The following is a 111,510-nucleotide window of genomic DNA, read 5'->3' as shown; positions in this document are numbered from 1 at the left end:
CACTCATCCTGTCCCGCGCGGTCCGGTTGAACCCGTTGACGGTGCTGGTCAGCGTGCTGCTCGCGGCGGAGCTGGCCGGCCTGCTCGGTGCGCTGCTGGCCATCCCCGCCGCCGGCATCATCCAGACCCTGCTGCGCGAGTACGGCCCGCGCCGGCTACGACCCGCCCCGCCGGCCGGTCCGGCCGCGCGGTCCGCCCCGCCGGCCAACCCGACCGACTGACCGTCGCGGCCGGCCTGCTCCGCGACGACCTGGCCGGGCCCGCTCAGCGGGACCGGGTGGCGACCTCGGGTGTGGTGCTCTCCAGCGGCACCGCGTTGGCCGGCACCAGCCCCAACTGGACCGCGGACCGGGTCAACGCGGCGTCGAGGGCCCAGTCGGCACTCACCCGCGTGCGGTTTCCCGGCATCGCCATCAGGTGGTACGCCCGGGTGACCGCCTTGGCCGGCAACCCGGCCAGGTTGACCTGCAACGGGTTTGCCGCCGCGTCCTTGCCACCCAGGTCGACGACCCAGCCCAGGTCGTGGTGCTTGTACGGCTTGCGACGGCCGAACCCGTACGACGCGGCGATGTTGTACGCCGCGCGCTTGCCCTGCCGCTGCGCGTGCTGGGCGGTCATCCCGCAGACCTTGCCCGGGTTGACCAGGTCGGGCACGGCGGCGGCGTCGCCGCACGCGTACACCTCCGGATAGCCGGGAACGTTGAGGAACTCGTCGGTGACCAGTCGACCCCGGTCGGTCCGTAGGCCCAACTCGTTGACGAACGGGTCGGGGCGCACCCCCACACACCACACCAGGCTGCAGGTCGGCACGAACTCGCCGTCGGTGAGCTTCACCCCGTCGCAGGTCGCCTCGGCCACCGACGTGCCCATCCGCACGTCCACCCCACGCCGGGTGAGCACCCTGTGCGAGGTGTCCGACATCCGCTTGTCCAACTCCGGCAGCACCCGCGACGCCACGTCGAGCAACATCCAGCGGGGTCGGACGGTGAGCCGGGGCCGCTGGGCGTGCAGCGCGTCGGTGAACAGCTGCCCGTGCGCCGCGACCTCGGTGCCGGTGTAGCCCGCCCCGACTACCACGAACGTGGACCGGGCCCGCTGCTCGGCGGGGTCCTCGGCCTGCTCGGCCAGCTCGAGCTGCCGGACGATGTGATCATGCAGGTAGACGGCCTCGGGCAGGCCGCGGAAGCCGTGCGCGTACTCGGTCACGCCCGGGATCGGCAGCAGCTTGTTGACGCTGCCCACGGCGAGCACCAGCCGGTCGTACGCCAGCCGGTTCTTCTCCCCCTCGACCTGGGTGAAGCCGACCCAGCGGTTCTGCAGGTCGACGTGGTCGGCCTCACCGACCACCACCCGTACGCCCTTGAGCGTCCCGGTCAGCGGCACCGCGATCCGTTTCGGCTCGACCACCCCGGCCGCCACCTCGGGCAGCAGCGGCAGGTACAGGAAGTAGTCGGTGGAGTTCAGCACCACGATCTCGGCCCGGTCCCGGGCGATCCGGCTCAACGTCTTCGCCGCGTGGTAACCGGCGAACCCGGCCCCCACGATCACCACACGAGGTTTCGTCATTGCGGGCCGTTTCCCGTCGAAGGCCGCGACAAACGTCCCAGGCGCAGCCGCGCTCAGCTCGGCTGGAGCCGGATGTGGCCGCTGTGGCCCACCGCCTCCACCTCCCACTGTTGGCCGAACGCCCGCACCCGCTCGGCGGTGATCCGGCCCAGCTCCTGCGGGATGTCCGGATCGAGGACCAGCCGACCGCTGATCGGGTTGATGCCGAGCATGGCGCGGATCAGGGCCAGCGGCGTGCCGGCCGCCCACGCCTGCGGGCTGCACGCGGTCGGGTACGGCACGGCGAAGAGCAGCCGCTCCCGGTCGAACCCGCTGAGCGCCTCCGGCAGCCGGTAGCCGAACTGGTCGGCCGCCTCGATCATCGCCAGGCTGATCCGGTTCGACTCGGTCCGGTAGCCGTACCGGGCCAGGCCGAGCGCGGCGATCGAGTTGTCATGCGGCCAGACCGTGCCGAGGTGGTAGCCGAGGGCGTTGTAGAGCCGCCGTAGGAAGCAGGGTACGGAGCGTCATCACCCGGTCCGGGTGAACGTTCCGGACTCTGCTCCCGCAGTGATGCCCTGCCGTCGGCCAGATTCTGCCGGCCCGACGGTCAGGCGGAGGTCGGCGCGGTGATCGCCCAGCGCTCGTGGTCGCGCCAGGCGCCGTCGATGAACAGGTACTCCGGGGAAAAACCCTCCAACCGGAAACCCAGCTTGCGGGCCACCCGCCGCGACGGCTCGTTGCCCGGCTGGATGTTCGCCTCCAACCGGTGCAGACCCACCGAGGTGAACGCGTGGTCGATCACCAGGGCCACGCCCGCCGACGCGTGCCCGGTGCCGCTGTAGGGCAGGAACGCCGCGTACCCGAGGAAACCACCACGCAGCGCACCGAGCACGATTCCGCTGATGTTCACGTAGCCGGCGATCTCGCCGCTGGCCCGGTCGCAGATCAGGTAGCCGGCGCTGTCACGGCGACGGATCCGGCGCAGATAGAGCTCGTACTCCTCTGGGGTGGCTGGCGCGGCCAACCACGGGTGGTGCAGGTCCCGACTGCGCCGGGCGGCGGCCACGAACTCTTCGGAGTCGGTGGGCCGGGGCCGGCGGATCGCGGCGGGACCACCGGTACGCAGGTATCTCACGGCGGATCACTCTGACCGACCGGTCCCGTCGTTGTCCAACCCGCCGCCACGTGGGCGGGCGTTGGCCGGGCTAGCGGTTCGTCAGCAGGCTGAACTCCTGACCATCGGGGTCGGCCAGCACCAGTCGGCCTGCCCCATCCTGGTCGGTGCCGATTCGAGTCGCCCCGAGCGAGAGCAGACGGTCGACCTCGACCTGCCGATCGACGCCAACAGCCGGGGCAAGGTCGAAACGCACCCGATCCCGGCCGCCGTTCGGCATCAGCGGCGGGCCACCCCAACTGATCTTCGTGCCGCCGTTCGGTGACTGGATCGCGGTCTCCTCGTCCTGGTCCCAGACCAGCGGCCACCCCAGCGCCTGACTCCAGAAGTACCCGACCTGCTGGGATCCATCGCAGGCCAGCGCACCGACGAAGCCGCAGCCGGCGAGGAACTTGTTGTCCGGAGCGATGACGTCGAACTCGTTGCCCTCGGGGTCGGCGAGCACCACATGATCGATCTCCGGGCCCTGCCCGATGTCGGCGTGCCGCGCGCCAAGCTTCAATGCCCTGGCCACCGTCTGCCGCTGGTCCTCCAGCGAACTACTGGTCAGGTCGAAATGCATCCGATTCTGGACCACCTTCGGCTGCTGGTTCGGGGCGAAGCGAAGGTGGAACTCGTTGTCGTTGGTGGGTAGGAGCAGGACACCGTCGTGTGGATCGTCGACGATCTCCCGCCCCAGCAGCCCGGACCAGAACTGCGCGAGCCGCAGAGGCTCGCTCGCATCGAAGCTGATCGCGAACAGGTGTGCCGTCATCGTTGCGCACGTCTCCCATCAGACCGGACGCCGTGCCAGCCGTCGGAGCGGGAGCCTAGGGGTGCGCCAGGTCGACCGCACCCGAGTTTCGGGGCAAGCGGCACGGTACGCAGCGGTGCTGAAGGCTCCAGCACCTGACGCCGGTCCGGTTCCGGCGGGGTCAGCCCCGCCAGGGCGGAGCCGTACCCCAGCCCCAGCGTGGCACCGGCACCTGCCGGATCGGGTCCGCGTCCGGTCGAGAATTGAATACCGGATCGCCGCGAACATGGGCCGCACGCTCGCCGAGCGCTGCACCGACGACCCGGAGATCCAGGCATTGGTCACCGAGGCGTACCGGGCCAGCTATCGCACACCAGCTCAGGTCGCGACCATTCGTGCGGAGAACCGCCTCGCCAACGCCTGCACCCGAGAGGTACGCGCCGCGCGCGCGACGTCGACCGCTCCCGACGTGCCGATGAAGATCCTGACCGCGACCCGCGGCAAGCCGCCGGCTCTGCGACAGCGCTCCGGCCACCTCGCCGACGAGACCGCCGCGGTCTTCGCCCACGGCGTCCACGAGGTAATGCCCGACAGCGGCCACTACATCCACAAGGACCAACCGGCCGCCGTGGTCGAAGCCGTGCGCGCTGTCCTCGCCGAGGTCGACGGAAAGACGCCATAGCACGTCGTTGGCGTACCCGTTCGCGGCCGCGTCGGTCACCAGCACGGCGCAGCCCAGCACGAGCCCCCGCACCCGGCGGGCGGCCAACAACAGCGCGTCCGGCCCGTCAGAGCGGGCCGGGGAACGTCTGCTCCATCGGCATCGGCACCTGCAGGTAGGTGGTGCCGCGCATGTCCAGCCAGGCCCGGTCCGGCCCGCGCACCAGACGCACCATCACCTCCTCGCAGGACGGGCAGCGCGCGACCAGGCCCGGGGCGTGCGAGTAGACGTGCAGGCTGGCCATCGAGCCGGTCATCCCGCAGTTCTCACAACGGCCCATCGCGCTGCTCAGGTCGACGGTGAACAGCTCACGCATCGGGCCGTCGAGCATGTTGCCGTCCAGGTACGACATCTCGGTCATCGGAATCTCCTCGACAGGGCGTGCGTCAGCCGGTGGGGCCGAAGCGTTCGGTCTTGACCCGACGTGACGGGTGACCCAACCCCACCAACAGGTCGGCCACGGTCTCCACGAACGCGGTCGGGCCACAGACGTAGGTGAGTGGTTCCAGGTCCGGCGGCCACCCGTGCGTGTTGACGTCGGCCAGGCCGATCCGGTGCGGCTCACCGCGCCAACCCTCGGGCGCCTCGCGGGTGTAGACGTACGCGACGTCCAACCCGAAGTCGTCGCGGACCCGGCGGCGCAGCTCGTCGGCGTAGATCACGTCACCGGGGGTGCGCACCGAGTAGATCAGCCGGAACGGCGCCTTGCTGCCCACCGCCCGCCGCGCCCGGATCATCGCCATCAGCGGCACGACGCCGGAGCCACCGGCGACGAGCTGCACCGGCGCGGTCTCCTCGGGCCGCCAGATGAACCAGCCACCGAGCGGCCCGCGGACCTCCACCGGGTCGCCGGCGCCAAAGACATCAATGAGGTACGGGGACACCTCGCCGTTGTGCACCCGCTGCACGGTCACCTCGATGCGCGGGCCTCCAGGCCCGTCCACGGCCGGCCCGGCGATCGAGTACGACCGGGCCGCCTGGTAACCGTCCGGGGCGGTGAGCCGCAGGTCGACGTGCTGCCCGGGCAGGTGCCCCGGCCAGTCCGGCACCTCCAGCACCAGTGTCTGCGCGGTGGGTGTCTCCACGCGGCGCTCCACCAGCCGGCCGACCTGCCAACGGTTGGGCGTCCGGCGCTGGGTGCTCGTCGCCACGGCGCGCTCAGTCACCCTGGTACCGCTGTTCGCGCCACGGATCGCCGTAGTCGTGGTAGCCGGCGGTCTCCCAGAACCCCGGCTCGTCCATCGTCTTGAGCCGGAGGCCGCGCACCCACTTGGCGGACTTCCAGAAGTACAGGTGCGGCACCAGCAGTCGCGCCGGCCCGCCGTGCTCGGCCGGCAGCGGGGCCCCGTCGAAGGTGTGCACCACCCACGCCTGACCGCCGCGCAGGTCGTCCAGCGGCAGGTTGGTGGTGTAACCGCCGTAGGAGTGCGCCAGCGCGAAGTGCGCCCCCGTGTCGACGTCGGCGAGCAGCGTGTCCAGGGAGACGCCCTGCCAGTTGGTGCCGAGCTTGGACCAACGGGTGACGCAGTGGATGTCCACCATCGGCGTCTCCTGCGGCAGGGCCATCATCTCCTGCCACGACCAGCGGTGTTCGCTGCCGTTCTCGCAGGAGATGACGAACTCCCAGGTGTCCAGTGACACCCGGGGCGTCGGGCCGGCCGAGAGCACCGGAAAGTCCTCGGTCAGATACTGACCGGGTGGCAGGGCCGGCTCCTGCGTTCGGGGCCGACCCTGAAAGCCCGGTGACACGATTCCCATTGCACAGTCGTACCACCCGCGCCGGCCGGGGCGGGAGCTTTCCCGCGTACCCCGTCGTCAGCCGGCGCGGCGCGGTCAGTGCCGTTCCGCGACGACCTTGCGGTCCTCGGGCAGGTCGCCACCCCGGGTGGCGCGCAGGCTGGTCACCGTCACGACCACCAGCACACCGATGATCACGCCGAGCGAGGCCAGGGTGGGGATCTGCGGCACGCCGTCCCAGATGCCGTGCGCCCAGTGCAGACCCAGCTTGAGGCCGATGAACGCCAGGATGATGGCCAGGCCGTAGCTGAGGTGCACCAGCCGGCTCAGCGCCGCGTGCAGGACGAAGTAGAGCGCCCGCAGGCCGAGCAGGGCGAACGCGTTGGTGGCGAACACCAGATACGGGTCCTCGGTGATGCCGTAGACCGCCGGCACCGAGTCGACCGCGAAGACGATGTCGGTGGCCAGCACCGCGACCACCACCAGGGCGAACGGCGTGAGCGCCCGCTTCGCGCCCTGCCGGACGGTCATCTTCGTGCCGTGGTAGTCGTCGACCACCGGCATGACCTTGCGCAGCAGCTTCACCGACCGCATCTTGTTGATGTCGACTTCCTGCTGATGCCCGGACATGGCGTCGCGCAGCAGCTTCACCGCGGTGGCGATGAGGATGATCGAGAAGAGCAGGAAGGCGAAGTCGAGGGTCTGCAACGCCGCCGCGCCGAGGGCGATGAAGACGGCCCGCAGCACCAGCGCGCCGGCGATGCCGTAGAGCAGCACCCGCTGGGCGAGCACCGCCGGCACCGCGAACGCCGCCAACAGCAGCATGAAGACGAAGAGGTTGTCGACCGATAGCGACTTTTCCACCAGGTAGCCGGTCAGGTACTCCACGCCCTGCTGGGAGCCGTAGCGGGCCCAGAGCCAGCCACCGAACGCCAGCGGCAGCGCTATGTAGAACGCCGACCAGCCGATGGCCTCCCGCATGGACACCTCGTGCGGGCGACGCGTGACCAGGAAGTCCAGCACCAGCAGCAGGATGACCCCGATGATGGTGACCGCCCACAGCGTGGGCGTGCCCACCGACGACAGGTCACTGGCGGCGGACAGATACGACACTTGGCTCATGTGGGGTCTCCTCGAACACCGTCATGTTCGAGGTCTCCTTCACCCACCACCTGATGGGCAACCACCCGAGGCACGCCGGGCGCGCCGTACTGACCGGAATGGTTCGTGGGAAGTACTCCCCTCGCACGACAAGGTTAGGCCAGGCGGAATCGCCACGCCAAGCGGGACATCGATGGTTGCCCTGGTAAACCGCTGTGTATCACCGGTGCGAGCGCTGTCAGCCGCGGCGCAGCGTCGCGCCCGGGGCCATCGCCGGCTCGATCAGGCCCCGATAGTCACGCGGCAGTTGAGTCGCCACGTCATCGAACTCACCACCGGTGATCGCCTCGCGCAGGGTGGTGAAGACCGCCCGACTGGCGTCCTCGGCAGCCGGCTCCTGCACACCGGCGCGCAACGCGACCCGGGCGACGAACTCCGCCGCGCCGAACCGGTCCGCCTGCTCGGTGCTCGGGCTCGGTTTGAGCACGAGTTGCAGCGGTTGGGGCAACTGGGCGGCCAGGTCCAGGACCTCGCCGCCGGTCAACCGCTCGGCGAACGTCTCCAACACCGCCCGGGTCAGCTCGACCGCCTGCTCGGACGACGTGGCGGTGCGTTGGGAAACCTGGTCGATGAAGGTGTCGTAGTTCATCGCGTACCCCCTTGGCTCGCGTCGGCGGCTGCGGGTACCCGCAGCGGCCGGGGAGAAACGGCGCCGGGAATCCTTTGCCGGGTGGGCGTGACCGGCCGGCGGGCGGGTAACCGCCGCCGGTCGTCACCACATCGATGCCCGAGGGAGCCCACGCCATGGCGAGCTACGCCGACGTCCTGCAGTACCTGTCGAGCCTGGACTACCCGGCCGAGAAGGACGACGTGGTCCGCGAGGCCGAACGGGAGGGTGCCCCGCCGGACGTACTGAAGGCGCTGCGTGCCCTGCCGCCGGTCGACTACGCCAACGGGACCGAGGTGGCCCGGTCCGCCGGGATCGAGGCGGCGCCCGAGGTCGGCCCCGCCCAGCGGGCCGAGCAGGCCCGGGACAAGAAGCACAACAGGGTCTCGCAGCACCTGCGCGGCATCTGACCCAGCGGTGACGCCCACAGTCCGGAGACCGGATCGTCACCGATGACCTACACCGGCGGCTCGTCCCGGCCGGCGGATGTGCGCTTCCCGGCCGCGCGGCAGCTCGCCGTCGTGGCGGTGGTCGGCGTCATCGCCGGCTGCGCCTTCGCGCTGCTGCTGCCCCTGCCGCTCGCCGCGCTGGCCGGCTGGGACATCGGCGCGCTGAGCTGGCTCGTGCTGGTCTGGCACAAACTCTGGCCGATGGACGCCGAGCGGACCGCCCAGCTGGCCGTCCACGAGGACCCGAACCGGGCGATCCGGGACGCCCTGCTGCTCGTCGCCTGCCTGGCCAGCCTGCTGGCCGTGGGGTTGGTCGTGGCCAGCGCGCAGAGCGCGCCCCCCGGGACGGCCCGGGAGCTGCACAGCAGCCTGGGCGTGCTCAGCGTGGTGCTGTCCTGGTTCGTGGTGCACACAGTGTTCGCCGCCCGGTACGCCCGGATCTACTACACCGGCCCGGACGGCGGAGTGAACTTCAACCAGCCCGAACCGCCGCGCTACTCCGACTTCGCGTACGTCGCGTTCACGATCGGGACGACGTTCCAGATCTCCGACACCAACCTCACCAGCAACGAGATGCGTCGTACGGTGCTGCGGCACTCGATGGTGTCGTACCTGTTCGGGGCGTTCATCATCGCCGTGACCGTGAACCTGCTGGCGGGTCTGGCTCGATAAGGACGCCGGCTTCCCGACGCCCGGAGCGCGACACGGGGCGGGGCTGATCGAAGGGCCGGGACAGGCGGGCGCCCCTGGTCACGAACCGCGACCCAGGGCGCCACGCAAGCCTGCCCAGGCGGTGAACCGCATCCGAACCGGTCGCGGTCACCAGGCGGTGGAAGCCGCCCGAACCGAGCGGCCAGCACTGCCGGGTCCAACCATACGGCAGAACATCCTCCGTTTGGTCAGAATTTGGGGAAGTGTGGGCCAGGGCACGTCACGGCCGGCCGGTCACCTCCGCGTACCGATGCTCCAGCTCGACCCGGGCCAACGCCCCCACCAGCCAGGCCAACTGCTCCGACTCGCCACTGGCCAGGCCGGCCAGGTCGTCCGCCGACCTGCCCAACCCGAGCCGACGCGCGGCCGCCAACGCCCGCCGGTCGGCGACCGGGGCTACCTCCGGCCACAACGCCTGCGCCTCGCGGAGAAACAGGTCGACGACCTGTTCGTCCACGCCCGGCAGCTCCGCCAGCAGCGCCCGCTCCCGGACCGGGTCGTGATGCGCCACCGCCCGCAGCCGACGCAGATCACCCCGGTACCGCTCGACCACCGTCCGGGCCAGATCACCGAGCACATCGGCGACCGCGGCCACGTCACCACGCTGGCCGCTGGCGCGCAGCACCCGAACCCGGTCCTCGTGCAGCGAACGAGCCAGCCGGGCCGCACTGTCCCACCCCTCGTCGCGCAACGCCCGCGCCCCGTCCAACGCCCGCCGGAAATCGCCACGACGGGCCAGCAGCACCGACAGGTAGAGCACCTGGAACAGGCTCGCCGGGTTGTTGCTCACCCGGAACCCGTACTGCTCGGCGAAGCCCCGCCCGGTGCCGGCGAGCCGACGCGCCAGACGTTTACGGTCCTCCACCGGAATGATCAAACTGGTCGCCATGCCGGCGACTACCCGCGCCACAAACGGCCACACACCAACCGACCCCCCGGCATGGTCAGCCGTGCAGGCCGCCGGTGCGGTCGCGGGCCTTGAGGCGGGTGGTCGGCAGGGCGGGGGCCGGTAGCGGCGGCGCCGAATCGTCGGCGACCACACCGAAGCGCCCGTCACCGGCCATCCAGTCCTCCCGGGCGGCGGCGATCTCCTCGTGTGACCGGCCCACGAAGTTCCACCACATCACCAGCGGCTCCTCGAACGGCGTGCCGCCCAGCAGCAGCAACCGCGCCCCAGCGCCGCCCCGCACTGTCAACTCCCGGCGGCCCGAGCCCAGATACAGCAGCGCCCCCGGCTCGAACCCCACCCCGGCCGCCTCCGCGGACCCGGCCATCGCCAGCACGGCGTACTCGAAATCGGGCCGCAACGACATCGTCGCTGGCGCCTCACCGCGCAGCTCCAGCTGCACCCCCACCAGCGGGGTGTGCACCACAGCCGGCGACCGCTCCCCGCCGAACTCGCCGACCAGCAGGGTGACGTCCAGATCGCCGTCCCGCCAGCGCGGCAGGTCGGCGTGGTGCGCGAAATCGGCCGCTCCGGCCCGTGCCGGGTCCGGCAGCGCCACCCAGAGCTGCACGCCGTGCATCACCGGCGGGTGGGCGGCCGGCGACCGCTCCGAGTGGGCGATGCCGTTCCCGGAGGTCATCACGTTCAGCTGGCCAGGCACGATCGGCTGCACGTTGCCGAGGCTGTCCCGATGCAGAATCTCCCCGTCGAGCAGCCAGGTCACCGTCTGCAGCCCCGTGTGCGGGTGCGGGGGCACCTCCATACCGGGCCGCTGCGCCACATCGTCCGGGCCGAAATGATCCACGAAACACCACGCGCCGACCATCCGGCGGGCGCGCTGCGGAAGCAGCCGCCGCACCGTGGTGTACCGACCCAACGGCACGTCGTGGCCGGGCAACAACACACTGCCGGGATCGACGTCGGCCACGCCAGGCGGTCGGGTCTGCGCCAGCATTGATTCAGTACGCTCCACCGCCCGACTGTACGCGCCCGCCAACCCACGACCGCGGCGCTTCCTGCCAGGGCGGTCGTGGTTCACCAGGTGGTGGTCATCAGGGCAGGGTCAGCGGCGCGCCCTGATCGAGGCGGGTCGGGTTGGCCCGGGTTCACTCCGTTGCTGGGTCGGCTCGGCGCGGGTTCACTCGGTTGCTGGGTCGGCTCGGGCCGGATTCCCTCGGTTGCTGGGTCGGCTCGGCGTGGGTTCACCGGTTGCTGGAGGACACCAGCACGCTGTTGGCGCCGGCAACCAGGTCCAGATACAGGCGCTCCACCGACCGGTCCCAACCCGGCGTACCCAGCACCGAACCCGCGGCCACCCCATCCCAGCGGTCGTCGCGTACCACCACCGAACCAGCACCGGCACCCGCCCGAACCCGAACCGGGGTCTCCCCCGGAACCCGGACGTCGAGCTGGCTGGTCCCACCGGTGAGTCGTACGGTCAGGACGCTGGCAGGGTTGTCTGAACGCAGGCCGGTGGGATTGCCGGAGGCGGTGGCCGGTGGCAGGAGGATCTCGGTGCGGCTGGAGCCGCCGGCGAGTTCCACACCCAGCAACCGGGCGCGGGTCAGGTCCAACACCTGACTGCTCACCCCGCCAACCAGGTGGACACGCCAGGCGACCCGCTCGTTGAGCAACACGCGTGCGGTCCGCGGTCCCCGCGTACCGGACTCCACAAGGTCGAGCCGCACGGTCTCCCCCTGCACCGCCGGTCGGCCCGCCACACCCGAGCCGGCCGGGGTCGTGATCCGGTACAGGTCATCGCCCAACTCGACCACCCGCAGCTCGAACGAGGACAGCCCGTCCGCGAGCACGAAGGTGCCCTTCTGCTGACCTGCCAGTGGCGCTGTCAACTGTTGCTCGGCAGCAGCACCCGAACCATCGCGGCGGCCCCCAGCACCGTCCGGGTCAGCGACGCCCCCCGGACGGCCGCCGTCACCGTCACCGTGCCGGGTCCCGTCGGGGCCGGTCCCCTCGGGCAGCGTGCCATCGGGGCCCGTGCCATCTGGGCGCGTGCCGTCGGGTTGGCTGGCGTAGGTCATGCCGAGGCGATCGGGATCCGCAACGATCACGGCAACCGCCGCCGCACCCAGGAGCAACACGACGGCGGCAGCAGCCACCAACAGGCGAGCACCGGTGGACCACCGTCGTGGTGCGGCCTCACCGGAGGGCTCCGGCTCTGACTCCGGTTCGCGATCCGCGCCGTACCCCACTGCGGCCATGTCTCTAGTCCCTCCGCCGGTCCCCGATCAGGGGTACGTACCCGCCAGCGGATCGGATCACTCGGCGCCGATCACGTCACTCCGCTACGTCGCCTACGTAGAGCAGACCCCACCACCCGCCTGCCCCGAGGCCCCCGCTGCGCGGCATCCTCACCGCGCATCCAACGCGAGCAGGCGGCCAGCGGGAGCGGCTCGCCAGCGGGAGCGGCAGCCAGCGGACGGCCGGCAGTCAGCGGGCGGCCGGCAGTCAGCGGGCGCGCCACCAGCCAGCGGGCGGCCGGTCAGCGGCCAGCGAGCGGGGACGGCGACCAGTGGCAGGCGACCGATGACTGGTGACCGGCTGCAGCGGGAAGGCCGCTGGCCGGCACCCCGGATATCGGGTGCCGGCCAGCGGTCGGTGTCGTGGTGCGGTGGTGCTTGCGCGTGCGGGTGGTGCTTGCGCTGGTGCTGTGTTGCGGGTCAGCTGTTCCAGTACTGGCCGACCAGGTCGGCGGCCTGCTGCTCCCACTGGGCGTAGGCGTCCGGGTACGCCGACACCTGCACCGTCTGCGCAGCATCGGTCAGGGGCATGTCCTGCCACCCGTCGACCTGCTTCAGACCCTTGAGGAACGCGGTCGTCGAGTACTCGGGATCGGTGATCTGCTCCGGCGTACCCCAACCACTGGACGGACGCTGCTGGAACAGGCCCAACGAGTCATGGTCGTTCATGTCCCCGAGGTGACCCAGGTTCTCCAGCTTCGACTCCTGCAGGCTCGTCGCGATCGAGATCACCGCGGCCCGCTCCGGCAGACCCGCCTTCTTCGTCGCGGCGATGATCGCCTTCACGTTGGCGGTCTGCTCGTCGTTCAGGGTGATCCGGGACTGCTCGCCCTGGGTACCGTGCGGGATCAGCTTGCTGATGTCGGGCTTGTCAGCCTGCACGGCAACCGCGACGGGCTTGGTGTCGACCGGGTTGGACATGTGGGCGATCGGGCCGGCGAAGACACCACCGGCGAACGCGAGACCAGCAACAGACAGCATGCTCTTACGGAAGATCGTGTTCATGGGGGTAGCTCCTTCGGGGGTAGGACACCCGCACACCGCTCGGGGGGAACGGCGCCAGGGTGTGAGCACCTCGTCCGGCGCTGCACGAACCAAGGGGAAAAGGTCTGGGGTTGACGCCTACGGTGACTCGGCGTCTACCGGCGGCCTACGACCGGGGGGTCGTGGCACCGGGGCCCTGTGTAACGACCGGGGGGCCGGGGTCATTCCGGGTTGGCCCATCTGCCGGCACCCTCATCGAGGCGGTGCCTGCGGTCGTTCGTGGGGACTGCAACGACCGGGCGGAGGCTGGCATTCCAACCTGCGCGACCTGCATCCCAACCCCGTGCGGGCCGGGCGGCGGGCGGTGGTGCTGCGATCGTCAGGGTATGTAACGACCCCGGCCCGGCCATGATTCCAGCCGACGGGTGCACCCGGTCACCACCCACAAACATCCACCACTGGACGAACCACCCATAGGGTGCCAGGCACCACGGCATCCAATCCGCCCTCACTCGCGTGATCCACTCGGGTTCACGGAAGTCGGGGCATTTGGCACGGCGAGACACCGCGATATCAAGGAAGCCGAGTCGATCACGAATGCAGCGAGTGGCGCACCGCACCCAATGCGGGCATGGTGCACATACCGTCGGACGGCGGGAAGGGCCGGGCGTGACCGGGTGCTAGGGGCGCCGTTGGTTTCCCAGGCGGGAGCGCACCTTCGCGGCGCACGCGTCCAGGGTCGTTCGCGCGTCCAGCCCCAGGCTCTCGATGGCCACCAACGCGGTGAAGGCCACGTCGGCCAACTCGGCCGCGACGTCCTCGCGGGTGTGGGTGACACCCTTGCGCGGATTCTGCCCGAGCAGACCGATCCACGCGGCCGACGCCTCCCCCGCCTCTTCGGTCAGCTTGAGGATGCGGCAGGTCAGCTCGGTCTGCCCGGTGCCGTTCGCCGCGTCCAACCAGCTGCGCGACGCACGTGCCGCCTCCCAGATCGACTCGTCCACGGCGCCCAGTCAACCCGATCGGCCCACCAACCCGAACGACCGGGTACGGCACGGTGTGGCCGTGCAACCGCAGGGGTCGTTCCACGGTGGCAACCATGCAGCGCCCAGCAGGACGGCGGCGACGGCCACCGGCAGACACCAGGCCGAGCGATGGCGGCGTCCGTTCCGGGGGCGCACCGGCGAGCTGATCGACTGGGCAGTCGTGCCTGACCAGCCGATCAGCGTACCCATTGACACGTGTCGACGGCGGTTCTAGGTTCAGGACGCTACCGGCCGGTAGGCAACCGTCCCGCTGGTCGCCCCCGGGCGACATCCGTCCGATGGGGAGCATCGATGCTGTCCACACCCTTTCGTACCCTCCGCCGGCTGCTCGCCGCCGCCGCAACACTGACCCTCGCGGTTGGGCTGGCCGGCGCCGCGCCAGCCAGCGCCACCGGTCGCGACGCGAGGGGCGGCGAGCCGCTGCCCGGTTACACCATCGAAAATCCGCCATTGGCTCCGCTGACGGTGGGCGGCAAACCGACGACGGTACGCCAGGGCGTGCACCGCCACGCCGGGTACATCATCGAGGTCCCGGCCCGGTGGAACGGCGACCTGGTGTTGTGGGCGCACGGCTACCGCGGCCAGGGCACGGTGCTCTCACCGGAACCGCCGGCCTTCGGGCTGCGCCAACGTCTCCTGGAGCAGGGGTACGCCTGGGCGTCGTCCTCGTACGACCGCAACGGCTTCGACATCCGCTCCGGAGTGCTGGGCACGAAGGATCTCGCCGACCACTTCGGGCGGACGGTCCGCCGACCGCAGCACACCTACGTCGCCGGGGTGTCGATGGGTGGGTACGTCATCGGCCGTTCGCTGGAGCAGTATCCCGGCTTCTACGACGGCGCGTTGCCGATGTGCGGGGTGCTCGGTGATCAGACGCTGCTGGACTTCTACCTTGATTACAACCTGGTCGCGCAGGCGCTCGCCGGGGTGCCGGCGTATCCCACGCCGGCCGACTACCTGACCAACGCGGTGCCCCGCATCCAGGTGGCGCTCGGCCTGGCCGGGCTGACCCCCACCGGGCCGGACACCACCACGGAGCGGGGCAAGCAGTTGCGGGCGATCACGGTGAACCGTTCCGGCGGCCCCCGTCCGGGTGCGGACGCGGCGTTCGCGTCCTGGAAGGACTTCCTTTTCTCGATCAGCGTGCCCACCGGGAGCGGCAACTCCCCTGCCCAGCGGCCCGGCCAGCTCTCCACCAATCTGCTCACCCGCTACACCCCGAACACCCCGGTCGACGTCAACTCGGCGGTCCAGCGCGTCGCACCGGAGAACGTGTGGCAGCGGCTCCTGCCGACGCTGACCGAGGTGCCGCGGATCGCCGGCCGCCCGAGCGCGCCGGTGCTCAGCCTGCACGGTCTCGGCGACCTGTTCGTACCGTTCAGCATGGAGCAGGCGTACGCCACCGACGTGGCGAGGCACGGTCGCAGCACGTTGGTGGTTCAGCGGGCGATCCGAGCCACGCAGCACTGCGAGTTCACCCCGGCGGAGGCCGGCGCCGCCTGGGACGACCTGGTGTCCTGGGTACGCACCGGCAAGCGCCCGGCCGGCGACACCGTCACCGACCCGGCGGTGGTGGCCCGACCCGACTACGGCTGCCGGTTCAGCGACCGGGACGCGTACGCGGCCGGCGTCGGCACCCGCCGCCTCTACCCGGCCTGCTGAGGTAAGCGCACACGAAAAACCGGCCGGCTCCCGTCGAAGGGAGCCGGCCGGCCTCGTTGGCGAATGTCACCAGAGCTGCTGGACGATGTCCGCCGCCTGCTCCTCCCACTGCGCGTACGCGTAGGGGAAGGCGGAGACCTGCACGGTCTGCGCGGCGGCGGTCAGCGGCAGGTCCTGCCAGCCGCCGACGTTCTTGAGTGCGGTGAAGAACGCCGTGGCGGCGTACTCCGGGTCGGTGATCTGGTCGGGCGTGCCCCAACCGGACGATGGACGCTGCTGGAACAGGCCCTGCGAGTCGTGGTCGTTGTATGCGCCGAGGTGGCCGAGGTTGTACAGCTTCGACTCCTGCAGCGAGGTGGCGACGCCGATCACGGCGCCCCGGTCACCGACGCCGGTCTTCTTGGCGGCGTCCACGATGGCCCGGGCGTTGGCCAGCTGCGCGTCGTCCAGCGGTACGCGCGACTGCGCGCCCTCGATCCCGTGCGGGATCAGCTGGGCCCGGCTCGGCTTGCCGGCCGGCGGCTTGCCAGTGGCGGAGCCGGTGGTCAGGCCCGACTCGACGGGCTGCTCATCCTGGTGTGCCGAGGTGGCTGCCTTGCCGGTGGCGAGGTCGATGGCGGCGACGGCGCCCTGGTGCGGTCCGGAGGTGACCGGGGCGGCGGCTGCGGTCGGCGCGAGCGCCAGACCGAAGAGGGCGGCGACACCCGCCACGCTCAGCGCGGTCTTGCGGTACGAGTCCTTAGCGATGGCGGGGAGCCATCGAGTGAAGTCGACCTTCACGATGGTTGCCCTTTCGATCGTGCGAAGCGCTCCGGGGTGAACACTCCTCGGGAGATGACCGCGGAAGTGGGTTTGGGCTCCGGCGGTACGGGGGACACAACCAGGTTCACCTGTCGGGCATTCCGGAAATGACCGAAGCTCGGGCCGGTGCGGCGCCGGTCACGGCGCAGATTCGGACATGGCGGGCTCTGCCCGCATCACCCGGACGGCGGTGACGGAGGGTGTTTCCGGAACCCGGAGGCAACGGGCGGACGCCACCCTTTGCTCTGCTTACCTATACGCACCGACTACGTGGCGTGACTGCGGTGAGAGACGTTCGTTGCGGGCGGAAAGCGCCCTGCGCAGCTCACAGGACGTGGTGCATATCGGTAAGCAGAGCAAAGGGGCCATGCAGGGTGATGGGAGGCGGGCAGCTGGCGCCCTGCCGTCACCGTTAGTGGTGGGCGCCTAGACCGGCACGGCGGGTGAGGTTGCGTGCGGATCGCCCTACCGGACCAGAACGTGCCAGAGCTGGCTCGGTGACCACCGACACCGAGCCAGCTCTGGCCGATCAGGCCACGTCCACCAGTGCGCCCGGTCGAGCGAACTCCCTGTGCGGTCGCGTCGCCAGCACCGGGAAGCTGCCCGAATCAGTTGTCGCCGTCACGTCCGGACTCCGCATCCCGCGTCGCGACACCCTGATCCGGTGTGACGAGTTCCTGGAAGACGGTGATGTGCAGGCCGGCGGGGGCGTCGAGGCGGGAGTTGAGCGACTGCCACGGCGTCCGCGTCGGCGGCGCGATCTCGCTCGCCCCAGCGGCCACCAGACGGGCGGTCGTCGCCGCCGTGTCGTCCACCTCGAATGCCACCCGAATCCGTGGCGCGACCTGCCGCCCCACCTCAACCTCGTCGATCATGCGTTTCTGCGCCGGGTTGGCGATCTCCAGGGTGGCGCGGCCGGCGTCCAGGATCACCACCTGGGCATCCCCCTCGCCGCTGAACGCCGCCTCCTCCGGCAGGCCCAGCTCGTCCCGGAAGAACGCGACGGCGGCCTCGTAGTCGGCGGCCTCCACCACGAGGCGCAGCTGACGGACGACAGGCGCCGGCGGGACGCCGCGGACGGGAGATTCGGCTGCCATGAGTGGGATCCTAGCGGCGCGGCGGAGCTAGGTTGGGACGGTCCAGGAGGGAGCGAGGATGGTCGAGGCAGTGAGCGATGACGGTTACCTGCTGCACCCGGTCGGTCGGGTCGCCTCGTCGTTGACCGACGCGGCGAGCGCGCCACGGCAGGGCGACGAGGGGGCGCCGGCGGCGTGGCTAATCTTCGATCCGCAGGTCGAGCGGGCCCTGGGTGACCTGCGGGTCGGCGCGGAGCTGCTGCTGCTGACCTGGCTGGACCGTGCCCGGCGCGACGTGCTGGCAGTGCACCCACGCGGCGACGAGAACCGGCCGGAGACCGGCGTGTTCAGCACCCGTTCCCCGCACCGGCCCAACCCGATCGGGCTGCACCGGGTGCGGGTCCTGGCGGTGGACGGGCTGCGCGTCGAGGTGGCCGACCTGGAGGCCCTCGACGGCACCCCAATCCTGGACGTCAAACCGGTGCTGGGCGCTGCCGACGAACGCTGAGCCGCCGACCACGTGCCACCAGGCGACGCCGACCGGCCCAGGTGCCAGCCAGCCACGCCCGCAAGATGTCAGCAGGCCAGCGCGCGCCAGCAGACAAAGACGCCGGCAGGGGTCAGTGGCCGCGGGCCAACCACTCGTCCAGGTGCGGCGCCTCCGCGCCGATCGTCGTGTCGTCGCCGTGGCCGGTGTGCACGACCGTCTCCGCCGGGAGGGTCAGCAGGCGGGTGCGGATCGACCCGACGATGGTGGCGAAGTCGCTGTACGAGCGGCCCGTCGCGCCCGGGCCACCGGCGAAGAGCGTGTCGCCGGTGAAGACGGCGCCCAGCTCCGGTGCGTGGAAGCTGCACGCGCCAGGGCTGTGCCCGGGGGTGTGCAGCACCCGCAGCGTGGTGCCGCCCACCTCGATGCTCTGCCCGTCGTGCAGCTCGCCATTGGGCGGCAGGTGCGGGTGGACCATGTCCCAGAGGACCCGGTCCGCGGCGTGCAGCAGCACCGGCGCGCCGGTGGCCTCGGCCAGTTCGGGCGCCACCCGGACGTGATCGTCGTGGGCGTGGGTGGCCAGGATCGCCCGGACCTGCCGGTCGCCCACCAGGGCGAGGATCGCCGCCACGTCGTGCGGCGCGTCCAGGACGACGCACTCGCGGTCATCGCCGATCACCCAGACGTTGTTGTCCACGTCGAACGTCTGCCCGTCCAGGGAGAACGTGCCCGAGGTGACCGCGTGGTCGATCCGGGCGGTCACGGGAACACCACCACCGAGCGGAGCACGTCGCCGTTGTGCATCCGGTCGAACGCGTTCTCGACCTGGTCGAGCGCGATCTCCTCGGTGACGAACGCGTCGAGGTCGAGCCTGCCCTGCAGGTACAGCTCGGTGAGCATCGGAAAGTCCCGGCTGGGCAGGCAGTCGCCGTACCAACTGGACTTGAGGGCCCCACCGCGCCCGAAGACGTCCAGCAGCGGCAGCTCGACCTGCATCTGCGGGGTGGGTACGCCGACCAGCACCACGGTGCCGGCCAGGTCGCGAGCGTAGAACGCCTGCTTCCACGTCTCCGGCCGGCCCACCGCGTCGATCACCACGTCGGCGCCGAAACCGCCGGTGGCGGCACGGATTGCCTCGACCGGGTCGGTCTCGGAGGCGTTCACGGTGTGCGTGGCACCGAACTTGCGGGCCCAGTCGAGCTTGCGGCTGTCGGTGTCCACCGCGACGATCGTGGTGGCGCCGGCGAGGACCGCACCGGCGACCGCCGCGTCCCCGACGCCGCCGCAGCCGATCACCGCGACCGAGTCGCCCCGGCTGACGTTCCCGGTGTTCATCGCCGCACCCAGGCCGGCCATCACCCCGCAGCCGAGCAGACCCACGGCCGCCGGTCGGGCCGCCGGGTCCACCTTCGTACACTGCCCGGCGTGCACCAGGGTCTTCTCGGCGAACGCCCCGATGCCCAGCGCCGGGGCGAGTTCGGTGCCGTCGGTGAGGGTCATCCGCTGGGTGGCGTTGTGGGTGTTGAAGCAGTACCAGGGCCGGCCCCGACGGCAGGCACGGCAGACCCCGCAGACCGCCCGCCAGTTGAGCACCACGAAATCGCCCGGTGCGACGTCGGTGACGCCGTCGCCGACCTGCTCCACGATGCCCGCCGCCTCGTGACCGAGCAGGAACGGGTAGTCGTCGTTGATGCCACCCTCGCGGTAGTGCAGGTCGGTGTGGCAGACACCGCACGACTGAATCCGGACGATCGCCTCACCGGGCCCCGGATCGGGCACCACGATGGTGGTGACCTCGACCGGCGCGCCCTTGCTGCGGGAGATGACTCCCCGGACTTCCTGGCTCACTTCGCCTCCTGCTGGTGGTCTGCGGCAGGGCCGGGTGCCGGGTGGGCGGGTGTGCCACGGGCTCGGCGCTGGGCCCCCGGCGAACCTACCGCGACCACCACGGCCAGCCCAGCCGGCCCGGCGGGTTATTGCGGGCGGTCCGGGGTACGCGGGCCGCATTCGACCACGGACGACGGGAGTGACAATGAAACTCGCGCACCTGCCACTGCGGGTCAGCATCGGCGCGTACTTCCTCAACTCGGGTCTGGGCAAGCGCAACCTGGAGGGTGCCGCCGCGGAGGGCATGCACGGGATGGCGGTCGCCGCCATGCCCCAGCTCGGTCAGCTGGAGCCGGCACGCTTCGCCAAGCTGCTGTCGTACTCGGAAATCGCCCTGGGGGCCGCGCTGATCGCGCCGTTCGTCCCGGCGCCCCTGGTCGGGCTCGGCCTGACCGCGTTCGGCGCGGGCCTGATCCAGCTGTACCTGAAGACGCCAGGGATGCGCGAACCCGGCAGCATCCGCCCGACCCAGCAGGGCTCGGGGTTGGCCAAGGACGTCTGGCTGGTCGGCGCGGGGCTGACCCTGGTGCTGGAGGGGCTTACCCACGGCCATCGGCGCGGCTGACCGGCGGGCGGCCTGAGGAGGTGCGGTGAGCCAGCCTCGGTCGGTGCGGCCGTTCTACCGGCCGATGCGGCCACGTCGTCGCGACGAGCCGCACCGCTCGGCCACGCCGCTGGAACTCTTCTTCGACCTGTGCTTCGTGGTGGCCGTGTCGCAGGCCGCCACCAACCTGCACCACGCCGTCTCCGAGAATCAGCTTGGCCACGCGTTGACCAGGTACCTGCTGGTCTTCTTCGCGATCTGGTGGTCGTGGATGAACTTCACCTGGTTCGCCTCGGCCTACGACACGGACGACGACCTCTACCGGATCGCGACGCTGGTCCAGATCGCCGGGGCGTTGATCATCGCCGCCGGAGTGCCCCGGGCGTTCACCAACGGCGATTTCAGCGTCATCACGTACGGCTACGTGGTGATGCGGATCGCGCTCGTGGTGCAGTGGTGCCGCGCCGCCGCCGGGGACCCGGAGCACCGCCGGGCAGCCCGGCGGTACGCGGTAGGCGTCACCGTCGTCCAGCTCGGTTGGCTGCTCCGGCTGGCCCTACCGCAGGGTTGGAGTACCGCGGTGTTGCTGCTGCTGGTCGTGGCCGACCTGCTGGTGCCGGCGGTGGCCGAGCGGCCGGGGATGACTCCCTGGCATCCGCGACACATCACCGAACGGTACGGGCTGTTCACCCTGATCGTGCTCGGTGACGTGGTGCTGGCCACGTCGGTGGCCATCCAGACCGGAGTGGACGCCGGCGACCGTCGCCTCTGGTCGCTGGCGGCGGCGGCCACCGTGATCGTGTTCGCCCTGTGGTGGCTCTACTTCGACCGGCCGATCGAGGCGCCCGCCCAGCTGCCGTACTCCCTGATCTGGGGCTACGGCCATTACCTGATCTTCGCGGCGGTCGCCGCTGTCGGGGCGGGCCTGAACGTGTCGGTGGACCACGAACGGCACCTCACGCACATCTCGGGCTTGACCGCCGCGTACGCGGTGGCCGTCCCGATCGCCGTCTTCCTCCTCACCGTCTGGGTGCTGCACGTACGCCGGCAGCAGCACGGCGCAGTCGTCGTCGCCTTCCCGGTCGTCGCGCTGCTGGCGCTGCTCACGCCGCTCGGCCCGGCCCCGGTGTACGCGCTCGCGGCGCTGCTGGTCGCTCTGGTGGCGCTGACCGTGCTGTTGCGTTTCCGCGACGTGGGCCCGAGCGCGACGGTGGCCTGACCGCGGTCACGCCACCTCGCGGGCCGGGTCGGCGAGGGCGTCGGCGGGGCGTTGCGCGGGTACGCCCGGGGCCGGCAGCGCCGGGCGGGCCACGCCCCGGTTCAGCCCGGTGACCAGGACCCGGTTGTACGAGGCCGGCATGACCCGGGCCAGCAGGTCGGGCAGCTTCGCCGACCAGCCGATCAACACCCGACCCCGACGCCGTTCGACGCCGCGCAGGATCACCTCCGCGGCCCGCTCCGGCGCGATGGTCAGCAGCTTCTCGAACTGCGCCCGACCGGCCGCGTACTCGTCGTGGGAGACGCCGCTGCCGATCCGGGCGTTCTCGGTGATCCGGGTGCGGATGCCGCCCGGGTGCACCGAGGTCACCCCGATCCCGTCGTCGACCAGTTCGTGGCGCAGCGCCTCGGTGAAGCCGCGTACGGCGAACTTGCTCGCCGCGTACGCGGTCGCGGTCCAGCAGGACCAGATCGCTGCCTCGGCGGGCCAGCGCGTGGGCCAGCGCCGCGCCGATGCCACTGGCTGCCCCGGTGACCACCGCTGTCGCGCCGGCGAAGTCGAACCTCTGCACGATCCTGCTCCTCTGCTGGCGGTTACCGACGCTCGGACGCGACGGGACGTGGGCTGCGTTCGGGCGCGGTCACCCCTCCGGCGCGGGAGAACCGCACCCCCGCGTCGGTGAGCCGGCCGTGCCGCATCAACAACACGTCACGCGCGTAGTTCTGGTGCAGCCGCCACGGCGCGCTCGCACCCTGCTTGGGCAGCGTGTCGACGACGCGCAGCACGTAACCGGAGCGCAGATCGATCAGCGGCACCCGCTCGGCGTCGGGCGGCGGGAGCGGGGTGACGACCTGCTGACCGGTGCGGTCCAGATGCCGCAGCAGCCGGCAGACGTAGCCGGCCACCAGGTCGGCCTTCAGCGTCCACGACGCGTTGGTGTAGCCGATGGTCAGCGCGAAGTTCGGCACACCGGAGAGCATCATGCCCTTGTAGGCGACGGTGTTCGGCAGGTCGACGTCGACGCCGTCCACCCGCAGCGTCAGGCCGCCGAGGGCGAGCAGGTTGAGCCCGGTGGCGGTGACCACGATGTCGGCGGGCACCTCCGCCCCGGAGGTCAGCCGGACACCGGTAGCGGTGAAGGTGTCGATGGTGTCGGTGACCACCGACGCGGTGCCGTCACGCACGGCCGTGAACAGGTCGCCGTCGGGTGCCACACAGAGCCGCTGGTCCCAGGGGTCGTAGCGGGGCGAGAAGTGCCTGTCGACGTCGTACCCCACCGGGAGCCGGCCCCGCGCGGCCCGGCGCAGCACCCGCCTCACCAGGCCGGGCGCACGCCGGCTGAGCTGGAAGTTGACTGTGGACAGCAGCACGTTCTTCCAGCGCACCACCCGATACGCGGCCGTCGCCGGCAGCCGCCGCCGCAACGCGTCGGCCAGCCGGTCGCGGGCGGGCAGCGCCAGGATGTACGTCGGTGAGCGCTGGAGCATTGTCACGTGCGCGGCCCGCTGCGCCATCGCCGGCACCAGTGTGACCGCTGTGGCGCCGCTGCCGATCACCACCACCCGCTTGCCGGTGTGGTCCAGGTCGTCGGGCCAGCGCTGCGGGTGCACCAGCCGCCCGGTGTACACGTCGACACCGGGCAGGGGTGGGGTGTAACCCTCGTCGTAGCGGTAGTAGCCGGCGCAGGCGAAGAGGAACGAGCAGGTCAGCACCACAGTTTCGGCGGTGTCGGTGCGCTGGGCGTGCACCGTCCAACGGGCGGTGTCGCTGTCCCACTCGGCGCGCAGCACCCGGTGGCGGAAGCGGATGTGCCGCGGCACGTCGTACTCCCGGGCGGTTTCCCGCACGTACTCCCGGATGGTCGTGCCGTCGGCGATGGCCTTCGGCGCGGTCCACGGCTTGAACGAGTAGCCGAGGGTGAACATGTCCGAGTCGGAGCGGACGCCCGGGTAGCGGAACAGGTCCCAGGTGCCACCGATGGCGTCGCGCGCCTCCAGCACCGCGTACGTCTTTTCGGGGCAGTCACGGTGCAGGTGGCAGGCGGCGCCGATGCCCGACAGGCCGGCGCCGATGATCAGCACGTCGACATGGTCGGAGGCCATCGGCTTCCTCCATCCGGGGCGGTGATCGGACCCTAACACCGCACCCGAACGGCGGAAAGTCAGCGCGAGACCACTTCCCCGCCGTCGAGTCGAGCTCGGGCACGTTCGTCGGCCAGCCGGACGAGCAACTGGTCGAAGTCCGCCGGGGCGAGCACCGGCCCGTTCTCCTTCCGCCAGCCCCCGCGCCGCGACCGCCGCTGCACCGCCGACTCGAACGCCCCGTCGGTCGTCCGCACCCAGCAGGCGAGGCGCGACGTGGGCTCGCCGAGGAACAGCGCCGGACTCGCCTCGAACCCGGTCACCCGTGACCAGGGCAGGGTGCGGGTGGAGAACACGTGCCGGAGCCGGACACCCCGATCGTTGACGTAGATCCCGGACAGGTGCAACCGGAAGGCGAAGGTCAGCCACACCCCCATGAAGACGACCATGCCGGCCACGCCCAGGGCGGTCCGCACGTCGATCTCCCCCCGGCTCAGCACCCGCCCTGCCACGACCGAGATCGTCGCGGCCACGGTGCACCCGACCAGCACCATGAACCCGGTGAACACCTGCCGCGCGCCCCACGGGTCCATCCGCCACCATCTCCGCATGGCCTGGAGGTTAGTCCTCCGACGCTCGGGTGAAGAGCATGATCCAGTTGGTCTCCCAGGTCTGCTCGCCGTCGACCGAGAACGCCTGCTCCCAGCGGGCCGTGGTCGCGCTGATGTCGGACCAGATGAACCGGCACCGCACCGGTCGACCCTCGTGCTGGTCGTCGGCGTAGAAGTGGCCGACCCCGTCGACGAAGCGGCCCACCATCGGCGGCTGCCCCAGCACCCCGGTGTCACTGCTCATCCAGTAGATCGACCATTCCTCGCGGGCCGGGTCGAAGACCCGGACCGTGGCGCCGGCGGAGCCCTTGGTCGGGAAGGTGATCTCGTCGAAGTGGCCGCCGCCGGCGAAGAAGCCGTGCGCCACCGACACCCCGGGGAACTCCTCCCACTCGTCGGAGCCGACCAGCCGCTTGCGCAGCCGCCGGTTGACGACGTTCCAGGTGCCCACAAAGAAGTCGAAGTCGCCCATCAGCGGCCCACCGGCCCTTCTGCTCGCGTGTCGTCCAGATATCCAGCCAGGTTGGGAGCGTCCGGCGCAAGCATGTGCCGCACCCAGGCCGACCGCTCATGCTCCAGCACCGCCAACTCCCAGACGCAGCCGACGGCGGGTCGACGCACCTCGACGAAGTGCGTCGGATCGTCGTCCGGGCAGTCCAGCGCCGGCTGCCCGGCCGCGGCGACACGGACCTCCACCGCGTTGTCCCACACCCAGCTGTACGCCAGCAGGTAGGCGCCGGTGTCCGCGCCCCGGTGCAGCACCACCCACCCGGCGGCCGGGGTGCCGTCGTCGACGAGGTCGACCAGCAGCAGCGGCAGCTGCTCGTACGCGGCCTTCTCCACCTCCGGTTCGAGCGGCTGATCCGGCTGGTCGATGTGGTAGCGCTTGAACTGTCGACCGTCCACCGTGATCGGCTCCGGCGTTCTCAGATCCTTGTCGCGAAATGCCATGCCGGGACGGTACGAGCGGTCCCCTGACAGCTAGTGTCAGTGAAGTGCGGGCCAGTCGACTTCTCTCCGTCCTGCTGCTGCTCCAGTCGCACGGGCGGTTGACCGCCGCGCAGCTCGCCGATCGGTTGGCCGTCTCCCCCCGCACCATCTACCGGGACGTCGAGTCGCTGCACGCCGCCGGCATCCCGCTCTACGGCGAGGCCGGGCACGCCGGCGGCTACCAGCTGGTCGACGGCTGGCGGACCCGACTGACCGGGCTGACCGGCGAGGAGGCCGACCGGCTGTTCCTGGCCGGGCTGCCCGGCCCGGCCGACGAGCTGGGCTACGGCGACGTGGTGGCCGCCCTGCAACTCAAACTGCACGCCGCGCTCCCCGCCCCGCTGCGCGACCGGGCGACCCGGCTGCAACAGCGCTTCCACCTGGACACACCCGGCTGGTACGCCGACGGCGACGCCTCCCCCGAGCTGGCCCGCACGGCCGAGGCGGTCTGGCGGCAGCACCGCGTGCAGGTGCGCTACCGCGGCTGGAACGGCGAGGTGACCAGGGTCCTGGAGCCGTACGGCCTGGTGCTCAAGGGCGGCCGTTGGTATGTGGTGGCCGACCAGCCCGGCCGGGGCGCGCCGGCCACCTACCGGGTCAACCAGATCCTCGCGCTGACCCCACTGGCGCAGGAGTTCGACCGACCTGCCGACTTCGACCTGCCGGCCTGGTGGCGCGCGCACGTGGTGCAGTTCCGGGCCCGGCTGCACCGGGACGAGGCGCACGTCCGGCTCTCCCCCGCCGGGCGGGAGCGGTTGCGCGAGGTCGGCAGCGACCCGGTGGTCACCGCTATGGACACCAGCGCCGGCCCGCCGGACGCGCGGGGTTGGGTGAGCGCGGTGCTGCCGATCGAATCGCTCACCCACGCCCACGGCGAGCTGCTGCGCCTCGGCGCCGATGTCGAGGTGCTGGCCCCGCAGCCGCTGCGCGAACGGCTGGCCGCCACGGCGGCCGGGCTCGCCGCGCTCTACTCCCCCGACTGAACAGGACCGCTCCTCCACAGTGGAAGGGTCGGGGGGCGTCGGTTGTCGGCACGGTGTGCCACCCTGGGACGGGCATCAATGGTCGCCGGAGGTGATGGTCACGTTACGGCTACACGCACTGGTCGCCGTTCCCGGCACCGGGCCGGTGACCCTCGACGTTCCCGCCGGCACGCTCGCCGCCCTGGTGGCGCCGCCCCGGTTCGGCACGGCGGTCGCCCGGGTCCTGGCCGGGCTGGCTCCTCCGGTGACCGGTCGCATCCTGGTCGGCGACCGGGACGTCACCGCCCTGCCGCCGCCCCGCCGGCAGATCGGCTACGTGCCCGCCGGCGGCGCACTCCTGCCGCAGCTCACCGTGCGGCGCAACATCGAGTACGGCCAGCGCAAACGCGAACGGGTGCACGAGGTGGCCAACGACTGGACGGCCACCGTCGTCGACCGGCTCGAGTTGGGGCTCTCCCTCGCCCTGCTGCCGCACCAGATCTCCGCCGCCCAGCGGTTCCGGGTGGCGCTCGCCCGAGCGGCGGCCTGCCTGCCCGAGGTGCTGGTGGTCGACCTGCCGGCCGGTTCGGCGGGCGACAGCCGTTTCGGTGACCTGATGCCTCGCCTCTCGCCGCCGGACGCCCCGGGGGTGGCGGTGCTGGTCTGCACCGCCGACCCGGCCACCCTGGCCGAGATTCCGGTGCGGCACGTGCTGGTCACCGAGCCGAGCGAGGCGACCCGATGAGGCCGCCCGTCCGCGCGCGTCGTCGTACGCTGCTGCGCGCCGCCGCCGCGGGCGCCGCCGCGCTGGCCACCGGCTGCTCCGGCGGAACCCGGTCGGTGCAGGTCGCGGTGGTCTGGAGCACCAGCGAGCTGGACCGGTTCCGCGAGGTCGTCGCCGGCTACCCCGCTCCGGTGCAGGTGGTCAGCGCCGGCAACGACATCGACGCGTTCCTGCGGGCCCGACACCTCGCCGGCACCAGCCCGGACGTGGCGATCCTGCCGCGGCCCGGCCTGGTCACCGAGTACGCCCAGCGCGGCTGGCTGAGCCCGGTCCGCGCGTCCACCGAGTACGCCGTACCCGCCGGGTTGGGCGAGCTGCTGACGGCCGAGGGCCAGCGCTACGGCGTCTGGGTCAAGGCGGCGCACAAGTCGCTGGTCTGGCACCTGCCTTCCATGCTGCCCGTGCAGCCGGCCAACTGGGACGCGCTGGTCCGGCGGGCCCAGGAGCTCGGCGCGCTCGCCCGACGCGACGGCGGGCCGGCGCCGCTGGCCATCGGCGCCGCGGACGGCTGGGTGCTCACCGACTGGTTCGAGAACGTCCTGGCCGACGTGGCACCGGAGAGCTACAACGCCCTCGCCCGGCCGGACGCCGACTGGCAGGGCAGACCGGTGCGCGAGGCGCTGGACCGGCTCGCCGGGCTCTGGAGCATCAAGGGGGCGTTCGTCGGTGGCGGCCGTCGCGCCCTGCTCACCCAGTACGAGGAGTCGGTCATCCAGGTGGTGCACACGAAGCGGGCGGTGATGCTCGTCGGGGCCGACTTCACCGCCGACGTCGCCGACCCGTTCCAGCGCGGCCCGGAGGCGCCTGTCACGTTCCGGTTCCCGGGCGCCCAGCCGGGCGGTGGCCCACTGATCGTCGGCGGGGACGCGGCCGTGGCATTCGCCGACGCCCGGGGTGGAGTCGAGCTCGTCGAGTGGCTCACCAGGGCCGACTCGTTCCAGCCGTGGCTGCGCGCCGGCGGCTACCTCTCGCCCAACACCAATGTCGCGATCGGCAGCTACCGGGACCGCGTCGGCCAGGGTCTCGCCGCGGAGATGCGGACGCCCGGCACCCTGCGTTTCGACCTCTCCGACCAGTTGCCCGGCGCGTTCACCGGCTCGGACGGGGTCGGCATCTGGCGGATCATGCAGGGCTTCTTCGCCGACGTCACCGACGGGGTCCGCGCCGGCGAGGCGATCCGCCGGGCCACCGGCCTGCTCGCCGCGGCGGCGCGTAGCGCGGGGGGCGGCCGATGAGCCAGGTGCGGGTCCTCGGCGAGTTGGCGGTCCTCGACGACGTCGGTCCGGCCCGCCGGGGTCGGGCCTATCCGGCGGCGGGGGCGACGTCGGCGCTGCTGCTGCCGGCCGCGGTGCTGCTCGGCGGGCTGGTGCTGTGGCCGGTGCTGCGGACCATGCACGCCAGTGTCACCACCGACGGCCACTGGGTGGGCGCGGCACACTTCCGGACCGCGCTCGCCGCCCCGGGCACCGGCGCGGTGGTCGGTCGGACGGTCCTCTGGGCCCTGCTGGTGCCGGCGGTGGTGACCGCACTCGGCTACCTGCTCGCCGCCGCGTCCCGCCGCTCCGAGGAGGGCGGCCTGGTCCGGTTGATCCTCCTGGTGCCGGTGGCGTTGCCGCTGGTCGTCACCGGGGTCACCTTCCGGCTGATGTACGACCCGGACCCGGGCCGGGGGCTGGCCACCCTGGTCGCGACCCGACTGACCGGCCGGTCGGTGGAGGACGCGCCGCAGTTGCTCGGGCCGGGGATGGTCACGGTCGCGTTGATGTCGGCGTTCGTCTGGGCCTGGGTCGGGTTGGCGGTGCTGGTCTTCCGGTCCGCGCTGGACGCGGTGCCGCCGAGCCTCGCCGACGCGGTCCGCGCCTACGGCGGTAAGCGTCGCCATGTGCTGTGGGACGCGCAGTGGCGGCCACTGCTGCTGCGTACGACCGCTGTGGTCTTCGCGTTGGTAGCGGTCGGCACCAGCCGCACGTTCGATCTGATCCTGGTGATGACCCCCGGCTCGGTCCGCGACGAGGCCTCGGTGCTGGCGCTGCGGATCTGGCAGACCTCCGGGGGCACCACCACCGGCGACGGCGCCGCGCTCGGCGTGGTGTGGCTGGTGGCGGTGATCGGCGGGATCATGGTGGCCGCGCTCTTCGTCCGGCAGGCATGGCCCCCGCCGCGCGTCGAGGCGGCACCGGAGCCCACCCCGGTCGCCCCGCCCCGGCGGGTGTTCCGGCTTCTCGCGGCGGGTGCCGCGATCGCCTGGCTGGTGCCGCTGGCGGTGCTGGTCGCCACGTCGGCGCACGGCCGGGTGGACGCCGCCGCCCGCGGCTGGTGGTCGGCGCCGCCGAATGGCGAGTCCTACCGCAACCTGGTCACCGGCACCGAGCTGTGGCGCACGTTGGGTTTCACCCTGCTGTTGGCCACCGCGGTGACCGCAACGGTGCTGGTGGTGGCGCTGCTGGCCGCGTACCCGTTGGCCTGGTTGACCGGGCCGGCGGCGCAGGCCACCGGGCTGCTGCTGCTGGCGGCCAGCGTCGTGCCGATCCAGGTCATCGCCGGGCCGGTCAATGAGGTGCTGGGCCTGGTGCTCTCCTCCGGCACGGCTCAGGGCCTGGCCCTGGTGCACATCGCGCTGGGTGTGCCGTTCGCGGTGCTGGTGCTGCGCAACGCGTTCGCCGATTTGCCGGTCGAGCAGGTCCGCGACGCCCGGCTGGGCGGGCGCCGGTGGTGGCACACCCTGCGCCGGTTGGCCCGGCACAACCGGTCGGCGGTGGTGGCGGTCTCCGTGCTGGAGTTCGTGCAGGTCTGGAACGACCTGGTGGTGGGTCGGTTGTTCGGTGGGCCGGGGTCGTCGCCGCTCGGGCCGTTCCTGGCCGAGCAGACCCGCAGTTTCGTGAGCAACAGTGGCGCGCTGGCCGCCAGCTCGGTGCTGGCCTCGGTGCTGCCGGTGGCGCTCGTGGTCCTCTCGCGGCGACACCTGGTCGCCGGGCTCGTCTCCGGGGGCGTCCGGTGACCGGGCCGGGCGGCGGGCGCCGCAACCCGCGCTGGCCGGCGCTGGTCGGGATCGGCGGGCTGCTCAGCGCCGCCATCGTCAATGTGGGCGGCAACCTGGCCGGCAATCTCCTCTCCGAGCTGGCGACCAACCTGCTCGGGCCGGCGACCGTCGTCCTGGCCGTCGTCGGCGGCGTCGTCGGCGTCGCCGGCGTCGTGATGGGCCGCCGCCGGGCGAACCAGGAGGTCGGCCCCGAGCCGACCGAGGTGCTCACCACCCCGGCCGCCGGGGCGCCCAACCTGCCGTACACGGCGGAGTTCACCGGTCGCGGCAAGCACGTCGACGCCCTGGTTGGACTGCTCGCCCGGGAGCACGCGGTGGCGGTCCTGGGCCGCCGTGCGGTGGGCACCTCCGCGTGCGTGGTGCAGGCCGCGAACCAGTGCCGGGACGACTTCCCGGACGGCCAGTACTACCTGGACCTTCGGCGGCGCGGCCGGCCCCGCTCGGCCCGGCAGGTGCTCACTGCGCTGGCCCGGATCCTGGGCACCGCCCCGCCGACCTCCGGCCGGCCGGACGCGCTCGTCGCCGCCGCCGACGCGCTGCGCGGGCAGCTCGACGGTCGCAAGATCCTGCTGGTGCTGGACAACGTGGACCGTCCCGACCAGGTCCGGCCGCTGTTGCCGCCCACCGCGCGCACCTGCCGTCTGCTGCTCGCCGGCGGTCCGGCGCTTGTCGGTCTGGAGGGTGTGGTCGCGCACTGGATCGCCGAACCGGGGACGTCCGAGGCGGTGGAGCTGTTCGCGACGGCGGGCGGGGCCGCGCCCGCCGCCCGGGTCCGCCGCGCCGACCCGCGCACCGACCCGGCGGTACGCGACATCGTCGACCTGTGCGGGCGACAGCCGCGTACCGTCCGCGCGCTCGGCTACCGCACCGCTCAGCACGGTTGGCGGCACTCCGACGTGCTGGACGCGCTGCGCCGGGCGGTGCAGACGCCACCGCACCAGCGGCTCGCCGTCTCACCGGCGGCCCGCCTGGTCACCGAACGGGACATCGCGTACCGGGTGTTGCCCCGCCAGGCCCGCCGGTTGTACCGGTTGATGTCGCTGGTTCCCGCCCCGGTGGACCGGCCCACCATCGCCGCGCTGGCCGGGCGGCATCCCGAGCTGGTGACAGCGCTGCTCGACCGGTTGGCCGCCGCGGCGTTCGTGGTCGGCGCGCCCGGCGACCGGTACGAGATCCGCCCGCTGCTGGCCGGCAGCGCACGGCTGCACCTGCGGGACGCGGATCCGGCCCGGGCCCGGGTCGCCGCGCAGGCCCGGCTGACCCGGCACCTGGCCCGCCGGGCCGAACGGCACGCGGCCAACCTGGCGGTGCTCGGCTCGGCCGGGGACCGGGAGTGGTCGCTGCCGCTGGACGACGACCCGTACGGCTGGTTCGACCTGCATCAGGAGCTGCTGCTGGCGGTGGTGCGGGTGCCGGCCGGCGCGAAGGAGACTCTGCCCCGCCGGGTCCGCCGGTGGTGGTTCCGGCTGGCCGTGGCACTGTGCGGGTGGTTGGCGTACACCGAGCGGCTCGACGAGTGGGAGCAGGTCTGCCGCACCGTGCTGGCCACCCCGACCGCCGACGACCGCCCGGAGATCGCCGGGTGGGCGCACAACGAGCTGGGCGTGCTGCGCCGGCGCCGGCACGACCCGCAGGGAGCGGCGGCCGCGCTCACCCTCGCGGTCAACGAGCGGGGGCGGCGGGGCAACGCCCAGGCGCGGATGAACCTCGGCCTGGCCCTGCTCGACCTGGGGCAGCTCGACGACGCGGTGGAGCACCTGGAGATGTCCCGCCGACACCGCTCCGGCGCCGACCGGGCCGGGCACGCCCTCACCGAGCTGGGCCTGGGCGCGGCCCAGCTGGCCCGGGGAGAACCGGACACCGCCCACCACCACCTGGTGCGGGCGGCCAACACGTTCCGCTCGGTGGGCGACGCGCGCGGGTACGCGGCGGCGCTGACCAACCTGGTGCTGGTGCACGCGGCGCTCGGCGAGCACCTGGACGCCGCCCAGGCGTGGCGGGCCGCACTGCGCGAGTACGAGTCGGTGAACGACCCGACCAGCCGGGCCACGGCGCTGCTCAACGCCGGGGCGACGCTGCTGAGCAGCACTCCGGGGCAGGCGCGGACGGCGTACGAGCTGCTGGCCGAGAGCCGCCGGCTGCGCGAGGAGACCCGGCCGACCGCCGGGCTGGCGCGTACCCTGCTCTATCTGGGTGACGCCTGCGCCGCGCTGGGCGACCGGGCCGACGCGCGCCGGCACTGGGCGGACGCGGCGGCGGTGGCCGAGGAGGTCGCCGACGCCCAGGGGTTGGCCGCCGCCGACGCCCGGCTCGAGAACGACGCCGACAGCCGCGTGACGTAGGTCGCTCGGGTTGGCCGGTGGCACGGCTCTGGGAGACTCTGTGATCGTGGACGCGCTCTCGGTACGGGGACTCAGCCGCAACTTCGGCAACCTGGTCGTGCTCGACGATGTGAGCTTCACGCTCCCGGCGGGCCGGATCGCTGTGGTGTTGGGCCCCAACGGCAGCGGCAAGACCACCCTGCTGCGCTGTGTCGTCGGCGCCGACCGGCCGGACGCGGGCGAGGTGCTGGTGCAGGGCCGCCGGGCCGACGAGACCGATCCTCAAATACGGGCGCTGGTGGCGGCCGCCCTGGACGACATCGACTTCTTCCCCGACCTGTCCGTGGTCGAGCACCTGGAGTTGGTCGCGTACGCCCACGGGGGTGACGCCGAGCCGGTCGAGGAGGTCCTCGCCGAGCTGGGTCTGGAGCCGGCCCGCGACCAGTTGCCGGTGACGTTGTCCAGCGGGCAGCGCCGCCGGCTGGCGCTGGCGTCCTGTTTCGTCCGACCACGCCGGGTGCTGATCCTGGACGAGCCCGAGCAGCGGCTGGACGTCCGCGGGCGACAGTGGCTCGCCGACCGGCTGCTGCGGGAACGGGCGGCGGGCACGGCCGTGCTGCTGGCCTCGCACGACCCGGAGTTGATCGACGCGGTGGTCGACGAGCGCATCGAGATCGGCAAGTGACCGCCGCGCCGGCCACGATCGCCGACACGCCAGCCGGAGTGCCCACCGCCCGGCAGGTGCGCACGCACCTGCGCCGGGCTCGCAGTCGACACCACGACCATTCCCTCGGTGACGTGCTCGGCGACGCGTACGTCATGGTCCTGTTCGTGGGCATGTACGGCTGGTTCGCGATCAGCGCCAGCCGCGACCTGCTGGACTCCCCCACTGTGGGGCAGGCCGAGCCGGGCGTGCGGTGGTGGCTGGCCGTCGCCGCGCTGCTGGCCGGCGCGGGGCTCGCCTGGCGTGGTCTGCGCGCGCTCGGCCCGCTGCTGGTCACCCCGGCGACGCAGAGCTGGGCGACAAGCGCGCCCATCGACCGGCGGGCCTGGCTGGCGCCGCGCTTCGTCCTGCTGCTGGTGGGCGCGGCGGCCGGCACCGCGGCGCTCGGAGTGGCTGTGGCGGCGCTCGGCGGTGTCAGCGAACCGTCCGCCCTGGGCTGGGCGGCGGCGGCCGGCGCGGGGTGGGGCGCGGCCGCGTTGGCGCTCAGCGTCGTCGCCCAGAGCAGCCGGTCGGGTCGGCGCTGGCCGACAGTGGCCGGGGCGGTGCCGATGGTGGCGGCGGCAGTGATCACCGCCCTGGTGGTGCTCGTCGGTCGCTTCGGCGACGGGCTGCCCCGGCCGGCGACGACGCCGATCGTCGCGTTGTTCGCCGCCGCGGTGCCCCTCGTGGGCGTGGGCGTGATCCTCGCGGTACGCGCGCTGCCCCGGGTCGACCGGGCCACCCTGACCACCGGCGCGCAGTTCGCCAACGCCGCCGCCACGGCCACAATCCTGCTGGATCCGAGCCTGCTCGCGAGCCTGGTGGAGAGCCGCCGCTGGCGCCGGATCGGCCGGGTTCGCAGCCGCCCGTTCCGGCCCGGCCCCGGCTGGTGGGCGCTGCTCCAGGCCGACGTACGCCGGTTGCGCCGGCACCCGAGCGCCGTGCTGATCTGGGCGGCGCTGATCGGGGTGCAGTACGCTGCCGCGCTCGCCCTGCCCGGGTTGGCCGGGGCCGCGCAGGTGGTGTTCGCGTACCTCGCCGTCGACCGGCTCACCGGCGGGCTGCGCGCGGTCAGCCGGTCGCCCGGTCTGCGCCGGGCCCTCGGCGGCAGCGACAACCTGCTGCGCGGGATCCACGTGGTGGTGCCGGCCGTCAGCGCGGGCGTGTGGTGGTTGTTGACAGTGCCGACCGTGGACCCGGGGCCGGCGTGGCTGGCGCCGACGCTGGCGCTCGGGGTGGTGACCGCCGCGTTCCGGGCCGGCACCCGCCCGCCGATCGACTACGGCGGCGCGACGGTCAACACGCCGTTCGGGATGATCCCGGTCGACCTGCTGCGTCAGGGGTCACGGGGGCCGGCGCTACTCGCCGTGCTGGTCCTCGTCCAGCTGTTCCTCGGCTGAGCTGACTCGTCCGCCCGGTCGGCCCGCAGCCGGATCACGGCGCCACCAGGCCGGGCGGCGCGACGCGCCGTCGTTTCCGTCCAAGACAGCGCCGCGATCGCCACCTAGCCTGGACCCGGCAGCCCGCCCGAGCAGGAGGAGACACACAATGCGCGATCTGGTCTACACCGGTTTCATGTCAGTCGACGGCGTCGTGGACTCGCCCGGCGGCGGGCCCGGTGAGGAGCACCGCAGCGCCGGTTGGGTGTTCAAGGACCTCGAGGTCGTCCCGGAGGCCTGGTCGCTGAAGGGCGAGGAACTCGCCGACACGACGGCGCTGATGTTCGGCCGTCGCAGCTACGAGGCGTTCGCGGCGGTGTGGCCCGGCTCGGAGGACCACGCCGACTACAAGGAGCTGCCCAAGTACGTGGTGTCGAGCACGCTGTCCCGCGACGCGTTCGCCGACGGGTGGGGGCCGACGACGATCCTGCGCTCGACCGGGGACGTCGCCGCGCTCAAGCAGGGCGAGGGCGGGGCGATCTTCATCCACGGGAGCGCGGAACTGGCCCGGCGGCTGTCCGACGAGGGGCTGATCGACCAGTACAACCTGCTCGTCTTCCCCGTGCTGCTCGGTGCCGGGAAGAGCCTGTTCGGCCGGGCCGACCGAGACAAGCACATGCTGACGCTGCGGGAGTCGGAGAGCTATTCGAACGGCGTCCTCAAGCTGGTCTACGACGTCAAGCGCTGATCCAGGTCGAGGGCGATGGCGCCGCCGGTGCCCTCGCGCACGTGCGGCCGGCCTGCTCCCAGAACACCAGGCCCCAACGCACCCCTGCCACTGACGTCATCGTGGTGACCTGCTCGCTCGTGCAGGTCCACACGGTGTCGACCCACTGCGAGTCGGACCCGCGCGTCTCGAACCGCAGTCCCACTGGCGAAGGATACGCCGGCGAGGGTGGTGGACCGGACGGTCCTAGCTCGACTGGAGGGCGGCGGCGATCGCGGCGACGCCGTCCTCGATCTCGGTGGGCGTACGGGCCGCGTAGCCCAGCGCGAGGCCGGGCCGGTACGGCTGTTGGCAGTGCCAGGACAGCGGTTGCACCTTCACCCCGCGCGCCAGCGTCGCCGCGGCCAGCTCGGTGTCGACAACGGCGTCGTCCAGCGTGATCATCAGGTGCAGGCCGGCGGCGGCGCCGTGCACCGTCGCCGATGGCAGCGCGCGGGCCAGCGCGGCGATCATGGCGTCCCGTCGGCGGATGTGTCGACGGCGCAGCAGCCGCAGGTGCCGCTCGAAGGCGCCGGAGGTCATCAGCTCCGCCAGCACCAGTTGCGGTAGCACGGCGTTGCCCAGGTCGGCGTTGCGCTTGGCGGCGACCACCGCCTCGCGCAGCCGCGCCGGCACGAGCAGCCAGCCGACCCGCAGGGCGGGGGCGAGCAGTTTGGAGACGCTGCCGGCGTAGCAGACCTGCTCGGGCAGCAGACCACGCAGCGCCGGCACCGGAGGACGGTCGTAGCGGTGCTCGGCGTCGTAGTCGTCCTCGATGATCAGACCGCCGGCCCGCGCCCAGGCGACGAGGTGGCGGCGGCGGTCACCGTCGAGCACCACGCCGGTCGGGAACTGGTGCGCGGGGGTGAGCATCACGGCCGGTGCGCCGCTGGCGGCCAACTCGTCGACCCGTAGCCCGGCGTCGTCGACGGTGATCGGCGGGGTGTCCATCCGCCAGTTGTTCAGGTGCTGTCGCACCCCTAGGGAGCCCGGGTCCTCGACCGCGATCCGGTCGACGCCGGCAGCGGTGAGTGCCTGGGCGAGCAGGCCGAGCGCCTGGGAGACGCCGGCCACGATGATCACCTCGGCGGGGTCGACGCTGATGCCACGGTTGCGCGCCAGCCAGGCGGCGACGGCCTGCCGCAGCGCGGGCGTACCACAGGGGTCGCCGTAGCCGAGGTCGGCCGCGGCGAGGCGGCGCAGCACGGTCCGTTCGGCGCGCAGCCAGTCCGCGCGGGGAAAGGCGGCCAGATCGGGTACGCCGGGCGTCAGGTCGATCGTCGCGGGCGCCGCGCGTACCGCGTCGAAGATGTCGGTGCCCGGTGCGGGCGGGAAGGTCGCGACAGGTGCCGGCGCGGCGGCCGGGGCGGATGTGGGCGCGGCCGGCGCGGCGACGACCACGGTGCCGGCCCGGCCCCGACCGGCGACGTGCCCCTCCTCGGTCAGCCGCTGGTACGCCTCGGTGACCACGCCCCGGGAGACACCCAGGTCGGCGGCGAGCACCCGGGTCGGGGGCAACCGGTCGCCGATGGGCACCCGACCCTCGGCGATGGCCTGCCGCAGCCGGTCGGTCAGCCAGTCGGCGCGCCCACCCGGCGCCGCGTCGGTGATGGTCAGGTGCAGGAAATCGGACCCGGCCGATATGGTCCTCTCGGATGCCGTCGCTTTGGCTCTGCCCATCGGGCCATTGTGGCAGCAGAGTGAGCAGGAGCCACACCTGCCAACTCCGCCGGAGGACGATAGTGACCATCCCCTTCCTGATCACCACGCTGATCGTGGTGGTCACCCCCGGCACCGGGGTGATCTTCACGCTCTCCGCCGGACTGTCCCGGGGTGCACGGGCCGGGGTGCTGGCCGCGTTCGCCTGCACGCTGGGCACGTTGCCGCACCTGCTGGCCGCGATGACCGGGCTGGCCGCGCTGATGCAGACCAGCGCCGTGGCATTCGAGACCGTCCGCTACCTCGGCGTCGGCTACCTGCTCTACCTGGCCTGGTCCATGGCGCGGGACCGCGACGCCTTCGCGGTGACGACCGACGCGCCGCCCCGCTCGGCGATCCGGGTGATCGTCTCCGGGGTGCTGGTCAACCTGCTCAACCCGAAGCCCACGATGTTCTTCGTCGCGTTCCTGCCGCAGTTCGTGGACACCACGGCGCCCGGCTCGACCCGGGTGATGCTCGGCTGCGGCGCGGTGTTCATGCTGCTCACCTTCGTGGTGTTCAGCGGCTACGGCATCTTCGCGGCCCGGGTACGCGACCGGGTGCTGACCCGACCCCGGGTCACCGACTGGTTGCGCCGATCCGCCGCCGGCACGTTCGTCGCGCTCGGCCTGACCCTCGCCCTCACCGAACGATAGGACCACAGTGCGGTTTCACCATTCGCCACAGCTTCGCGACGCGTACCCCGATCTGGTCGCCGGGGTGGTGCTGGCCTCCGGAATCACCGCCACCGCCGACGCGACCGCACGCACGGCGGCCCATCTCACCGAGGCCCGACGGCGGTTGACCGTCGGCGGGGCCGAGAGTGGGTTCCCGGAGATCCAGGCGTGGCGGCGGACGTACGCGGCCATGGGGCTGCGGCCCACCAAGTACCGGTGCGCCGCCGAGGCGCTGCTGCGCCGGCTGCGCCTGGACGGCGAACTGCCCCGCGTGCACCCGCTCGTCGATCTCTGCAATGCCATCTCGGCCGCGTACGCCATCCCGGTCGCCGCGCTCGATGTGGACCGGGTCGACGGCGACCTGGTGGTCCGGCCGGCACACGGCGACGAGACGTACCTGAGCTTCGCGGGCGACACCGAGCATCCCGAGCCGGGCGAGGTGACCTTCGTCGACTCGGCCGGGCGGGCGCACGCCCGGCGGTGGACGAACCGGCAGAGCGGCTGGTCGGCCGTGCGGGCGGGCACCTCGTCGGTGTTGATCGTCGCCGAGGCGCTGCACCCGGGTGCCGAGCCGACGGTGACCCAGCTGGTCGCCGCCCTGGTGACCGAGCTGACCGAGGGGTGGTCCGCCCCGACGGCCGCCGCGGTGCTCACCGCCGCCGCACCAGGGTTCCGCACCCCGACGGCCGGTGGCGACAGCGGTCAGGCGGTGTCGCCGGGCACCAGGTGGCGGTAGCCGGGGATCGTCTCGCCGAACCAGCCGGCGACGCTGGCCAGGCCGCGATCGTTGAGCTGCGCGTCGTGGATCGGGTACGCCGCCGCCGCGCCCACCGCACCGGCGAAGCGGATCGCCTCGTCGAGGCGCAACCAGGACCCCTGGGCCGGGACGAGCAGGGTGCGCACCGGCTCGTCCGGCACGTGCAGCGCGTCGCCCGGGTGGTAGAGCTCGTCGCCGATCAGGTAGCCGAGGTTCGGGCAGTCAGGCTGCCCCTCGTGGATCGGGGCGTGCCGGCCGCCATGCGCGCTGACCGGAATGCCGGCCGCCGTGAAGCGTTGCCCCGCCCGGATTCGGGTCACCACAAGCGGGGCGAGTTCCGGCAGTCGGGCGCCTTCCGGGGCGTACACGGGAACACCGAGACCGGCGAGCCGCAACACGTCGACGTGGTCGGTGTGCTCGTGGGTCACCAGGACGGCGTCCGCGCCGACCAGCGCCCGCGGCTCGCTCCACGTCCCCGGGTCGACGACCAGCACCCCGCCGTCGTGTTCCACGCGCACGCACGAGTGGGTGAATCGGGTGATCCGCATCAGGCGACCGTACGTCGTCGACAGACAGACATGGTCCCCGTGGCGGTTGGGTCGGCCCTGCCGGGGGTAGTGCGGCAGCATGCCGCAGCGATACGACAACTACTCCAGGATCGCCGTCGTCACCGGCGCGGACTCCGGCATCGGCAAGGCCTGCGCGGTGGCGCTGGCCAAGGCCGGTTTCGAGATCGGCATCACCTGGTACGGCGATCCCGACGGCGCCGAACGGACGGCCACCGAGGTCCGCGCGACGGGGCGGCGCTGCGAGGTCGCCGAGGTGGACCTGACCCGACTGCCGGGCGCGGCCGCGGTGGTGGACGAGTTGGCCGACCGGCTGGGCGGCATCGGGGTGCTTGTCAACAACGCCGGCATCGGGGGCTCGACGCCTTTCGTCGACACCGGGTGGGAGCAGTGGCGCGACGTGCTCGCCGTCGACCTGGACGCGCCCTTCCTGTGCGCCCAGCGGGCCGCGCGACGGATGCGGGCCACCGGCGCCGGCGGACGGATCATCAACATCACCAGCGTGCACGAGCACGCGCCCCGGGTGGGCTCCGCCGCGTACTGCGCCGCGAAGGGCGGGCTCGGGCTGTTGACCCGGGTGATGGCCCAGGAGTTGGCCGCCGACGGGATCACCGTCAACGCCGTCGCCCCGGGCGAGATCGCCACGCCGATGACCGGTCAGGAGGATGTCGACCCGTTCACCCAGGAACGGCCCGGCGTGCCGCTGGGGCGGCCCGGCGACGCCCGGGAGGTGGCCGCCGTGGTCGCGCTGCTCGCCTCCCCCGCCGCCAGCTACGTCACCGGCGCGTCCTGGCCGGTCGACGGGGGCATGTTGCTGATGGGCCCGCAGGCAGCGGCGTTGCCGAACGACGACTGGCGATCGGTCTGACAACACCGGCGGGAGCCGTCAGCGCATCCGCGCGGCCGACGCCCGGACGATGTACGCGAACTGCACACCGAACGCCAGCACCGCGACCAGCACCCCGACCAGTACCGTCACGGCGACCCCGACCCCGACGGTCGTGGCCACCAGCGCGATGCCGAGCCCGCTCAGTACGGCGTTGACAGCACCCACGAGCGCGGCAGTGGTCAGCAGGAACTCCCACCGCCCCGGACGCGTGCCGACCAGGTTCCAGGCCGTGCTCATGGCGTTGTCGGCCACCACCGCATCGGCGAAGAAGTCGTGCCCGCCGGCGAACTGATGGTGGTAGTAGGCCCGGATGCGCTGGATCCGCAGCAGGTCCAACGAGTTCTCGACTGTGGTCTCCACCAGCCGCAGGAACGTCAACACCCCGATGATGACAAGCGTCGGCAGCACCGCGGCCAGGTACGGCCGGACCACCTTGTCGTTGCTGGCAACGAAGCCGAGGCCGATCAGCGCCGCCGACAGGACGGACAGGAAGATGGTGGCGCGGCCGGTGGCCTCGGCGATGGTGCCGGTGCGGGACGTCTGCAACGCGTAGTGCTCGGTGGTCAGGACGGTGAGAAGCGCCTGCTCGCGTTCGCTCTCGTCCACCCGCCACCCTCCGTGGTCGCATGACTCCGTTACCGTCACCCTATGAGCGGCGAAGCGGGTCCGAACGGCGAACCGGCGGCTCCCGAACGGGACAGCGCCCAGCAAAGCGGGCACGTATCCTCCGAATTCCGGTGATCAGCAAGCGGCGGTGGGGCCGACCGACGGCGGAAGGGGACCGGATGCCCGGGTGGGCTGGTCGGGGCGGGCGGCAACGACGCGCCTTCGTCGTCGGTGGGGCACTGTTCGCGATCGCCGTCGTCATGCTGCTGGCCGCCTGGCGCAGCACCGGCTTCCTCAGCGACCTGCTGCTCAACCTCGGGGCCAGCGTGGTCCTCGCGGCCATCTCGTACGTCATCTTCGACCCGTTGTTCGAGGAGGCCCGCAAGGCGCGGGTGCAGGAGCACCTCAGCTTCGACCAGCAGGCGTTCGTGACGCGGCTGCACCGCTCCGGACGCCGGGTGCGCATCCTGGACACCTGGACGATCCTGCTGGAGCAACGGCACCGTGAGGAGACCCTGGGCGCGGTACGAGCGGCGCTCGCCAACGGCGCCCAGGTGCAGTTGCTCCTGCTCGACCCCGACTGCACCGCCGCCCAGCAACGCTCCGAGGAGCTGGAACGGCAACGGGTGGACGTGCCCCGGCAGATCCGCACCAACCTGCGCCACCTGGCCGCCTTCGCCGACGCGCTCGACTCGCGGCTGCGCCACCGCCTCCAGGTCCGGCTCTACGACGCGTCCCCGTCGATCCAGCTCTACCAGTGGGACGGGCGGGCGCTGATCTCGTTCTTCCCGATCGGGAAGTTGTCCTTCAACGTGCCGCAGCTCGAGGTGGACATGGACAGCCCGTGGGGCGGGTTCGTGCACGCCCGGTTCGAGGAGCTGTGGGAGCACGAGCAGGCCACCCTCGACCTGGAGCGGTACTGGTCGGTCATGGTCACGCTGCGCCACGACGAGTCGGACGTGGTCGAGGTGCACGTGCCGTACGTGACGGTGGACGGGCAGCACTACGTCGACTGCCGGGGGTTCCGGGTCACCGGGCCGCTGACCGTGCGAGCGGTGCTGCCGCCCCGCGCGCCCGGGGCGGCCCCCGCGGTGTTCGCGTTGGCCGAGCCCGCCGACGGGGACCGCACCCCGGCCGCCGTGGTGAAACGGCACTTCGACCAGAAGTACGGGCACGGCGACGGCGAGCGGGACATTCGCCGACTGGTGCCGCCGCCGGGCGATGCCCGTACCCCGGCGCCCCGGCCCGCGACGGCCGGTGAGACGCACGCACGGTGACCCCCGAACAGACCGTCAGCTCGGCACGGGAAACAATGGTGGCCCACCCTGATCGCCAGGAGGACCGTCAGCGTGTCGCACCGCACCGCACCGCCGTCCGGGGCGGCGCAGCTGCGCGCCGACTGCGGACGCTGCTTCGGGCTGTGTTGCGTGGTGCCCGCCTTCGCCGCGTCGACCGACTTCGCCATCGACAAGCCGGCCGGCTCGCCCTGCCCGAACCTGCGCCCCGACCACCGCTGCGGCATCCACACCGAGCTGCGGCAGCGCGGATTTCCCGGCTGTACGGTGTTCGACTGCTTCGGTGCCGGGCAGCAGGTCGCCCAGGTGACCTTCGGCGGGCGGGACTGGCGGGACGCGCCGGAGACGTTGCCGGCGATGGCGGAGGCGTTCGCGGTGCTGCGACCGCTGCACGAGCTGCTCTGGTATCTCGCCGAGGCGGTGGCACTGCGCCCGCCGGCCGAACTGCGTGCCGAGCTGGAACGCGCCCGCGCTGAGACGCTGACGCTCACCGAGGGTGACCCCACACAGCTTCGCGCTGTGGACGTCGCCGGCCAGCGGAACCGGGTCAACCCGCTGCTGTCCCGGGCCAGCGACGCGGCCCGTGCCCCCGGCGGCGCCGACCGGCGGGGCGCGCACCTGCTCGGAGTGGACCTGCGCCGTGTCGACCTGCGCCGGGCCAACCTGCGCGGGGCGCTGCTCATCGGCGCCGACCTGCGCGGGGCGGATCTCGGCCTGGCCGACGTCACCGGCGCGGACCTGCGCGGGGCCGACCTGCGGGGCACGGACCTGCGGCACACGCTCTTCCTGCACCAGACCCAGCTGGACGCCGCCCGGGGCGACACGCGCACCGGGCTGCCGCAGACGCTCACCCGACCGGCGCACTGGACGGCGCTGCCCCTCACCCCGGTCCGTCAGCCGGCCCGGCGGGGCCGCCGCCGCTAGGAACGGCCCGGTCCGGTCCGCCGTGCGCGCCGGTCAACTCCTGGAAGCCGGCATGGACCGGGCACTGTGGGCAGCGGGCGCGGTCGCAGAGCCGGCAGAGGTGGGCCAGGCTGCCGGCGTCCGCCACCTCGTCGTGCAGCACGGCCCGGGCGATGTCGGCGAGCTGGCGGCGCTGCTCGACGGTCAGCGGGGCGAGCAGCGCGGTGAGCACCTCCTGCCGGGCGCGCAGGGTACGGGCGGCGACCGCCGCGCCCCCGGTGGTGAGGTGCAGGGCACGACTGCGCGCGTCGGCGCCGGGACGCCTCTCCACCCAGCCCTGCTCCCGGAGCCGCCGGACCAGGTGCGCAACGCCGGGTTGGGTCAGCCCCAGCACCTGGCCCAACCACTCGGCGGTCACCCCCGGCTGGTCCTTGAGGACGACGAGCGCCTCGGCGAGCGCGCCGCCGGCCCCGACGGACCCGCTGACCGACGCCCGCATCCGCGAGCCGACGAGCAGGGCGAGTGCGCCGAGCAGGTTGGGCGAGCCGTCCTCCGGTAGATTCATAAGTTGTGAATGTACCCCGTCGGGCGATGCTGCTCATCATGTTGATGACCGTGGCGCAGCTACCGGTCGCACTGCGGCAGCTGCTCGTCGTCCTGCTCGGTCACCAGAACACCGGCAGCTTCGCCACCGCCGGAGTGGCCAGCGCCGGCTGCGGGATCGGGCTGGCGGTCACCGCGCCGCTGGTCGGTCGACTCCTGGGCCGGCTCGGTGCCCGGCCGGTGCTGCTCGCCACCGGCCTCGCCCACCTGCTCACCCTGCTCGGCCTGGCCGTCACCACCGAACCGGCGGCGTTCGTGGCACTGGCGACCGTGGCAGGGCTCAGCACGCCACCGGCGGTCGGCAGCGGACGCGCCCAACTGGCCCGGCTCGTCGCCCCTGCCGCGCTGGCCCGCGCGTACGCGGTCAACGCCGTCGGGCAGGAGGTGCTCTACGTGGGCGGCCCTCTCGCTGTGACACTGAGCCTGCTGATCAGTGGACCCACTGCCGCACTGCTGGCCTTCGCCGTGATCGGCAGCGCCGGGCTGCTCGGCATGGTCGCGGTGCTGCCGCCGCGCGAGGCCGACCGGCAGCCTCGTGGGAAGGGCTCCGCGCTGCCCGGCCGGGCCACCCGCCGCACCGTCGTCGGCACCCACATCGGCTACATGATGGGCATCGGTGCAATGTGGGTGCTGGTGCCCGCGTTCGCCACCACGGTCGGGCACCCGGACCAGGCCGGGCTGCTGGTGACCATCTGGTCGGTGGGCAGCCTGGCCGGTGGCGTGCTGCTGGCCAGCCGGGGGCGGCCCGGCAGCCCGGCGGCGGCGTACCTGACGATGCTCGGCACGTTGGCCGCCACCTCGGTGGCGCTGCTGCTGCCACGCAACGTGCCGCAGATGGCCGTCGCGCTCGCGGTCTTCGGTCTCGCGCTGGCGCCGTTCCTCGCCGTCACCGACGAGATCCTCGCCCGGTCCACACCGGCGGTCCGGCTCCCCGAGACATACGGGTGGTTGCAGACGGCCGGGCAGCTCGGCATCGCGGCCGGCTCCGCGACCAGTGGCGTGGTCAACGACCACCTCGGTAACACCTGGGCGTTCCTGGTGGTCGTCGGCGCGCTCGCGCTGGCGCTGATCGTCGCGCTCAGCCGCCGCCGGACCCTGCGGCTGCTGTCCGCTGCGCCGCAGGCCGAGACGGTCGGCTCGGCGGTCACCGCCAGCGGGTCAGGTTTCGGCCGGGACGACGCCGGGTAGCCAGCGCCGACGCGAACCGGCATCGACGGGGGGCACGGCGTGGGCTACCGAAATCGCCAAGGTGAGCAGCCGGGCGACCCGAAGCACAGCGAGGACGAGGCCGGCCAGGCGCCACTGGTGCAGTTCGAGGCGGACACCGAGGTGCCCGCACCGGCTGACACCGACGTCCGGCCGGACATCGTGACCGAGCCCGACAGCTCCGGCGTCGCCGGTGGTTCATCCGGCAGCAGCAGCGGGGGCTCCACCATGCCGGGGCACCCCGACGCGACCCGCTGACCCGGGCTCAGCGGCTGGTCAGCGCGGCCCGCGCCTCGGTCATGCCCTTGTTGGCGAGCCCGTCGGCCCGCTCGTTCTCCGGGTGCCCGTTGTGCCCCTTGACCCACAGCCAGGTGACCTCGTGTCGTTCGCAGGCCGCCTCCAGCCGCTGCCACAGGTCGGCGTTCTTCACCGGCTGCTTCGCGGCGGTCCGCCAACCGTTGCGCTTCCACGACGCCAGCCAACTGGTGATGCCGTTGCGCACGTACGTGCTGTCGGTGTGCAGCTCCACGGTGACCGGCCGGTTCAGGCTCTCCAACGCCTGGATGGCCGCCATCAGCTCCATCCGGTTGTTGGTGGTGGGCGTGGCCTCGCCGCCGCACAGCTCCCGCTCGTGATCGCCGTAGCGCAGCAGCGCACCCCAACCGCCCGGCCCGGGGTTGCCACTGCACGCCCCGTCGGTCCAGATCTGCACGCCCCTGCCGGCCGCCGCGTCCACCATGCCCGGCAACCTACCGGGCGCGGACGTCGTCCTCCCCGCTCGGGGGGCGGGCGCGCCGAGCCGTCGGGGCCGCGCCCACCACCGCGGGTGGGATGGCCGGCACGGGACGGGTGGGGCGCAACCGGTCGCGGACCCGGTGTGCGGCGTCGCCGGCGGTCGCGGCGATCATCGGGAACAACCTGGTCGAATTCATGATCGCGACCTCTTCGGCCGGAGTGGTGCCGCCGTCGAGGAAGCGCAGCACCCGCTCGGCCGGGTTGCGGTCGAAGAGCCGGTCGAAGAATTCGGGACCGCCCACTCCGCCCCGGTCCAGGGCCCGCAGCGCCACCGCGTCCATCCAGCGGTGCCGGCGCGGGTACGCCGGCGCGGGCACCGGCGCGCGACCCGCGGCGAGGGCGCGTGCCACCTGGTCGGCCTGGCGGTACATGGCGGAGAAGGTGAAGCCGGTGGAGGGGCGGGTCGCGCCGCCGGCAGTGCCGAGCCGGACCACCCGGGGGGTGGGTCGGGCCGGGAACGGCGCGTCGGTCATCGGGATCACCCCGTTCTCCACCTCGCGTACCCGCAGTCCGGCTGGGTCCAGCCCGAGCAGGTCCCGGTAGCCGGCCAGCGCCGCGTCGTACCCGGCGTCGGTGAGCAGGTCCGGCGAGAACTCGGTGTACTCGACCAGGGCGTAGCGGTCGCTGACCGGCAGCACGTACCCGAAGGAGACACCCCGGGGCGGCTGCGGGGTACGGAAGTCCATCAGCACCGCGCGCGTCGGGTCGAACACCGGCCGGTCGGCCTCCAGCCACCACCCCCGAAAGTGCTGCAACCAGGTGGTTCGCCCCGCTCGTGCCGGCGGGCGGGGGCGGGAGTCGAGCACCCAGCCGGCCCGTACGCTGCGCCCGTCTCCGGTGCCCACCAGAACCCGGGTGCCGTCGTCGCGCACCGTGTCGGCGGGCGCGACGATCCGGGTGGCGTCGAGGCGACGCTCGGCCTCGGCAGCCCGGTCGTAGACCGGGCCGGAGCGGAGCATGGCGTACCGCAGCGGGGTGAGGTCCAGGACGCGGCGTCGCGCCGCCGTCGCCACCTCGACCTGCTGCCAACTCGCGCTGAGCAGGGGGTCCAGGTCGCTGTCGGGGTGGCCCCAGAACGCCCAGGTGCGGTCCTGACCGCGTCGGCGCACCGGGTCGACGATGGCGATCCGCAGATCCCGGACGCCGTGCCGGTCCAGTGCGGCGAGCAGCAACGACGCCGCGCCGCCGCCACCGAGCAGCGCGAGGTCGACGTCGAGCGGCGCGGAGTCGGTCACCCGCACCACGCTGCCACACGGCCCGGCCCGCACGCGCGCCAGTACGGGGCGGTGATGCCGAACCGGGCGGCGAGCAGCCCGCCCAGTAGTGCGCCCACGCCGTTGCCGCCCGCCGCCGGTTGACAGGCAACCCACTGGTTGCCTATGTTGACAGGCAACCAATTGGTTGCCTGTCACGGGGAGGGTCGATGGACGACGCGTTTCGGGCGCTGGCCGACCCCAGCCGGCGTCGACTGCTGGACCGGCTCAACGAGCGCAACGGCCAGACCCTGCGGGAGCTGTGCGACGGGCTGGCCACCACCCGACAGGCCGTCAGCAAGCACCTGTCGATGCTGGAGGCGGCCAATCTCGTCACGACCGTGCGGCGCGGCCGGGAAAAGCTGCACTACCTCAACGCCGCCCCGATCAACGCCATCGCCGACCGGTGGCTCAGCCGCTACGACCGCGAGCGGGCCGCCGCCCTCGCCGACCTGACAACCGCATTGGAGCGACAACCCATGGAGAGCCCGACCTTCGTCTACACCACCTACATCACCACCACCGCGCAGCGACTGTGGTCCGCGCTCACCGAACCGGCGTTCACCCGTCGCTACTGGGGTGGAGTCGCGCTGGTTTCGGACTGGCAGGTCGGGTCACCCGTGCTGTGGCAGGACGCGCCGGACGGCGAGCCGCGCGACCTCGGCCAGCGGGTGCTCGTCGCCGAGCCGTACCGTCGCCTCTCCTACAGCTGGCACGGCTTCCAGCCCGAACACGCCGAACACTTCGGCTGGTCCGCCGAACAGCTGGCCGCCCGGCTCGGCGAGCGCCGGTCGAAGGTGACCTTCGAGATCGAGCCGCACAGCGGGTCGACAGTCCGGCTGACCATCATCCACGACGACTTCTCCCCGGACAGCGAGATGCACCGGGCGATCAGCGGCCAGCTCGACGGCAGCGGCGGCTGGCCGGAGCTGCTGGCCAGCCTCAAGACCCTGCTGGAGACCGGCGAGCCGATGCCCGACCCAGCCCAGGCCCACTGACCCGAGCGCGGCATCCGACCCACCTATTTCCGCCGTCTCCGGCAATACCTCGCCATTGACCCAGCGACGACAGCCCGACCGGATGGACATCGATCGGAGCACCGGTGCCGGTCGGGCCGTCCGGGCCTTTCCGCAGCTCTCCCCGCCTTCGGGTGGACACGTGACGGCAACGAGGATTTCTCATTTTCACCTGATCGAGGACCCAACCCACCTAGTGTTGGGCACACCGGTGCTAGTCACGGAGTTGGCCACCCGAACGACGTCCCACGCAGTCAGCGGACGAAAAGTGAGGGAAGACGCGTATGAAGGTCTCAACAGCACTCTGCTCGGCGGCGCTCGGCGTGGGCCTCGGCACGCTCCTGCTGCCAGGCGCCGCACTGGCCGACACCACAGTGTCACCGGCCACCACCCCGGTCGGTGGGACCGTCGTGCTCACCGCGACGACCTGCAACCCGAAGTCGGGTGACGCCATCTTCCGGGTCACCGGCCCCAACCGCGACCAGAACGTCCGATCCACCACGGCCGCCGCCGGCGGCGGGCTGAGCGCCGAGCTCTTCACCGCCGGGTTCACCCTGGGCACGTACACGGTGGCGGCGACCTGCGGCGACGGCAGCTCGGCCGGCACCGCCACGTTCGCCGTCACCCCGATCGGCGGCGCGCCGGCCGGCTCCGGCGGCGACAACCGTGACACCGGCGCTCTCGCCGCCGGCGGCACGCTGCTCGGCACCGCCCTCGCCGGCGCGGTGATCCTGATCCGCCGGCGTCGTCCGGTGTCCACTGTCGCCTGATCGGCGACCGTTCCATCCCTGAGACGGGTGCCCGCGCCGGTGACACCGGTGCGGGCACCCCGACGATCCGGTACGGAGGTGCACACGTGTGGTGGCGGCGGACCCTACCGGCCGTGGTCGCCCTGCTCGGCGTGACCGGGCTCGGGCTGATCACCGTCGGCCTCACCGCCGACCCGGCGCGGCCACCACGACCGTCGGCCGACGCGCCGACCCACACCCACCCCGCACCGGACCTGGCGCCTCTGCCACCCGCCGCGCCGGTCCGGGTGCAGATCCCCGCCATCGACGTACGCGCCGACATCGTCCCCGTCGGCGCCGACGCGGCCGGGGTGCTGGAGGTGCCGCCACTGGATCGGCCCACCCTCGCCGGTTGGTACCGACACGGGGTCAGCCCCGGCGAGACCGGCAACGCCGTCCTGGTGGGACACGTCGACTCGCCGTCCGGCCCGGCGGTCTTCTTCGACCTCGGTCGGCTCCGCCCCGGGCAGCAGGTACAGGTCACCCGCGCCGACGCACGGGTCACCACGTTCACAGTGGACGACGTCCGGGCGTACCCCAAGGAGCACTTCCCCACCGCCCTGGTCTACGGCCCGGCGGACGCCGCCGGGCTGCGCCTGATCACCTGCGGCGGCCAGTTCGACGCGGCGACCGGCAACTACGTCGACAACATCGTCGTCTTCGCCACCCGCACCGCCTGAACCGAGCCGCCCACCCGCCCAAGCCGCCCGCCACCGGCCGAGCCACCGCCCCGCTGTCGGGAGCCGGACCCTGCTCGGCAGAATGCGGTGGCACCATCCCCTGATCGGGGCGGTGCGCCGGGCGACGGGGAGGCACGCGGTGGATCAACCGGTACGGGACCGGACCGGCCGGGGCGTACGCGCCCTGGCCCGTCGACTGCTCGGGCGGGCCGAGGACGCCTCCCCCACCCCCCGCCGGTCCAACCCGGACGCCGTCGTCGACTGCGCCGTCTACGTCAACGGCCGCCGGGAACCCGGTCAACCGCACTACGCCGACGCGTACGCCCGGGCGCGGCACCGCCGGGACGCCTTCGTCTGGCTGGGACTGCACGACCCCGGCCCGGCCGTGCTCGCCGCGGTCGGCCAGACGTTCGGCCTCGACGAGCTGACCGTCGAACAGGCGCTCGCCGACGGGCACCGGCCCACCGTGCAGCGCCACGGGCCGGTCACGCTGCTGGTCCTGCGTACCGCCGGATACGTGGAGCACGACGAGCTGACCGACACCTCCGAGGTGATCGACACCGGCGACGTCATGGTGCTGCTCGGTGACCGCTTCGCCATCACGGTGCGGCACGGCGCCGCCGGTGCGCTGCGCAGCGTCCGCGCCGACATCGAGCGCCGCCCCGCGCTGCTGGCCGCCGGCCCGTGGGCGGTGGCGTACGCGGTCTGCGCCCGCATGGTCGACTCCTACCTGGAGGTGGCCGGGCACGTGGAGCGGGACCTGGAGAGGGTCGAGGAGGCGGTGTTCGCCCGCGACCGCACCGCCGACATCCAGCACATCTACCAGCTCAAACGGGAGGTGGTGGAGTTCAAGCGGGCGGTCCTGCCGTTGCAGGCGCCGATGCGTACGCTGCTCGAACCCGACGGCCCGCCGCGCGCCCTGCACCGCTGGTTCGTCGACGTCGACGGCCGGCTGAGCCGGGCGGTGGATCGGGTGGCCGCGTACGACGACCTGCTCACCTCGATCGTCCAGTCGCGACTGGCGCAGCTCGCTGTGGAACAGAACAACGACATGCGCAAGATCGCCGCCTGGGCGGCCATCGCGGCCACCCAGACCGGCATCGCCGGCATCTACGGCATGAACTTCGACCACATGCCCGAGCTGGCCTGGCGCTACGGCTACGCCGGGGCCCTCACCCTGATGGCGGCGGCAGCCCTGTTCCTGTACCGCCTGTTCCGCCGCTCCGGCTGGCTGTGAGGCGCGCCGAAGGGCTGCTCAACGGTGCGTGGAGAGGAAGGCGCGGATGCGATCGCGGGGTTTGTCGGTCAGCTCAGGGCCGTGGGTGAAGGCCGCGAGGTCGTAATCCAACTCGCCGAGGACGTGCGCGGTCTCCCGGGTCATCCGGAAGTCGCTGCACAGCCACTTCACCGGCCATCGGACGCCGAGCACGTTGAACAACGCGTCCCCGGTGATCAGCAGGCGGGTCGGCTCGTGCAGCAGCGACACGTGCCCGGGCGAGTGCCCGGGGGTGTGCACCACCCGCAGGCCGCCACCGACGTCGAGCAGGTCTCCGTCGACCAGCGGCTGGGCCACCTCGACCGCCGGAAACCGGCCGCTGTTGAGCCGGGCGAAGAGCCGACCGCCGGTCACCGCCGGGTCGCTGACCGGCGCGCGACCCGCCTCCGCGTACGGCACGTCGGCGGCGTGCGCCGCGACCGGGGCGCCGGTACGGCGGGCCAACTCCGCCGCGCCGCCGGCGTGATCGGGGTGCGCGTGGGTGAGCACGATCCGGGTGACGTCCGCCGGCGCCTTGCCGATCGCTGCGAGCCCGCGCACGATCCGCGCCGGCGCCTTGGCCAGCCCGCAGTCGACGAGCGTGACGCTGCCGTCGTCGTCGACGAAGGCGTACGAGTTGACTGCCGAACGGCCCACCGTGGGGATGCGCCAGACGTTCGGGGCCAGTGGCACCGCAGGGGCTCGCGTCATGCCGCGAGTCTAGGAACAATCGTCAACTGTCGTTGTCGACCGACCGGCGGTCCGGCCGAGTCGCCGGAGGGCTAATCGTCGCGCGGGTGATGTGGCAGCGGTACGTGGCGATTGGCGACAGCACCACGAAGGGCTCGACGACCCGGACGGTGTCGGCGGCCACCGGGGCTGGGCCGACCGGTTCGCCCTGGCAGTGGCCCGGGCCCAGGCGTGGTCAGGGACGGTGCAGGCCGGCGAGGATCAAGTTGAGGTAGCGCAGGCCGATGGTGGCTCGTTCGGTCGGGCCGAGGGCACTGTGAACATTCGTGGCGTAAGCGATGCCGCACATCAGAGGGATCATGTCCGCCTCGGTGACGTTGGAATCGATGACGCCCGCCTGGTGCGCGCGTGTCAGGAGCTTGGTGAAGGCGTCGGCCAGCCCGCGTTTGAGGTCGCTGGTGTGCTCCAAGCTACTGGTAGCTGCGGCGAACACCGGGGGAACAGCCGGGTCAGCCAGCAGGGCTTCGATGGCGGCCGTGAGGAAACCACGCAGCGCTATCCACGGGTCAGCCTCGGTCAATGCGTGCTCGGCTCGCCGGACCAGCTTCTCGATGGCAGGAAGGGCGACAGTCTCCAGCAGTGCTTCCGGCGTGGGGAAGTGCCGGTAGACAGTGGCTACGCCGACGGATGCGGTCCGCGCCACATCGTTGAGTTGCAGGGGCTTGCCGTCGGCGACATATCGCCGGGCGGTCTCGACGATGTGGCGCCTGTTCTGGGCGGCGTCCTTGCGCAACGGCGAAGTACTCATGTCCCCACCATAACCGGATGGGGTATCCGTTCGTGCTACAGTGAAGCGGATGACTCATCCGCTTATGGTTGGGTCCGGTACGAGGAGGCACCGATGCCTTTCACTGCGGACGCCGTCCCGCACCTTCCCGCCGGATTCGGCGACACCTTCACCAGCCATACCGTTGAGGTCAACGGCGTAGAACTGCATGCTGTGATCGGCGGGACCGGCCCGGCGCTGCTGCTGCTGCCGGCGTGGCCACAGTTCTGGTACGGCTGGCGGCTGGTGATGCCGGCTCTCGCCGAGCACTTCACTGTCGTGGCCGCCGATTTGCGCGGCGTGGGCGCCAGTAGCAAGCCGGCCACCGGGTACGACGCAGTCACCTTGTCCGACGACATGGCCGGGCTGATGACTTCCCTGGGCCACGACAATTTCCACGTCGCCGGCTACGACATGGGCATGATGGTCGGCTACGTGCTCGCGGCGCGCCATCGCGACCGGGTGAGCAAACTCATGCTGGCCGAGGCGGTCCTCGCCGGCTTCACTCCGATGCCCCCACTGCTCATGCCTCCTGAGGTCAACGAGCTAGCCTGGCACTTCGTCTTCAACCGTCTGGCCGAGATCAACGAGCGCATGGTGTCCGGCCGCGAGGAGATCTACTTCGGTTACCAGTTTGCCACCAAAGCCGCCAGCCCGGAGGCCATCCCACAGGCTGCGGTCGACGTCTACGTCGACGCGCTGCGTGACCCCGCCGCCTTGCACGCAAGCTTCCAGTTCTATCGCGCGGGAGAGTCCGGAGACCAGGTAGTCGCGCTGGCCGCTGAGGGGCCCTTGGAAATTCCCGTTCTCGCCATCGGGGGCGAATACGGAATGCGCGATGGTGTCGAGCAGGCCGTACGGCAGGTTGCCTCAAATACCAGCGGCGCTATCGCACCAGGGGCGGCTCATTTCCTGCCCGAGGAGGCCCCGGAATGGATGGCCCGCACCTTGATCGACTTCTTCGCGTGAATTGAGGAAAAACCATGCGCAACACCCTCACGGCCATCCGTCAAAGTGTCACCGTCGCTGAAGCCACCCGCACCTTCACCCTTGTCGGCACCGCAGCGCCGGGCGAGGCCAAGCCGCTAGTTCTTGTGTTCCACGGTTCCGGCCAGACCGGTGACAAGCACCGTGCCTTCACTGGCGGCGTCTTCGACGCGCTCGCCGACCGCGGGGCATTGGTCGCCTACCTCGACGGCTATCGCGGCAACTGGAACGACGCCCGCCGCGAAAACCGCTTTCCGGCCCGACGAGCCGACATCGACGACGTCGGCTTCGTCCGTGCGGTCATCGCCACGTTCGCCTCGGACCGGCGCATCGACCCCAGCCGCGTCTACGCGATCGGCTACTCCAACGGCGGCCAGATGGTCATCCGTCTCGCCCACGAGACCCCCGGCCTGCTGGCGGGTGCGACGGTGATCGCCGCAACCATGCCTGCACCGGAGAACTTCCTCGCCAGCCAGACCCCTCGAGCGTCATTGCCGGTCCTATTGATCCACGGCACCAAGGACCCCATCGTCTCCTACCAGGGCGGCACCATGAACTGGGCCCTGCGTACCATCTTCAAAGTAGGTGGCTCGAGCTGGTCGGCCACCCGCACAGCTCGCTACTTCGCCGAGCGCAACGGGATTACCACCGAACCCACGACTACACGCCTGCCGAAAACCACGGACGACCCCACCGAGGTCGAACGCACAACCTATGAGGCCCAAGGTGTCCCCCCGGTAGTCCTCTACACCATCCACCACGGCGGCCACACCGTTCCGGGTCAGGCTTCCGCCCCCGCACTCATCGGCAAGACCAGCCACCAACTCGACACGGCAGACATCATCATCCAGTTCTTCGACCTCTGAACTTTTGCGGTGCAATCGAGCGGCCAAACCGGCCGGCCCGCGGTCCACGACGGAAATCGGCACGTACTCCGGTGATCACGGCGCGAGTGGGGGCCAGGCTGCGGGGCATGGACGTTCGTCTTGAGCCTTGGTCGGAATCCGCGCTCGACCTCCTGCGCCGGATCAACACCTCGCAGATGCGTCGACACGTCGGCGGTCCCGAGCCGGAGGAACAGCTGCTTGCCCGGCACCGCCGATACCTTGCCATGCCGGCAACTGGCCGCGGCTGCATGTTCGCCGTACTGCTTGGCGACGAGATGGTCGGCAGCATCGCCTACCACCAGCGTGACTGGCAGGGCGAGCAGATCTACGAGACCGGCTGGAACGTCCTACCGCCCTACCAGGGCCGAGGCATTGCCACCGCAGCCGGTACCGCCCTGATCACCATCGTCCGCGAGGTTGCCCGCCATTCCGACGCGCGCCACAGCCTGCACGCGTTCCCCTCCGTCGACAACACCCCCTCCAACGCACTCTGCGACCGCCTTGGTTTCACCCTCCTCGGCCCCTGCAATTTCGAATACCCGCCGGGTAGCGGCTCGCTGATGTGCAGCAACGACTGGCGCATCGACCTCGCCAACTCCGACCGGCCTGCCGTCACGGCGCGGCGCGACCGGCGGTGACTTCGACACGGGCCCTAAGGCGGGTGCGGCAGGATAGCGACGTGGGTAAGGGTGCGGGACGTCGGCGGGCGAACGCGACGACAGGGCGGGTGTGTCCGTGTGGCTCCGGCCGGGCGTACGCGGAGTGCTGCGCCCCGGCGCACGGGGGCGACGCCCCGGCGACGGCCGAGGCTCTGATGCGTTCCCGGTTCAGCGCCTTCGCCCTCGGCGACTCCGGTTACCTGCTGCGCAGTTGGCACTCGTCGACCCGGCCCACCTCCCTGGAGCTCGACCCGGGGCAGCGGTGGACCCGGCTGGAGATCGTGCAGACCGAGCGGGGCGGCCTGCTCGACACTGCCGGCACCGTGACGTTCCACGCCCACTACCGGGACGCGGGCCGGCCCGGCACGTTGACCGAACACAGCCGGTTCGTCCGGGAGGACGGCCGGTGGGTCTACCTCGACGGTGACCAGCCCTGACGGCTGCGCCGCCGGCCGGTCGGGGCGTAGGATGACGTCGGCGTAGTCCTGCGCCGCACCTCCCTCCCGGCGCTCACGCCGCCGGCAACGCGGAGGCAAAGGGGGCCTGGAGCCCTCGGGACGTGGTGCCACATGCCCCACTTCGGCGGGGTCGGCGGGAGCGTGAGTCCCGGTGACCGTGCCGTTGACCGGGAGCATGTGATGACCAACCAGAGATCGTTCGAGGCCCGGGTCCGGACCCGGATGGAGAAGACCGGCGAGAGCTACACCACCGCCCGTCGGCACCTGATCAGTCGGGCCGCCGAGCCGGCCGCGCCGCCAGCTCAGGAGTCCACCGCCGCGTCCCCGCCGGCACAGACCGAACCCACCGCCGCGGCCGCCGCAGCGCAGACCGAGCGGATCGCCGACGACCTGATCCGCGACCGCACCGGCCGCGGCTGGGACCAGTGGTTCACTCTGCTCGACGCGGCGTCCGCCTCCGAGTGGACGCACACCCGGATCGCCCGCCACCTGGCCACCGAACACGAGGTGCCGGGCTGGTGGGCGCAGACCATCACCGTCGGGTACGAGCAGGCGCGCGGCCTGCGCGCGCCGGGTCAGCGACGCGGCGGCGGCTTCGAGGCCGGCGCGAGCCGGACGGTGGCCGTGCCGGCGCGGCGACTGTTCGAGGCGTTCGCCGACGAGACGGCACGCGCCCGCTGGCTGCCCGACGTCGAGGTGCGGGTCCGCATTGCCACCGCGCCGCGCAGCTTCCGGGCCGACTGGGCCGGTGGCCCCACCCGGGTTGTCGTCGGCATCGACGCGGTCGGCGAGTCAAAGGCCCGGGTCAGCATCCTGCACGAGAAGCTGGCCGGGGCCGCGCAGGCCGCGGAGCTGAAGGCGTACTGGCGGGATCGGCTCGCCGCGCTGAAGGTACTGCTCGAAACGGACGGAGACCACCGATGACCATGACGTTCATCAACCTGCCGGTGCGCGACCTGAGCACCGCAACCGAGTTCTACCGGGCGATCGGCTTCACCAGCGACCAGGCCGAGACGGACGGCGACAACGTGGTTCTCACCGTCTCCGACACCACCCGGCTGGTGCTGCACCTCCGCTCGGGCTTCGAGGCGTACACCGGGGTCGCCACGCCGGACACCGCGACCAGCCGGGAGGTGATCATCGGGCTGTCGGCGTCGAGCCGCGGCCAGGTCGACGAGCTGGTCGACCAGGCGGCGGTCGCCGGCGGGGAGTCGCTCGGGCCGGGGACGGCCAACGGGCCGATGTACATGCGCGGTTTCCGGGACCTCGACGGCCACCAGTGGTCGTTCCTCCACATGGCCGGCTGACCGGGCGACCCGACGGCGGCCCGGAGAAGGCCGCCGCCGGGCCCCGGTCAGTCCGGGCCACCCGGCACAGCCGCGGCGACGCCGGTGGGCACTGCCGTCCGGCGCCGACGGCGGGTCAGCAGCACCAGCGCCACCACGAGGTACGCCCCGGCGGTCAGCGCGAACGCCACCGCGTTGCCGGCCGCCGTGGCGAGCAGGCCGTAGCCGGCGTACGTCACGATGATCAACACATCGGTGGCCATCCCGGCCAGCGAGGTGACGGTGGCCCGGCTGGTGCCGGTGATCCGGGCCTGGAGCCGCGCGTCGGCCAGCACGGTGGCCAGCTGCGCCGCGCCGAAGGCCACCGCGAGCAGCACGAACCCCGCCGGGTGCCGGAGCAGCGCACCCCCGGCCAGCGCGACGCCGACCAGCCCCAGCAGCGCGGCGTAGCCTCGACCGCCCAGCCGCTCCCCCGCCGGGGCGAGCAGCCCGCCGACGGTCACCCCGGCCCAGAGCAGCAGAAGCAGCAGGGGTACGGACTGCGCCCCGGCGCCGGTGTCCAGTGCGAGCAGCGGGGTGTACTCGTCCAGCGCACCCCAGTCGGCGGCGACCACGGCCACCAGCAGCACGGCGGCCCGTACCGGCGGGTGGGTGCGGACCTGCGCCACTCCGGCCCGCAGCGTGTCCCACCACCCCAGGTCACCGTCGTCGTCCGGGCTCGCGGGTGGGACGGTGTCCGGCTCGTCCGGCAAGGGTGGTGCGGCGCGCACCGGCCCAGCGGCCGGCACCGGCTCGGCGACCGGGACGCGCGCGGCGGCCGGCGTGCGGTGCTCCGGGAACCGGGTGGCGACGATCGTGGCGAGCAGGCACGCGAGCACGCTGGCCGCGCCGACCGCCGGGTACCCGCCGACGGCGAGCACCGGACCGGCGAGCACTCCGGAGACCACCACGCCCAGCACACCCGCCGTCCGCGCCCGCCCGAGCACCCGGGCGTACCGGCCGACCGCGCCGAGCCGGTCCAACTCGGTCCACACCAACGCCTCCAGGGCGCCGGAGACCAGTGCGCCACCGGCGCCCCAGAGCAGGAAACCGACAGCGAACGCCGGGTACGACGGCACCAGCACCCAGAGCGCGAACCCGGCGGCGGCCACCAGCGGGGCGAGGCACAGCAGCAGCCGGCGGGACAGCACGTCCGCCCAGGCGCCGGAGGGCACCTCGAACAGGATGCCGGCGGCCGACCAGATGACGAAGAGCGACGCGATCTGCCCCACCGACAGCCCGGTGTCGGCGAAGAACACCACGTACAGCGGGTAGAGCAGGACCAGGTCACTGAGGAACGCGTACCCGTAGAGGGTCGTCGTCAGCCGACGGACCGCCGGGTCGGGCGCGCGCGAAGCGATGGGGATCATGGGGCCTTCCCGTGGGAGTGGAGACGGACACCGGACGTGCGGTGACCGTGGTGGCCCACGGGATCGGCCTACGCCGCTGGATCAATGTCGCCAGGTCATGCCCGCGGTGCTAGACAACCGGCGCGGCTGCGGCCAGCGCTTTCGGCGCGCCGGGCGAGCGGTCCGTGCCGGGGCAGGTCAGGCTGCGGGACATGGCGAGGCGGGGCGGGATCAGATTGATCCCGCCCCGCGCCGTACCGCTGGTGTCAGCGCCGGTCGACGGGCGGAATGACAGTGGTGGTCTCGCTGTCGTCGCTGGTGCGTTGCCCGGGCACCGCGCGATCGGTGCCGCCGCTGACCACCTGGGTCGCGTCGGGGTCGACACCGGTGCCCACCGGCTGCGTGACGTCCGAACCGGCCGAGCCGCTGACCACCTGGGTCGTGTCGTCGGTCGCGGACTGCCGGGCCGGCGTCGGCGTCGTATCGCCGTCGACGGCGCCGCGATCGACCACCTGGGTGGCGTCGGAGCTGACCGGGAAGTGCACGACCTGGGTGGCCTCCGGGTCGGCGGGCCTGGTCACGACCTGGGTGGCGTCCGCTTCGGCCGGCCTGGTCACGACCTGGGTGGCGTCCGCTTCGGCCGGCCCGGTCACCACCTGGGTGGCGTCCGCGTCGCGTGTGGTGGTCGACGCGCGGGCCAGTTCGGCCTCGGCGTCGCGTCGGCCGGCCCAGTACGCCTGGGCGTGCTCGGCGATCAGCTGCGACTCGCGCTCGGCGCGGGCCAGCCACGACTCCCAGCGACTCTGCATCGGACGGATCAGGCCACCGCCGACACCGACGACGAGGATGCCGCCGATCGTGGCCAGCACGGCGATCAGCACCGGAGTGGTGACAGCGGTGGCCACGCCGATCTGGTTCAGCGCGGCGATGACACCGAGGCCGAGGATGAACACCGAGGCGATGGTGGCCAGCACCCGGCCGTACGACAGGCCGCCGAGCGCGCCGCTGATGATGTCCTTGACCGCGTTGGCGATGGCGGCGGCGACCACGACGATGACGATCGCGACGAAGGCCCGGGGCAGCCACGAGATCACCGCGCCGAGCAGGTCGGAGATCGGGTTCGGCCCCCAGATGCCGAAGGCGAGTTGAAGGGTGAACAGCAGTACCGCGTAGTAGACGAGCTTCGCGACGATGTCGCTGGCGTCGTACCGGGAGCGGCTCAACGCGCGCCGGATCCCGCCGCGTTCGACGGCGCGGTCGAAGCCCACCCGTTCGAGGACCTTCTCCACGATCTTCAGTACGGCCTTGGCGATCAGCCATCCGGCCACCAGGATCGCCAGGAAGGCGACGGCCTTGGGCAGGAAGAGCATCACCGAGCGGAGAGCGTCGCCCACCGCGTCGCTGACGTTGTCACTCATCTGGTCATTCCTTAAAGGGCAGCCGGAACGGTCAGCCCCGGACCTACCCCCAAACCGGCGCGCGGAAACGCCGACCAGGCAGGGTCGCCCTGACGACCGGGTGCTGCTGAGGGAAGAGCACGTGATCGCGCGGATGTGGAGTGCCCCGAGCCCGCCCTCGCCGTCGTGGATCTGTACGTGGTGATGTGGTGTACGTGTTGCGGTGTTACCTGTCCTCGGTGCTGGGCTGCGTCGTGCTCGGGGAGTCGAACCCCGCGCTGCCCACCGCGCGCCAAGAGGGGGTGCCGGGGTTACAGCCCGGCCCTGTGTGTACACGCCTCCACGACGGCTACCTGCTCCACATCGCTGCTGGAGTCAGTCAGTCCAGCAGGTCAGCCTCCCAGTTGGTGCGCTGAATCCGCACCTCGAGTTCGCGGAGCTGCCCGGCGAGCCCGTCGGCGCGTTCCCGAAGCTCGGCGACCGGCAACGCGGCGAGCATCTTCAGCTCGGAGCGGAGCTGCCGGGCCAGGTGACCACGCCCGCTGCCGGCGGCGGCGTCGGCGGCCGCCGTGATGGCGGCGTGCCGCAGTCGCAGGACGTCCCGCCGGGCCAACGCGTCGGTGAGCGTGCCGAGGTCGTCGACCGGCACCGCGGCGTTGGTCCGGTTGATGCGCCGGATCAGTGACTCTAGGTTGTCGAGGACCTGGTCCAGTTCGGTCAGGAGCACCGCCGCGTCCTCCGGAGGCAGCTCGCCCTCCTGGTACCGGGCGCTGCCGTTGATCCGGGTCCGCAGCTGCTCGACCCGTCGTGCCGCCTCGGCGCGTTCTGCCAGCGCCTCACCAAGTTTCATCTTCCACCCCCGAGTCAGCGGCCAGGTTAGCGGAGGTTGATCTTCTAGCCGACTGGTTTTCCGGCTGCCCGCCGGGGTTGGGCGCCCTCTAGCGCGGGGCGGGTCTTGGCAATATTCTCCGGAGTACGTGCGGCCACTGGAGCTACTTTTCATCCCCCCGCCGTCGGCCGCAGGAGGAGATGCAATGCACGTCGACCATTCCGAAGTGGATCGCCGGACGCTGCTGCGGGCCGGTCTCGGCGCCGCCACTGTCGCCGTCGTCGGGAGCGAACTCGCCTTCCCGGGCGCGGCGCAGGCCGCGCCGGGCGCCGACCTGGACTGGATCATCAGCTGTGACGAGTGGGCCGCCCGCCCGCCGAAGGACCCGCTGTCGGTGAGCGCCATCGCCACCAACAAGATCATCGTGCACCACATGGCGTTCCCGAACGTCACCGACTACTCCCGCGAGCAGGCGGTCAAGCTGGCCCACGACTGCCAGGACCTGCACATCGACGGCAACGGCTGGTCGGACACCGGCCAGCACTTCACGGTCAGCCGCGGCGGCTACGTGCTGGAGGGCCGCCGGGGCAGCCTGGAACGCCTCGAAGCCGGCGACCGGCAGATGATCTCGGCGCACTGCCCGGGTGAGAACGGCCGGGCCATCGGCATCGAGAACGAGGGCACCTACGTCACCGAAACGCCGCCGGAGGCGTTGACCGACTCGCTGGTCAGGCTCTGCGTCGCGATCTGCCGGCAGTACGGGCTGCACGCGTACGACATCTTCGGACACTGGGACTTCCGCACCACCCAATGCCCGGGCGCGGCCTTCTACCGGCAGTTCCCGGAGCTGCGGCGGCGGGTGCACGCCGCCCTCGGCACCACGCTCGGTGACGTGCCGGCGCGTCGCTGGCCGGACCTGTGGCGCTTCGTCAACTCTCCCTCGGTCCGGGTGGTGCAGCACCTGCTCGTCCACCGGGGTTACCCGGTGACCGTCAGCGGCACGTTCGACGCCGCGACCGTCGCGGCCGTGCAGGACTGGCAGGCTCGCAACGGCATCGCGGTGGACGTGGACGCCACCCTCACCACGCCGACCTGGGAGACGCTGGCGCCGGAGCTGGACCAGCACGCGGCCGGAGCGCCGGTCACGGCCGTGCAGGAAATCCTCGCCACCAAGGGGTACGCGGTCACCGTCACCGGGGCGTACGACCACGCCACCCGGAGTGCGGTGCAGGACCTTCAGGCGCTGCACGGGCTGCCCCGCAACGGCAAGCTCAGCACGAGCACGTGGTGCACGATCGTCGGCGGATCGGTCCGCGAGTCGTTCCGGCACCGCTGAGCCTCGGGGTGGCGGTGCGGGGCACACCCGCACCGCCACCAGCCGGCTCACCGGTTTGACCCGCCGTCCGGGCGGAAAGAGTCCCGGGCATGACCTGGGCCCGTCGAGCCGTACCCGCTGTCGCCGCCGCCGTCGCGGCCCTCGCCGCGCGGGATCTGATCCAGCGCGACCACGCGCTGCTGCGCAACTTCCCGGTCCTCGGCCGCGCCCGCTACCTGTTGGAGGCGATCGGGCCGGAGCTTCGGCAGTACATCGTGGCCGGCAACGACGAGGAGCGGCCGTTCACCCGTGACCAGCGCCGCTGGGTGTACGCGTCGGCCAAGCAGGAGAACAACTACTTCGGTTTCGGCACTGACAACGACATCGAGTACACCCCCGGGTATCCGATCATCAAGCACCGCACCTTCGGTCGTGCCGTGCCGCCGTCGTCACCGACCGCCGGGCACGACGTGCGGCTGCCCTGCGCCAAGGTGCTCGGCGCGGCACGGGGTCGCGCCCGGGCGTTCCGGCCGGAGTCGGTCGTCAACATCTCCGGAATGAGCTTCGGCTCGCTCTCCGGCAACGCCGTCACCGCGCTCAACAAGGGCGCGGCGCTCGCCGGCTGCCTGCAGAACACCGGCGAGGGCGGCCTGTCGCCGTACCACCGCAACGGCGGCGACCTGGTCTTCCAACTCGGCACGGCGTACTTCGGCTGCCGGGACGAACACGGCCGGTTCAGCCTCGACCGGTTGAAGGACCTGGTCGCCGGCGCGCCGGTGCGGGCGCTGGAGATCAAGCTGAGCCAGGGCGCCAAGCCGAGCCTCGGTGGGCTGCTGCCCGGGGCGAAGGTGTCCGCCGAGATCGCCGCCACCCGGGGCATACCGGCTGGTCAGGACTGCGTCAGCCCGTCCCGGCACGCCGAGTTCTCCGACTGCGACAGCCTGCTCGACTGGGTGGAGTTGCTGGCCGCCGAGACAGGACTGCCGGTCGGCATCAAGTCGGCGGTCGGTGACCTGGGCTTCTGGCAGGAACTGGCCACCCTGATGCGGGACACCGGCCGAGGTGTGGACTTCGTGACGATCGACGGCGGCGAGGGCGGCACCGGCGCCGCACCACTGATCTTCACCGACTCGGTGTCGCTCCCGTTCCAGCAGGGCTTCTCCCGGGTGTACAAGCTCTTCGCCGAGCACGGCCTGCACGAGCAGGTGGTCTTCGCCGGCGGCGGCAAGCTCGGCCTGCCGGACAACGCCATCGTGGCGTTCGCGCTCGGCTGCGACCTGGTCAACGTCGGTCGGGAGGCGATGCTGGCGATTGGCTGCATCCAGGCGCAGAAGTGCCACACCGACACCTGCCCCACCGGCGTCGCCACCCAGAACGCGTGGCTCGCCCGGGGCCTGGACCCGGCGTTGAAGTCGGTCCGGGCGGCCAACTACCTGCGGACGCTGCGCCGGGACCTGACCAAGGTCGCCGAGGCCTGCGGCGTCGAACATCCCGGCCTGATCGGCACCGACGCGGTGGAGATCCTGGACGGCCGCACCGGCTCCATTCCACTGCACGAGGTGTACGGCTACCGGCCCGAATGGGGGCTGCCCTCGCCCGCCGACCAGGCGGAGATCATCCGGTTGATGGTCCCGGAGGCGCCCCAGGGCGGCAGCGCCCCGCCCTCAGCCACCGCCGTGGGCTGAGGGCGCGCCCGAACCCGGTGCTGCGGACCGGTTCGCCGCCGTTGCGGCGCCTCGGGTGGGCGGGCCGAGGACGCCGCAGCGTCGGCCGGCGACGGGATAAACGCGTGGAGCCCGGCCGAGGGCACCCGTATGGTGGCGCGGTGCTGATCAGACGCGAGACGACCGCCGACGTCGACGCCATCCGGGCGGTGCACTCAGCCGCCTTCGCCAAGGCTGACGGCGGCGGTGCCGTGCCGGTCGAGGCGACGCTGGTCGAAGCGCTGCGCGCCGACGAGGGCTGGCTGCCCGCGTACTCCCTGGTGGCGACCGATTCGGACGGCCAGGTGGTCGGGCACGTGGTGGCCACCCGCGGCCTGGTGGGCGGTGCGCCGGTGGCGTTGGGCCTGGGGCCGCTGGGCGTGCTGCCCGACTGGCAGCGGCGCGGGGTCGGCAGCGCGTTGATGCACGCGGTGCTCGGTGCGGCCGACGCGATGAACGAACCGCTGGTGGTGTTGCTCGGGCACCCCGACTACTACCCGCGCTTCGGGTTCCGGCCCGCCGTCGAGCTGGGCGTGACTCCGCCCCAGCCGTGGGGGCCGCAGTACTTCATGGCTCGACCGTTGCACGCGTGGCGCGAGTCGATCCGGGGCGAGTTCCGCTACGCCAGCCCGTTCGACGACCTGTGACCCCACCGCGCATCCGCCGGCGGCGCGCCACCGATCTCGACGGATGCGTCGCGGCGCTCGCCGAGGTCCACCGGGTGGACAGGTACCCGCTGAACTGGCCGGCCGACCCGCACCGTTGGCTGCGCGAGCCACACCCGGCGCGAGCCTGGGTCGCCCTTGACGCCGACGCGGCAATTGTCGGCCACGTCGCGGTGCATCGGATCGCGGATCAGGTGGACGGGCCGCCCGGCCGGCCGACGGCCGAGGTGGCTCGTCTCTTCGTGACGCCGAAGGCCCGTGGGTTGGCGCTGGGCAGCGCGCTGCTGGACCGGGCCCGCCGGTGGGCGGACAAACGCGCAACAGACCTGGTGCTGGAGTTGGCCGCCGGTGGCACCGCGGCCGAGGCGCTGTACGAGCGCGCAGGATGGCGGTGTGTCGGCACCAGCACGGCACCATGGACCGCTCCGGACGGCAGCCCGGTGTCGCTGCGCCACTACACGCTGCGTCACCGCGCGCCCGGCTCCGGCGTCGCACTGGCCAGCACCGCGAGACGACGGGCGAGCCGACCTGCGGCCTCACGCAGCTCGGGAGGCTCCAGCACCTCCATCTCGTGATCCAGGCGGGCGAGGTGCGCGGCGAGCCAGTCCAGGCTGTCGCCGCCGACGACAAGCACAGACCACCCGTCACGGTCGTCCTCGACCCGCCCCACCTGTGGTGGAACTACCTCTCGTACTCGGTCGGCCGGGGCGTGCACCCGCACCCGGGCGAGGTACCGGTACGACGCCCCGGTCACGGCCCGCTGCACGAAGGCGACCGGATCCGGGTGTTCGCGTGCCGGGAAACGCCAGGTCGTCGCCACCGCTGCCCGCATCCGGTCGAGCCGGAACGTCCGCCAGTCGTCGCGGTCGACGTCCCAGGCCATCAGATACCAGCGGCGGCCGGTCGTGACCATCCGGATCGGCTCGACCGTCCGCTCGTGCTCCCCAACGTCCCGGTCGGGGTAGTGGAATCGAACGCGCACCCCGTCTCGACAGGCACGGGCCAGTGTCACCAGCAGCTCCGCGTCGATCTCGGCGACCGGGCCGATGAGGGTGTCGGTGGAGCCGTGCACCGCCCGCACCTCGGTGCGGAGCCGCGACGGCATCACCTGGTCGAGCTTCGCCATTGCCCGCAGCGCTGCCTCGCTCGCCCCGGCGACGGTGCCCCCGGAGGCGAGCCGCAGTGACACGGCCGTGGCGATCGCCTCCTCGTCGTCCAGGAGCAACGGCGGCAGCCTGGTGCCCGCACCGAGTTGATAGCCACCCCCGACGCCCGGCACCGCGTGCACGGGATAGCCGAGCGTCCGCAGGCGCTGCACGTCACGGCGCACGCACCGGTCGGTGACCCCCAGCTCGGCGGCGAGTTCGGCGGCCGTCCAGGACAGTCGCCGTTGCAGCAGCGCCAGCAGGCGCAGCACCCGCTCGGTCGTCGCCTCGACGGTCACCCGTCGATCGTTGCACGGATAGCGGAACACTCCTGTCCGCTATCCGGGAGAGGCTGGGATCATGACCGACCAGATCAGGAAGCAGGGACCCACAGTGACCCGCGACGTCCAGATCACCGTCGACTGCGCCGACCCGGCCGCGTTGGCCACGTTCTGGACCGAGGCGCTCGGCTACCAGGTGCAGGCCCCACCTGGAGACTTCGAATCCTGGGACCAGGCGCTGGAGGCGATGGGCGTGCCGCCGGAGAACCGCAACGACGCGTCGGCGGTGGTCGACCCCGAGGGTTCGCGACCACGGCTGTTCTTCCAGCGGGTCCCGGAGCACAAGCAGGTGAAGAACCGCGTCCACCTCGATGTCCGCGCGGCCCCCGGGCTGCAGGGTGACGAGCGGATGGCGACCCTGGAGGCGGAGGCCGAACGGCTCGTCGCGCACGGCGCCAAGCGGCTCAGTAGACACGAGCCCGCTCCCCCGTTGGGCGCCGGTCATCTCGTCATGGCCGACCCCGAGGGCAACGAATTCTGCCTCGACTGATCGGGCGTTCGCCCAGCTCACTGCCGCATCAGCCGGGCGTCATGCGAACATGTGTACGTGTCGCCCGGCGCCAGCATCCTGCACGCCGACCTGGACGCGTTCTACGCGTCGGTCGAGCAGCGCGACGACCCGCGCCTGCGTGGACGGCCGGTGATCGTCGGTGGCGGCGTGGTGCTCGCCGCCAGCTACGAGGCGAAGGCGCGGGGCGTCCGCAGCGCGATGGGCGGCCAGCAGGCGCGTCGGCTCTGCCCGGACGCGATCGTGGTGCCGCCCCGGATGTCGGCGTACACGGCGGCGAGTCGCGCCGTCTTCGAGATCTTCCGGCAGACCACACCGCTGGTCGAGGGGCTCTCCATCGACGAGGCGTTCCTCGACGTGGGTGGTCTGCGGCGGCTGGTCGGGCCCCCGGCCGAGATCGCCGAACGACTGCGCCGGGAGGTCCGCGACCGGGTCCACCTGCCGATCACGGTGGGTGTGGCCCGGACGAAGTTCCTGGCCAAGGTGGCCAGCGGGGTGGCGAAACCGGATGGCCTGCTGGTGGTCGCGCCGGACGCCGAGCTGGCGTTCCTGCACCCCCTGCCGGTGGAACGGCTCTGGGGCGTCGGCCCGGTCACGGCCGCCAAGCTGCGGGACCACCGGATCCGTACGGTCGGCGAGGTGGCGCGTCTCGGTGAGGCGGCGCTGGTGTCGCTGCTCGGTGCGGGCGCCGGCCGGCACCTGCACGCGCTGGCACAGAATCGCGACCCCCGCGCGGTGCAGGTGGGGCGGCGGCGCGGTTCGATGGGCGCGCAGCACTCGCTGAGCCGTACCCCGCACGCCTCGACTGAGCTGGACGCCATCCTCGCCGGCCTGGTCGACCGGGTCAGCCGGCGGATGCGGACGGCCGGGCGGTCCGGCCGCACTGTGGTGTTGCGGCTGCGCTTCGGCGACTACACCCGGGCGACCCGATCGCACACGGTGGGCAAGGCGACGGCCGACACCACGCCACTGCTCGCCGCCGCTCGTGCGTTGCTGCGCACCGCGCTGCCCGAGATCGATCGCCGTGGCATCACACTGATCGGCGTCTCGGTGGGCAACCTCGACGACAACCCGGTCCAGCCGGAGCTGCCGTTCCAGCCGGACCCCGGGTCCGATCTGGACGCTGCGGTCGACGCGGTCCGCGACCGGTTCGGATCAGCTGCGCTCACCCGGGCGGTGTTGCTCGGCCGGGAGCCGGGCGTGGAGATGCCGCTCCTGCCGGACTGACCGATACGCGTGCGGTGTCCACGGTCGAGCTGCGACCAGAGACACATCACAGCAGGTCGGCGGTTTAACCGGCGGCTGACGGGTGACCCTTGGGGGGTACAGCCTGACGAGGGGGGCCCACGATGTCCGACGACACCAGCAACCGACCTAGCCGCACCGCCGAGCGCCCGCACGACGTGACCGACCCGCTGCTGTGGCAGTTGGCGATCGACGTGCTCAGCGCACACGAGCCGGACGACGAGGGCCAGTGCCGCAACCTCCAGTGCGCCGGGCAGTCCTGGCCGTGCGCGGCCCGTACCGGCGCCGAGCACTCGCTGCGACTGGCCCGCAGCACACCCGGCTCCGCTGAGCTGGCCATCGACGGCACCGACGGCGAGGACGCCGACACGGACGGGCGCCGCGACGCGGCGGTACCGGCCCCGCGCTGGGGCTGGAACGCCGGCCCGGTGGCGCCGCACCGGGGGTCGAAGACCGCCTCGGCGGCGTGACGGGCCACCAACAGCTGAACTGATCCGCGCCACGCGGGCGAACGCTCGGCCGGTCATCCGGCCGGGCGTTCAGCTGTCATGGCGGAGCCAGCCACGATGCGGCGGCGCCGAAACTCCACGCTCGGCTGCCGGTCCGCACGCGGACGCGGACGCGCCCCACTCACGGCCAGGGCCAGCAGGACCACGGACAACAGCGGAAACCAATCCCCGGTACGCGAATAGACAGTGCCCCACCCCGACGTCGGAGTGGCGAGCAACAGCTCCGCGTCACCGGCGGTGGCCTCACCCAGCATCCTGCCGCCAGGGTCGGTGACCGTCAGCCGGCCGAACGCCGAGGCCCGGACCACGACCAGCCCGTTCTCCACGCCCCGGACCACTGCCATCCGTGCGTGCAGCCACCCATCGGAGGTGAAGTCCAGGGCGGGGACGAGCAGCACCGACGCGCCCCGCGCCCGATACCGCCGGACCAGGCCGGGAAAGTCGAGGTCCTTGCAGATCGCGACGCCGAACCGCCCGTCCACGAGCACCTCGCCGTCACCCGGCGTCAGCCAGTCTTCCAGGCCGGGGACGAGATGATGTTTCTCGTACGTCGCGACGCTCCCGTCCGGTTCGAGCACCAGCGCGACGTTGCTCGCCCGGCCGGCCCGTCGCCGCACCGCGCCGACGACGACCTGAGCGTCGGTCTGCTGGAGCTCGGCCACGAGCACGGGCATCGTCGTGTCCGTCAGGGCGAACACCTTCTCCGGCAGGACGACGATCCGTGCCCCGCGGGCGACCAGACCCCGGACCCGTGCGGCGTAACGGGCGAGCAGGTCACGGCCGAACGGCTCGTCGATCGGGAGCCCGTCCTCGGGTTGTCGCAGGGCCACCAGGCCGACGGTCAGCCGCTCGGCCGGGTCGGGGAAACGGCTCAGCGACCAGGCCGACCACCCGCCGGTGCTGAGTAGGAGGACGAGCAGGCAGGCGAGGGCGGGGCGTGGGTTTCCGCGCAGGCCGGCGAGGGCGATCGGGACGGCGAGCAGCAGGTAGGTGACGCCCCAGACGCCGGTGAGCGCGGTCAGTTGGATGACCGGGCGGACGTCGGCCTGGGTGTAGGCGAGGCTCCACCAGGCGCCGTTCGGCAGCACGCGGGACGCGGCGTACTCCCCCAGCACCCAGAGCGACGGCACGGCGAGGACGGCGAGGACGGTTCGTCCGCGCAGCAGCAGTACGCGGGCGAGCAGGACCGTGCCGGTCGCCAGGCCGAGGCCGAGCAGGACCACACCCGCGACCACGGGGACGGGTAGTCGCAGGGTGCCGAGGTAGTACCCGAGCACGCCGCCCTGACCGATCGACCAGGCGACGGCAGTCGCGCAGAGCGCGGTCCTCGGGCGTACCCGCGTCGAGGCGAGGATCAGCGGGAGCGGGGCGAGCCAGGTCAGCGCGGGGACCGGGTGCAGCCCGGTGCCACTGAACCAGAGCAGGCCACTGAGGAGCGTGGCGAGGATCGTCATCATGTGTCGAGCGTGCGGCGCGGGCGGCCGGGACGGATCGCCGTGGGAGCCGGGATCAATCTGGTCCCGTGGAGGGAGGCGTCGGCGCGCCGGGTCGGACGATACTGCGGACGTGAAACGGTACGTCAATCTCGCCGTTACCGTGGTCGCCGTCGCCGCGACGGTGCTGCCCGCCCTGGTCGGGGGGCCACGTGCCTGGTGGGTGCTTCCGCTCGCGGTCGCGTCGTCGGTGCCGGTGCTGTGGCGGGACCGGGCGTTGCTCCGGGTCGCCCTCGTCGTGGGCGTCGCGACGACCGTCTCCGCCTCGCTCGGCGCGCCCCCACTGCTGCCGGTCGGACCCCTCGTCTGCCTTTACACGTTCGCGGCGCGGGCATCCCTGCCGATCCGCCTGCTCGGCATCGCGCTCACCGCCGCCGGCCTGCTGGTCTCGCTGCTCTATCCCCGCCCGGACGTGGAGGTGCTGCGTTACCTGTCGGTCGCCTACCTCTTCGCGTACGCGCTGGGCACCAGCACCCGGGCCCGCCGAACCCAGGCCGCGGCCCTCGCCGAACGCGGTCGTCGCATCGCCGGTGAACGTGCGGCGGCGGTGCTGCGCGAACGCACCCGCATCGCCCGCGACCTGCACGACATCCTGACCCACGCGGTCGGTGTCATGATCGTCCAGGCGGAGGCCGGTCCCCTCCTGGTCCGTGACCAGCCGGATCGCGCCGATGCCACGTTCGCCACGATCGCCGCCACCGGCAGGGACGCTGTCGTTCAGCTCCGCCGCGCGGTCGGCAGCCTGTACGAACCCGCCGACAAACCACTCGACCAGCCGGGTCTGGACCACCTTCCCGTCCTCGTCGAGCGGGTCCGTGCCGCCGGCCTCGATGCCGTGCTCACCGTCTCGCCCCCACCGTCCGCACCCGGCGGCGGCTCGCCCTCGGGAAATGTCGTCGAGCCGCCGCTCGCACCGCCCCCGGACGTCGGGGTCGCCGCCTACCGGATCGTGCAGGAGTCGCTGACCAACGTGGTGCGGCATGCCGGGGCACGATCGGTTCGCGTCCGACTGGGCTACACGGCGAACTCGCTCACGGTGTCGGTCACCGATGACGGCCGCGGCCACCGCGCGTCCGACGCGGGCCGGCCCGGGTACGGAATCGTCGGCATGCGCGAGCGCGCCCACGCCTGCGGCGGCACCCTGCGCACCGGCCCGGCCTCCGACGGTCACGGCTTCACGGTGACCGCCACCCTGCCGCTGTCGGCACCGGCGGTGGTCTGATGCTGCGGGTCGTGCTCGCCGATGACCAGGATCTGTTCCGGGCGGGGTTCGCCACCATCCTGGGCGCCGAGCCGGACATCGAGGTGGTCGCCGAGGCCGCCGACGGCGCGGCGGCCGTGCGGGCCGCCCGCGAACACCGTCCCGACGTCGTCCTGATGGACATGCGAATGCCCGTCCTCGACGGTGTCGCCGCGACCCGCCAGGTCTGCGCGCTCACCCCGAGCCGGGTCCTCGCCCTGACCATGTTCGACACCGACGACTACCTGTACGCGGCCCTGCGAGCCGGGGCCAGCGGCTTCCTGCTCAAGGACGCTCCCCGAGCCGACCTGGTGAACGCGGTCCGTGTGGTCGCGGCCGGGGACGCGCTGCTCGCTCCCGCCGTCACCGCCCGGGTGATCGGCGAACTGCACCGGCGCGGCCATCCGGACCCCGCCCGGGCCGCCGCGGTGACCGCTCTGACCGCCCGGGAGACGGACGTGCTGCGCCTGATCGCGGCCGGTCTGTCAAACGCCGAGATCGCCGCCCACCACCATCTCAGCGCGCACACGGTGAAGACCCACGTCGGCAACCTGCTCACCAAGCTGCACCTGCGCGACCGCGCCCAGGCGGTGATGATCGCCTACGAGTCGGGTCTGGTGATTCCCGGGCAGTGACGTGACCGGCCGGCGGGGCCCGCTGCCCGGGCGGCCCGCCGGCCGAGGTACGCCGGTTACAGGGTGCGGGCCAGCCGGTCGGCGAGCGTCCGGGTGAAGCGGGCCGGGTCGGTCAGCTCACCGCCCTCGGCGAGCACCGCCAGGCCGTAGAGCAGCTCGGCGGTCTCGGTCAGGGCGGTGGGGTCGCTGCCCTGCTCGTGGGCCTTGCGCAGCCCGGACACCAGCGGGTGACCGGGGTTGATCTCCAGGATCCGCTTGGTCCTGGGAATCTCGTGCCCCATCGCCCGGTACATCTTCTCCAGGGTCGGGGTGAGGTCGTTGGCGTCGCCGACGACGCAGGCCGGTGAGGTGGTCAGCCGCGACGACAGGCGGACCTCCCGGACGCTGTCCGTGAGGGTGGTCCCCAGCCAGTCGAGCAGCCCGGCGAACTCCTGTCGCTGCTGCTCGCGCTCGGCCTCGGCCTGCTGCTTTTCCTCGTCGGTGTCCAGGTCGATCTCGCCCTTGGCGATCGAGCGCAGCGGCCGACCGTCGTACGTGCCGACCCGCTCGACCCACACCTCGTCGACCTGGTCGGTGAGGAGCAGCACCTCGTGCCCCTTGGCCCGGAACGCCTCCAGGTGCGGAGAGTTCTCGATGGCCGCGCGGGACTCGCCGGTGGCGTACCAGATGTCGCTCTGGCCGTCCTTCATCCGCGACACGTAGCCGGCCAGGTCGGTGGGCTCGGCCGGGTCGTTGGTGGAGGCCACCGACAGGAGGTCCAGCAGGGTGTCCCGGTTGTCGGTGTCGTCGATCAGCCCTTCCTTGACCACCGCGCCGAACTCGGTCCAGAAGGTGCGGTAGCGCTCGGCGTGGTTGGCCTTGAGGTCCTTGACCGTGGCGAGGATCTTCTTGACCAGGCGGCGGCGGACGATCTGGATCTGCCGGTCCTGCTGGAGGATCTCCCGGGAGATGTTCAGCGACAGGTCGTGCGCGTCGACCACGCCCTTGACGAAGCGCAGGTAGGTGGGGACCAGCGCCTCGCAGTCGTCCATGATGAAGACGCGCTTGACGTAGAGCTGGACGCCTCGGCGGCCCTGCGGGGAGAACAGGTCCAGGGGGGCGTGGCTGGGCAGGAAGAGCAGGGCCTCGTACTCGAAGGTGCCCTCGCCCTTCATGTGCACGACCTCGAGCGGGTCGGCCCAGTCGTGGCTGACGTGCTTGTAGAACTCGTTGTACTCGGCGGCGTCGACCTCGTCGCGGGGCCGCGCCCAGAGCGCCTTCATCGAGTTGAGGGTCTGCACCTCGCGGGTGGCGGCCTCGCCGTCGGCGCCGGGGCGCTCGACTGTCATGCGGATCGGCCAGGCGATGAAGTCGGAGTAGCGCTTGACGATGTCGCGGACGGTCCACTCGGCGGTGTAGTCGTGCAGGTTGTCCTCGGTGTCGGCCGGCTTGAGGTGCAGGGTCACGGTGGTGCCCTGCGGCGCCTCGTCGACCGCCTCGATCGAGTACGTGCCCTCGCCGGTGGACTCCCAGCGGGTGCCGCCGGTCTCGCCGGCCTTGCGGGTCAGCAGGGTGACCCGGTCGGCGACCATGAACGCGGCGTAGAAGCCGACGCCGAACTGGCCGATGAGGTCCTGCTTGGCGTGGGCGTCGGCGGATTCGCGCAGTTGGCGCAGCAGCTCGGCGGTGCCCGACTTGGCGATCGTGCCGATCAGTTGGACGACCTCGTCGCGGGTCATCCCGATGCCGTTGTCCCGCACGGTGAGGGTGCGGGCGTCGCTGTCGATCTCCAGGGCGACGTGCAGGTCGTCGGTGTCGGCGACGAGGTCCTTGTCGACGAGGGTGGCCAGCCGGAGCTTGTCCAGTGCGTCGGACGCGTTCGAGATGAGTTCCCGCAGGAAGACGTCCTTGTTCGAATAGATCGAGTGGACCACCAACTGGAGGAGCTGACGCGCCTCGGCCTGGAATTCCAACGTTTCGGCCTGGTTGCTCACACCGTCTCCCATCTCGGCTCGTGCGGAGGTTCGCGGAAAGGATACGAGTCGTCACCGGTCGGGCTGTGGGCGCGTCCGGGTCGTATTCCCGATTCGGTTGGCCAACTCCGGTGAGATAGCTGACTTTGTCTAACAGAAGTCAGGCTGGGTAGCGTCACGGCCATGAAGATTGCTGGAAGCACCGCCCTCGTCACCGGCGCCAACCGTGGCTTCGGCCGAAACCTGGCCGCCGAACTCCTCGCCCGGGGTGCCACCGTCTACGCCGGCGCCCGCAACCCGGACAGCGTCGACCTGCCCGGTGTGACGCCGGTACGGCTGGACCTCACCGACCCCACCTCGGTGGCCGCCGCCGCGGAGCTGGCCGGCGACGTGAACCTGCTGGTCAACAACGCCGGCATCGACTCCCGAGCGGATCTCCTCGACGGCGACCTGGACCTCCTCCGGCTGGAGCTGGAGACCCACTACATCGGCACGCTGTCGGTGATCCGGGCGTTCGCGCCGGTCATCGCCGGCAACGGCGGCGGGACGATCCTCAACGTGCTCTCCGTGCTGTCCTGGTTCGGCTCCCCGATCCACGGGGCCTACGGCGCCGCCAAGGCCGCCGAGTGGTCGATGACAAACGTGCTGCGCGTGCAGCTCGCCGACCGGGGCGTCCGGGTCGCCGGCCTGCACGTCGGCTACCTGGACACCGACATGGCCGCCGACATCACCGGCCCGAAGTCCGACCCGGCGGCGATCGCCAGGATCGCTGTCGACGGCGTCGAGGCCGACGCGTACGAGATCGTCGCCGACGACCTCAGTCGGCGGGTACAGGCCGGGCTGGCCGGCGGCGTCGCCGCGCTCTACCCACAGCTCCCCTGACCCACGTCGCGACGGGCCGCCACCGGGAAGAACCGGTGGCGGCCCTTTTCGGGTACGCGGTCAGCTCGCCTGCAACGTCACGTCGTCGACCACGAAGCTGGTCTGCAACGACGAGTCCTCGGTGCCGGTGAACCGCAGCGTCACCGTCTGCCCGGCGAACCCGCCGACGTTGAAGCTGCGCTGCACGTAGCCGGTCGCGGCGTTGAGATTCGAGTACGTCGCCAGCGTGGTCGAGCCCAGCTGCACGGTGAGCCGGTCGTACGCCGTGGAGCCGGTGGTCTCGGCGGTGTCGATGTGCAGCCAGAACGCCAGCGTGTAGGTGGCGCAGCCGGCCGGCAGGGTCACCGACTGATACAGGCTCTCGGTGCGGGTGCTGCCGGTGCCGTTGAGCCACGCCTTGTACGACCCGGTCCGGGCCGGCTGGCCGCTGGCGTTGGTGATCACGCCGGAGGACGCGGTCCACGGGGTGCTGCCGCTCTCGAAGCCACCGTTCCCGACCAGCTGACCGCCGGTGCAGGTCGGAGTCCCGCCGCTTACGGCGAGCTGCCACAGCGCGTACGCGACACCGTCGGCCGCCCGGTTCAGCACTGTGGCGCTGACATTGGCGGTGGTGTCACAGGACCGGTGGTAGCACGGGTCGTACGCGGCGTTGGCGGTGCCGCCCCACTTGGCCGCCTGGGAGCTGGTCTTGCGGGCGCTGGCCCCGGCGGCGTAGCCCGAGGTGGGGATGCCGGCCTGCTGGAAGTAGTAGTCGTCGGAGCGGCCCTGGCCCTCGACGTTCTCCTCCGGTTGCAGGCCCAGCGAGTCCCAGTACGCCTTCAGCGGCGCCGCGGTGGTCGAGCTGACCCGGTTGATGAAGTAGCCGCCGTTCGTCGAGCCGACCATGTCGAAGTTGTAGTAACCCTTGATGTAGCCGCGCTGGGTGGCGTTGAGCGAGTTGACGTAGAACCGGGAGCCGTTGAGCCCCTGCTCCTCGTCGGTCCACCAGGCGAACCGCACCCGCTTGGTCATGGTCGGGTTCTGGGCGGCCAGGACCAGCGCGTTCTCCAGCAGGGTCGATGAGCCGGTGGCGTTGTCGTTGATGCCCGGACCAGCCGAGACGCCGTCCAGGTGCGCGCCGAACATGACCACCTGGTCGGCGGGGCCGCCGGGCCACTCGGCGATCAGGTTGTTCGAGGGGTACGTGCAGCTGGAGCAGTACTGCTCGCTGACGGTGTAGCCGGCCGCCTGGAGCCTGGTCTTGACGTAGTTGAGCGACGCGGTGTAGCCGGCCGAGCCGGCCCGTCGGTTGCCACCGTTGCTGGTGGCGATGGTGTTGAACTGGGTCAGGTGCGCCTGGACGTTGGTGACGGAGATGTCCGGTGCGGCCAACGCGGCGGCGGCTGCGGCGATCGGCCGGGTCACCGCCGTCGTCGCTGTCGAAGGTGACGCGGTCGCCGGCTGGGTGGCCAGCGTCACCGTCATCCCGGCGAACACGGCGAGCGCGATTCCCGCGCTCAGCGTTCTGCCTCTCATGGGGGCTCCTCGGGGTTGGAGAGATACCCGAGACACTTACAGATATCTATTTCCGGAGCATCGGTCGTTCGTCCCGAACCGCCGCCGATTCGACAGTGGGTACCGGCGTCGGCACAGGTGAGTAGAGGTGTCAGGATGGGTAGGTAACGCGGCAGGGGTCGTCGGGGTCCGGAACGGGGGCTTGCAATGGGGTCGGATCGAGCGTGACACGACCCAGCAGCGACCTGTTCCTCGGCGGCGGCGACACCGGTCGGTTGATGGCACAGCTGGACTGGGCCCGCACCCCCCTCGGCCCGGTCAGCGGATGGCCGCAGAGCCTGCGGGCCGCCGTTCAGATGGTGCTCTCCTCGCGGTACCCCATGCTGCTGCTCTGGGGCGAGAACTACTCCCAGCTCTACAACGACGCGTACTCGGCGCTGATCGGCGACAAGCACCCCGCCGCGCTCGGCAACGACGTACGGGTGACCCTGGCCGAGGGTTGGGACGTGCTCGCCCCGCTGATCGAGGAGGCCATGGCGACCGGCGTGGCCAGCTGGGTTCCCGCGCTGCAACTGCTGCTGGAGCGGGCCGGCTACCGCGAGGAGGCGTACTTCAGCGTCTCGCACGCGCCGGCCCGCGACGACGACGGCCACACCGTCGGCGTGTTGACCGTGTGCAGCGAGGTCACCCAGCAGGTGGTCGGCGAACGCCGGCTCCGTCTCCTGCGCGACCTGTCAGTGCTCGGCGACGGGCGCACCGTCGACGTGGACGCCACCGGGGCTCGGCTGATCGACGTGATCGCCGGTCACCCCCTGGACGTGCCGTTCGCCGCCATCTACCTGCGCGACGGCACGGCACTGCGACTGGTCGCCTGCACCGGCGGCGACCAGGGGCACGAAGGGGCCCTGCCGGACGCCGTCGAGCTGACCGACCCGGGCCCGCCCGCGTACGCCTGGGGGCTGGCGGACGCCGCCGAGGGCCGGGCGACCCAGGTCACCGACGTCGCCGACCGGCTGCCGCTGCCCGCCGGCCCGTGGGACGACCCGGTCCACACCGCGCTGGCGCTGCCGCTGCCGTCCGGCGACGAGGATCAGCCGCTCGGCGTCCTGGTGGCGGGGGTCAGCCCCAGCCGAGGGCTCGACGAGGCGTACCGCTCCTTCCACCAGCTCCTCGCCCAGCAGATCTCGGTGGCGTTGCGCAACGCCCAGGAGTACGAGGAGGAGCGACGCCGGGTCGAGGCGATGGCCGAACTGGACCGGGTCAAGACCGACTTCTTCGCCAACGTCAGCCACGAGTTCCGCACCCCGTTGACCCTGATCCTCGGCCCGCTGTCCGACGCCCTCACCGACGCCACCGCCCCGCTGGCGGCCGTGCAGCGGGAGCGGGTGGAGACCGGCTGGCGTAACGCCACCCGACTGTTGACGCTTGTCAACAGCCTGCTCACCTTCTCCAGCCTGGAGGCCGGGCGCGCGCGCAGCGACGCCCGGGTGGTCGACCTGGCCGCGCTGACCGCCGAGCTCGCCGGGGTGTTCCGGGCCGCCGTCGAGCGGGCCGGGCTGACGCTCGAGGTGAGCTGTCCACCGCTGCCACGGCCGGTCGCGGTCGACCCGGTCAACTGGGAACGCATCGTCACGAACCTGCTCTCCAACGCGCTGAAATACACGTTCATCGGCCGCATCAGGGTCACCCTCGACACCGACGACGAGGAGGTGCGCCTCACCGTCGCGGACACCGGCATCGGCATCGCGGAACGGGACCTGCCGAAGCTCTTCGAACGCTTCCACCGGGTGCGGGGCGCCCGCTCGCGCAGTCACGAGGGCACCGGCATCGGCCTGGCCCTGGTGCACGAGTTGGCCCGGCTGGAAGGCGGCGACGTGCGAGTGACAAGCCAGGTGGGCGTCGGCAGCAGGTTCACCGTGACGCTGCCCTGGTCGGCGGCGCACCGCCCCGCGATCACCGGGCCGGCGGTGGACGGGCGGGGTGACGCGGCCCGCGCCGCCGTCGAGGAGGCGATGGGCTGGCTCACCGAGCCGGGCGACACCGTGACCGAGCCCGGTCCCGCGTCCGGTCCGGCCACGGACGAGCTGGCCGGGGCCCGGATCCTGCTCGCCGACGACAACGCCGACATGCGGGCGTACCTCACCCGGCTGCTCACCGGGCAGGGCTGGCGGGTGCGCGCCGTCACCGACGGCCGGCAGGCCCTCGACGAGATCCACCGCGACCCGCCCGACCTGCTCCTGACCGACGTGATGATGCCGGGGCTGGACGGCTTCGACCTGGTGCGCCGGCTGCGCGCGGACCCGACGACCCGGGTGCTGCCGGTGCTGGTGCTCTCCGCCCGGGCCGGCGGGGAGGCCAGCGTGGAGGGCCTGAGCCTGGGTGCCGACGACTACCTGGTGAAGCCGTTCGCCGCGGCCGAGTTGATCGCCCGGATCCGGGCCAGCATCCGCCGAGCCCGCGACCGTACCCCCGCGGCGGTTATCGGCGGCGACCCGGCGACGGTAGCGGCCGGGGCACCGTCGACCCGACCCACCCCGGTCGGCCCCGTTCCGCCGACCCCGGTGGTCGAACCCGTCAGCGACGCGTCAGTGGTAGTGGAGGGGCCGGCCGACCCGGACGGGCTGGGCGACCTCCTGGACGTCGGATGGACGTACCCGTCCGCACCCACCTCGGCCGCGGCGATGCGTCGGGACGTCCGGGGCACGCTGGGCGAACTGGATGTCGACCCGGACGTGCTGGAAGATCTCCTGCTCGCCGCCTCCGAGGCCGTGAACAACGCCGTCGAGCACGCGCAGCGGCCCAGCCGTCCGGAGGTGCGGGTGCGCGTCCAGGTGGGTGGCGGCCTGATCCGGATCTCGGTACGGGACTTCGGCACCTGGCGGGACCGCCGGCCGGCGATGGACCGGGGACGCGGCGCGCTGCTGATGAACGCCTACGGCGACGTGCGGCTGGTGTCGACCGCCGAGGGGACGACGGTGACCATCGAGCGTCGACTGGCCTGAGCGCCGGCAGCGCGTCAGAGTCGGTGGCCGCTGCCGTCCAGGGCGATGATGCCGTCCAGCCGCTCCCCCGGAGTGAGCTGCGCCGGGTCGAACCAGAAGATCACCACCTGCGGGTCGGCACTCCACCGCGCCACTCTGGCGTCGACCTGCCGACCGTCGACGGTGCCGACGATCCGCTTGGCGGGGCCGACGAAGTAGCCGAAGGTGGGCACCGACGCGGCAGCAACTGACTCCTCGTCGTAGCCGATCTGGTGGAATCCGGCGCTGCGGTCGCTGCCTTCCACGTCGTTGACCAGGATGTCCGTGGTCACCGAGCCGTCCGGGGCCTGACGACCGGCGGCCAGCCCGATGGACACCTTGGGCGCACCGGGCACGGACACCCTGACGAAGTAGTAGATCCGCCGGTCGATGCCGTGTCGCACCCCGCTGTCCACAAACTGGCCCAGCGGCTTCGGCGGCGGCTCGTCGCGGCCCATCGTCGGCGGCGGCGTGAGGCCCAGCGACTGCTCCGCCGTCGGCGAGACACCGACCGACGGCGGAGCGACCGCGACCGGTGGTGGGTGGCCGGTCGGCGCCGGACCGCCCGGCCCGAACGCGCTGACCGCCACCACGACGGCCACGGCGGCCAGCCCGGTCGCGAGCGTCGCCGCCCCGGCTCCGGCGATGCGCCGACGGGTACGCAACCGGCGTCCCTCGCGCATCACGGTGGCCAGATCGAGCACGGCGTCGGGCCGCTCGGTCGCTCGCATGGCGTCGCGGAGCCGGTCCAGCTCGCTCATCGGCGCGCCTCCTCATCGGCCATCCGGGGCGTGGCGCTGCGCAGCTTCTCCAGAGCTCGGGAGCTGGTGCTCTTGACAGTGCCGACGGAGACGGAGAGTTCCCGGGCCACCTGCGCCTCCGGCAGGTCGAAGTAGTAGCGCAGGACGACGATGGCGCGCTCCCGGGGGCTGAGCGCACCGAGGATGGTGATCAACCAGCGCCGGGTGGCCACGTCGTCGGCCACGTCGCCACGCCGCTGCTCCGGCACCTCGTCGGTCGGGTACTCCCGCATCGGCCGTCGCCACCCGTCGACCAGGTGGTTGACAAGCGTGCGGCGGGCGTACCCGTAGGCGTCGTCGTCGTGGATCCGCGACCATGACGCGTAGGTCCGGACCAGGGCGGTCTGCGCAGCGTCCTCGGCCTGGTGGTGGTCGCCGGTCATCAGGTACGCGGCGTGCATCAGTCGCGCGGACGCCGCCCGCGCGAACTCGACGAAATCCGCGTCACCCCGCGCCACCGCGAACCCTCCCCGTGCCACAGAGCCAGAGACGGGTGAGGAGGGCAAAAGGTTGAGCCCGGGTCACATCAACTTTTCGCCACGGTCACCCGTCTTCTCCCCCGCGCCGCCGCCGGGCGACGCGCGAGGGGAGAGACATGTCGACGAAGGCTACCCGCCGCTGGGGTCCGGCCTCGATGGCGTCGCTGCTGGTGGTGGCGGTGCTCACCGGATGCGGCCTGCCGGCCGCCGGGCAACCTGCCACCGACCCGGTCGCCGCCGGACCGCTGCCCGGCGCGGCGGCGACACCGGCCGGTCAGCCGACCGCGACCACCGAGGTCCGAACCAGCACCCCGCCCGTCATCCCGGTCAGCTACCCCGCCACCGGCGGTAACCGCTGGTCGGTGGCGCCCGGCGAGACCACGCCCGGACGCGCGACGGCCGGCCGGCTGCTGCGCTACCGGGTCGCCGTGGAGCGCGACATCCGGGGCCTGCCGGCGGCCGACATCGCCACGGCGATCACCACGACGCTCAACGACCCACGCGGGTGGACGGCGGGTGGGGCGTGGCGGCTGCGCCGGGTCGGTGCCGGCGAGCCGACCGACTTCACCATCTACCTGGCGACCCCCGGCACCCGCGACACCCTCTGCCAGGACGTGCCGGACGCCTACACCTCGTGCCGCAACGGTGGCCGGGTGGTGCTCAACGTGGCGCGGTGGGTCAAGGGGGTGCCGGGTTACGGGGCGAGCCTGGGCACCTACCGGCAGTACATGGTCAACCACGAGGTGGGGCACAAGCTCGGGTACGGCCACGAGCGGTGCCCCGGGCGGGGTCGGCCGGCCCCGGTGATGCAGCAGCAGACGCTGGGCCTGCACGGCTGCACCGCGAGCGCCTGGCCGTACCCGAAGGGCACGGCCCGCTACAGCGGGCCGGTCGGGGCGTACGACGACGAGATCCCCCGGCGTGAGGGCGCCTATTCGGCAGGCTGAGACCGACGGCGGGTGCCCTCAGGTTCGCCGGCGGCGCTCCTGTTCGAGTCGTTCATCCTGCCGGCCCATCTCGTAGATGGCGTTGAGGCTGGTCGGCAACCGGCTGACGTTCTCCGGCACCGGGCCGGGTTCCGGTGCCGGGTCGGGACCCGGCACCGGGCCGGGGTCGGGTGTGGCGGTGGGGACCGGGGCCCGGCGGCGCAGGAACAGCAGTGCCAGCACCGCGAGGAGCGCCACGACCAGCAGGTACGACGTGGGTGGCCAGGCGTTCCGGCTGGGGTTGGCGAGGGCCGGCGCGGCGGTCGGTGCGGGGGTGTCGCCGTCGCGCCAGGGCACGGCGACCTCGCGGGTGCCGGAGTCCTCGTCGGCGGTGCGGCGATCAGGGACGGCGGGCGCGGGGCCCCCGCCCGTCGAACCGGTAGGTACCGGACTCGCGATGGACTCCACCGGGCTGGGTTGACCGGCGACCGGTGGCCGACTCGGCGTGGGCGCCCCGGTGGGGGTGACGCTCGGCGTCGGAGCGGCAGTCGGCGTGCCGCCGCCGAGCAGGTCGTCGACGATCTGGCCGACGCCGCCGATGATGTCGCCGAGCGGATTCGAGGTGGTCGACGGGGACGGCGCCGGCGCGAGGGCGAGGGTCAGCGCGAGGACGACGACGGTAGGCATGACGCCACCTCCGGTGTGCCGAATGTGCCACGCACCGTATCGCATCGTGAGATGGCGTGGGTGGCACCGGCACACCGGGGCGGGGGCGCGTCCTGCGCTCGCCCCCGCCCGCAGTGTCCCTGATGGTCAGACGGGGAGGCCGCCGACCTGAGTGGAGATCCACGACCGGATCGACGGCAGGTCGACGTAGATGGACGGGCCGGTGGCGCAGGTGGAGTTGTTGTTGCCGGCGCGACTCGTCGCACCGATCAGGGTCCACACTCCGTTGACCCGGCGCACCTGCGGCCCGCCCGAGTCGCCGTAGCAGGCGCCCGAGTTGCCGTTGGTGTTGTTGGTGCAGATCTCGTACGTGCCGTTGATGCCGGAGCACCGGCTGTCGGCCACGATGGACGTGTCGAGTTCGTTGGCCACCGCCGGAGCGGACCCGCAGCCCCGCGGGGCGCAGGTCTGGCCCCAGCCGATGATCCGGGTGGCGGTGCCGACCGCGCCGGAGGTGCTGGGGATCGGGGCCGGCGCGTACGTGACCGAGCTGGCCAGCTGCAGCAGCTTGACGTCGACGCTCGGGTGGTTGACCGCACGGGTCACCTGCACCACGGTCCCGCCGCTGGTGCGGTTGATGCTGCCAACCCGCACCGAGGACGGGGTCGAACAGTGCTTGGCGGTGACCGCCCAGTTGCCCTTGATCAGCGTGCCGGTGCAGCCGGAGACGTACACCATGAAGGGGTAGTTCTCGGTGGCTGGCCGGCCGCCGACCACCGTCGGGCCGATGTCCGAGGCGTCGTTCCAGGTGTACGTCGCACTGGCCGGCGCGGCCAGGGTGCCGGCGAACAGCGAGTTCACGCGGCTCGCCTCGGCGGCGCTGGGGTTCGCGTTGCGGCAGGAGACCGGTGCGCTGCTGCCGGACATCAGGTCGGTGCAGAGGCCGGTGCGCCGGTCCGGCAGGCCCAGGATGTGGCCGAGTTCGTGGGCGGCGATGCGGTTGCGGTCGTAGCCCTGGTTGACGGCCGTGCGGCCCATCCAGATCCGGCCGGAGCCGAGGCCGGTCGGCTGCGCGCGGGGCCAGCCGTCGTCGACGTAGATGGTGATGCTGGCCGGGGTGCCGGCCAGGAGTCGGACGGTGCTGACCCGGCTGTTCCAGATCTGCGCCGCCTGGTCGAAGTTGGTGCGGAATTCGCCGGTCCGGCTCGCGTCGTAGTAGACGGTCCGGACGGCGGCGGCCGGCGTACCGGTGGTGAGTTGGATCCCGGCCGCCGCCAGGATCGCCACCAGCATGGCCAGGGCCGCACGTCTCAGTTGTCCTCGGAACATCGGGCACTCCCCTGCGGTCGTCTGCGGCCACCGGCCGCGAATCATCGATGCATGTAGATATTAATGTGACGGCGATCGATGTTCGGCATAGCGGAAGCGTCATACCGGCGACGTGGCGTCTGTTACCCAGCGGTTACGCCCCGGCGAAGCGCCTGTGCCGGGGCGGGACGACGGTGGTTGCAGAGGGTCACCGGCAGCGCCGCCGTGACGTGACCCCGGTACCGAACGGAGAATCTACAATGAGGATCAGGAGCGCACTGACCGCGTTGGCGGTCGTCCTCGCCGGGCTGGTCGCCAGCGCCGGCAGCAGCACCGCCGCGGGCACCACGACCGGAACGGCGTACTGCGGGATCACCTGGGGCAGCGCGGAAAAGACGGCCGGGGCGCTGAGCGACGCCCCATTGATCGACGTACGGACCGGCCGGCACGACTGCTACGACCGGGTGGTGTTCGAGTTCGCCGGCCCGGTCGACGGTTACGCGATCGGCTACGGCGAGACGTGGACCGAGGGCGAAGGGCTGGCGCTGTCGCCGTACACCGCCGGCGGCGCGCTGCTGCGGGTCTCGCTGCGGGCCCCGGCGTACGACGACGACCACCTGGGCACCGTGCCGTACCCGGTGGGCGAGCACGTGGCGAACCTGCTGCGCTACTCGACGCTGCGTGACGTGGTCTTCGGCGGCAGCTTCGAGGGCTACAGCACCTTCGCCGTCGGCGTACGGGCCCGGTTGCCGTTCCGGGTGCTCGTGCTCGCCGGCCCCGGCACCCACAGCCGGGTGGTGCTCGACGTCGCTCACCAGTGGTGACCGGAGCCAGCCGATCCGCTTGGCCATCCGCCCGGACGAGGCGGGTGGCCAGGCGAGGCACTAACCCGCCTGGGCGCGACGAGCCGTACCGAACCGGCGTTGGTAGGCGGCGGGGCTGATCGACAGCTTCCTGGCGAAGACCCGTCGCATGCTCTCGTAACTGGGGAACCCGGCGAGGGTCGCGGCCTGCGTCGCGGTGTGGCCCTGGTCGAGCAGCGCCCTCGCCAGATCGAAGCGGATGCTCTCCACGTAGCGGGCTGGTGTGCTGGACAACTCGTCGTGGAAGAGTCTCGTGAGCTGTCGGGTGCTCACGTGGAGATGTTTGGCGAGTTCGGGGAGCGAGTGGCCCCCGCGGGGGTTCGCCGTCACCAGGTCGGTGATCGTCCGCAGTGCCGCCGAGCGGGGCGGCGGTCCCTGCAGCGGCGCGGAGAACTGGGACTGGCCGCCCGCACGCTGCATGTACACCACCAGGGCGCGTGCGACGTCGCGCGCCAGGTCGGGCCCGTGGTTCTCTTCGACGAGCGCGAGCGCCAGGTCGATACCGGCCGTCACCCCTGCCGAGGTGTACGTGGTGCCGTCGCGAACGTAGATCGCGTCCGGTTCGACGCGGCACGCCGGACACCGGGCGGCAAGCTCGTGCGCGACCTGCCAGTGCGTCGTCGCACGCTTCCCGTCTAGGACGCCGGCGGCGGCGAGCACGAACGCCCCGGTGCAGATCGAGGCGACCCTTCCGGCCACCGCAGCCGGTCGGCGTACGGCGTCGGCCAGGTCGGCGGGCACCTGGGCGCGCGGATAGTGGTCGGACCCGGCCACCAGGAGCGTGTCGACAGCGGGCTCGGCGGAGACGGCGCCGTCGACCGTCATCCGAATCCCGAGACTCGACGTGACATCCGCACCAGTCGGCGACAGCAGCACGATCCGGTAGTCGGCGCCGAAGCGGTTCGCCTCCTTGAACACCTCCGCCGGACCGGCGACATCCAACAACGTCACCCCGTCGTAGACGAAGATCGCGACGCGATGCGGACTGGTGTTCGGCACCGCTCATTGGTAGCACGCGATCACCGACCGCGAACCGTGTCCGGATATGAGGGATTCCTGGCCGGACGAGGGCGGCGCCGTACGACGATCGGTGGGCAGCATGGAGGCCGTCAGCACGTCCGCACGCATTGCCGGGAAGGTCGCAGGTCATGTCAGAGGTCATCGCGGGACTGGAGATTCCTGAGACGGCGGCGGTCGCCGAAGCAACCAGGCACATCCAGGAGACCACCAGACCGGTCATCTACCACCATTCCCGACGGGTCTTCTTCTTCGGTCTGATCCACGCTCGGAGGCTTGGCGTGAAACCGGACCCGGAGCTGCTCTATCTGGCGGCCATGTTCCACGACACCGGCCTTCTGACCCCGTTCTCCGACGCCGAGCAGCGCTTCGAGATCGATGGCGCCGACCACGCGCGGGCGTTCCTTCTGGACCGGGGCTTCTCGGCCGCCGCAGCCGAGACCGTGTGGACGGCGATCGCGCTGCACACCTCGCCAGGTATTCCCGACCGAATGGGCCCGGAGATCGCGACCACGTACCTCGGTGTCCTGACCGACGTGCTCGGCCTCGGCCTGGACGGGCTGGACGGGCTGGAGCACGATCAACTGGGCGACATCCTCGCCGCCCATCCACGAGGTGACTTCAAGAACGAGTTCCTGCGAGCCCACGTCGACGGGCTGAAGAACCGCCCCGAGACCACGAACGGCACGGTGAACTCCGACATCCTCGAACACTTCATTCCCGACTTCCAGCGCGTGACGACGGTCCAGCGCATCGTCGGTTCGCCCTGGCCGAGTTGATTGGACGCCCATGCGAGCGATCACCGTACGCGACCGTGACGCGGGTGTCGGCGGGCTCACCCTGACCGACATGCCGTACCCCCATGCCGCGGAGAACGACGTCATCGTGCGCGTCCACGCCGCCGGTTTCACCCCTGGCGAACTCGACTGGCCGGCGACGTGGTCGGATCGCGCCGGCCGCGACCGGACACCCAGCATCCCCGGGCACGAGCTGTCCGGAGTCGTGGTCGAACTCGGCTACGGAACCACCGGCCTCACCGTCGGCCAGCGGGTGTTCGGACTGACCGACTGGGCGCGCAACGGTTCCCTGGCCGAATACACAGCGGTGGAGGCTCGCAACCTCGCCCCGCTCGCGGCCGACATCGACCACCCCGTCGCTGCGGCGCTGCCCATTTCCGGCCTGACCGCCTGGCAGGGACTGTTCGACCACGCCCACCTCGGGACCGGCCAGACAGTCCTCATTCACGGCGCCGCAGGCGGCGTCGGCTCGATCGCCGTTCAACTCGCCCGGGAGGTGGGCGCCCACGTGATCGGCACCGGCCGAGCCGACGACCGTGAACTCGCGCTCACCCTCGGCGCGCAGACCTTCGTCGACCTGGACGCCGACGATCTGCACCAGGTCGGCGAGGTGGACGTGGTGCTCGACGTCATCGGCGGCGACATCCTCCAGCGATCGACCGCCCTGGTACGCCCGGGCGGCACCGTCGTCACCGTCGCCGCGCCGCCCACCGCCCAGCCGAAGGACGGGCGCGCCATCTTCTTCGTCGTCGAGCCCGATCGCGCCCGGCTGATCGACCTTGCCCAGCGCCTCCGGTCCGGACGGCTCAAACCCATCGTCGGCGGCGTCCGGCCGCTGCACGAGACGGCCTCGGCGTTCGCCCGTCACCATCGCGCTCCGGGCAAGACGATCATCCAGGTCGCGGACGAACAGTGACGAGGCGGTGGTGCACTCCGGGTTCCGAAGGAATCGGCTCAGGCGTGCAGGGTGGGCCGGTAGACGAGCTCCTGGGTGCGACCGTCGAGGGTCCTGCTCTCGACCAGCTCCAGGTCGAAATCGGCCGCCCCCTGGAAGATCGGCTCCGTTCCGGTCTTTCCGGTGATCACCGGAAAGACCGTCACCTGGACGAGGTCGACGAGCCCGGCGGCCATCAGCGCCCGGTTCAACGACAGGCTGCCGTGCGATCGCAGGGGCACCTCGGACTCCTCCTTGAGCCGGGCGACGACGTCCACCGCGTCACCGCGCACGACGGTCGCGTCCGGCCAATCGAGGGGGCCGTCAAGCGTGTTCGACACCACGGTCGCCGGGAGGCTCCTCATCCGGGTCACCCAGGCGTCGCGCACCTCGGACTCCTCGGTACTCGCGGCCAGCATCTGCGCGAACACCCGGTACGTGGTGGCCCCGAAGACCATGCGCTGCTCCGCGCCGTAGAGGGCCAGCCGGTGGGCAAGCAGTTCCGGGCCTTGCTTGCCCCAGTAGCCGCCCCAGTTTCCGCTGGTGGTGCCGAAGCCGTCGAGGCTGGAAAAGACGTCGATGGTGTAGGTAGCGGTCATGATGCTCTCCATTCACGGGTGAGTTCGGTGCGACGGGTCTGCAGGTAGGCCCGCTCGGTCTCGTTGGTGGCCAGTGCCGCGGCCTGGTCGTAGGCGGCTCGGGCCTCGTCGTCCCGTCCGAGTCGGGCCAGCAGTTCGCCTCGGGTGGCGGGCAGCCGGTGGTAACCCGGGAGGTCGACGCCCTCCAGCGCGGCGAGGGCCACCGCCGGCCCGTGCACCTCGGCGACGGCGACCGCGCGGTTGAGCGCCACGACCGGGGTCGGCGCGAGCGCGAGCAGCTGGTCGTACAGTGCCAGGACCTGTGGCCAGTCGGTGGCGGTGCCGTCGGTGTGCACCGCGCTGATCGCCGCCTGGATCTGGTACGGGCCGGGCCGGTTGCGGCGCAGGCAACGCCGGACCAGGTCATGGCCCTCGGCGATGAGCGGCCGGTTCCACAGTGACCGGTCCTGGTCGGCCAGCAGCACCAGTTCGCCGTTCGGGTCGAGCCGGGCCGGGCGGCGCGCCTCGGTCAGCAGCAAGAGGGCGAGCAGGCCCAGGACCTCGGGCTCGTCGGGCATCAACGTGGCGAGTTCGCGGGCGAGCCGGATCGCCTCGGCGCACAGGTCCGTTCTGATCAACGGGCCGGCGGTGGACGCGTAGCCCTCGTTGAACATCAGGTAGAGCACGGTGAGCACCGGCGGCAGCCGGTCCGGCAGCTCATGTTCGGCGGGCACCCGGTACGGGATGGCGGCGTCACGGATCTTCTTCTTGGCGCGCACGATCCGCTGGGCGACGGTCGCCTCCTGGACCAGGTAGGCCCGGGCGATCTCCGGCACGTCGAGGCCGCCGAGCAGGCGCAGTGTGAGGGCCGTCCGCGCCTCCGGAGCGAGCGCCGGGTGGCAACAGGTGAAGATGAGTCGCAGCTGGTCGTCCTGCACCGGTCCCACCTCTCGCGGCTCGTCCTGGTGGTGCAGCAGCAGGGCCTGGGCGTGCCGGGCTTCGCGGGTCGACTCCCGCCGGAGCCGGTCGACGGCCCGGTTGCGGGCGGTGGTCACGATCCAGGCACCCGGGTTCGGCGGCGGCGTCTGCCACTTCTGCAGCGCCGTGGCGAAGGCGTCCTGGACCGCCTCCTCGGCGAGGTTGATGTCACCGAGGAGGCGGGCCAGGGTGGCGACGCAGCGGCCGTACTCCGCGCGGTAGATGCTCGCCAGGTCCATGTCGGGTGACAGCTCCTGGTCAGGCCTGGGACAGGTCGTCGAAGGGGCGCACCTCGACCGGGCCGCAGGCCGCCGCGCACCTCTCGGCCCAGGCCAGCGCCGCGTCCAGGTCCGCGCACTTGATGACCCAGAACCCGGCGATGTGTTCCTTGGTCTCGGCGAACGGCCCGTCGCTCATGGTGGTGGTGCCGTTCTCGGTCCGGACGACGGTGGCGCTGTCCGACGACGTGAGCCCTCCGCCGAAGACCCAGGCGCCCGCGGCCTGCATGTCGTCGTTGATCCGGCCGGTCTCCCTGAACATGGTCTGCACCTCCTCGTCGGACGGCGTCGGTGCGCCCTCGACGAAGTGCACGGACAGCAGGTACTGCTTCATGACGATCCTCCGGTAACTCGATGGTGGGATGGGTGGTGGCCGTCCCGGCGGCGGCGATCGCGGCCGGCACCAGGGAGAGGACCGTCAGCACCACAGTCGTGCGCGGATCAGCGCACCGATAGTCGACGCGGCGGCGTGGGTCGCGTTCGCGGTGGCGGTCATCGTGCCCTCCGGTGGGTGTGCGGCCCGTTGCGATGCCGGGCTCTCACCAGGGCTACGAACTGAACCGGTCCCAATCGACAAGCACGCCCACATTTTTGTCGACGACTTTTGACTTCGGGGTAAGACGAGGCAGTCTCGGGACATAGCGGACGAGCCCGACCACCGACTCTCGCAGCTCAGCCGGCCGGCGGCACCGCACGCCACTCGGCGTGCGGTGCCGCCGGCCGGGTCGACGCCTCAGAGCGTGCGCTGGTACTCCTCCCAGGTCCGCTTCGGGCTGACCGCAGGGCCATCATCGACGCCCCGGTTGGCCAGGCCGTTACGACCGAGGTAATAGTCGCCGGCCTGGTTCTGCGCACCTGTCGACTGGTCGGTGTCGGAGAGCGCGATGGCGTGGATGTGGTAGCCCCAGTCCCCCTGGGCCGGGGTCCGCAACCACGCGGCAAAGCCCACCGTGCGCAGTCGACGCAGCACGTCCGTCCGGACCGCCGAGGTGAGACCGCTGACCGAGAGGTCGAGCGCGCCGCCGCCGTCGTGCGTGCCGGCGGAGGCGCCCACACCACTGCTGTACGAGCCCTGCGTGATGACGAGCTGCCGGCCGAGCAGGCGTTCGGCCTCGAACAGCATGGATCGGGTGCGGGTGTTCACCTGCACGCCGCGCAGGGTCACCACGCTGCCGGGCGAGATCGCCCTGACCACTGTGTACCGTCCCTCGCCGAGCGACAGCAGCGACGACGGGCCGGGAAGGCCTGTCGCGTCGAGACCGCTGTAGCCGAGGGACCGCTGGTACGCGGCGTACGCGGCGATCGTGCTGGTGCCGAAGTGACCGTCGACGTACGCCGACGAGAGCAGCCCTCTCGCCTGGAGCGCGCGCTCCACCAGCAGGACGCTGTCCTTGGCCCCGTCGGTCAGTGCGGTGTCCGGCCGACGCGGGTCGATCTGCGCCGCCTTGATCAGCGCCTCCATGTCCAGCTGCGGCAACGCGGCCGCGGCCGAGCCAGCCAGCGGTACGGCGCCGACCACGGCCGCACCGGCGGCGACGAGCAGGTTCCTTCTCGTGAGCACGCTTCCTCCGTAGGATATTGACCAATCCACATGAGCGGATGAAGCTAGTCTTCAATGCGGGAGCTGAGTTGTCACCCCGCTGGGGCGCACGCAAGTCCACCGGATCGCCTGACGCCGGTCGCAGGAATGGTCGCGGCCGACCGGCACCAACCGTCCGGTGGGCGTCCCATCCGACCCACATCCGTCGCAGGTCGGTGGGCCGCCGTCCTCGCTCCGGGTCATCTAGCTGCCGGAGCCCTGCCGGGTCGGGTCGGGTGCCTGCTCGACCGGCTCGTCGGCCAGGTGCCAGACCTCGCGCATCGGAGCCCACCAGTCCCCCGACCCGGGCTCGGCGACCGACTCCTGACACGGGTCGGTCAGCTTCCACCACTCCTGCGTCTGCGGGTCCGCGGCGATCAGCCGCAGGTCGGCCTCGTAGTCGTCGCCGACGTACTCGTAGTAGCCGAACAGCAGGTTGTCGTGGAGAAAGATGGTGTAGTTGCGGAAGTTCGCCTCGCGCAGCGTCTTCTCGACGCTCGGCCAGACCGCGGCGTGTAACCGCAGGTAGGTCTCTCGCTGCTCGGGGCGGAGTCGGATCACGCAGCCATGACGTTGCAATGTCGTGCCCTTTTCTGTGAGCTGGTTCAGGGGTGCCGAAGGCACCTGACCGTAGCGGTTGGACGGTGCCCGGAGGGGGCCAGCCGGCCGCCGATGTCGACCGTTCTGCCAGGACTACGCACCGTGGCACCGGGTCTACCCTCAGGTGATGGAGGGCCGCGTGCTGGTGGTCGAGGACGACTCCTCGATCCGGGAGGTCACCGCCCTCGGCCTGCGCCGCGCCGGCTTCCGGGTCGACACCGCCGTCGACGGGCGACAGGCCCTGGCCGCGTTCCGCGCTCACCCGGTCGATCTCATCGTGCTCGACATCATGCTGCCGGGCCTGGACGGTCTGGAGGTGTGCCGGCAGATCCGGCGAACCAGCCAGGTGCCGATCCTGATGCTGACCGCGCGCACCGAGACCATCGACGTGGTGGTCGGGCTGGAGTGCGGCGCGGACGACTACCTGCGCAAGCCCTTTGAACTGCCCGAACTGGTGGCCCGGGTCCGCTCGGTGCTGCGCCGGGTGAGCGCTCCGGCCCCGTCGACAGTCCTCCAGGTCGACGGCCTGGAGATCGACCCGGGCGGCTTCGTGGTCCGTCGCCACGGCCGGGAGGTGACCCTGACCTCGACCGAGTTCCGCCTGCTGCTGGAGCTGGCCCGCCGACCCGGTCAGGTGTTCACCCGGCAGCTGCTGCTGGACCTGGTCTGGAACCACGACTTCCTCGGCGACTCCCGACTGGTCGACGTGGCGGTGCAGCGGCTACGCGCCAAGATCGAGGACGACCCGGCGCAGCCACGGCTGATCCGGACCGTGCGCGGCGCCGGCTACAAGCTGTCGACAGGCTGACGGGGGGTGCGGCGATGGCCGGAAGCGCTGTGCTCCCCGGCCGCCTGCGGCGTCGGCTGACGATCGCGTTCGTCCTGGTCGCCGGCGTCTCGGCCGGGTTGCTCGCCGGCGGGACCGGACTGCTGCTGCGGCAGTCCTGGTTGGACGCGTCGCTGCACGAGGCCGCCGCCGACGCCCGCTACCAGCTCGTGCTCGCTGGGCAGTTCCTGCCGTTGACCGAGCAGCGCAGCACCGACCTGCTCACCAGCTTCGAAGCCAGCGGCCGGCACGTGGTGCTCGTCGACGGCCCGGCCCGCGCCTCACACCCCGCGTACGCCCCGGTGCTGGGCACCCGGTTGCGGGCCGACGTCGCGGACGGGCGGCTCGGCTACCAGCGCTCCGCGCCGACGGAGCGGCCTCGGCTGCTGGTGATCGGCGGGCGCATACCCGGCTCGACCGCCGAGCTGTACGTCCTCACCGTCGAGGACGACGTCGCCACCGACCTGGGTCAGCTGCGCACCGCACTGCTGGCCGGTTGGGTGCTCGTGGTGCTGCTCGCCGCCGCGGTGGGTCACGCGCTGGCCCGCCGCACCTTGGAGCCGGTGGGCCGGGCCAGCCGGGCCGCCCGAGCGCTCACCGAGGGCCTGCTCGCCACCCGCCTGCCGGTACACGGGCGCGACGAGTTCAGCGCCTGGGCGGCGACGTTCAACGAGATGGCCGAGGCACTGGAGTCGAAGATCGCGGCGTTGTCGGCCGCGCAGGCCCGTGAGCGGCGGTTCACCGCCGACGTCGCGCACGAGCTGCGTACCCCGGTGACCGCGTTGGTGGCTGCGGCGTCGCTGCTGCGCGAGCACCTCGACCAGTTGCCCGACGACGCCCGGCCGGCCGCCCGGCTGCTGGTCGGCGACGTGGTCCGGCTGCGCCGGCTGGTCGAGGACCTGATGGAGATCTCCCGGCTGGACGCCGGGCGGGAGCAGCTGGCCATCGGGCCGGTCGACGGGTTGGCGCTGCTGCACGGCATCGTCGCGGCGCGCGGTTGGACGCCGCGGGTGCGGGTCACCGGTGAACCGGTCGCGGTGCGCACCGACAGGCGTCGGCTGGAGCGCGTGCTGGCCAACCTGGTCGCCAACGCGGTCGAGCACGGCGGTGGAGAGATCACGGCCAACGTGGCGGGCACGGGCGCCCTGGTCGTCTTCGAGGTCACCGACCAGGGGCCCGGCATCCCGGCCGAGCACCTGTCCCGCGTGTTCGACCGGTTCCACCAGGTCGACCCGTCCCGCTCCGCCCCGGGCAGTGGGCTGGGGCTGGCCATCGCGCGCGAGCACGCCGAACTGCTCGGCGGCGCGCTGGGCGTGCGCAGCGAACCGGGCGAGGGCACCCGGTTCCGGCTGGAGCTGCCCGCCGACGGCCCCGCCGGCCCGCACGGGGACGTGCCGCGGCCGGACGACCGCGTCGACCCGGGACGGGTTGGGCGTGTCGCCGGCCCGGCGGGCGGTGTGGGATGAGCCGCCGCGTCGGGCCGGTCGTAGCGGCGCTGGTCGCGGCCCTCCTGCTCGGCGGCTGCGGCACTCCCCGCTCCGGTGACCTGGGCCCGGCGCCCACCGCGCCGCCGACGAGCGCCGCGCCCACCGACCGTCCGGAACCCAGCCCGACCCGGACGGCGGAGCCGACTCCGCCACCGACGAACCGGTCACCGCGTCCGTCGGCGGCGGTGTCCGCCGGCACCCGCCGGCCCGACCCGGTGACCATCGAGCTGTGGTACGTCCGCGCCGGGCAGCTCGTGCCGACCCGGCGCACCCGGCCGGCCACTGTCGCGACGTCCCGGCTGGCGCTTACCGAACTGGCCGCCGGGCCGAGCCCGGCCGAGGCCGCCACCGGGATGACCACACTGCTTCCGGCCGGCGTCGAGGTCACCCGCATCACCGACGGCGTGGCGACGCTGCGGGTGCCGTCCGTCGGCGACGCGGTCACGCGACGGCTACGCGAGGCGCAGGTGGTGTGGACGCTCACCCAGTTCCCCACCGTGCGGCAGGTCCGCCTCGACGGAGCGGCCCCGGTCGATCGGTCGGACTACGCGGATCTGCTGCCACCGATCGTGGTCACCGGCCCGATCCCCGGCGAGCACGTCTCCGCCCCGCTCGTCGTCACCGGCACCGCCACCGTGTTCGAGGCCACGGTGAGCGTCCGGGTGCTGGACGCCGCCGGCCGGGAGGTGGCCACCGGCTTCGGCACCGCCAGTTGCGGCAGCGGCTGCCGGGGTGGCTACCGGGTGGTGGTCGGCTGGCGCACGGCCCGCGCGCAGCAGGGCACGGTCGAGGTGTACGAGGTTTCCGCCCGGGACGGCGCGCGGATCAACACGATGGCGGTGCCGGTGGTCCTCGCTCCCAGCGATTGATCACCAGTTCACCCGCCGGACCCCGGCCGGAAACGCAATCGTTTCGTCGACTCGATGCGAGGGAACTCACGAAACCCTGCACGATCAGCGAAACGCGAACTAGGGTCAGTACGACATCGTTTCGCGGGGGGTCGGGATGCTGGGTGGTCAGCAGGTGGGCGCGGGCGCCGGGGTGCCGGCCGCCCGGGGTCCGCGCTGCACCGACAGCGACCTGTTCACCGTCGTGATCGACACCCTGCGCGAGGTCGGTTACGACCGGATGACCATCGACGCCGTCGCCGCCCGCGCCCACGTCAGCAAGGCCACCATCTACCGGCGCTGGGACGGCAAGGCGGAGCTGGTCGTCGCCGCCCTCCGTGACCGGCACGTGGGTGTGCACAACCCGCCCGACACCGGTTCCCTGCGCGGGGACCTGATCGAGTTGCTGCGGGCCACGGCCGCGATCTGCACTGCCGACTGCGACCTGATGCAGGCGTTGACCTTCGCCATGCGGACCAACCCCGAGCTGGAACGCCTGGTGCGTCACCAGGTGCTGCCGGCCGAGCGGGTGGCCAGCACCGCCGTCCTGGTCCGGGCCGCCGCCCGCGGGGAGATCCCGCCGGAGGCCGGCGAGCGGGAGTTGTTCCACGATCTGGCCCCCGCGCTCACCATGTCCCGCATCGTCGCGCACGGCCTACCCGCCGATGACGCGTTCCTCACCCAGGTCGTCGACCAGGTGCTGATCCCGGTGCTCCGCTATCAGCACGACCGTCCGTCTCCGGCCTGACTCACCGATATTCGCAACACGGAAGGCTTCACCATGCCCGGAACCACCTCGACCGCGCCCGGCGCGCCCAACGCCGGGGCGTCGACAGGGGCGCCGCACCCGCGGCGCTGGATCGCGCTGGCGGTCATCGCGGTCTCACAGCTGATGGTCGTCCTGGACGCCACAATCGTGAACATCGCGCTGCCGCAGGCCCAGGCCGACCTGGGAATCACCGACGCGAACCGGCAGTGGGTGATCACCGCGTACACGCTGGCCTTCGGTGGTCTGCTGCTGCTCGGCGGTCGCATCGCCGACTACTGGGGGCGCAAGCGCACCTTCCTGGTCGGCATGACCGGTTTCGCGCTCGCCTCCGCCCTGGGCGGTCTGGCCACCACCGGTGAGATGCTCTTCGCCGCCCGCGCGTTGCAGGGCGCCTTCGGCGCGCTGCTCGCCCCGGCCGCGCTGGCGCTGCTCACCGTTCTCTTCACCGAGGCCACCGAGCGGGCCAAGGCCTTCGCCGTGTACGGCGCGATCGCCGGCGGTGGATCGGCGGTCGGCCTGCTGCTCGGCGGGGTGCTCACCGAGTACGCCGACTGGCGCTGGTGCCTGCTGGTCAACATCCCGGTCGCCGCCATCGCCATCGCCTTCGCGCTCCCACTGGTGCCGGAGAGCCGCGCCCACGGCAACACCCGCTACGACGTACCCGGTGCGATCGTCGTGACCGCCGGCCTGGTCTCCCTGGTGTACGGCTTCACCAAGGCCGCCGAGGACGGCTGGGACGCCACCGCGACGCTCGGTTTCATCGCCGCGGGCGTGGTGCTGCTCGCCGCCTTCGTGGTGATCGAGCTGCGCTCCAGCCACCCGCTGCTGCCGCTGCGGATCCTGCTGGACCGCAACCGGGGCGGGGCGTTCCTCACCTCGACGCTGATCGGCGCGGGCCTGTTCGGGGCGTTCCTCTTCCTGACCTTCTACTTCCAGGTGGTGTTGCAGTACAAGCCCCTCGAAGCCGGTCTCGCGTCCCTGCCGGTCACCGTCGGTGTGCTCATCGCCGCCGGTGGCGCCAGCCAGCTGATGCCCCGGTTGGGTGCCAAGCCGCTGATGGTCGCCGGTGCGGCGCTCGCCGCCGTGGGCATGCTGGTGCTGACCCAGATCGACGTGGACACCCCGTTCCTCACCCACCTGCTGCCCGCGCAGGTCATCCTGGGCCTGGGGCTTGGCTTCACCTTCGTCCCGCTGTCCAGCCTCGCCCTGGTCGGGGTGCCGAACCACGACGCGGGCGCGGCCAGCGCGACGCTCAACGCCACCCAGCAGATCGGTGGCTCGCTCGGCACCGCGCTGCTGAACACCTTCTACACCAGCGCGGTCGCCGCCTACCTGGTCGGCCGGGCGCCGAACCCGGTCAACCAGGTCGAGGCGCTGGTGCACGGCTACCGGGTGGCCTTCGCCTGGGGAGCCGCGCTGATCGTGCTCGCCGGACTGGCCACCCTGGTCCTGGTGAAGGTCCGCAAGGAGGACGTCCCGACCGGCAACACAGTGCACATGGGCTGAGCCTGACCGACGTGGCCGCCGGCCGGAGCGCCCCGACCGTGGGGTGGGCCGGCCGGCGGTCACGTCCGGTAACGTCCCGACCATCGTCGAAAATCCGTTTGAGGAGATCCATGTCGACCCCTGCTGACCAGATCATCACAGCTCTGCGCGCGGGCCACGAGGAGCTCGCCGCGCTCGTCCGAGACCTCAAGGAGGACGACCTGCTCCGCCCGTCGGGGGCCAGCGAGTGGCAGGTGTCCCAGGTGCTGAGCCATCTGGGCAGCGGCGCCGAGATCAACCTGGCGACGCTGGAGGCCGCCCGTTCCGGCGCGCCCGGCCCGGACGGGGACTTCAACCGGGGCGTCTGGGCACGCTGGGACGCCATGTCCCCGGCCGAGCACGCCGCCGGGTTCCTCGCCAGCAACGAGCGGCTGGTCGAGGCGTACGAGGCGCTGGACGCCGAGACCCGGGCCTCGATGCGGGTCGACCTCGGCTTTCTGCCGGAGCCGGTCGACGTGGCCACCGCGGCCCGGTTCCGGCTCAGCGAGTTCGCCCTGCACCAGTGGGACGCCGAGGTGGCGTTCAACCCCTTCGCGGCGGTGACGCCCGGTGCGGTGGCGCTGCTGTTCGACCAGATCGGCGGCATGCTGGCCTGGACCAGCCGACCGCAGGAGTTGGCCGGGCGGGAGGCCACACTGCTGGTCCGGCTGCACGCGCCCGAGCGGACGTTCGGGCTGCGGCTGGGTGAGAAGGTCGAGATCGTCGACGTCCCGGAGCGTCCCGACGGCGAGCTGGTGGCCCCGGCCGAGGCGTGGCTGCGGCTGGCCACCGGACGGCTGGGCCCCCAGCACACGCCCGACGGGGTGCGGGTGACCGGCGCGGTGACCCTCGACGACCTGCGCCGGGTGTTCGTCGGCTTTTGAGGCGGTGCCGCGCGGGCCGGTTACCCGGCCCGCGCGGCCTCTCAGCCCTTCACGCAGACCACCTGCTTGAGGTGCGCGACCACCTCGACCAGGTCCTCCTGCTGGGCCATCACCTCGGTGATGTCCTTGTACGCGCCGGGGATCTCGTCGACCACCCCGGCGTCCTTGCGGCACTCCACCCCGGCGGTCTGCGCGGCCAGGTCGTCCGTGCTGAACGTCCGCTTGGCCTGCGCCCGGGACATCCGACGCCCCGCCCCGTGCGACGCCGAGCAGTACGCGTCCGGGTTTCCCCGCCCCCGCACGATGTACGACCCGGTGCCCATCGACCCGGGAATGATGCCCAGGTCGCCCCGGCCGGCCCGGATCGCGCCCTTGCGGGTCACCAGCACGTCCACCCCGTCGTAGCTCTCCTCGGAGACGTAGTTGTGGTGGCAGCTGATGGGCTCGTCGTAGCCGACCTGCGGGAAGTGCTCGCGCACCACGCCGCAGAGCAGGGCCAGCATGACCGCCCGGTTGCGCCGCGCGTACTCCTGCGCCCAGAACAGGTCCCGCCGGTACGCGTCCATCTCCGGCGTCCCGGCGAGGAACACGGCCAGGTCCCGGTCCGGAAGGTCGGCGTTGTGCGGCAGCCCCCGGGCCACGCCGATGTGCCGCTCGGCCAGCTCCTTGCCGATGTTGCGGGACCCGGAGTGCAGCATCAGCCAGACCCGCCCCTCGTCGGCGCCGCCCTGCTCCAGGCAGACCTCGATGAAGTGGTTGCCCCCGCCGAGGGTGCCGATCTGCCGCTGTGCCCGGGTCTCCAGCTGCGACACCCGCCGGTCCAGGCTGGCGAACCGGCCCCAGAAGTCGTCCCAGCCGGCCTGCGCCAGTCCCCGGATCCGACGCGGGTCGACAGCCGTGTCCCGCTGCGCGAAGCCGACCGGGATGGTGGCCTCGATCGCGGAACGCAGCCCGGCCAGGTCGTCCGGCAGGTCGGCGGCGGTCAGCGAGGTGCGTACCGCCGACATGCCGCAGCCGATGTCGACGCCGACCGCGGCCGGCGAGACGGCCTGCCGCATCGCGATCACCGAGCCGACCGTGGCACCCTTGCCGAAGTGCACGTCGGGCATGACGGCGACGCCCTGCACCCAGGGCAGCGCGCCGATGTTGCGCAGTTGCTTGGCGGCCTGCGGCTCGATGGCGTAGGGGTCGGTCCAGACCCGGACCGGTGCCCGGGTACCGGCGAGGGGGGTGAATCCCATCGTGGTCTCCTTGTGTCGTGCCGGCGGCCACCGTCGAACGGTGACCGTTAATGATCACGCGCCGGACGTTCGGGGTCCGGTGCCGGAACGCGCAGACGAAAGAGCCGCCCGATCCCCGGTGGGATGGGCGGCCGGCGGACGCGTCAGCGTCGGCGTCAGTCGCACCGCCCCGGGTCGAGGCGCCGCTCCAAGCGGCAGGCGATGGTGGTGCCATTGGCGGGCAGCAGGGCGCTGGCAGGGAGCAAGCGCCGGGCGGCATCGGTGCGGACGCGTCGCGACACGGCGTACTCCCCTCGGGGTGTGATCGGTTGACCTTGCACCGACGAGACTAGGAGCGCCACGACGCGTCCGCAATGGATATCGGCGGACACCCGCTGGCGGTCATGCCCTGCGCTGCTGCCCCGGTTAAGGGGTGAGCCGGCCGTTGGGCATGTGCACGACCCGCAGGAAGGCGGGCAGCCGCCACGGCCTCGGCCCGCCGACGACGACGTCGCGCCGCAGCACCGCCTGCGCGATGCTGATCCGACCGAACATCATCAGGTTGAACCGGGCGGGGCGGAACGTCACGCGCGCGTCGAACGGGCCGTCGGGCGGCGCCACCCACACCTTGCCGTCGCCCAGGGTCAGCGTCGTGGTCGGGGTGTACCGGGATCGGAACTGCACGGACACTGGGTGCCCGGGCATCGGCAGCTCGGTGTTGAGCAGCACCCCGTACGTGTCGCGCAGCATGTCGAACATGAACAGGTCCCAGTAGAGCGCGGCGTGGGCGTCCGGCATCGGCCACGGGTGGCGCAGCGCCCGGGCGATGTCCCAACCGTGCACGAGCAACTCGTTGGTCAGATGGGCGAACAGGCCGCCGACGGTCACCCGCGAGCTGCCCAGCCAACTCACCGTCGACCTCGGATCCGCGGTCGTGGCCAGGAGAGTGCCGACCGCGCCGTTCAGCTGTGACAGCAGGACGCTCGGGTCGCGCTCGGGGAAGTGGGCGAGCACGTGACTGTTGACGTCGGCCACCGTGTCGACGTTCGTGACGGCCAGCATGTCCTCCAGGCCCGGCACGCGGATGGCGAGCTCCGCGCCGTCCACCCGCGACACGTACAGCACAGCGATGGACACCACATGCGCGACAGTGTCCGCCACGGTCCAGTCGGCGGTCGCCATGACCGTGGGCGACGGCGCGGCGGCCACCAGCTCGGTGAAGCGATCGGCGGCCGCCCGCAGTGCCGTCTTGGCCAGGCCCCAGCGACTCGGATCCCCCACGTCGGTCACATCGAACAGCATCGAGAATTCGGCCGGGCCGGGGCATCTCCGAACGTGCGCTCTTTCCCGGCAGCGTCAGGTCCCGCCGGTGTCAGTGGTTGTAGAACATGGTGGGGAACCAGCCGAAGCCGAAGATGGACGGCACCCGCACGTCCCAGTACACGACGGTGAAGACGCCCAGCGCGATGAGCAGCGCCCCGCTGAGCACCATGCTGCGCCGCACGTCCGCGGCGAGCCAGCTGATGAAACGGCCGCGCGTGAGCACGACCAGCAGCGCGAACAGCGCGGTGACCACGACGATGTTGCCGAGGGACTGCAACACGAACGCGGCCGAGCCGTACAGCGGGTTGCCGCTGTCGACCGCCCAGTGGAACAGCTTGTTGAACAGCGGATACGGCCGGCCGATGAGGAAACCACCGATGAGCGCGCCGAGGGTCACCACCCGTGCGACCGGCCGGTCGGCGAACACGTCGCGCAGCGCCCCGATCGCGGCCAGCCCGAGATAGATGAGCGCCAGTCCGATGACGCCGAACACCACCGACGACTGGATGATGCGCACCGGCATCCCACCGACGGTGTCGGTCGACAGTTGCGGGAGCCGGTCCCCCAGCAGGACCCCGACGAACCCGTACACCGCGGCGACGGCGACCATGCCCAGAGTGAGGTAGGCGACCGGCCGCAGCAGCAGCCGCAGCCGGTCACCGTTGCCGCTGCCGGCCGCGCCGAGCGGCCCGATGGACGCCAGCATCGCGATGTTGCAGGCGGTGAACGTGCCCGCGAGGCCCGACACGAACGCGAACACCAGGCCCGCGGCCGTACCGGAGATCGCCGTGGCCTTCGCGTCGTGGCCGAGGAGCCCGCTGGCGACGCTGTCGCCGATGACCGAGTCGACGAACTCGTAGGACCACAGCACCGACAGCAGCACCCCGGCCGCCACGCTGAACGCGATGATGACGCCGTTGCGGTGTGGTCGCCTGTCGACGGAGACCCTCGATTGGTTTCGGGTGGCTGTGGCTGACGTTTCCGTCATCGATCTCTCCCCGGGCCGATGGACATTTGATTACCGCGCGCGGCGATAATGTCACCAGCCGTAGTCGGGGTGCATCTCGGAAAGTGCGCTCTTGGCGTCAGGTGTCCCAGCAGCAGTCCACTGCGGGTCGACGAGCCACTCGACGAGGCGAGCCTCGGGGCGCCTGCCCGAGGCTTCCTCGTCTTCGCTGGTGCCGGCGAACTGGATGTCCGAGGCGGTTCGCACGCCGTCGGCGTCGAACCGGTGCAGCACCATGGCCGCACGCTACTGCGCTGGATCTATGTTTGTGGCACCAGCCTGAACGACTGCGCGGCGGTGCCGTTGCAGGTGTACTGGATGAGCTGGACGCTGTCCGCCGTGGACGCTCCCGGCACGTCGAGGCACTTGCCGCTGTTGCGGTTGACCAGGCGGTAGTAGCCGCCGCCCTCGGGCTCGGCCCGCCACTGCTGGTTGTTGCCGCCGCTGTAGGACCAGAGCTGGATGGGCGCGGAGTCGGCTGTCGACCTGTCGGTCACGTCGAGCACCTGGGCGCTGTTGTTGCGGTTGTTGATCCGCAGGTACCCGCCGCTGGTCGGCACGAACTGGTACTGCTGGGCGGCGCTGCTGTTGCACGCGTACTGCTGGATGGCCGTGCCGTTCGCGCTGGCCGCGGCCCGCGCGTCCACGCACTTGCCGTTGCCCCGGTTGACCACCGTGTGCCAGGCGGTCGGCGAAATCGTGCCGTCCGACGGCGGGGGCGTCGTCGGGGGAACGGTGCCGACGCCGGCCAGCCAGTGCAGCCCGTCGATCAGCAGCTGGTTCTGCTGCGCGCTGTCGAAGGTGGAGGACAGCCCGGTGTTGGTGCTGTAGTTCATCGCGTTGTGGCCGAAGTTGGCGTAGAGCATCTTGTACTGCCGGTTGCTCCAGACCAGCGGGTAGTAGCCGCCGTACCAGGACTGGTTGGGGTCGGTGCCGACCGGAAAGCTGGACGGGTCGATCGAGGCGAGGATGTCGATGTTGGGGTTCTGCCGCAGGTCGTTGCTCCAGGAGTACCACTCGCTGATCGACGACGGGAACGTCGCCGGGAGGTTCCGGGTGGCGGCGTGGGTGCGGTTGTCGGCGCGCATCGTGACCCGGGTGGGTCCCCAGGTGTTCGTCTGGAACGAGCCGGTGCCGAGGAAGGTGTTGTAGTACCAGCTCCAGCTCGACGGGTTGTCGGTCCACGCGCTGACGTGGAAGCCCAGCCACGCCCCGCCGTTCTGCATGTACTGCTGGAACGCGGCCCGTTGCGCGGTGGGTGGCGCGTCGTCCAGGAACATGACGACCTTGTACTGGGCCAGGTTGGCGGTGTTCAGCAGACTCCAGTTGTTGGTGGCCTCCCAGGAGAAGCCGTACTGGGCGGCGGCCTGCGGGAACCAGGCCCGGGCGTCCTTGACGAAGTCGATGTGCGCGGCGTCCCAGGTGCCGTTGTAGAAGGCCAGCACCTTGAACGTCGGCGCGGCCTGGGCGCTGCGCGAGGCGTTGACCGCGAGCCCGGCGGTCACCGCGACGACAAGGGCGACCAACAACGACAAGATCCGTCTGGTACGGGAGGAGAGTTCTGCGATCACCTGATCGTCCCTTCGGTCGGGACGCGCGCCGCCGCGTCGATGGTGCATCTGTTCACAAGGTTTACAGATAGATGAAAGGTTATGCGCTCCGGTTGGGCCGCGTCAATCGCGGGGCCGCCGATCGGGTGGGATTCCTACGGCAACGGGTACCCCGGCCGGATGACCAGCCCGGACGCCGTCGACGTCGACCAGCCGCTCGCCGTGGACGTGCCCGCCGCGCCGCACGACGCCAGCGGCGAGCGGGTGCCGATCCGCGACCTGGCCGGCCTCGCGCCGCCGGCCCGGTCGGCGCGCCGCTGGACCCCGGGCCGGGTGGTGGCCACCCCCGCCGCGCTCGACCACCCGCACGGACAACGGATCATCGAACGGGTGCGGGCACTCGGCATCGAGGTGGAACACCTGCGCGCCAACCGGCTCACCGGGGTACGCGGGCAGACCGACCGGGAGACCTACGCCCGGGCCAAGTCGACCATGGCGATCGTGGTGAGCCCACCCTCGCGGCGCGTCCTGCAACCCATCGCGCCCAGCGCCGACTGGCGGGTCGACCTGGCCGAGGGCTGCCCGGCGCACTGCCAGTACTGCTACCTCGCCGGATCCCTGTCCGGCCCACCGGTGACCCGGGTGTACGCGGACCTCGACGACATCCTCGCCGGGCTGGCCGGGTACGCCGGACGGGGGACGGTGACCAGCCGCAACGTGCGCCGCGCCGACGAGGGCACCACCTTCGAGGCGTCCTGTTACACCGACCCACTCGCCCTGGAGCACCTGACCGGCAGCTGGCGGCGGGCGGTGGAGCACTTCGCCGACTGGGACGCGCCGGTGCAGTTGCGCTGGACCACCAAGTACGCCGACGTGGACACCTTCGTCGGGCTGCCGCACGCCGGCCGGACCCGGGTGCGCTTCAGCGTCAACTGCGCCCCGGTCAGCGAACGGTTCGAGGGTGGCACCGCCCGGGTGCCGGACCGACTCGCCGCGCTGCGCCGGCTCGCCCTCGACGGCTACCCGGTCGGGCTGACCATCGCGCCGATCATCGCGTTGCCGGACTGGCGGGAACGCTACGGCGAGTTGCTCGACCAGGTCCGCGCGGCGGTCGACGGGGTGCCGGAGCTGGACCTGACCGCCGAGCTGATCACCCACCGGTTCACGCCGGGCAGCAAGGAGGTGCTGCTCGGCTGGTACCCGCGCACCCGACTGGAGATGGACGAGGAGTCCCGCACCCGCAAGCACGGCAAGTTCGGCGCGGTGAAGTACGTCTACCCCCGTGAGCAGATGGCCGAACTGCGCGACTGGTTCACCACCGAGCTGACCGCCCGGGTACCCAGCTGCCGAATCCTCTACTGGACCTGAGCGGCCCCACCGCGAGCTAGACGCCGACGGTGCCGTCAATGCCCTCGCGGAGAAAGTCGGCGTGGCCGTTGTGCCGGGCGTACTCGTGGATCAGGTGCAGCATGACCAGCCGCAACGAAACGATCTCGCCGGAGCGGACGTTGCGGCCGGTCACGTCCAGCGACGCTGCGGTCCGCTCGATCCGGCGGGCGTGCTCGACCTCCCGCTCCCAGGCGTCGAACGCCTCGGCCCGGGTGGCCGAGCTGGCGTCGTACGCCTGCTGGAAGTCGCCGGTCTCCGACCAGACAAGCGGGATGTCCTCGCCGTCGATGACCCGTCGGAACCAGGCGCGTTCCACCTCCGCCATATGCCGCACCAGGCCGAGCAGGGACAGCGTGGAGGGCGGCATGGACTGCCGGCGCAGCTCCTCATCGGAGAGACCCTCGCACTTGAGGGCCAGCGTCGCGCGATGAAAGTCGAGGAAGGCGCGCAGCGTCTCCCGCTCGTCGCCAGTAACCGGGGGGCCGATCCGTTCGGTGGTCATTGAAACGATCATGCCGGATGACACCGGCGGCGGTGGTGCCGGGCCGGGCGTCAGCCGACCGAGGAGCGGGCGACCGGGGCGGCGAAGAACGTGTCCGGGTACGGCTCGTCGCGGAGGCTGTAATGCCACCACTCACGGTCGTAGTTGACGAACCCGGCGTCGGTCATCAGCCCCTGCAACAACCGACGGTTGTCTCGCGCCGTCCCCGTGATACGAGGGTCGGCGGTGTGCGCCCGGGAGTCGAAACAGTCGAAGCCCGTACCCATGTCGATGCTGTTGTCCGCGAAGCGCTGCCCGCGCGGCGCGGTGCAGGCGACCAACGGTTGCCCGACCCGGTACGGAGGTTGGCTGGCGGCGGGCTCGTCGACAAGGGTCAGGTCCAGGGTGCTGCCGCGGCTGTGCGCGGTGGGCGCCCCGATGTAACCGTCGGCGAAGAGCTTGTTCTTGGCCACGTCCGGGTAGAACTCGGCCTTGGTCTGCTGCTCACCGGGGCGCTTCGACCAGGCGACGAAGTCGTCCACCGCCGGTTGCGGGCGGTAGCAGTCGTACACCTTGAGGCTGCGCCCGCCGGCCAGTGCGGCGTCCTGCACGCGGCGCAACGCCTCTGCCGCCTGCCGGGTGAGCAGGCACAGCGGCTCGCGGTAGCCGGTGATCGGCCGGCCGACGAAGTTGTGCGGTGTGGCGTAGCGGATGTCGGCGTGGATGCGCGGGTCGAGGTCGGTCAGCACCACGAACCCCGGCAGCGGGGCCGCCACGGAGGTGGCCGGGGTCGGCACGGGTGTGGGGCTCGCCGACGTCGGCTGCGGCGCGGCCGGCGTGGGGCGGGGCTCCGGCCGCGAGCAGGCGCCGAGCAGCGCGGCGAGCGCGAGCACGACGGCCAGGCGGTAGCGCACGAGTTCTGTCTATCAGCCCAGCGAGGGCCGCCATCCCAGGATCCACTCGTCCGCCGAAAGTCGGCGGGTCCCCGGCCGCCGGACGCCCCCGGTTTCAGGGAAGTGGAGTCGATCCAGGGCCGTCCGCCGCGCCGACGAACGAAAGTGACCGAAAAAACTCCGGAACTTTTCCGCAAAGCCAGCGAAGCTTCGGTCGATCTGGCATGTCGTCAACCCCCGCCGGTGAGGCAAGATGACCCGTGGAACGGGCACGCCGTTTCGGGACACACGGTGGGCGACCGTCTTTGTGGTCGATCCCCCGGCTCGGTGAAGGAGACGCGGGTGGGCGCGGACGACGGACGCAGGGTGACCATCACCGCGATCGCACGGGAGGCCGGGGTGTCGGTTCCGACCGTGTCACGGGTACTCAACGGTCGCTCCGATGTGGCCCCGGACACCCGGGAGCGGGTCGAGGAGTTGTTGCGCCACCACGGCTACCGGCGTCGTACCAGCCGCAGCGTTCGCCGTGCCGGTCTCGTCGATTTGGTCTTCAACGACCTGGACAGCCCCTGGGCCGTGGAGATCATCCGCGGCGTGGAGGACGTCGGGCACGGCGCCGGTGTCGGCACTGTGGTGTCCGCGATCCACCGGCAGCCCACAGCGGCCCGGCAGTGGCTGCAGAACCTGCGCACCCGGGCCACCGACGGCGTCATCTTCGTGACCTCGCACCTGAGCCCGCCGCTGCACGCGCAGCTGCGTCGCCTCAACGTGCCGGTGGTGGTCGTCGACCCGGCCGGGGTGCCGGCCATGGACGTGCCGACGATCGGTGCCACCAACTGGGCGGGTGGGCTCGCCGCTACCGAACATCTGCTCGCGATCGGGCACCGGCGCATCGGTTTCGTGGCCGGGCCGACGCACCTGCTGTGCAGCCGGGCCCGGCTGGACGGTTACCGGGCCGGGTTGGAGGCCGCCGGGGTGCCGGTGGACGACGCGCTGATCTACCCGGGCGACTTCTACCACGCCTCCGGGTTCTCCGGCGGGGCGGCGCTGCTCGACCTCGCCGACCCGCCGACCGGCATCTTCGCCGCCAGCGACCAGATGGCCTTCGGCGTCTACGAGGCCATTCGGCGCCGTGGGCTGCGCGTCCCGGACGACGTGAGCGTGGTGGGTTTCGACGACCTGCCGGAAGCCCGCTGGGCCTCACCGCCGCTGACCACAGTGCGCCAACCGTTGGTCGAGATGGGACGGTTGGCCGCCCGGACCGTGCTGCGCCTGGCCCAGGGCGAGGGCATCGACTCGCCCCGGGTGGAACTCGCCACCGAGTTGGTGGTCCGGGACAGCACCGCCGCCCCGCCGACCGGGTCGCCCGCCTCGGCGTGACGGCCGGAACTGCGTCGGAAACCGGTTGGACCGGTACCGGTCCGTTCCCGGAAATTACGGCCGAGGGCGTGCGCGACCCCCGGCCGGCGCGGTGAGCGACCGACGGTCACCCACCGCGCCGTACGGTCAGTGGTGGTGGTGCCAGCGGACGGCCTTGCGGATCGTCACCGGCAGGGCCGGCGCCCCGTCGACAGGTGCCGGGTCCTCGGCGGTCGGCGCCACTCCCCCGGCGGCGATCCGGTCCAGGGTGGCCAGGCCGGCCCCGTCGACCTCACCGAAGATGGTGTAGTTGGGGCGCAGCGCGGAGTTGGCGTACACCAGGAAGAACTGGCTGCCGTTGGTGTCCGGCCCGGCGTTGGCCATCGCGAGGACGCCCCGGGCGTACACCCGACGCTCCCCGGTCGGGTCGGTGGGCGCGGGCGGCAGGTCGGTCGGCAGTTCGTCGCGGTACCGGTAGCCCGGGCCGCCCTCGCCGGTGCCGGACGGGTCACCGCACTGCAGCACGCTCAGCGTCGGGTACGCGGTGAGCCGGTGGCACGGGGTGCGGTCGTAGAAACGCTTGCCGACCAGGTGCAGGAAGCTCTGCACAGTGCACGGCGCGGCGGCCCGGTCCAGTGTCAACCCGATGGGCCCGTGGTTGGTCGCCAGGGTCACCCGGACGCTGCCCCGGGCCGGCGTGCGTCGCGGGTCGGGCGGCAAAGGCACCGGCCGGGCCGCGGGTTCGTCCGGGGTCTCGGTGTACGCGCACGGGCCGTGGGTGGTGCGCGGGGGCCGGGTGGCGGTGTCGACAGCTGTGGGCGGCGCGGCGGAGACGCGCTCCGCCTCCGCCGACGGGCCCGGCGCGGCGAGCGCTGTGGCGGACGCGCCGACGACAAGCGCCCCGGCGAGCACTGTCACCCCGGCGAGGCGGGTCAGGGCGCGCACCGGCCGGCGGGGTGCCGCCACTGCGGGGCGCGGTTCGAGTTCACTCGACACGGATCCTCCTGGACTCGTGGTGCCAGAAAGACCGGAGTCTATGGACGGCAGCGCCCGATGTCGATCCGTCAGGACATCCGACGGCGACGCCGCCACAGCAGGCCACCCCACAACGCCGCCACCGTCGCGCCGCTCACCGCTGTCACCGACCAGAGCCACCCCGAGCCGGTACGCGCCGGCCCGCTTGCCGCCGCGGGCCGGGGCGCGCCGGGTGCCGCCAGCGCGGACGGCGCCGTCGACGGGGTGGCGGTCAGCTCGCCGGGCTCGACCAGCCGGCCCACAGCGGCGCCCCGGGGCAGCGTGAAACCCCAGTCCAGCAGGGCAGCGCCCTGCTCCCACCCGCGTACCGGTGCGGATTCGGCGCCCAGTAGGGTCACCACCAGCCGCCGCCCGCCGCGTTCCGCAGCCCCCACGTAGGTGTGCCGGGCCAGGTCGGTGAAGCCGGTCTTGCCGCCGAGCGCCCCCGGGTACCGGTAGATCAGCTGGTTCTCGTTCTGGATCTCGAAGCCCTTTGTGCGTTGCGCCGGCTGGGCCGGGATCGACGTCTGCTCGGTCAGCGCGTACCGGCGGAAGGTCGGCTGGGCGAAGCAGGCCCGGGCGATCAGCGCCAGGTCGTACGCGCTGGTGAACTGCCCCTTGCCGTCCAGCCCGGACGGGGTGACCGCGTGCGTCTGGAGCGCGCCGAGGTGATGCGCCCGCTCGTTCATGGCGCGGACACCGGCGGCGCTGTCCGTCCCGCTGCCAAGTCGGGCCAGCGCGTTGGCGGCCTCGTTGCCGGAGTTCAGCAGCAACCCGAGCCAGATCGTCTCAATGGTGTACCGGCCGCCCGCGACCAGACCCACGGCCGAGGAGCCGGGTTCGATGTCCATGTCCGCCTCGGTGACGGTGACCGTCTGCTTCGGGTCGAGCCTGGGCAGCATGGTGGCCGCCAACAGGAGCTTCTGCACGCTCGCCGGTGTGCCGTACTCGTGGGGGCCGCAGCCGCCGAGCACCTGGCCGCTGTCCAGGTCGGCGACCAGCCACGACGTGGCGGTGACCTTCGGTGGCGCGGCGACGCCGCCCGGCACGACCAGGCCGGCCGTGTCGAGCGCCGCCCCGCCGACCATCCGCTGCTCGGGAACGGCGGGCGGGGGCGACGGCCGGGGTGGGCGGGACACCCCCGGCGCCGGGACCCGGGGGCAGCGCACCGTCGGCGCGGCGGACGCTCCCGTCGCACCGACCGGCACGGGAGCGAGCAGGACGGCGGACGTCGTGGCCGCCAGCAGCGCAGCTCTCATGTGCCCGACCCTAGTCACGACGATCGCCCCGCGGGACGGGATGCCGGTCAACTCGCGTCGCCGCGACCGAGCAGGTAGTCGTGCAGGGCGGCGCTGCCCCGCAGCCGGCGCAGGCTGCGGGTGTGCAGCTCCTGCTCGCGGCGGGCCAGCTCGGCGCGGACCCGCTGAGCGCTGCCGGTGGTCCGCAACTCGCCCAGCACGGCGGCGATGATCTCGAACGGGTACGCGCCTCGGCGCAGCAGCGCGATGACCTGCGCGGCGCGTAGCTCCGCCTCGTCGTACACCCGGTAGTTGGTGCCCGGGGTGCGGCCCGGCCGCAGCAGCTCACGCTCCTCCCACAGCCGCAGCTGCGAGGTCCGGACCCCGACCAGGGCGGCGACCTCACCGATGCGGGCGCCGCGGCGTGGTGCGGGCCGGGCCGCCGGTGGGCTGGCCAGCACGGTCTCGAAGGCGCCGAGCACCCGGCGGATCTCGGCGCGTTCCCGGTCCAGCTCGGCATGGCCGCCGTCGAGCGCCGCCAGGGCCGCCGGCAGGTCACCCTGGTGCACGGCCGCCATGATCTCCCGGGTACGGCTCCAGCCGTGCCCCTCGGCCAACCGCCGCGCCACGGTCAGCGCCCGGGCGTGCTCGGTGGTGAAGATCCGGTAGCCGCTCGCGGTGCGGCGCACCGGCGGCAGCACGCCCAACTCGACGTAGTTGCGCACCTGCTGCACCGAGATCCCGACGGTGGCCGCCAGGTCCACGGCGCGCAGCCGATCCTTCGAGGCGACGTTCACGCGAGTCACCGTACCGCTTACGACGTGATTTGAGACTTTCCTGGACCTGCTGCTGAAACCAGCGCTCGGATCTCGGCCAAAGTCTCTACATGGGGATGAATGAGACAATGGAACCTGCCAGTGCTCGGCGGGCGCAGTCCCGCCACGATTCCGTGAAGGGTTCGCATGTCGCAGCCAGCATGGTCCGCCGCCGACAGCCACGACATGATCGAGGTACGCGGAGCGCGGGAGAACAATCTCGCCAACGTCTCGGTCGACATCCCCAAACGCCGGTTGACCGTCTTCACCGGTGTCTCCGGGTCAGGCAAGTCGTCGCTGGTCTTCGGCACCATCGCCGCCGAGTCCCAGCGCATGATCAACGAGACCTACAGCGCGTTCCTCCAGTCGTTCATGCCGAACCTCAACCGGCCGGACGTCGACTCGCTGCGCAACCTCAGCGCGGCCATCGTCGTCGACCAGGAACGGATGGGCGTCAACTCCCGCTCCACGGTCGGCACCGCCACCGACGCGTACGCCATGCTGCGGATCCTCTTCAGCCGACTCGGCCAACCGTCCATCGGCGACGCCGGGGCGTTCAGCTTCAACCTGCCCGAGGGCATGTGCCCCACCTGCGAAGGGCTGGGCCGGGTCTCCGACCTCGACGTCAACGAGCTGGTGGACGTCGAGCGCTCCCTCAACGACGGCGCGATCACAGTGCCCAACTTCGCTGTCGGCTCCTGGTACTGGCAGACCATCGTCGGCTCCGGCCTGTTCGACCCGGACGTCAAACTCCAGGACTTCACCCCGCAACAGTGGGAGGACTTCCTGCACAAGCCGCCCACGAAGATCAAGGTGGGCAGCAACAACTGGACGTACGAGGGTCTCGCGGTCAAGGTCAAGCGGCTCCTTCTCGCCAAGGACCGCGAGTCGATGCAACCGCACATCCGCGCCTTCGTCGACCGGGCGGTCACCTTCACCAGCTGCGGCGACTGCGGCGGCACCCGACTCAACGCGGCGGCCCTCTCGTCGCGGATCGCCGGGCACACCATCGCCGACTGCTCGGCAATGCAGATCAACGACCTGGCGACCTTCGTCCAGGGCATCGACGACCCGGGGGCCGCGCCGCTCGTCGCCAACCTTCGCGACCTGCTGGACTCCCTTGTCGAGATCGGCCTGGGCTACCTCAGCCTGGACCGTGAGTCGGCGACCCTCTCCGGCGGCGAGGCGCAACGGGTGAAGATGGTCCGGCACCTCGGCTCCAGCCTCTCCGACGTCACGTACGTCTTCGACGAACCGACGGTCGGCCTGCACCCGCACGACATCGCCCGGATGAACGACCTGCTGCTGCGGCTGCGCGACAAGGGCAACACCGTGCTGGTGGTGGAACACAAACCGGAGACCATCGCCATCGCCGACCACGTGGTCGACCTCGGGCCGGGCGCCGGCACCGACGGCGGTCGGATCTGCTTCACCGGCGACATCCCCGGCCTGCGCCGCTCCGACACACTCACCGGCCGGCACCTGGACCACCGGGTGACGGTGCGCGAGGCGGTACGCCAACCCACCGGGCAGCTCGCCATCCGCCAAGCCGACCTGCACAACCTGCGCGAGGTGGACGTGGACATCCCGCTCGGGGTGCTCACCGTCGTCACCGGGGTTGCCGGCTCCGGCAAGAGCTCGCTGATCCACGGCTCGCTGCGCGGCCGGTCCGGGGTCGTCATCGTCGACCAGTCCCCGATCCGTGGCTCACGACGCAGCAACCCGGCCACCTACAGCGGGCTGCTCGACCCGATCCGCACCGCCTTCGCCAAGGCCAACGGGGTCAAGGCAGCGCTGTTCAGCGCCAACTCCGAGGGCGCCTGCCCGGCCTGCAAGGGGATCGGGCTCATCTACACCGACCTGGCGATGATGGCCGGCGTCGCGAGCGTCTGCGAACGGTGCGACGGGCGACGCTTCACCGACGAGGTGCTCACGTACACGCTGGGCGGCAAGAACATCAGCGAGGTGCTGGCCATGTCCGTCACCGAGGCGTACGCATTCTTCCCCAGCGGGTCGGCGCACCTCATCCTCGGCCGGCTGGTCGACGTCGGGCTGGGCTACCTCAGCCTCGGCCAGCCACTGACCACCCTGTCGGGCGGCGAGCGGCAACGCCTCAAGCTCGCCATCCACCTGGCCGAGAAGACCACCACGTACGTCCTGGACGAGCCGACCACCGGCCTGCACCTGGCCGACGTGGACCAACTCCTGGCCCTGCTCGACCGCATGGTCGACGCCGGAAACACGGTGATCGTCATCGAGCACCACCAGGCGGTCATGGCACACGCCGACTGGCTCATCGACCTCGGCCCCGGCGCCGGCCACGACGGCGGCCGCATCGTCTTCACCGGCACACCGGCCGAACTGGTCGCCACCGGCGACACCCTCACCGCCACCCACCTCCGCGACTACGTCAACGGCCCGGCGACGGTCGGCCAGGGCTGACACCGCTGCCCCAAGGCCGGCCGGAGCACGGCCCGGGGCGCCACGGGTGGCCGGCACGAGTGGCGGCGACCTGGCCGGAGCCAGCGGCGGCGGTCAGGCCGGCGCAAGCGGCGGCGGCGGCGGTCAGGTGACGCGGCGCAGCCAGCGCCGCTGCCAGGGGGTCTCCACCGCCTTCGGGTGATAGCCGGCCCGAACCCACGGCACCGCCCGCTCGACCGGCAGACCGTCGAGGATCGCCAGCGCGGCCAGGGCCGTTCCGGTGCGACCCACCCCACCCCGACAGGCCACCTCGACGCGTTCCCCGTCGTGCGCGCGCCGCAGCGCCTCCCGCAGGGCGTCGAGGGCGTCGGCACGGTCGAGCGGCACCCAGAAGTCGGGCCACCGGATCCGCCGGTGCGGCCAGGCCGGCTCCGGACCAGGGGCCAGCAGCACGGCGAAGTCGGCGGGCGAGGTCGCGTCAGCGACGCGGCGTCCGCGCACCGTCGCCCCACTGGGCAGTACGAGTACGCCCGGCTGCTCGGACCACGGCTGTGCGTCAGTCACCCGCACATTGTGCCGCTGTTCCACACGGACGAGTGCAGACAGCGCCGCCCCCGGCCGGTGGGCCGGGGGCGGCGCTGGTGTCGGTGTGCAGGTCGCCTCTCGGCGAGTGGCACGACGCGGCTCCAGCC

114 protein-coding genes and 3 pseudogenes (1 of these 117 only partly in view) are annotated in these 111,510 nt (G+C 72.0%); 57 read left to right on the top strand and 60 right to left on the bottom strand.

Annotation, left to right across the window (positions count from 1 at the left end; all coding sequences use genetic code 11):
• Positions 1-221, top strand: partial view of an AI-2E family transporter gene (locus ABZU74_RS10415; RefSeq protein WP_355420860.1) — the 3' portion only. It extends 871 nt beyond the left edge of the window; the window shows 221 of its 1,092 coding nt (coding positions 872-1,092); its start codon lies beyond the left edge, outside the window; the stop codon is at positions 219-221.
• A gap of 43 nt (positions 222-264) precedes the next feature.
• On the opposite strand, the gene ABZU74_RS10410 is transcribed toward ABZU74_RS10415, so the two are convergent.
• The 4 genes from ABZU74_RS10410 to ABZU74_RS10395 form a co-directional block, all read right to left on the bottom strand.
• Positions 265-1,566, bottom strand: a complete 1,302-nt coding sequence (locus tag ABZU74_RS10410) for an NAD(P)/FAD-dependent oxidoreductase (RefSeq protein WP_355420857.1) — start codon at positions 1,564-1,566, stop codon at positions 265-267.
• Between the two features lie 53 nt (positions 1,567-1,619).
• Positions 1,620-1,928 carry a hypothetical protein gene (locus tag ABZU74_RS10405; RefSeq protein ID WP_355420854.1) on the bottom strand — a complete coding sequence of 103 codons (309 nt, stop codon included), beginning with the start codon at positions 1,926-1,928 and terminating at the stop codon, positions 1,620-1,622.
• A gap of 227 nt (positions 1,929-2,155) precedes the next feature.
• Positions 2,156-2,683, bottom strand: a complete 528-nt coding sequence (locus tag ABZU74_RS10400; RefSeq protein WP_355420851.1) for a GNAT family protein — start codon at positions 2,681-2,683, stop codon at positions 2,156-2,158.
• 70 nt (positions 2,684-2,753) lie between these two features.
• Positions 2,754-3,476: a VOC family protein gene (locus tag ABZU74_RS10395; RefSeq protein WP_355420848.1), complete on the bottom strand. Its 723-nt coding sequence runs from the start codon at positions 3,474-3,476 to the stop codon at positions 2,754-2,756.
• A 265-nt stretch (positions 3,477-3,741) separates the two neighbouring features.
• Between ABZU74_RS10395 and ABZU74_RS10390 the strand changes: the two genes are divergently transcribed.
• Positions 3,742-4,137 (top strand): hypothetical protein, encoded by a 396-nt coding sequence (locus tag ABZU74_RS10390; protein WP_355420845.1) that lies wholly within the window; start codon positions 3,742-3,744, stop codon positions 4,135-4,137.
• Between the two features lie 106 nt (positions 4,138-4,243).
• Here ABZU74_RS10390 and ABZU74_RS10385 read toward each other — a convergent pair whose 3' ends face one another.
• From ABZU74_RS10385 to ABZU74_RS10365, 5 genes are all read right to left on the bottom strand, one after another.
• Positions 4,244-4,537, bottom strand: a complete 294-nt coding sequence (locus ABZU74_RS10385; protein ID WP_355420842.1) for a DUF6510 family protein — start codon at positions 4,535-4,537, stop codon at positions 4,244-4,246.
• A gap of 25 nt (positions 4,538-4,562) precedes the next feature.
• Positions 4,563-5,327 (bottom strand): ferredoxin reductase, encoded by a 765-nt coding sequence (locus ABZU74_RS10380; protein WP_355421377.1) that lies wholly within the window; start codon positions 5,325-5,327, stop codon positions 4,563-4,565.
• A gap of 7 nt (positions 5,328-5,334) precedes the next feature.
• Complete coding sequence (locus ABZU74_RS10375; protein ID WP_355420839.1) at positions 5,335-5,934, bottom strand: sulfite oxidase-like oxidoreductase; 600 nt, start codon at positions 5,932-5,934, stop codon at positions 5,335-5,337.
• Positions 5,935-6,009: 75 nt separating this feature from the next.
• Positions 6,010-7,035, bottom strand: coding sequence for a TerC/Alx family metal homeostasis membrane protein (locus tag ABZU74_RS10370; RefSeq protein ID WP_355420837.1), 1,026 nt, complete (start codon positions 7,033-7,035; stop codon positions 6,010-6,012).
• 217 nt (positions 7,036-7,252) lie between these two features.
• The gene (locus tag ABZU74_RS10365) at positions 7,253-7,663 is read right to left on the bottom strand and encodes a DUF2267 domain-containing protein (protein WP_355420835.1); all 411 of its coding nucleotides are present in this window, start codon (positions 7,661-7,663) and stop codon (positions 7,253-7,255) included.
• A 155-nt stretch (positions 7,664-7,818) separates the two neighbouring features.
• Between ABZU74_RS10365 and ABZU74_RS10360 the strand changes: the two genes are divergently transcribed.
• Positions 7,819-8,091 (top strand): DUF2795 domain-containing protein, encoded by a 273-nt coding sequence (locus tag ABZU74_RS10360; protein WP_030332551.1) that lies wholly within the window; start codon positions 7,819-7,821, stop codon positions 8,089-8,091.
• Between the two features lie 42 nt (positions 8,092-8,133).
• Positions 8,134-8,802: a DUF1345 domain-containing protein gene (locus ABZU74_RS10355; RefSeq protein WP_355420833.1), complete on the top strand. Its 669-nt coding sequence runs from the start codon at positions 8,134-8,136 to the stop codon at positions 8,800-8,802.
• Between the two features lie 259 nt (positions 8,803-9,061).
• On the opposite strand, the gene ABZU74_RS10350 is transcribed toward ABZU74_RS10355, so the two are convergent.
• The 5 genes from ABZU74_RS10350 to ABZU74_RS10330 form a co-directional block, all read right to left on the bottom strand.
• On the bottom strand, positions 9,062-9,730 hold the full coding sequence (locus ABZU74_RS10350) for a hypothetical protein (RefSeq protein ID WP_355420830.1): 669 nt from the start codon (positions 9,728-9,730) through the stop codon (positions 9,062-9,064).
• A 55-nt stretch (positions 9,731-9,785) separates the two neighbouring features.
• Positions 9,786-10,760: a pirin family protein gene (locus tag ABZU74_RS10345; RefSeq protein ID WP_355420827.1), complete on the bottom strand. Its 975-nt coding sequence runs from the start codon at positions 10,758-10,760 to the stop codon at positions 9,786-9,788.
• A gap of 229 nt (positions 10,761-10,989) precedes the next feature.
• Positions 10,990-11,637 (bottom strand): hypothetical protein, encoded by a 648-nt coding sequence (locus tag ABZU74_RS10340; RefSeq protein WP_355420825.1) that lies wholly within the window; start codon positions 11,635-11,637, stop codon positions 10,990-10,992.
• An 828-nt stretch (positions 11,638-12,465) separates the two neighbouring features.
• Entirely contained in the window at positions 12,466-13,050 is a 585-nt protein-coding gene (locus ABZU74_RS10335; RefSeq protein WP_355420822.1) for a hypothetical protein, read from the bottom strand.
• 659 nt (positions 13,051-13,709) lie between these two features.
• The gene (locus ABZU74_RS10330) at positions 13,710-14,033 is read right to left on the bottom strand and encodes a MazG-like family protein (RefSeq protein ID WP_355420819.1); all 324 of its coding nucleotides are present in this window, start codon (positions 14,031-14,033) and stop codon (positions 13,710-13,712) included.
• 333 nt (positions 14,034-14,366) lie between these two features.
• On the opposite strand from ABZU74_RS10330, the gene ABZU74_RS10325 reads away from it, so the two are divergent.
• Complete coding sequence (locus ABZU74_RS10325; protein WP_355420817.1) at positions 14,367-15,737, top strand: hypothetical protein; 1,371 nt, start codon at positions 14,367-14,369, stop codon at positions 15,735-15,737.
• Positions 15,738-15,803: 66 nt separating this feature from the next.
• Here ABZU74_RS10325 and ABZU74_RS10320 read toward each other — a convergent pair whose 3' ends face one another.
• Both ABZU74_RS10320 and ABZU74_RS10315 read right to left on the bottom strand, forming a co-directional pair.
• Complete coding sequence (locus ABZU74_RS10320; RefSeq protein ID WP_355420815.1) at positions 15,804-16,517, bottom strand: hypothetical protein; 714 nt, start codon at positions 16,515-16,517, stop codon at positions 15,804-15,806.
• A 629-nt stretch (positions 16,518-17,146) separates the two neighbouring features.
• Positions 17,147-17,635, bottom strand: a complete 489-nt coding sequence (locus ABZU74_RS10315; protein ID WP_355420812.1) for a VOC family protein — start codon at positions 17,633-17,635, stop codon at positions 17,147-17,149.
• A gap of 58 nt (positions 17,636-17,693) precedes the next feature.
• Between ABZU74_RS10315 and tsaA the strand changes: the two genes are divergently transcribed.
• The gene (gene tsaA / locus ABZU74_RS10310; RefSeq protein WP_355420809.1) at positions 17,694-18,122 is read left to right on the top strand and encodes a tRNA (N6-threonylcarbamoyladenosine(37)-N6)-methyltransferase TrmO; all 429 of its coding nucleotides are present in this window, start codon (positions 17,694-17,696) and stop codon (positions 18,120-18,122) included.
• A gap of 112 nt (positions 18,123-18,234) precedes the next feature.
• Here tsaA and ABZU74_RS10305 read toward each other — a convergent pair whose 3' ends face one another.
• Together ABZU74_RS10305 and ABZU74_RS10300 are read right to left on the bottom strand one after the other, a co-directional pair.
• Positions 18,235-18,864, bottom strand: a complete 630-nt coding sequence (locus tag ABZU74_RS10305) for an MBL fold metallo-hydrolase (RefSeq protein WP_355420807.1) — start codon at positions 18,862-18,864, stop codon at positions 18,235-18,237.
• Positions 18,861-19,949 carry an S-(hydroxymethyl)mycothiol dehydrogenase gene (locus tag ABZU74_RS10300; RefSeq protein ID WP_355420804.1) on the bottom strand — a complete coding sequence of 363 codons (1,089 nt, stop codon included), beginning with the start codon at positions 19,947-19,949 and terminating at the stop codon, positions 18,861-18,863. Before ABZU74_RS10300 ends, ABZU74_RS10305 begins: the two co-directional genes overlap by 4 nt.
• A gap of 184 nt (positions 19,950-20,133) precedes the next feature.
• On the opposite strand from ABZU74_RS10300, the gene ABZU74_RS10295 reads away from it, so the two are divergent.
• Together ABZU74_RS10295 and ABZU74_RS10290 are read left to right on the top strand one after the other, a co-directional pair.
• Positions 20,134-20,553, top strand: a complete 420-nt coding sequence (locus ABZU74_RS10295; RefSeq protein WP_355420801.1) for a hypothetical protein — start codon at positions 20,134-20,136, stop codon at positions 20,551-20,553.
• Positions 20,554-20,578: 25 nt separating this feature from the next.
• Complete coding sequence (locus tag ABZU74_RS10290; protein ID WP_355420798.1) at positions 20,579-21,751, top strand: low temperature requirement protein A; 1,173 nt, start codon at positions 20,579-20,581, stop codon at positions 21,749-21,751.
• A gap of 6 nt (positions 21,752-21,757) precedes the next feature.
• Here the strand turns inward: ABZU74_RS10290 and ABZU74_RS10285 are convergent.
• The 5 genes and pseudogenes from ABZU74_RS10285 to ABZU74_RS10265 form a co-directional block, all read right to left on the bottom strand.
• Positions 21,758-22,322, bottom strand: a pseudogene (locus ABZU74_RS10285) (SDR family NAD(P)-dependent oxidoreductase).
• Positions 22,323-22,344: 22 nt separating this feature from the next.
• Complete coding sequence (locus tag ABZU74_RS10280) at positions 22,345-23,853, bottom strand: NAD(P)/FAD-dependent oxidoreductase (protein WP_355420796.1); 1,509 nt, start codon at positions 23,851-23,853, stop codon at positions 22,345-22,347.
• A gap of 59 nt (positions 23,854-23,912) precedes the next feature.
• Complete coding sequence (locus ABZU74_RS10275) at positions 23,913-24,443, bottom strand: hypothetical protein (RefSeq protein ID WP_355420793.1); 531 nt, start codon at positions 24,441-24,443, stop codon at positions 23,913-23,915.
• A 10-nt stretch (positions 24,444-24,453) separates the two neighbouring features.
• A complete protein-coding gene (locus ABZU74_RS10270) occupies positions 24,454-24,915 on the bottom strand; it encodes a hypothetical protein (protein WP_355420791.1) in 462 nt (153 codons plus the stop codon).
• The gene (locus ABZU74_RS10265; RefSeq protein ID WP_355420788.1) at positions 24,915-25,394 is read right to left on the bottom strand and encodes a hypothetical protein; all 480 of its coding nucleotides are present in this window, start codon (positions 25,392-25,394) and stop codon (positions 24,915-24,917) included. Before ABZU74_RS10265 ends, ABZU74_RS10270 begins: the two co-directional genes overlap by 1 nt.
• A gap of 44 nt (positions 25,395-25,438) precedes the next feature.
• Between ABZU74_RS10265 and ABZU74_RS10260 the strand changes: the two genes are divergently transcribed.
• From ABZU74_RS10260 to ABZU74_RS10225, 8 genes are all read left to right on the top strand, one after another.
• The gene (locus tag ABZU74_RS10260; RefSeq protein ID WP_355420786.1) at positions 25,439-26,416 is read left to right on the top strand and encodes a WYL domain-containing protein; all 978 of its coding nucleotides are present in this window, start codon (positions 25,439-25,441) and stop codon (positions 26,414-26,416) included.
• 94 nt (positions 26,417-26,510) lie between these two features.
• Complete coding sequence (locus ABZU74_RS10255) at positions 26,511-27,140, top strand: ATP-binding cassette domain-containing protein (RefSeq protein ID WP_355420783.1); 630 nt, start codon at positions 26,511-26,513, stop codon at positions 27,138-27,140.
• On the top strand, positions 27,137-28,414 hold the full coding sequence (locus tag ABZU74_RS10250) for an extracellular solute-binding protein (RefSeq protein ID WP_355420782.1): 1,278 nt from the start codon (positions 27,137-27,139) through the stop codon (positions 28,412-28,414). Before ABZU74_RS10255 ends, ABZU74_RS10250 begins: the two co-directional genes overlap by 4 nt.
• A complete protein-coding gene (locus tag ABZU74_RS10245; protein ID WP_355420779.1) occupies positions 28,411-30,177 on the top strand; it encodes a hypothetical protein in 1,767 nt (588 codons plus the stop codon). The genes ABZU74_RS10250 and ABZU74_RS10245 overlap by 4 nt, the downstream gene beginning before the upstream one ends.
• On the top strand, positions 30,174-32,561 hold the full coding sequence (locus ABZU74_RS10240; RefSeq protein WP_355420776.1) for a tetratricopeptide repeat protein: 2,388 nt from the start codon (positions 30,174-30,176) through the stop codon (positions 32,559-32,561). The genes ABZU74_RS10245 and ABZU74_RS10240 overlap by 4 nt, the downstream gene beginning before the upstream one ends.
• A 40-nt stretch (positions 32,562-32,601) precedes the next feature.
• Entirely contained in the window at positions 32,602-33,225 is a 624-nt protein-coding gene (locus tag ABZU74_RS10235) for an ABC transporter ATP-binding protein (RefSeq protein WP_355420773.1), read from the top strand.
• Positions 33,222-34,643: a DUF6297 family protein gene (locus tag ABZU74_RS10230; protein WP_355420771.1), complete on the top strand. Its 1,422-nt coding sequence runs from the start codon at positions 33,222-33,224 to the stop codon at positions 34,641-34,643. The genes ABZU74_RS10235 and ABZU74_RS10230 overlap by 4 nt, the downstream gene beginning before the upstream one ends.
• A gap of 148 nt (positions 34,644-34,791) precedes the next feature.
• Positions 34,792-35,370, top strand: coding sequence for a dihydrofolate reductase family protein (locus ABZU74_RS10225; protein ID WP_355420768.1), 579 nt, complete (start codon positions 34,792-34,794; stop codon positions 35,368-35,370).
• A 43-nt stretch (positions 35,371-35,413) separates the two neighbouring features.
• Here ABZU74_RS10225 and ABZU74_RS10220 read toward each other — a convergent pair.
• Positions 35,414-35,554 (bottom strand): annotated as a pseudogene (locus ABZU74_RS10220) (AraC family transcriptional regulator); the annotation flags it as partial.
• A 41-nt stretch (positions 35,555-35,595) separates the two neighbouring features.
• On the bottom strand, positions 35,596-37,068 hold the full coding sequence (locus tag ABZU74_RS10215; protein ID WP_355420765.1) for a PLP-dependent aminotransferase family protein: 1,473 nt from the start codon (positions 37,066-37,068) through the stop codon (positions 35,596-35,598).
• A 62-nt stretch (positions 37,069-37,130) separates the two neighbouring features.
• Here ABZU74_RS10215 and ABZU74_RS10210 point away from each other — a divergent pair, with 62 nt between their 5' ends.
• Both ABZU74_RS10210 and ABZU74_RS10205 read left to right on the top strand, forming a co-directional pair.
• Positions 37,131-37,742, top strand: a complete 612-nt coding sequence (locus ABZU74_RS10210; RefSeq protein ID WP_355420762.1) for a LysE family translocator — start codon at positions 37,131-37,133, stop codon at positions 37,740-37,742.
• Between the two features lie 7 nt (positions 37,743-37,749).
• A complete protein-coding gene (locus tag ABZU74_RS10205; RefSeq protein WP_355420759.1) occupies positions 37,750-38,499 on the top strand; it encodes a phenylalanine--tRNA ligase beta subunit-related protein in 750 nt (249 codons plus the stop codon).
• Here the strand turns inward: ABZU74_RS10205 and ABZU74_RS10200 are convergent.
• Entirely contained in the window at positions 38,466-39,068 is a 603-nt protein-coding gene (locus ABZU74_RS10200; RefSeq protein ID WP_355420756.1) for an MBL fold metallo-hydrolase, read from the bottom strand. The two genes, ABZU74_RS10205 and ABZU74_RS10200, sit on opposite strands and share 34 nt — an antisense overlap.
• Before the next feature lie 79 nt (positions 39,069-39,147).
• Here ABZU74_RS10200 and ABZU74_RS10195 point away from each other — a divergent pair, with 79 nt between their 5' ends.
• Positions 39,148-39,954, top strand: coding sequence for an SDR family oxidoreductase (locus ABZU74_RS10195; RefSeq protein WP_355420753.1), 807 nt, complete (start codon positions 39,148-39,150; stop codon positions 39,952-39,954).
• An 18-nt stretch (positions 39,955-39,972) separates the two neighbouring features.
• Here the strand turns inward: ABZU74_RS10195 and ABZU74_RS10190 are convergent, their stop codons facing one another.
• Positions 39,973-40,581, bottom strand: coding sequence for a hypothetical protein (locus tag ABZU74_RS10190; protein WP_355420750.1), 609 nt, complete (start codon positions 40,579-40,581; stop codon positions 39,973-39,975).
• A gap of 179 nt (positions 40,582-40,760) precedes the next feature.
• Between ABZU74_RS10190 and ABZU74_RS10185 the strand changes: the two genes are divergently transcribed.
• Positions 40,761-41,858 (top strand): DUF5919 domain-containing protein, encoded by a 1,098-nt coding sequence (locus ABZU74_RS10185; RefSeq protein ID WP_355420748.1) that lies wholly within the window; start codon positions 40,761-40,763, stop codon positions 41,856-41,858.
• Between the two features lie 72 nt (positions 41,859-41,930).
• Positions 41,931-42,800: a pentapeptide repeat-containing protein gene (locus ABZU74_RS10180; protein ID WP_355420745.1), complete on the top strand. Its 870-nt coding sequence runs from the start codon at positions 41,931-41,933 to the stop codon at positions 42,798-42,800.
• Here ABZU74_RS10180 and ABZU74_RS10175 read toward each other — a convergent pair.
• The gene (locus ABZU74_RS10175; protein WP_355420742.1) at positions 42,757-43,344 is read right to left on the bottom strand and encodes a MarR family winged helix-turn-helix transcriptional regulator; all 588 of its coding nucleotides are present in this window, start codon (positions 43,342-43,344) and stop codon (positions 42,757-42,759) included. The genes ABZU74_RS10180 and ABZU74_RS10175 overlap by 44 nt on opposite strands.
• A 5-nt stretch (positions 43,345-43,349) precedes the next feature.
• On the opposite strand from ABZU74_RS10175, the gene ABZU74_RS10170 reads away from it, so the two are divergent.
• Together ABZU74_RS10170 and ABZU74_RS10165 are read left to right on the top strand one after the other, a co-directional pair.
• Complete coding sequence (locus tag ABZU74_RS10170; protein ID WP_355420740.1) at positions 43,350-44,570, top strand: MFS transporter; 1,221 nt, start codon at positions 43,350-43,352, stop codon at positions 44,568-44,570.
• 39 nt (positions 44,571-44,609) lie between these two features.
• A complete protein-coding gene (locus tag ABZU74_RS10165; RefSeq protein WP_355420737.1) occupies positions 44,610-44,846 on the top strand; it encodes a preprotein translocase YidC in 237 nt (78 codons plus the stop codon).
• A 7-nt stretch (positions 44,847-44,853) separates the two neighbouring features.
• Here the strand turns inward: ABZU74_RS10165 and rnhA are convergent, their stop codons facing one another.
• Together rnhA and ABZU74_RS10155 are read right to left on the bottom strand one after the other, a co-directional pair.
• Positions 44,854-45,327, bottom strand: coding sequence for a ribonuclease HI (gene rnhA, locus ABZU74_RS10160; protein WP_030491933.1), 474 nt, complete (start codon positions 45,325-45,327; stop codon positions 44,854-44,856).
• Positions 45,328-45,337: 10 nt separating this feature from the next.
• Complete coding sequence (locus ABZU74_RS10155) at positions 45,338-46,618, bottom strand: lycopene cyclase family protein (RefSeq protein WP_355420734.1); 1,281 nt, start codon at positions 46,616-46,618, stop codon at positions 45,338-45,340.
• Between the two features lie 188 nt (positions 46,619-46,806).
• On the opposite strand from ABZU74_RS10155, the gene ABZU74_RS10150 reads away from it, so the two are divergent.
• The 4 genes from ABZU74_RS10150 to ABZU74_RS10135 all read left to right on the top strand — a co-directional run bounded on the left by ABZU74_RS10150 (position 46,807) and on the right by ABZU74_RS10135 (position 50,357).
• On the top strand, positions 46,807-47,634 hold the full coding sequence (locus ABZU74_RS10150) for a metalloregulator ArsR/SmtB family transcription factor (protein ID WP_355420731.1): 828 nt from the start codon (positions 46,807-46,809) through the stop codon (positions 47,632-47,634).
• Between the two features lie 302 nt (positions 47,635-47,936).
• Positions 47,937-48,422 (top strand): hypothetical protein, encoded by a 486-nt coding sequence (locus tag ABZU74_RS10145; protein ID WP_124775133.1) that lies wholly within the window; start codon positions 47,937-47,939, stop codon positions 48,420-48,422.
• Between the two features lie 113 nt (positions 48,423-48,535).
• Positions 48,536-49,120: a class F sortase gene (locus ABZU74_RS10140; protein ID WP_355420727.1), complete on the top strand. Its 585-nt coding sequence runs from the start codon at positions 48,536-48,538 to the stop codon at positions 49,118-49,120.
• Between the two features lie 139 nt (positions 49,121-49,259).
• Positions 49,260-50,357, top strand: a complete 1,098-nt coding sequence (locus ABZU74_RS10135; RefSeq protein ID WP_355420725.1) for a magnesium and cobalt transport protein CorA — start codon at positions 49,260-49,262, stop codon at positions 50,355-50,357.
• A gap of 18 nt (positions 50,358-50,375) precedes the next feature.
• Here ABZU74_RS10135 and ABZU74_RS10130 read toward each other — a convergent pair whose 3' ends face one another.
• Positions 50,376-51,086 carry an MBL fold metallo-hydrolase gene (locus tag ABZU74_RS10130; RefSeq protein WP_355420722.1) on the bottom strand — a complete coding sequence of 237 codons (711 nt, stop codon included), beginning with the start codon at positions 51,084-51,086 and terminating at the stop codon, positions 50,376-50,378.
• 214 nt (positions 51,087-51,300) lie between these two features.
• On the bottom strand, positions 51,301-51,873 hold the full coding sequence (locus ABZU74_RS10125; protein ID WP_355420719.1) for a TetR/AcrR family transcriptional regulator: 573 nt from the start codon (positions 51,871-51,873) through the stop codon (positions 51,301-51,303).
• Between the two features lie 93 nt (positions 51,874-51,966).
• Between ABZU74_RS10125 and ABZU74_RS10120 the strand changes: the two genes are divergently transcribed.
• From ABZU74_RS10120 to ABZU74_RS10095, 6 genes are all read left to right on the top strand, one after another.
• Positions 51,967-52,860, top strand: coding sequence for an alpha/beta hydrolase (locus ABZU74_RS10120; protein WP_355420716.1), 894 nt, complete (start codon positions 51,967-51,969; stop codon positions 52,858-52,860).
• 14 nt (positions 52,861-52,874) lie between these two features.
• On the top strand, positions 52,875-53,744 hold the full coding sequence (locus ABZU74_RS10115) for a PHB depolymerase family esterase (protein WP_355420713.1): 870 nt from the start codon (positions 52,875-52,877) through the stop codon (positions 53,742-53,744).
• A 107-nt stretch (positions 53,745-53,851) separates the two neighbouring features.
• Complete coding sequence (locus ABZU74_RS10110; RefSeq protein WP_355420710.1) at positions 53,852-54,403, top strand: GNAT family N-acetyltransferase; 552 nt, start codon at positions 53,852-53,854, stop codon at positions 54,401-54,403.
• A gap of 41 nt (positions 54,404-54,444) precedes the next feature.
• Entirely contained in the window at positions 54,445-54,861 is a 417-nt protein-coding gene (locus tag ABZU74_RS10105; protein ID WP_355420707.1) for a YchJ family metal-binding protein, read from the top strand.
• Positions 54,862-55,062: 201 nt separating this feature from the next.
• Complete coding sequence (locus ABZU74_RS10100; RefSeq protein WP_355420704.1) at positions 55,063-55,806, top strand: hypothetical protein; 744 nt, start codon at positions 55,063-55,065, stop codon at positions 55,804-55,806.
• Complete coding sequence (locus ABZU74_RS10095; RefSeq protein WP_355420701.1) at positions 55,803-56,189, top strand: VOC family protein; 387 nt, start codon at positions 55,803-55,805, stop codon at positions 56,187-56,189. Before ABZU74_RS10100 ends, ABZU74_RS10095 begins: the two co-directional genes overlap by 4 nt.
• A 47-nt stretch (positions 56,190-56,236) precedes the next feature.
• Here the strand turns inward: ABZU74_RS10095 and ABZU74_RS10090 are convergent, their stop codons facing one another.
• The 3 genes and pseudogenes from ABZU74_RS10090 to ABZU74_RS10080 all read right to left on the bottom strand — a co-directional run bounded on the left by ABZU74_RS10090 (position 56,237) and on the right by ABZU74_RS10080 (position 59,803).
• Entirely contained in the window at positions 56,237-57,577 is a 1,341-nt protein-coding gene (locus tag ABZU74_RS10090) for an MFS transporter (protein ID WP_355420699.1), read from the bottom strand.
• A gap of 677 nt (positions 57,578-58,254) precedes the next feature.
• A pseudogene (locus tag ABZU74_RS10085) lies at positions 58,255-58,974 on the bottom strand (hypothetical protein); the annotation flags it as partial.
• Positions 58,975-59,332: 358 nt separating this feature from the next.
• Complete coding sequence (locus ABZU74_RS10080) at positions 59,333-59,803, bottom strand: DIP1984 family protein (RefSeq protein ID WP_355420696.1); 471 nt, start codon at positions 59,801-59,803, stop codon at positions 59,333-59,335.
• A 205-nt stretch (positions 59,804-60,008) separates the two neighbouring features.
• Between ABZU74_RS10080 and ABZU74_RS10075 the strand changes: the two genes are divergently transcribed.
• The 4 genes from ABZU74_RS10075 to ABZU74_RS10060 all read left to right on the top strand — a co-directional run bounded on the left by ABZU74_RS10075 (position 60,009) and on the right by ABZU74_RS10060 (position 64,040).
• On the top strand, positions 60,009-61,118 hold the full coding sequence (locus ABZU74_RS10075) for an N-acetylmuramoyl-L-alanine amidase (RefSeq protein WP_355420694.1): 1,110 nt from the start codon (positions 60,009-60,011) through the stop codon (positions 61,116-61,118).
• 89 nt (positions 61,119-61,207) lie between these two features.
• On the top strand, positions 61,208-62,782 hold the full coding sequence (locus ABZU74_RS10070; RefSeq protein WP_355420692.1) for an FMN-binding glutamate synthase family protein: 1,575 nt from the start codon (positions 61,208-61,210) through the stop codon (positions 62,780-62,782).
• Positions 62,783-62,922: 140 nt separating this feature from the next.
• Entirely contained in the window at positions 62,923-63,447 is a 525-nt protein-coding gene (locus ABZU74_RS10065; RefSeq protein WP_355420689.1) for an N-acetyltransferase, read from the top strand.
• Positions 63,444-64,040, top strand: coding sequence for a GNAT family N-acetyltransferase (locus ABZU74_RS10060; protein WP_355420686.1), 597 nt, complete (start codon positions 63,444-63,446; stop codon positions 64,038-64,040). The genes ABZU74_RS10065 and ABZU74_RS10060 overlap by 4 nt, the downstream gene beginning before the upstream one ends.
• On the opposite strand, the gene ABZU74_RS10055 is transcribed toward ABZU74_RS10060, so the two are convergent.
• A complete protein-coding gene (locus ABZU74_RS10055; RefSeq protein WP_355420683.1) occupies positions 63,932-64,909 on the bottom strand; it encodes a YafY family protein in 978 nt (325 codons plus the stop codon). The genes ABZU74_RS10060 and ABZU74_RS10055 overlap by 109 nt on opposite strands.
• A 61-nt stretch (positions 64,910-64,970) precedes the next feature.
• On the opposite strand from ABZU74_RS10055, the gene ABZU74_RS10050 reads away from it, so the two are divergent.
• The 3 genes from ABZU74_RS10050 to ABZU74_RS10040 all read left to right on the top strand — a co-directional run bounded on the left by ABZU74_RS10050 (position 64,971) and on the right by ABZU74_RS10040 (position 67,174).
• Entirely contained in the window at positions 64,971-65,441 is a 471-nt protein-coding gene (locus ABZU74_RS10050; RefSeq protein ID WP_355420680.1) for a VOC family protein, read from the top strand.
• A gap of 57 nt (positions 65,442-65,498) precedes the next feature.
• Positions 65,499-66,686 carry a DNA polymerase IV gene (dinB, locus tag ABZU74_RS10045; RefSeq protein ID WP_355420677.1) on the top strand — a complete coding sequence of 396 codons (1,188 nt, stop codon included), beginning with the start codon at positions 65,499-65,501 and terminating at the stop codon, positions 66,684-66,686.
• A gap of 122 nt (positions 66,687-66,808) precedes the next feature.
• Positions 66,809-67,174 (top strand): hypothetical protein, encoded by a 366-nt coding sequence (locus tag ABZU74_RS10040; RefSeq protein WP_355420674.1) that lies wholly within the window; start codon positions 66,809-66,811, stop codon positions 67,172-67,174.
• A 53-nt stretch (positions 67,175-67,227) separates the two neighbouring features.
• Here ABZU74_RS10040 and ABZU74_RS10035 read toward each other — a convergent pair whose 3' ends face one another.
• Complete coding sequence (locus ABZU74_RS10035) at positions 67,228-68,670, bottom strand: nitrilase-related carbon-nitrogen hydrolase (RefSeq protein ID WP_355420671.1); 1,443 nt, start codon at positions 68,668-68,670, stop codon at positions 67,228-67,230.
• Positions 68,671-68,779: 109 nt separating this feature from the next.
• On the opposite strand from ABZU74_RS10035, the gene ABZU74_RS10030 reads away from it, so the two are divergent.
• Together ABZU74_RS10030 and ABZU74_RS10025 are read left to right on the top strand one after the other, a co-directional pair.
• The gene (locus ABZU74_RS10030) at positions 68,780-69,928 is read left to right on the top strand and encodes a sensor histidine kinase (protein ID WP_355420668.1); all 1,149 of its coding nucleotides are present in this window, start codon (positions 68,780-68,782) and stop codon (positions 69,926-69,928) included.
• Entirely contained in the window at positions 69,928-70,581 is a 654-nt protein-coding gene (locus ABZU74_RS10025; RefSeq protein ID WP_355420665.1) for a response regulator transcription factor, read from the top strand. Before ABZU74_RS10030 ends, ABZU74_RS10025 begins: the two co-directional genes overlap by 1 nt.
• A gap of 56 nt (positions 70,582-70,637) precedes the next feature.
• Here the strand turns inward: ABZU74_RS10025 and htpG are convergent, their stop codons facing one another.
• Entirely contained in the window at positions 70,638-72,566 is a 1,929-nt protein-coding gene (gene htpG / locus ABZU74_RS10020; protein WP_355420663.1) for a molecular chaperone HtpG, read from the bottom strand.
• A gap of 150 nt (positions 72,567-72,716) precedes the next feature.
• On the opposite strand from htpG, the gene ABZU74_RS10015 reads away from it, so the two are divergent.
• A complete protein-coding gene (locus tag ABZU74_RS10015) occupies positions 72,717-73,415 on the top strand; it encodes an SDR family oxidoreductase (RefSeq protein WP_355420660.1) in 699 nt (232 codons plus the stop codon).
• A 60-nt stretch (positions 73,416-73,475) separates the two neighbouring features.
• Here ABZU74_RS10015 and ABZU74_RS10010 read toward each other — a convergent pair whose 3' ends face one another.
• Complete coding sequence (locus ABZU74_RS10010) at positions 73,476-74,930, bottom strand: M28 family peptidase (RefSeq protein ID WP_355420657.1); 1,455 nt, start codon at positions 74,928-74,930, stop codon at positions 73,476-73,478.
• Between the two features lie 203 nt (positions 74,931-75,133).
• Between ABZU74_RS10010 and ABZU74_RS10005 the strand changes: the two genes are divergently transcribed.
• Positions 75,134-77,911, top strand: a complete 2,778-nt coding sequence (locus ABZU74_RS10005; protein ID WP_355420654.1) for an ATP-binding protein — start codon at positions 75,134-75,136, stop codon at positions 77,909-77,911.
• A gap of 14 nt (positions 77,912-77,925) precedes the next feature.
• Here the strand turns inward: ABZU74_RS10005 and ABZU74_RS10000 are convergent, their stop codons facing one another.
• A complete protein-coding gene (locus ABZU74_RS10000) occupies positions 77,926-78,690 on the bottom strand; it encodes a hypothetical protein (protein ID WP_355420651.1) in 765 nt (254 codons plus the stop codon).
• Positions 78,687-79,187, bottom strand: a complete 501-nt coding sequence (locus ABZU74_RS09995) for a SigE family RNA polymerase sigma factor (RefSeq protein WP_355420648.1) — start codon at positions 79,185-79,187, stop codon at positions 78,687-78,689. Before ABZU74_RS09995 ends, ABZU74_RS10000 begins: the two co-directional genes overlap by 4 nt.
• Before the next feature lie 137 nt (positions 79,188-79,324).
• Between ABZU74_RS09995 and ABZU74_RS09990 the strand changes: the two genes are divergently transcribed.
• Complete coding sequence (locus ABZU74_RS09990) at positions 79,325-80,155, top strand: DUF3152 domain-containing protein (RefSeq protein WP_355420645.1); 831 nt, start codon at positions 79,325-79,327, stop codon at positions 80,153-80,155.
• An 18-nt stretch (positions 80,156-80,173) separates the two neighbouring features.
• Here ABZU74_RS09990 and ABZU74_RS09985 read toward each other — a convergent pair whose 3' ends face one another.
• Together ABZU74_RS09985 and ABZU74_RS09980 are read right to left on the bottom strand one after the other, a co-directional pair.
• Positions 80,174-80,821: a hypothetical protein gene (locus tag ABZU74_RS09985; protein WP_355420642.1), complete on the bottom strand. Its 648-nt coding sequence runs from the start codon at positions 80,819-80,821 to the stop codon at positions 80,174-80,176.
• A gap of 126 nt (positions 80,822-80,947) precedes the next feature.
• On the bottom strand, positions 80,948-82,129 hold the full coding sequence (locus tag ABZU74_RS09980) for a snapalysin family zinc-dependent metalloprotease (RefSeq protein WP_355420640.1): 1,182 nt from the start codon (positions 82,127-82,129) through the stop codon (positions 80,948-80,950).
• A gap of 239 nt (positions 82,130-82,368) precedes the next feature.
• Here ABZU74_RS09980 and ABZU74_RS09975 point away from each other — a divergent pair, with 239 nt between their 5' ends.
• Positions 82,369-82,932: a hypothetical protein gene (locus ABZU74_RS09975; RefSeq protein WP_355420637.1), complete on the top strand. Its 564-nt coding sequence runs from the start codon at positions 82,369-82,371 to the stop codon at positions 82,930-82,932.
• Between the two features lie 60 nt (positions 82,933-82,992).
• On the opposite strand, the gene ABZU74_RS09970 is transcribed toward ABZU74_RS09975, so the two are convergent.
• Entirely contained in the window at positions 82,993-83,970 is a 978-nt protein-coding gene (locus ABZU74_RS09970) for a GlxA family transcriptional regulator (RefSeq protein ID WP_355420634.1), read from the bottom strand.
• A gap of 149 nt (positions 83,971-84,119) precedes the next feature.
• On the opposite strand from ABZU74_RS09970, the gene ABZU74_RS09965 reads away from it, so the two are divergent.
• Both ABZU74_RS09965 and ABZU74_RS09960 read left to right on the top strand, forming a co-directional pair.
• On the top strand, positions 84,120-84,767 hold the full coding sequence (locus tag ABZU74_RS09965; RefSeq protein WP_355420632.1) for an HD domain-containing protein: 648 nt from the start codon (positions 84,120-84,122) through the stop codon (positions 84,765-84,767).
• Between the two features lie 10 nt (positions 84,768-84,777).
• Complete coding sequence (locus tag ABZU74_RS09960) at positions 84,778-85,701, top strand: NADP-dependent oxidoreductase (RefSeq protein WP_355420628.1); 924 nt, start codon at positions 84,778-84,780, stop codon at positions 85,699-85,701.
• A 38-nt stretch (positions 85,702-85,739) separates the two neighbouring features.
• Here the strand turns inward: ABZU74_RS09960 and ABZU74_RS09955 are convergent, their stop codons facing one another.
• The 5 genes from ABZU74_RS09955 to ABZU74_RS09935 all read right to left on the bottom strand — a co-directional run bounded on the left by ABZU74_RS09955 (position 85,740) and on the right by ABZU74_RS09935 (position 89,693).
• Positions 85,740-86,318 carry a dihydrofolate reductase family protein gene (locus ABZU74_RS09955; protein WP_355420625.1) on the bottom strand — a complete coding sequence of 193 codons (579 nt, stop codon included), beginning with the start codon at positions 86,316-86,318 and terminating at the stop codon, positions 85,740-85,742.
• Entirely contained in the window at positions 86,315-87,514 is a 1,200-nt protein-coding gene (locus ABZU74_RS09950) for an RNA polymerase sigma factor (RefSeq protein ID WP_355420622.1), read from the bottom strand. The genes ABZU74_RS09955 and ABZU74_RS09950 overlap by 4 nt, the downstream gene beginning before the upstream one ends.
• Positions 87,515-87,533: 19 nt before the next feature.
• The gene (locus ABZU74_RS09945) at positions 87,534-87,887 is read right to left on the bottom strand and encodes a YciI family protein (protein ID WP_355420619.1); all 354 of its coding nucleotides are present in this window, start codon (positions 87,885-87,887) and stop codon (positions 87,534-87,536) included.
• A gap of 399 nt (positions 87,888-88,286) precedes the next feature.
• The gene (locus ABZU74_RS09940; protein WP_355420616.1) at positions 88,287-89,114 is read right to left on the bottom strand and encodes a peptidoglycan-binding domain-containing protein; all 828 of its coding nucleotides are present in this window, start codon (positions 89,112-89,114) and stop codon (positions 88,287-88,289) included.
• A 222-nt stretch (positions 89,115-89,336) separates the two neighbouring features.
• On the bottom strand, positions 89,337-89,693 hold the full coding sequence (locus tag ABZU74_RS09935) for an L-rhamnose mutarotase (protein WP_355420613.1): 357 nt from the start codon (positions 89,691-89,693) through the stop codon (positions 89,337-89,339).
• A 166-nt stretch (positions 89,694-89,859) separates the two neighbouring features.
• On the opposite strand from ABZU74_RS09935, the gene ABZU74_RS09930 reads away from it, so the two are divergent.
• The 6 genes from ABZU74_RS09930 (at position 89,860) to ABZU74_RS09905 (ending at position 96,109) form a co-directional block, all read left to right on the top strand.
• On the top strand, positions 89,860-90,540 hold the full coding sequence (locus ABZU74_RS09930; protein WP_355420610.1) for a response regulator transcription factor: 681 nt from the start codon (positions 89,860-89,862) through the stop codon (positions 90,538-90,540).
• 14 nt (positions 90,541-90,554) lie between these two features.
• Positions 90,555-92,024, top strand: a complete 1,470-nt coding sequence (locus ABZU74_RS09925; RefSeq protein ID WP_355420607.1) for a HAMP domain-containing sensor histidine kinase — start codon at positions 90,555-90,557, stop codon at positions 92,022-92,024.
• Positions 92,021-92,914: a Gmad2 immunoglobulin-like domain-containing protein gene (locus tag ABZU74_RS09920; protein WP_355420604.1), complete on the top strand. Its 894-nt coding sequence runs from the start codon at positions 92,021-92,023 to the stop codon at positions 92,912-92,914. The genes ABZU74_RS09925 and ABZU74_RS09920 overlap by 4 nt, the downstream gene beginning before the upstream one ends.
• A 136-nt stretch (positions 92,915-93,050) precedes the next feature.
• Positions 93,051-93,680: a TetR/AcrR family transcriptional regulator gene (locus ABZU74_RS09915; protein WP_355420601.1), complete on the top strand. Its 630-nt coding sequence runs from the start codon at positions 93,051-93,053 to the stop codon at positions 93,678-93,680.
• A gap of 33 nt (positions 93,681-93,713) precedes the next feature.
• Complete coding sequence (locus tag ABZU74_RS09910) at positions 93,714-95,207, top strand: DHA2 family efflux MFS transporter permease subunit (RefSeq protein WP_355420599.1); 1,494 nt, start codon at positions 93,714-93,716, stop codon at positions 95,205-95,207.
• 110 nt (positions 95,208-95,317) lie between these two features.
• On the top strand, positions 95,318-96,109 hold the full coding sequence (locus ABZU74_RS09905) for a maleylpyruvate isomerase family mycothiol-dependent enzyme (RefSeq protein WP_355420596.1): 792 nt from the start codon (positions 95,318-95,320) through the stop codon (positions 96,107-96,109).
• 41 nt (positions 96,110-96,150) lie between these two features.
• On the opposite strand, the gene ABZU74_RS09900 is transcribed toward ABZU74_RS09905, so the two are convergent.
• From ABZU74_RS09900 to ABZU74_RS09880, 5 genes are all read right to left on the bottom strand, one after another.
• Positions 96,151-97,350: an RtcB family protein gene (locus ABZU74_RS09900; RefSeq protein WP_355420593.1), complete on the bottom strand. Its 1,200-nt coding sequence runs from the start codon at positions 97,348-97,350 to the stop codon at positions 96,151-96,153.
• Between the two features lie 405 nt (positions 97,351-97,755).
• Positions 97,756-98,631, bottom strand: a complete 876-nt coding sequence (locus ABZU74_RS09895) for a maleylpyruvate isomerase N-terminal domain-containing protein (RefSeq protein WP_355420590.1) — start codon at positions 98,629-98,631, stop codon at positions 97,756-97,758.
• A 70-nt stretch (positions 98,632-98,701) separates the two neighbouring features.
• On the bottom strand, positions 98,702-99,640 hold the full coding sequence (locus ABZU74_RS09890; RefSeq protein ID WP_355420588.1) for a hypothetical protein: 939 nt from the start codon (positions 99,638-99,640) through the stop codon (positions 98,702-98,704).
• A gap of 51 nt (positions 99,641-99,691) precedes the next feature.
• Entirely contained in the window at positions 99,692-99,895 is a 204-nt protein-coding gene (locus ABZU74_RS09885; protein WP_355420585.1) for a hypothetical protein, read from the bottom strand.
• 23 nt (positions 99,896-99,918) lie between these two features.
• Positions 99,919-101,193: an RICIN domain-containing protein gene (locus ABZU74_RS09880; RefSeq protein WP_355420582.1), complete on the bottom strand. Its 1,275-nt coding sequence runs from the start codon at positions 101,191-101,193 to the stop codon at positions 99,919-99,921.
• Between the two features lie 195 nt (positions 101,194-101,388).
• Here ABZU74_RS09880 and ABZU74_RS09875 point away from each other — a divergent pair, with 195 nt between their 5' ends.
• Positions 101,389-102,576, top strand: a complete 1,188-nt coding sequence (locus ABZU74_RS09875; protein ID WP_355420580.1) for a spore photoproduct lyase family protein — start codon at positions 101,389-101,391, stop codon at positions 102,574-102,576.
• Positions 102,577-102,592: 16 nt separating this feature from the next.
• Here the strand turns inward: ABZU74_RS09875 and ABZU74_RS09870 are convergent, their stop codons facing one another.
• Both ABZU74_RS09870 and ABZU74_RS09865 read right to left on the bottom strand, forming a co-directional pair.
• Positions 102,593-103,099, bottom strand: a complete 507-nt coding sequence (locus ABZU74_RS09870; protein WP_355420577.1) for a DinB family protein — start codon at positions 103,097-103,099, stop codon at positions 102,593-102,595.
• Positions 103,100-103,149: 50 nt separating this feature from the next.
• Positions 103,150-103,992 carry a M15 family metallopeptidase gene (locus tag ABZU74_RS09865; protein WP_355420574.1) on the bottom strand — a complete coding sequence of 281 codons (843 nt, stop codon included), beginning with the start codon at positions 103,990-103,992 and terminating at the stop codon, positions 103,150-103,152.
• A gap of 321 nt (positions 103,993-104,313) precedes the next feature.
• On the opposite strand from ABZU74_RS09865, the gene ABZU74_RS09860 reads away from it, so the two are divergent.
• Positions 104,314-105,351, top strand: coding sequence for a LacI family DNA-binding transcriptional regulator (locus ABZU74_RS09860; protein ID WP_355420571.1), 1,038 nt, complete (start codon positions 104,314-104,316; stop codon positions 105,349-105,351).
• 126 nt (positions 105,352-105,477) lie between these two features.
• On the opposite strand, the gene ABZU74_RS09855 is transcribed toward ABZU74_RS09860, so the two are convergent.
• The 3 genes from ABZU74_RS09855 to ABZU74_RS09845 form a co-directional block, all read right to left on the bottom strand.
• The gene (locus ABZU74_RS09855; RefSeq protein WP_355420568.1) at positions 105,478-106,326 is read right to left on the bottom strand and encodes a peptidylprolyl isomerase; all 849 of its coding nucleotides are present in this window, start codon (positions 106,324-106,326) and stop codon (positions 105,478-105,480) included.
• 68 nt (positions 106,327-106,394) lie between these two features.
• Positions 106,395-107,603 (bottom strand): D-alanyl-D-alanine carboxypeptidase, encoded by a 1,209-nt coding sequence (locus ABZU74_RS09850; RefSeq protein WP_355420566.1) that lies wholly within the window; start codon positions 107,601-107,603, stop codon positions 106,395-106,397.
• A 47-nt stretch (positions 107,604-107,650) separates the two neighbouring features.
• The gene (locus tag ABZU74_RS09845) at positions 107,651-108,379 is read right to left on the bottom strand and encodes a MerR family transcriptional regulator (protein WP_355420562.1); all 729 of its coding nucleotides are present in this window, start codon (positions 108,377-108,379) and stop codon (positions 107,651-107,653) included.
• Between the two features lie 165 nt (positions 108,380-108,544).
• Here ABZU74_RS09845 and ABZU74_RS09840 point away from each other — a divergent pair, with 165 nt between their 5' ends.
• On the top strand, positions 108,545-110,839 hold the full coding sequence (locus ABZU74_RS09840) for an excinuclease ABC subunit UvrA (protein WP_355420559.1): 2,295 nt from the start codon (positions 108,545-108,547) through the stop codon (positions 110,837-110,839).
• 123 nt (positions 110,840-110,962) lie between these two features.
• Here the strand turns inward: ABZU74_RS09840 and ABZU74_RS09835 are convergent, their stop codons facing one another.
• A complete protein-coding gene (locus ABZU74_RS09835; protein ID WP_355420556.1) occupies positions 110,963-111,382 on the bottom strand; it encodes a protein-tyrosine phosphatase family protein in 420 nt (139 codons plus the stop codon).
• Positions 111,383-111,510 lie beyond the last annotated feature (128 nt).

Origin of the sequence: Micromonospora sp. NPDC005171 (genome assembly GCF_040608575.1) — a bacterium.
Taxonomy (GTDB): Bacteria; Actinomycetota; Actinomycetes; order Mycobacteriales; family Micromonosporaceae; genus Micromonospora.
The sequence above is the reverse complement of the archived record's forward strand: the minus strand, read 5'-3'. Positions and strand labels throughout refer to the sequence as shown.

Coding starts and splice junctions, on each gene's coding strand:
- ABZU74_RS10410 (WP_355420857.1), bottom strand. CDS start 1,566: ATGACGAAACCTCGTGTGGTGATCGTGGGGGCCGGGTTCGCCGGTTAC.
- ABZU74_RS10405 (WP_355420854.1), bottom strand. CDS start 1,928: ATGATCGAGGCGGCCGACCAGTTCGGCTACCGGCTGCCGGAGGCGCTC.
- ABZU74_RS10395 (WP_355420848.1), bottom strand. CDS start 3,476: ATGACGGCACACCTGTTCGCGATCAGCTTCGATGCGAGCGAGCCTCTG.
- ABZU74_RS10390 (WP_355420845.1), top strand. CDS start 3,742: ATGGGCCGCACGCTCGCCGAGCGCTGCACCGACGACCCGGAGATCCAG.
- ABZU74_RS10385 (WP_355420842.1), bottom strand. CDS start 4,537: ATGACCGAGATGTCGTACCTGGACGGCAACATGCTCGACGGCCCGATG.
- ABZU74_RS10375 (WP_355420839.1), bottom strand. CDS start 5,934: ATGGGAATCGTGTCACCGGGCTTTCAGGGTCGGCCCCGAACGCAGGAG.
- ABZU74_RS10370 (WP_355420837.1), bottom strand. CDS start 7,035: ATGAGCCAAGTGTCGTATCTGTCCGCCGCCAGTGACCTGTCGTCGGTG.
- ABZU74_RS10365 (WP_355420835.1), bottom strand. CDS start 7,663: ATGAACTACGACACCTTCATCGACCAGGTTTCCCAACGCACCGCCACG.
- ABZU74_RS10360 (WP_030332551.1), top strand. CDS start 7,819: ATGGCGAGCTACGCCGACGTCCTGCAGTACCTGTCGAGCCTGGACTAC.
- ABZU74_RS10355 (WP_355420833.1), top strand. CDS start 8,134: ATGACCTACACCGGCGGCTCGTCCCGGCCGGCGGATGTGCGCTTCCCG.
- ABZU74_RS10350 (WP_355420830.1), bottom strand. CDS start 9,730: ATGGCGACCAGTTTGATCATTCCGGTGGAGGACCGTAAACGTCTGGCG.
- ABZU74_RS10335 (WP_355420822.1), bottom strand. CDS start 13,050: ATGAACACGATCTTCCGTAAGAGCATGCTGTCTGTTGCTGGTCTCGCG.
- ABZU74_RS10325 (WP_355420817.1), top strand. CDS start 14,367: ATGCTGTCCACACCCTTTCGTACCCTCCGCCGGCTGCTCGCCGCCGCC.
- ABZU74_RS10315 (WP_355420812.1), bottom strand. CDS start 17,635: ATGGCAGCCGAATCTCCCGTCCGCGGCGTCCCGCCGGCGCCTGTCGTC.
- tsaA (WP_355420809.1), top strand. CDS start 17,694: ATGGTCGAGGCAGTGAGCGATGACGGTTACCTGCTGCACCCGGTCGGT.
- ABZU74_RS10295 (WP_355420801.1), top strand. CDS start 20,134: ATGAAACTCGCGCACCTGCCACTGCGGGTCAGCATCGGCGCGTACTTC.
- ABZU74_RS10280 (WP_355420796.1), bottom strand. CDS start 23,853: ATGGCCTCCGACCATGTCGACGTGCTGATCATCGGCGCCGGCCTGTCG.
- ABZU74_RS10275 (WP_355420793.1), bottom strand. CDS start 24,443: ATGCGGAGATGGTGGCGGATGGACCCGTGGGGCGCGCGGCAGGTGTTC.
- ABZU74_RS10270 (WP_355420791.1), bottom strand. CDS start 24,915: ATGGGCGACTTCGACTTCTTTGTGGGCACCTGGAACGTCGTCAACCGG.
- ABZU74_RS10265 (WP_355420788.1), bottom strand. CDS start 25,394: ATGGCATTTCGCGACAAGGATCTGAGAACGCCGGAGCCGATCACGGTG.
- ABZU74_RS10255 (WP_355420783.1), top strand. CDS start 26,511: ATGGTCACGTTACGGCTACACGCACTGGTCGCCGTTCCCGGCACCGGG.
- ABZU74_RS10250 (WP_355420782.1), top strand. CDS start 27,137: ATGAGGCCGCCCGTCCGCGCGCGTCGTCGTACGCTGCTGCGCGCCGCC.
- ABZU74_RS10245 (WP_355420779.1), top strand. CDS start 28,411: ATGAGCCAGGTGCGGGTCCTCGGCGAGTTGGCGGTCCTCGACGACGTC.
- ABZU74_RS10225 (WP_355420768.1), top strand. CDS start 34,792: ATGCGCGATCTGGTCTACACCGGTTTCATGTCAGTCGACGGCGTCGTG.
- ABZU74_RS10215 (WP_355420765.1), bottom strand. CDS start 37,068: ATGGGCAGAGCCAAAGCGACGGCATCCGAGAGGACCATATCGGCCGGG.
- ABZU74_RS10200 (WP_355420756.1), bottom strand. CDS start 39,068: ATGCGGATCACCCGATTCACCCACTCGTGCGTGCGCGTGGAACACGAC.
- ABZU74_RS10195 (WP_355420753.1), top strand. CDS start 39,148: ATGCCGCAGCGATACGACAACTACTCCAGGATCGCCGTCGTCACCGGC.
- ABZU74_RS10185 (WP_355420748.1), top strand. CDS start 40,761: ATGCCCGGGTGGGCTGGTCGGGGCGGGCGGCAACGACGCGCCTTCGTC.
- ABZU74_RS10175 (WP_355420742.1), bottom strand. CDS start 43,344: ATGAATCTACCGGAGGACGGCTCGCCCAACCTGCTCGGCGCACTCGCC.
- rnhA (WP_030491933.1), bottom strand. CDS start 45,327: ATGGTGGACGCGGCGGCCGGCAGGGGCGTGCAGATCTGGACCGACGGG.
- ABZU74_RS10150 (WP_355420731.1), top strand. CDS start 46,807: ATGGACGACGCGTTTCGGGCGCTGGCCGACCCCAGCCGGCGTCGACTG.
- ABZU74_RS10145 (WP_124775133.1), top strand. CDS start 47,937: ATGAAGGTCTCAACAGCACTCTGCTCGGCGGCGCTCGGCGTGGGCCTC.
- ABZU74_RS10130 (WP_355420722.1), bottom strand. CDS start 51,086: ATGACGCGAGCCCCTGCGGTGCCACTGGCCCCGAACGTCTGGCGCATC.
- ABZU74_RS10125 (WP_355420719.1), bottom strand. CDS start 51,873: ATGAGTACTTCGCCGTTGCGCAAGGACGCCGCCCAGAACAGGCGCCAC.
- ABZU74_RS10120 (WP_355420716.1), top strand. CDS start 51,967: ATGCCTTTCACTGCGGACGCCGTCCCGCACCTTCCCGCCGGATTCGGC.
- ABZU74_RS10115 (WP_355420713.1), top strand. CDS start 52,875: ATGCGCAACACCCTCACGGCCATCCGTCAAAGTGTCACCGTCGCTGAA.
- ABZU74_RS10110 (WP_355420710.1), top strand. CDS start 53,852: ATGGACGTTCGTCTTGAGCCTTGGTCGGAATCCGCGCTCGACCTCCTG.
- ABZU74_RS10100 (WP_355420704.1), top strand. CDS start 55,063: ATGACCAACCAGAGATCGTTCGAGGCCCGGGTCCGGACCCGGATGGAG.
- ABZU74_RS10095 (WP_355420701.1), top strand. CDS start 55,803: ATGACCATGACGTTCATCAACCTGCCGGTGCGCGACCTGAGCACCGCA.
- ABZU74_RS10090 (WP_355420699.1), bottom strand. CDS start 57,577: ATGATCCCCATCGCTTCGCGCGCGCCCGACCCGGCGGTCCGTCGGCTG.
- ABZU74_RS10080 (WP_355420696.1), bottom strand. CDS start 59,803: ATGAAACTTGGTGAGGCGCTGGCAGAACGCGCCGAGGCGGCACGACGG.
- ABZU74_RS10070 (WP_355420692.1), top strand. CDS start 61,208: ATGACCTGGGCCCGTCGAGCCGTACCCGCTGTCGCCGCCGCCGTCGCG.
- ABZU74_RS10050 (WP_355420680.1), top strand. CDS start 64,971: ATGACCGACCAGATCAGGAAGCAGGGACCCACAGTGACCCGCGACGTC.
- ABZU74_RS10040 (WP_355420674.1), top strand. CDS start 66,809: ATGTCCGACGACACCAGCAACCGACCTAGCCGCACCGCCGAGCGCCCG.
- ABZU74_RS10035 (WP_355420671.1), bottom strand. CDS start 68,670: ATGATGACGATCCTCGCCACGCTCCTCAGTGGCCTGCTCTGGTTCAGT.
- ABZU74_RS10025 (WP_355420665.1), top strand. CDS start 69,928: ATGCTGCGGGTCGTGCTCGCCGATGACCAGGATCTGTTCCGGGCGGGG.
- htpG (WP_355420663.1), bottom strand. CDS start 72,566: ATGGGAGACGGTGTGAGCAACCAGGCCGAAACGTTGGAATTCCAGGCC.
- ABZU74_RS10015 (WP_355420660.1), top strand. CDS start 72,717: ATGAAGATTGCTGGAAGCACCGCCCTCGTCACCGGCGCCAACCGTGGC.
- ABZU74_RS10010 (WP_355420657.1), bottom strand. CDS start 74,930: ATGAGAGGCAGAACGCTGAGCGCGGGAATCGCGCTCGCCGTGTTCGCC.
- ABZU74_RS10000 (WP_355420651.1), bottom strand. CDS start 78,690: ATGAGCGAGCTGGACCGGCTCCGCGACGCCATGCGAGCGACCGAGCGG.
- ABZU74_RS09990 (WP_355420645.1), top strand. CDS start 79,325: ATGTCGACGAAGGCTACCCGCCGCTGGGGTCCGGCCTCGATGGCGTCG.
- ABZU74_RS09985 (WP_355420642.1), bottom strand. CDS start 80,821: ATGCCTACCGTCGTCGTCCTCGCGCTGACCCTCGCCCTCGCGCCGGCG.
- ABZU74_RS09980 (WP_355420640.1), bottom strand. CDS start 82,129: ATGTTCCGAGGACAACTGAGACGTGCGGCCCTGGCCATGCTGGTGGCG.
- ABZU74_RS09975 (WP_355420637.1), top strand. CDS start 82,369: ATGAGGATCAGGAGCGCACTGACCGCGTTGGCGGTCGTCCTCGCCGGG.
- ABZU74_RS09965 (WP_355420632.1), top strand. CDS start 84,120: ATGTCAGAGGTCATCGCGGGACTGGAGATTCCTGAGACGGCGGCGGTC.
- ABZU74_RS09960 (WP_355420628.1), top strand. CDS start 84,778: ATGCGAGCGATCACCGTACGCGACCGTGACGCGGGTGTCGGCGGGCTC.
- ABZU74_RS09955 (WP_355420625.1), bottom strand. CDS start 86,318: ATGACCGCTACCTACACCATCGACGTCTTTTCCAGCCTCGACGGCTTC.
- ABZU74_RS09950 (WP_355420622.1), bottom strand. CDS start 87,514: ATGGACCTGGCGAGCATCTACCGCGCGGAGTACGGCCGCTGCGTCGCC.
- ABZU74_RS09945 (WP_355420619.1), bottom strand. CDS start 87,887: ATGAAGCAGTACCTGCTGTCCGTGCACTTCGTCGAGGGCGCACCGACG.
- ABZU74_RS09930 (WP_355420610.1), top strand. CDS start 89,860: ATGGAGGGCCGCGTGCTGGTGGTCGAGGACGACTCCTCGATCCGGGAG.
- ABZU74_RS09925 (WP_355420607.1), top strand. CDS start 90,555: ATGGCCGGAAGCGCTGTGCTCCCCGGCCGCCTGCGGCGTCGGCTGACG.
- ABZU74_RS09920 (WP_355420604.1), top strand. CDS start 92,021: ATGAGCCGCCGCGTCGGGCCGGTCGTAGCGGCGCTGGTCGCGGCCCTC.
- ABZU74_RS09915 (WP_355420601.1), top strand. CDS start 93,051: ATGCTGGGTGGTCAGCAGGTGGGCGCGGGCGCCGGGGTGCCGGCCGCC.
- ABZU74_RS09910 (WP_355420599.1), top strand. CDS start 93,714: ATGCCCGGAACCACCTCGACCGCGCCCGGCGCGCCCAACGCCGGGGCG.
- ABZU74_RS09905 (WP_355420596.1), top strand. CDS start 95,318: ATGTCGACCCCTGCTGACCAGATCATCACAGCTCTGCGCGCGGGCCAC.
- ABZU74_RS09900 (WP_355420593.1), bottom strand. CDS start 97,350: ATGGGATTCACCCCCCTCGCCGGTACCCGGGCACCGGTCCGGGTCTGG.
- ABZU74_RS09895 (WP_355420590.1), bottom strand. CDS start 98,631: ATGCTGTTCGATGTGACCGACGTGGGGGATCCGAGTCGCTGGGGCCTG.
- ABZU74_RS09890 (WP_355420588.1), bottom strand. CDS start 99,640: ATGACGGAAACGTCAGCCACAGCCACCCGAAACCAATCGAGGGTCTCC.
- ABZU74_RS09885 (WP_355420585.1), bottom strand. CDS start 99,895: ATGGTGCTGCACCGGTTCGACGCCGACGGCGTGCGAACCGCCTCGGAC.
- ABZU74_RS09875 (WP_355420580.1), top strand. CDS start 101,389: ATGACCAGCCCGGACGCCGTCGACGTCGACCAGCCGCTCGCCGTGGAC.
- ABZU74_RS09870 (WP_355420577.1), bottom strand. CDS start 103,099: ATGACCACCGAACGGATCGGCCCCCCGGTTACTGGCGACGAGCGGGAG.
- ABZU74_RS09850 (WP_355420566.1), bottom strand. CDS start 107,603: ATGAGAGCTGCGCTGCTGGCGGCCACGACGTCCGCCGTCCTGCTCGCT.
- ABZU74_RS09840 (WP_355420559.1), top strand. CDS start 108,545: ATGTCGCAGCCAGCATGGTCCGCCGCCGACAGCCACGACATGATCGAG.